Here is a 112,972-nt window from a genome sequence, read left to right on the forward strand (position 1 = left end):
CGAAGCCGCCATCCAGATCGGTGCCGGAGCCGTCCAGCTCGATGCTGACGGTCAACTCCTTGCCTTGCATGGCCTCCATATCGAAGTCACCCGCCGGCCCGTATAGCACGTTGCGATCGTCGGGTGTCTTCAGTTCCAGTTCGTATTCGAACAGGGAATTGATACCCTCGGTGCCAAACAGTTTGGAGAACAGCAGCAGTGGCTGTCCCAACAGTTCCGGCAGACCGTCGCCGGAAACGGTGACGGTACGAAAGGAAAACCGCAATCGGCTACCCATGCAATCACGCTCCGTGGAAAGTGGACTGTCGCCGCCGTCAGCAGCCAGTGGCTCGGTCGTCCATCGACCAGCCAATGAGAGTGCAGCAACGCGGCCTCGATAATAGGAGCAGCGAAGTGGGGAATAAATCAGACGATTCCTAATTACGCAGCCCAAAACGCCTGAAAACAGAATTAAGCAAGATTGAAATCGCGCTAAGATCCCTACTCCGTAAAGACGTGCGGACACATGGACTGCGCTGACGCTTCAGAACTTTCCAATTGTGAAGAATTGAAAAGGCGGTAAGGCACGAAGCAAAAGAGGCGGCACACATAACTTGAGAATGCGCGCCGCTCTGGAAGATGCGGGCATTGACCTGTCCCGCGTCAGGCTTCTAAATAGCCGGCGTGAGCCCGGCCAGGCTTGGGCGGTAACTCTGCATGGAGTTTGAGTTTTGAACACCCGTTGAACAGCTACCCGCTAACCCGCCCCAGCATTGGAAAACAAAAAAACGCGCCGTCCCTGAGAGAGAACGGCGCGGCGCCTAAATCAGAAGGCGTGATGGTCGCACGCCTTCCTTAACCGCCGGACCCACGTTCCGGCAGGGGTGACCAGGAGAGTCAGGCCACTTTCTTGTCTTCGAAGAACTGCTCGTCTTCGGTCGAACCCTTCAGTGCGGTCGTCGACGACTGGCCGCCTTCGATGGTCTGGGTCACGGCGTCGAAGTAGCCGGTGCCGACTTCGCGCTGGTGCTTGACCGCGGTGAAACCCTTCTCGGCGGCCTTGAATTCGGCTTCCTGCAGTTCCACGAACGCGCTCATCTGGTTGCGGGCGTAGCCGTAGGCCAGGTTGAACATCGAGTAGTTCAGCGAGTGGAAGCCGGCCAGCGTGATGAACTGGAACTTGTAGCCCATCGCGCCCAGTTCCCTCTGGAACTTGGCGATGGTCGCGTCGTCCAGGTTCTTTTTCCAGTTGAACGACGGCGAGCAGTTGTAGGCCAGCATCTTGCCCGGGAACTTGGCGTGCACGGCTTCGGCAAACTTCTTGGCGAACTCGAGGTCCGGCTTGCCGGTTTCGCACCACACCAGGTCAGCCACTTCAGCGTAGGCCAGGGCGCGCGAGATCGACTGCTCCAGGCCGTTGCGCACGCGGTAGAAACCTTCCACGGTGCGCTCGCCGGTGCAGAACGGCTTGTCGTTGTCGTCCACGTCCGAGGTCAGCAGGTCCGCGGCCTCGGCGTCGGTACGGGCGATCACCAGGGTCGGCACGCCCGAGACGTCGGCGGCCAGGCGGGCAGCGGTCAGCTTGGCAACGGCTTCGCGGGTCGGCACCAGCACCTTGCCACCCATGTGGCCGCACTTCTTCACCGAAGCGAGCTGGTCTTCGAAGTGCACGCCGGCGGCGCCCGCTTCGATCATCGACTTCATCAGTTCGAACGCGTTCAGCACGCCGCCGAAACCGGCTTCAGCATCCGCCACGATCGGGGCGAAGAAGTCGGTGTCGCCCTTGCCTTCGCTCCACTGGATCTGGTCGGCGCGCTGGAAGGTGTTGTTGATGCGCTTGACGACTTGCGGCACCGAGTTGGCCGGGTACAGCGACTGGTCGGGGTACATTTCACCGGCCAGGTTGGCGTCGCCTGCGACTTGCCACCCCGACAGGTAAATAGCCTTCAGGCCGGCCTTCACTTGCTGCATGGCCTGGTTGCCGGTCAGCGCGCCGAGCGAGTTGACGAACGGCTCCGTGTGCAGCAGGTTCCACAGCTTCTCGGAACCGCGGCGGGCCAGGGTGTGCTCGACCTGGACCGAACCACGCAGGCGCACCACGTCTTCGGCGGTGAAATTGCGCTTGATCCCTTTCCAGCGGGGATTGGTATCCCAGTCTTTCTGCAGGGCCTGGATCTGTTCTTGGCGGGTCATGGTCACTCTCCTGATGATGCGGGGATGGCTGAGAATCTGTTGATCACCTGAGCTGGGCTGCGTCGTGGGGCTGCTGCGTCCGCTGCCGTTTCTCGCGTCTCAGGTCATGAGTCTTATATAAGAGTGTAGAGAACCCTCCCGCGTTGCAACAACCTGGATCCGCAATTTCCCTTTAGTTTTTTCTTTCAATAATTCAATGACTTATCTATTTTATTTCACGATGCGGGACATAATCTTCCATCATGAGAAATGGTGTTGTGCTACGCAAACCATGTATTTTTGCGGTCCAAAACATCTTTCCACATCGTGAAAAATGCGCAGGATGCGCCGCCTCCGCTAGCGCAGGCGCGCGGCGAGCAGCGCCGGTGAGGCCGGCTCCCCTTCCATATGCTCGACAAATTCCCGCACCATGATGGCAAACCCCTGGGCGTCGGCCAGCGGCAGCCAATGGTGCGCGGGCACGGTGCGGCGCCAGAGTTGCGTGGTCCAGCGGTGCACGTCTTCAGTCAGCGCCGGCTTCACATACCGGTCATGCAACGGCACGATCACCTGCACCGGCGCATGGGCATGACAGTGGCGCGGGGCACGCAGTACGGGCAGGAAGTTGGCACGGTACAAGCGCACACCATGGCAACCGTCGGCGGTTTGTGTGAGGCTGGGCCCCGTGCGCAGGCCCTCGGTCAGGCGCAGGTAGCGCGGCCACGCACGGCCGAGCCACAGCCGCCAGGTCAGCTCAGGCAGCCACGGCAGATGGAAGGCGCCGATATACCAGGATGCCGCCAGCTGCCTCAATGTCTTGCCCAACGCAGCCAGCGACCGCTGCCCGCGCAGTTCGCGCAGGCCGATTGCCGCGTGGTCCAGGCAGGGACCGGAGCATGAGGTGAATGAGGCGATGCGACCTTGCAGCCGAGCGTCGGTCACGAACTCCCAGCTCTGGATCGAACCCCAGTCGTGGCCGACAAGGTGCACCGGGCGCTGCGGCGAGACCGCGCCGATGACTGCGATGAAATCATCGGCAAGCTTCTGCAGCCGGTAAGCGTCAGTCGCGCACGGCGCGGTTGAGCGCCCTGCCCCGCGCACGTCATAGGCCACCACATGGAAGCGCCCCGCCAACTGCGCCGCCACGCCGTGCCAGACCTCGCTGCTGTCGGGATAGCCGTGCACCAGGACGATGGTGGGCCGCCCTGGCCCGGGCTCGCCCCAACTGGTGGCGCACAGCCGCACGTCGCCGGCGTGGATAAAGAACTGCCGGGGGAAGACCTGCGGCGGCAGGGATTGCGGAGCGTTCATGGCCGTCGATTCCATTGTTCGATGTCATCGCCGGCCATGCTACGCAAAAGCAAACGGCGCCGCGAATGGGCGCCGTCTGTTTGAAACGAGCCGGGGCTCAGGCCGCGGCGGTATCGCGTGCGCGGCGATAGGCCACCCAGTCGCCGCTGTCGATGCGCGGCAGCGTGGCCACCGCGGACTCGGCCACCGGGTACAGCAGGCAGGCGACAGGCTGGCCGTTGTGCAACACGGGCCGTTCCTCGCGCACGAACAGCGTGGCCTGGCCGGGATAAACCTCTTCAATCTCGTCGAGCACCGGCAACAGCGCCTCGGCAATCTCATAGAGATCGCCCACGACCGGCCCGCCACTGGCGTCCAGCACCAGGCCGGGATAGGTGCCGAAGTCAAAGAGCCTGCCCGCGATCGTCCCCGTGCCCAGCAACGTGGGCGCGGCAATGCCGTGGCGCTGCGCGGCGGCGTTCAGGTCGTTGACCTCGCCGGCGCGCAGCGTGCCGTAGACAAAGACGCGCGGCATGCTCAGTTCCCCAGCCTTTCGTCCGAGACCAGCACGCCGTCGGCATCGACGTAGATCCAGTTGCCCGGGCGCACCACCGCGCCGGGCATCTGCACCGCGACGTCGCTTTCGCCGACGTTGCGCTTCTGGCTTTTCTGCGGATGCACGGCGAGCGCGCGGATGCCGATGTCGCACACGTCCAGCTCGGCGGTATCGCGGATGCAGCCGTTGACGACGATGCCGACCCAGCCGTTCTTCTCGGCCAGCAGGCCAAGGTTGCCGCCCACCAGCGCGCAGCGCAGCGAGCCGCCGCCGTCGATCACCAGCACGCGGCCCTGCCCCGGCGCTTCCAGCGCGGTGCGCACCAGCGAGTTGTCTTCGAACACCTTGAGCGTAGCCGCGGGGCCGGCAAAGGCGCCCTGCTTGCCGAAGGCGCGAAACACCGGCGCCATCACGCGCAAGGTGCCGTCGGCAAGGCGGTCTTCATGCGCGTCGCACAGGTCGGTGGTGACAGGCTTCATCGATGGTCTCCTGATAGGTAAGAAAGTATCCGGTCGGGCAGCTCGGCCTCACTGTTGCTGGCTGGCCAGCGCCTGCGCGCGGATGGCGCTCAGCGTGGTGCGCGGCGTGATCACGTCCGGGTCCACCTGGATCTCGATCAGCGTGGAGACCGGCGCGGCCAATGCCTCGCGCAATGCCGGGGCAAAGGCTTCGGTCGTGGTCACGGTGGCGCCGCGCGCGCCATAGGCGCGCGCCAGCGCGGCAAAGTCGGGGTTGTGCAGCTCGGTGCCCGAGACATGGGTCGGGTATTCGCGCTCCTGATGCATCCGGATGGTGCCGTACATGCCGTTGTTGACGACGATGAAGATCACCGGCGCCTGGTACTGCATCGACGTAGCCAGTTCCTGGCCATTCATCAGGAAGCAGCCATCGCCGGCCAGCGCCACCACGGTGCGTTGCGGGAACGCGATCTTGGCGCCGACCGCCGCCGGCACGCCATAACCCATCGCGCCGCTGGTCGGGGCCAGCTGGCCGCGGCCGCCGCTGGTGAACGGGCGGTAGTGGAAATACCGGTGCAGCCAGCCGGCGTAGTTGCCGGCGCCATTGGTCACGACCGCGTCGGCCGGCAGCAGCTGGTCCAGCGTGCGGATGACTTCGGCCATGTCGACGCCCTGTCCAGTAAATGGGGGCGGCTGCAGGTAGCGTTCGTAGTCGGCGTGCGTGGCTTCTGTCCACGCCTGCCAGCGCGGCTCGGCGGGAGGCTGCAGGCCGGCCAGGCGCGCGGCGATGGCCGGCATCGAGGCCTGGATCATCAGGTCGGCCTGGTAGACGCTGCCCAGTTCCTCGGCGCCGGCGTGCACGTGGATCAGCTTTTGCGCGGGACGCGGCGCGGCGATCAGCGCGTAGCCGCCGGTGGTCATCTCACCCAGGCGCGGGCCGACGGCCAGCACCAGGTCGGCGTTGCGGACGCGCTCGGCCAGCGCCGGGTTGATGCCGATGCCGACATCGCCGGCGTAGTTGGGATGGCGGTTGTCGAACAGGTCCTGGCCGCGGAAGGCGCAGCCCACCGGCAGCGCGAAGCGCTCGGCAAAGGCCTGCAGGTCGGCGCAGGCCTGCGGCGTCCAGCCGCTGCCGCCGGCCAGCACGAAGGGACGCTCGGCGGCGTCGAGCATCTCGGCCAGCCGCGCCAGGTCGGCCTCGCCGGGCCAGCTCATGACGCGCTGGTAGGCCTGCAACTGCGGCACGGCGGCAGTCTGCGCCAGCATGTCTTCGGGCAGCGCCAGCACCACCGGGCCCGGACGGCCCGAGGTGGCGGTCTGGTAGGCGCGCGCAATGTATTCGGGGATGCGTTCGACCCGGTCGATCTGCGCCACCCACTTGGCCATCTGGCCGAACATGCGGCGGTAGTCGATTTCCTGGAAGGCCTCCCGGTCCATGAAGTCGGTGCCGACCTGGCCGATGAACAGAATCATCGGCGTCGAGTCCTGGAAGGCGGTGTGCACGCCGATACTGGCATTGGTGGCGCCCGGCCCGCGCGTGCAGAAGGCCAGCCCGGGGCGGCCGGTCAGCTTGCCGTAGGCCTCGGCCATCACCGCGGCCCCGCCCTCCTGGCGGCAGATGATGAAGCGCAACTGGTCGCGGCGGCGGTGGAAGCCGTCGAGCACGGCCAGGTAGCTTTCGCCCGGCACGCCGAAGGCCAGCTCGGCGCCGTGCGCCAGCAGCGCATCGACCAGGATATGGCCGCCCGGCAGCGGCGTGCCGTGTTCGGAATCGTCAGGCTGGGTGGTATTGGCCGGCGTCATTGACATGAAAGCATCCTCAGGCGATCGAATTCGGAAGGCGGTGCTTGGGTGGCCCGGCCCGGGCTAGGCGGCCTCCGCCTGGCCCGCCGCCGCGCCGCGGCGCGAGCGGTTGCCGTTGCCCACTGTCACCGCGGTGAAGATCGACAGCAGCTGGAAACCGCCGATCATGAAGAACACCCAGGCCGGCAGCTTTGCATCCATCAGCGCACCGAAGAACAGCGGGCCGCACGCCAGGCCGATATCCAGGCCCGAGTAGACCACGCCATAGACGCGCCCGGTGGCACCGGCGGGGGCGGCGGCGCGCACCAGCAGGTCACGCGACGGCCCGGCGGTACCGGCGCCAAAGCCGATCACGCCCATCAGCACCGGCACCAGCAGCGCCGGCACCAGGTTCAGCCCGACCAGCACCGCCATCAGCCCCGACACCGTGAAGCTCACCGCGATCAGCCGGTCATGGTTGCTGGTGCGGCCGGCGGCAAAGCCGCCGACGATCATGCCGCCGGCGCTGCACAGCATGTAGATGGTGTAGGACGCGGTCGCCAGCGTGAAGGGCATGCCGTACAGGTAGGTCAGCGCGGTCGGGGCAAAGCTCTGGATGCCGGCTGCGGAGAACGTGGTCAGCAGGAAGAAAGCCCAGCACACCCATACCTGCGGCAGCCGCAGGAAGCCCAGCACGCTGCCGCCGGCTGTGGCCACCCCTGCCGCAGCCTTGGCCGCGGGCCGGCCCACGGCGCCCTGCACTTCGCGCGGGTCCAGCACATGGCGCAGCACTACCAGCACGGCCAGCACGATAAAGGCCACCGCCGAGGCCGCCGCCAGCGCCACGCGCCAGCTGGCCAGGTTGGCGACCGCCACCAGGAACAGCGGCGCCGCGGCCCAGCCCAGGTTGCCGGAAATGCCGTGCACCGAGAACGCATGGCCCAGCCGGGGCTGCGACACATGCTTGTTCAGCAGCGTGAAGTCGGCCGGGTGGAATACACCGTTGCCCAACCCCGCCACGGCCGCGCCGAACAACAGTGCGGCGTAGCCTGAACTGGTCGACAGCAGCAAGGCCGCGGCGCCCAGGAAGGCCAGCCCGGCGAACAGCACCGGCCGCGCGCCGAAGCGGTCGACCACAAAGCCGGACGCGGTCTGCACCACCGCCGAGACCGCGAAGAACACCGTCATCAGCAGGCCCAGCTCGGCATAGCTCAGGCCGAATTCCGCCTTGATCCACGGGAACAGCGGAGCCAGCAGCAGGTGGTAGAAGTGGGAGACCCCGTGGGCCAGGCCAACCAGCCCGATCACCTGGGCGTCATGACGAAGGGGATTGCGCGTGGGATCGAGTGCGGCGGTGGACATGGCGCTGGTGGCAGGGGCTATGCGGCAGGACAGGAGGCGGCAGCCCAAAAAATACGGGCCGAAGCCCGCATCATAGAGGAAAAGCCCTGCCCTCTGCAGCCAGGTGGCGGCCACGCCGCCCGCGGGCATGCCTCACATCTGCTTGAACAGGTGCGCGTACTGTCGCGCCACCGGCAGCAGTTCAGGACGGTCGCGCAGCCGCAGCGACAGCCGTCCCAGCGACTGATTGACCGCGCTGGCCACGCAGGTGATATTGACCACGGTGCCGCGGTGCACCTGCCAGAAGCGCTCCGGGTCCAGCTGCTGCGTCAGCTCGCGCAGGCTGGTGCGGATCAGCGCTTCGCCGGCGCCGGAGACCACGTTGACGTACTTGTCGGTGGCCTCCAGGTAGATGACTTCGTCCACGGGGATGATGCGCACCTCCTGCCCCACCAGTGCCTTGATAAAGCGCAGGTACTGCCGCTGCGGCGCGCCGCCCGGGCCTGGCGTGGCATGCTCCAGCGATTCCAGCCGCGCCAGCAGCTGGCCAAGCCGGTCCGTCTCCGCGATCGAGGCTTCGGCCTCGGTGTCTTCATCGTCGGCGGGGCCGGCCAGGCGGTCCTTCAGGCGCTGCACCGTGGCCTCAAGCCGTTCGCGCTGGACCGGCTTGAGCACATAGTCCACCGCGGCGCGCTCGAACGCCTCCAGCGCGAACTGGTCGTATGCGGTCACGAAGACCACCAGCGGCGGGGTGTCGAATTCGATCAGTTCGCGCGCCACGTCCATGCCGCTCATTCCCGGCATGCGGATATCCAGGAAGGCCACCCGCGGCTGGTGCTCGCGTGCCGCCGCCAGCGCGGCCACGCCGTCGTGGACCACGGAAACGATACGGGCCTCGGGCCACAGCGACATCAGTTCGGATTCCAGCACGCGCGCCAGCAGCGCTTCGTCGTCGGCGATCAGAAGGGTCGGGGTCATGGGGGCGTTGGGGTGGTGGATGGGTCCTGACGTTGTCAGCGGCACCGCCCACGGGCGGTGCCAGCCGTTCGTCTTGTCAGGCGTGCTGGCAGGCGGTGCGCCTCAGAGCCGTTGCATGGCCGGCGTCGATACTGGCATGCCCTCCGGCACGCTGGTGACTGTCTGGGTCAGGGTGGGCGCTTCGGCCGGGCGCTCCAGCGGCAGCGTCAGCCGCACCACCACGCCTCTCGGGGTGTTCTCTTCCATCTGCATGGAGGCCGCCGCGCCAAAGATACGCGCCAGCCGCTCGCGCACGTGCGTAATGCCCAGGCCCGAGCCCTTGCCCGAGGCATGGCCGAAGCCCACGCCGGTATCGGCGATGATGACCTGCACCGCATTGTCGCCGGCCGCGCGCGCCGACAGCCGGATATGGCCGCCGATCATGCAGGGCTCGATGCCGTGCGTGACCGCGTTTTCCACCAGCGGCTGGATCAGCATGGGCGGGATCTCCACCTTCGCCAGTTCGCGCGGCAGGTCGATGTCGAACGAGAGCCGCTGGCCGAAGCGCATGCCCTGGATGTCCAGGTAGCTGCTCAGCAGCTCGAACTCCTGCCGCAGCGTGCATTGCTCGGCGCGGGTATGCGCCAGCGACATGCGCAGGAAACCGATCAGGCGCTGCAGCAGCTGGCGCGCGGCGGGCGGGTCGGTGGCGATCAGCCCGTCGAGGTTGGCCAGCGAGTTGAACAGGAAATGCGGCTCGATCTGCGCCTGGAGCGCCATCAGCTGCGCGCGCACCAGCTGCTTTTCGGCTTCCTCGCGCTGCAGGGCGTCCAGCGCGGCCTGGCGCTCGAGCGACGCGAGCTTCTCGCGCGACCAGTAGAAATAGATCATCGAGGCCGCGGCCAGCATGCCCACCACCAGGCACATGCGCAGCATGCCGCCGGCTTCGTCCGCGGATTTGGGCGGCAGGTCCAGTGCCACGCGCGTGGCCCAGCTGCCGAACACCACGCCCGCGGGCACCGCGGCGGCGGCCAGCAGCAGGAACGGCCAGCGGCGCGGCCGGTCGTTCCACCAGATCACCACGCGCGGAATGTCGATCAGCACCCAGATCGACAGGCCGATCAGCTGGCTGTAGACAAAGTTGTGCCACAGGCTGCCGCCGGTCTGGAAGCCGTAGTTCAGGCTGATGGCGATCACCGAGTTCATGCACAGCACGAACAGAAGGTCGCGGCCGAGGATATTGAGCCGGGAGGGGATGGCGGTGGCGACGTTGGAGAAGCAGCGGTCCATGGCGTTCATGTTAGCGCGGACTGAGCCTGGCGCAATGCGGGAATGTGATGAGGCGGGCAGCGCTGGCCACCTCAGCCGCCCTGCCCGGCACGCCGGCCGGCCAGCGCGCGCCACCATTGGCCGGACAGCACATAGCGCGGGAAGGTGATCCACTGCTCGGCCAGGATGCGGCCGGCGATGTCCGCCGGCCCGGCAAACGGTTCCGGCGCGTGGGCTTCCAGCCGGTGCCCCCGGCCCTGCAGGGCCATCGACATGCCCATGCACACCAGCCCCAGCGCCACCGCCGGCAGGCTCAGGCGCAACAGGCCGTAGAGGCCCAGCACGGTGCCAGCCATGAACATCGGCACGGCCACGATATGCAGCAGCAGGTTGCGGGGATGCTGGTGGTTGCGGGCATAGCCGCGCCACTGCCAGCGCAGCAGCGGTTCGTCGTCGCGCATGATCGTCTCTCTCTCCCTTGTCCGGCCCTTGCAGACCGGCGGCCGCGCGCAAGCTTTGTTGCACTGCGGTGCACGTGCGGCGCTCGCCGGACGGCAAGCCGCGGGCACGTGCAAGCAATGTACCCCTCACCCGGGCACGAAGAAAGTCTCTTGCGACGAACGGCGGGCACGGGGCGCGAACGGCACCGTGCCGGGGCGGACGGCGCAGGCCGGCGGCGCTCGGGTGGCCCCTGCGCCGCCTGACGGCCGTCCGCAACCAGGCCGGAATCAGGCCGCCAGGGCCTGGCGCTCCTGCTCGGACAGCGCGCTGCTGACGGTGTCGGGCGACAGGTGCGGCGCAAACATGTTGATAAAGGCGTGCGCATAGCCGCGCAGGTAGGCACCCCGCCGCACCGCCACGCTGGTGGTGTTGGGCGCGAACAGGTGGTCGGCCGAGATCCGCACCAGGCCGGAATCCTTGCGCTCGTCATAGGCCATCGAGGCAATGATGCCCACGCCCAGGTCCAGTTCGGCGTAGGTCTTGATCACGTCGGCGTCCAGCGCGGTCAGCACGATCTCCGGCTGCAGGCCGGCCTCGGCAAAGGCGCTGTCGATCTTGCGGCGGCCGGTGAAGCCGGCGTCGTAGGTGATGAGCTGGAAGCCGGCCACGTCTTCGAGCGTGGGCTCGGGCAAGCGCGTGAGCGGATGGCCGGGCGAGACCACCAGCACGTGCTGCCAGCTGTAGGCCTCGAACGAGGTCAGCCCGGCCTCGGTGGCCAGGGCCTCGGTGGCGATGCCGATATCGGCCTGCCCCGTCAGCAGCAGCTCAACGATATGCGTGGGCGACGCCTCCTGCAGTGCCAGCGTCACATGCGGGTATTCGCGGCGGAAGGCCTGCACCACGCGCGGCAGTGCATAGCGTGCCTGGGTGTGGGTGGTGGCAACGGTCAGGCGGCCGGTATGGCGGCCGGCGTATTCGTCGCCGGCCTGGCGCAGGTTCTCGGCCTCCAGCAGCAGGCGTTCGACGATGCGCACGATCTCGCGCCCGGGCTCGGTCAGGCCGGTCAGGCGCTTGCCGTAGCGCTCGAAGATCTCCACCCCCAGTTCTTCTTCCAGCTCGCGGATCTGGCGCGACACGCCGGGCTGCGAGGTGTAGAGCGCGTTGGCGACTTCGGTCAGGTTGAACTGGCGGCGCACCGCCTCGCGGATCGATCGGAGTTGCTGGAAGTTCATGACGTCGCCTTTTCTTGTTGGGTGGACGTGGTACGCGGTTGCGTGAACACACGCAGCTGGCGCGGGCGCACCGCGAGCAGTTCGCCTTCGCGGAAGCCCGCATGGCGGAAGCGCTCCAGCGGCAGCGCGACTTCGATCACGTCCTGGTTGTCTTCACGTTCGAGTTCAAGCTGCGCCACCGGGCCCAGCGTCAGCGCGCGGCGCAGCGTCACGGCGATGCCGTCGGCGCCGGGCGAATAGCGTTCCAGGTCGAGGTCATGGGGGCGCACATAGGCCACCGCGTCGCCGGCGGCTTCATGGCCGCTGCCGACCACCGGCAGCACCGCCTCGCCGGTATGCAGCAGGCCGCCGCTCTCGCCCACTTCCAGGCGGCCATGGAACAGGTTCACGTTGCCGAGGAAGCCGAACACGAAGGGCGTGGCCGGATGGTTGTAGACCGCCTCGGGCGAGCCGTACTGCTCCACATGGCCGCGGTTCATCAGCACCACCTGGTCGGCCACTTCCAGCGCTTCTTCCTGGTCATGGGTGACGAACACGCTGGTCACGTGCAGTTCATCGTGCAGGCGGCGCAGCCAGCGGCGCAGCTCCTTGCGCACCTTGGCATCGAGCGCGCCGAACGGTTCGTCCAGCAGCAGCACGCGCGGCTCCACCGCCAGCGCGCGCGCCAGCGCGATACGCTGGCGCTGGCCGCCGGAGAGCTGCGACGGGTAGCGGTCGGCGAGCCAGTCGAGCTGCACCAGCTCCAGCAGCGAACGCACCTTGTCGCGGATCTGCGCTTCGCCCGGGCGCTCGGCGCGCGGCTTGACGCGCAGGCCGAAGGCCACGTTCTCGAACACGCTCATATGCTTGAACAGCGCATAGTGCTGGAACACGAAACCCACCTGGCGCTGGCGCACATGCTGGTCCGAGGCATCGCGCCCGGCCAGCACGATCTGGCCCGCATCGGCGCGCTCCAGGCCGGCGATGATGCGCAGCAGCGTGGTCTTGCCGCAGCCGGACGGCCCCAGCAGCGCGGTCAGCTCGCCTTCGTCGAAATCGAGCGAGACGTTGTCCAGCGCGACAAAGTCGCCAAAGCGCTTCTCTACGTTCTTGACCTGGATGCTCATGATGCTTGTCCTTGCAAACTTGCCAGCGGCCGCTCTGGTGCAGCCTCTTCGATTTCCTTGCGGGCGCGCAATTCCACCAGCGTCTTGATGCCGAGCGTGACCAGCGCCAGCAGCGTCAGCAGCGAAGCCACCGCAAAGGCCGCCGCGAAGTTGTACTCGTTGTAGAGGATCTCAACATGCAGCGGCATGGTGTTGGTCAGTCCGCGGATATGGCCCGATACCACCGAGACCGCGCCGAACTCGCCCATCGCCCGCGCATTGCACAGGATCACGCCATACAGCAGGCCCCAGCGGATATTGGGCAGCGTGATATGGCGGAAGGTCTGCCAGCCCGAGGCGCCCAGCACGATCGCGGCCTCTTCCTCTTCACTGCCCTGCGCCTGCATCAGCGGGATCAGCTCGCGCGCAACAAAGGGGAAGGTCACGAAGATGGTGGCCAGCACGATGCCCGGCACCGCGAACATGATCTTGATGTCGTGCGCTTCCAGCCACGGCCCCAGCCAGCCCTGCGCACCGAACAGCAGCACGTAGACCAGGCCGGAGATCACCGGCGACACCGAGAACGGCAGGTCGATCAGCGTGATCAGCAGGTTCTTGCCGCGGAAGTCGAACTTGGCGATGGCCCAGGCCGCCGCCACGCCGAACACCACGTTCAGCGGCACCGCGATCGCCGCCACTGTCAGCGTGAGCTGGATCGCGGCGAGTGCGTCGGGCTCGATCAACGCTTCCCAGTAGGTCTGCACGCCCTTGCGCAAGGCTTCATAGAACACCGAAGCCAGCGGCACGAACAGGAACAGCGTGAGGAACAGCACCGCCACCGTGATCAGCGTGTAGCGCACCCACGGCGCTTCGCCGGTGGCGTCAAACCTGTGATGGGCCGGGGCGTTGCCTTGCCCGCCCAGGCGTCCCGCAACTGCGCCGGCCATGTCAGAACTCCTTGCCCGTGGCGGGCGCTTCAGGTGCCAGCGCGGCGCGCACACCGGATTGATGGCGGCGCGTCCAGGCCTGCAGCAGGTTGATCAGCAACAGCAGCCCGAAGGAAATCACCAGCATCACCACCGCCACCGCGGTGGCGCCGGCGTAGTCGTATTGCTCCAGCTTGGAATAGATCATCAGCGGTGCGATCTCCGACACCATCGGCATGTTGCCGGAGATAAAGACCACCGAGCCGTACTCGCCGGTGGCGCGCGCGAACGATAGCGCAAACCCCGTCAGCAGCGCCGGCAGGATGGCGGGCAGGATCACGCGCTGGAAAGTCTGCAGGCGGTTGGCGCCGAGGCTGGCAGCGGCCTCCTCCAGCTCCTGCTCAACATCCTCCAGCACCGGCTGCACCGTGCGCACCACGAACGGCAGGCCGATAAAGGTCAGCGCCACCACCACCCCCAGCGGCGTGAACGCGACCTTGATGCCAAGCGGCTCGAGATAGCGGCCGATCCAGCCATTGCCGGCAAACAGCGCCGTCAGCGCGATACCGGCCACCGCCGTGGGCAGCGCGAACGGCAGGTCCACCAGCGCGTCGATCAGGCGCTTGCCCGGGAAGCGGTAGCGCACCAGCACCCAGGCCACCACCAGCCCGAACACCGTATTGACGATGGCCGCCACCAGCGACGCGCCAAAGCTCAGCTGCAGCGACGCCACCACGCGCGGCGCCGTGACCGAAGTCCAGAACGCGTCCCACGTCATCGTGAAGGTCTTCAGGAACGTGGCCGACAGCGGGATCAGGACGATCAGCGTCAGGTAGAACAGCGTGAAGCCCAGCGACAGGCCGAAGCCGGGGAGCACCGTAAAGCGCTGCCTGGACGGGCTGCGCGGCGCGCGCGCGGCGCCGGAATCAGGGGCGCGAGGGGCGGCTGGCGGCGTGTCCGCCAGGGAAATGGATGGAGGCATGTCGTCTCGTCTGTGAGCGGTGCGCCGCCGGACCCTGATGGCTGGCACCCGGCGGGCCGTTCTTTATGACGCCAGCGCATATTGCGCCGGCTTACGAGACAGATTCTGCAGAGTCGTCCTTATAAACAGAACGAATCTTTATGAATTTTCTTAGACGGTTTAGATATAAGGGACGGTAGACACCACCTCGATGCCCGTCTCCCAGGCGCCGGATGACTCACTTACGGAGCCGGCATCGCCTGCCTGCGCGATGCGCTGGACCAGGGTATCGAGCAGCGCGAGGCCTTCAGGCCACTCGCCCAGTGCGGAATCGGCATTGATGTGGCCCAGGCTGCCCGCATCGACCAGTTCGCTGCCCCACAGCGTGCCCCAGCTGAAAGCGGTGCGCTGCGGCATCCAGGGGTCGTTGCGGCTGGCGACCAGGATGGTCGGGAACGGCAGCCGGTAGGTCGGCAGCAGCGCCGCCACGCCAAATTTGTCCGGATCGGCCGGCGCCACCAGCAATGCGCCGGCAATGCCGACCGGATCCAGCGCCGCCTGGCGCAACGACGCCAGGCAGCCGAAGCTGTGCGCCACCAGCACCGCGCCGCGCGCGGCCACGCGCTGGGCGCGCATCACGCCTTCGGAGACGCGCTCGGCCCACAGCGGCAGGCTGGGGCGCGACCAGTCGTGCTGCTCCACCCGCTGCCAGTCGGGGAAGCGCTGCTCCCAGCGGCTCTGCCAGTGTCCCGGGCCGCTGCCGTGCAGCCCCGGCACGGTCAGCACCTGCAGGTGCCGCGGAATGTCCAGGCGCGTGCCATGGCCGCCGGATAGCCGGTTCGCTTGGGTCATACCACCTCCTTGTCCAATGCATGCGCGGCGCTCGCCAGGCCTGTGCGCAGCCCTGCCGCACTGACCGGCGCGCCGGCGAAGGCGCCCTGCCCCAGGCCGATGCCCGCGGCCTGCAGGCGCTCGATGCTTTCGGCGCTCTGCAGGCGCCGCCCGATCAGCGTTACGCCAGCGTTGGCCGCGCTGGCACGCAGGCCCGACAGCTGACGGTCGGTCCAGGTGCGGCGCATGTCCAGCTTGAGCCAGTCCGGCAACGCGTGCGCCATCAGCGCACCGGCTTCCGCCGGATCCGACGCCTGCAGGCTTACCGCGAAACCGTTGCGCCGATAGTTGCCAACGACATGCAACAGCAATGCCAGGTCGTCATTGGCGCTGGCCGGCACCTGGATCACAAAGCGCTCCAGCGGCAGGCCCAGCGACTGCAATGCGCGCCGGAAGACAGCGCCGTGGTCGTCGGTGACCGCGGCCAGCAGCCGGTTATGCACGTTCAGCACCAGCTTGTGCTCGCCTTCGGCGGCAAAGTAGTTGATGGCATGCAGCAGGCGCGAAAGCCGGTCCAGCGACACCAGGGTGTTGTCGTCGGCCGCCATCGCAAACAGCTTCCATGCCGCCAGGCCCACGCCGTCCTCTGCGTAGGTGTGGATCGAACCTTCATGCGCCACCAGCTGCCGGTCTGCCAGCGTCACCAGCGGCTCGAACGCGCTGGTCAGCGAGCAGTTGAAGAACTGGCCCTGCACCTGCCCGCGCGCGTCGCGCCACAATTGCCGGTCAGCCAGCGGCTGGCGCGGCAGCGATTCCAGATAACGTTGGAGCGCAGGCACTGCGCCCGCGGGTTCATGCACGCCTGGCATGGCATTCCTTGGGTTGACCGGGCCCCTCGGCCCCTTGGTCGGATTAGTGATGACGGGCGCTTCATGCGCCCTCTGTGCGGTCGCACTGCATCGGCCTGCCTGCTCATGATAGGAGGTCAGCGCGCGCGAGCGAATGAAGATTACGGCCTGTCGATATGCGCGGCGCACATTGCCGCGGGTGGCACGGTCACGCTGCCCAGCTCACCTTCAGCGGCGCGGTCGTGGCGGCCGGGTCGGCATGCGCACCTGCATGCGACGGTACCTGCGCCTGCGGCACTTGCCGCATCACCCGCTGCAGCACCGCGGCCTCCAGCTGCGCAAAGCCCGCCGCGCCGCGTTCGCGCGGGCGCGCCAGCGCCACGCGCTCATCCATGGCAATGCGGCCGTCCTCGATCAGCACGATGCGGTCGGCCAGCGCCACAGCTTCCGACACATCGTGCGTGACCAGCAGCGCCGTGAAGCCAAGGCGGCGCCACAGCGATTCGATCAGCCCCTGCATCTCGATGCGCGTGAGCGCATCCAGCGCGCCCAGCGGTTCATCCAGCAGCAACAGCTGTGGATGGTGGACCAGCGCGCGCGCGAGGGCCACGCGCTGGCGCTGGCCGCCGGACAGGCGTGCGGGCCACTCCCTGGCGCGGTCGGCCAGGCCCACCTGCGCCAGCACATCGGCGGCTTCACCGCGGCGTGCGCGCGGCAGGCCCAGCGCGACGTTGTCCAGCACGCGCTTCCACGGCAGCAGCCTTGCGTCCTGGAACATCACGCGCACGTCGGCGTGCCGCGCGCGGCCCTTCGCCGCGGATTCACCGTCGACGGTGATGCTGCCGCCATCGGCTGCTTCCAGTCCCGCCACCAGCCGCAGCAGCGTGCTCTTGCCGCAGCCGCTGCGCCCGACGATCGCCAGGAACTCGCCCGGCGCCACGTCCAGCGCCACGTTGTGCAGCACTTCGCGGCCGTCATAGCGCTTGACCACCTGGCGCACGTGCAGCGCCACGCCGCCTGCCTTGCGCGGCGCCTCCGCCGCCGGCTGTGCCGCCTCGCGGCGCGCGAGGCCCGCTTCCAGTTCCACCAGCGCAGCCTGTTCTACCGGATACATCTGCATCTCGATCTCCTTGCTTGATTGGGGCGACGGGCCGGTCAGGCCGCGGCGTAGCCCGGATGCCAGCGCAGCCAGTAGCGCTCCAGCCCGCGCGACAGCCAGTCGGCCAGCTTGCCCAGCAGCGCATAGAGCAGGATGCCCACCAGCACCACGTCGGTTTGCAGGAACTCACGCGCGTTCATGGTCATGTAGCCAATGCCCGATTGCGCGGAGATGGTCTCCGCCACGATCAGCACCACCCACATCAACCCGAGCGCGAAACGCACGCCCACCAGGATGCCCGGCAGCGCGCCGGGCAGGATGACCTCGCGGTACAGCTGCCAGCCGGACAGGCCGTAGCTGCGCGCCATCTCCACCAGCCCCGTATCGACCGAGCGGATGCCGTGATACGTGTTCAGGTAGACCGGGAAGAACACGCCCAGCGACACCAGGAACAGCTTGGCGGTCTCGTCGATGCCGAACCACAGGATCACCAGCGGGATCAAGGCCAGCGCCGGGATATTGCGCACCATCTGCAGCGTGCTGTCGAGCAGCGTGGCCGCGGTGCGGAAGGTGCCGGTCAGCAGCCCCAGCAGCAGCCCCAGCCCGCCGCCGATGGCAAACCCCACCAGCGCGCGCCAGGTGCTGACCCCGACGTGCTTCCACAGCTCGCCCGAGCGCGCCAGCTCCCAGGCGGCCTGCACCACCGCCAGCGGGGCCGGCAACACGCGGCTGGAGAGCCAGCCGTTCCGCGAGGCCAGTTGCCAGACCACGATCAGCAGCACCGGCACGATCCACGGAGCCAGCGCGCGCGCCAGCGCCCGAGGTCCCTGGCGCAGCGGCTGCAATAGAGGAGCGTTCATGATTGCCCTCCCCTCAGCTCTGCGCGGCGCGCGGCACGATGCCAGTCGCCATGACTTCACCGAACGGGCCCGACAGCACCTTGCCCGGCAGCTTGTCGCGCACCGAGCGCGGCAGCAGCGGGAACACCAGTTCGGCAAAGCGGTAGGCCTCTTCCAGGTGCGGGTAGCCGGACAGCACGAAGGTGTCGATGCCCAGCTCGGCGTATTCGCGCATGCGCTCGGCCACGGTGTGCGGATCGCCCACCAGCGCGGTGCCGGCACCGCCGCGCACCAGGCCAACGCCGGCCCACAGGTTTGGGCTGATCTCCAGCGCCTCGCGCGTGCGGCGCGCGCCGCCCGCGTGCAGCGCGGCCATGCGGCGCTGCCCTTCAGAATCCATCTTGGCGAACACGGCTTGCGCACGCGCCACGGTCTCGTCATCGAGCCGGCTGATCAGGTCGTCCGCCGCAACCCAGGCGGCGGCTTCGGTCTCGCGCACGATCACATGCAGGCGGATACCGAACTTCACCGTGCGGCCATGGCGCGCGGCCTGCCGGCGCACCTCGTCGAGCTTCTGCGCCACGTCAGCGGGCGGCTCGCCCCAGGTCAGGTAGGTATCGACCTGCTCGCCGGCCAGCGCATGCGCCGGCGCCGACGACCCGCCGAAGTACACCGGCGGATGCGGCTGCTGCAGCGGCGGATAGAGGACGGTGGCACCCTTCACGGACAGGTGCTTGCCCTCGAAATCCACCTTGTCGCCGTCATGGCTGGCGGCCAGCACCTGGCGCCAGATGCGCAGGAACTCGGCCGAGGCCTCGTAGCGCGCGGCGTGGTCCAGGAACAGGCCGTCGCCTTCCAGCTCGGCGGTATCGCCGCCGGTGACCAGGTTGATCAGCAGCCGGCCGTTGGAAATGCGGTCGAAGGTTGCCGCCATCCGTGCGGCCAGCGTCGGCGCCATCAGGCCGGGGCGCACCGCGACCAGGAATTTCAGGCGCTGCGTGACGGCCGCCAGCGCCGATGCCGCCACCCATGGGTCTTCGCACGAGCGCCCGGTCGGGATCAGCACGCCTTCGTAGCCCAGCGTATCGGCGGCCACGGCAACCTGCTTCAGGTAATCGAAGCTGACCTCGCGCGCGCCTTCCGAAGTGCCGAGGTAGCGGCTGTCGCCGTGGGTGGGGATGAACCAGAATACTTGCATGTCGTTGTCCTATTGTTCCTGCCGATGGAGGTGGCTATCGCTTCGCCTGCTGCTGCGGCACGTCCCAGCGCGCATCGGCCACCTTGACTGGCCTGGGGATCAGCTTGAGCGAGTGGAAGGCGTCGGCGATGCGCTGCTGCTCGGCCAGCACCCCGGCGCTGACCGGGCGTGCGCCGTACGAGAAGCGCGAGACGGCGAGCTCAAGCACATCGGCCGGCAGCCCGGTTTCGCCGGTCAGCACCGTGGTGGCCTCCTTGGGGTTGTTTTGCGCCCAGGTGCCCAGCGTGGCCAGTTCGTCCAGGATCAGGCTGACGATCTCCGGCTTGGCTTGTGCATAGGGGCGCGAGGCCAGGTAGAACTGGTGGTTGCTGACCACGTTCTTGCCGTCCGCGCCGCGGCCATCGGCGAGCACGCGCGCAACCAGCTGCTTCTCGGCAGCCGCGAGGAACGGGTCCCAGATCACCCAGGCATCGACCGCGCCGCGCTCGAAGGCGGCACGCGCATCGGCCGGCGGCAGGTAGACCGGCTGGATCTCGCTGTAAGGGATGCCGGCTTTCTCCAGCTGGCGCACCAGCAGGTAATGCACGTTCGAGCCCTTGTTCAGCGCCACGCGCTTGCCGCGCAGTTCCGCCACCGAGCGGATCGCCGAACCCTTGGGCACGACGATGGCCTCGGCCACCGGCGCCGGCGGCTCATTGCCGACGTAGACCAGTTGCGCCCCCGCGGCCTGCGCAAAGATCGGCGGCGCCTCGCCGACGGTGCCGAAATCGACGGCACCGACGTTCAGCCCCTCAAGCAGTTGCGGGCCGGCGGGGAACTCGGTCCATTTGACGGTGATGCCTTGCGGCGCCAGGCGCTTTTCCAGCGTGCCGCGCGCCTTCAGCAGCGTCAGCGTGCCGTACTTCTGGTAGCCGATGCGCAGCACCTTGGGATCGATGTTCTTCGACTGCGCTTCGGCGCGGCCGGGCAGTAGCCCATAGGCCAGGCCGGTGGCAAGCACCAGCGCGGCGGTAATCAGGCGGCGGCGCTGGCTGGCCGTGCGCAACGGGTTGGTCAGTGTCATGCGATGTCCTCCATGGCCCGGGGCAATGCCCTGCTGGCCGGATTGATTCCAGGATGGTTGCGGCAGCACGCATCCCTGCCGGCCCCGCGTGGCGGGTGGCATGGCGTCGCTGCCGTGGCGCCGGGCAGGCCGGCGCCACTTCCGTCAATCAGTCAGTTCAGGCGGAACATCGCTCGGCCACCGCGATCGCGGCAGCGCGCTGGACCAGGGCGCCGGGCACCACATCGAGCGGCACCTCGATGCGCGAATGCGCCAGCGCATCGCGCACGCGCAGCACGCCCTCGTCCAGGCGTGCCGACAGCGCGGCATCGAAGCGCGCCTGGCGCACGCCGGCGGCTTCAAAGGATTCGATCTGCTGGTCCACGGCAAAGATGCCGGGCAGGATCTGGCGCGAGCCCAGCGCGGACAGCACCGGGCGCAGCGCGTAGTCGATCGCCAGCGCATGGGCCAGGCTGCCGCCGGTGGCGATCGGCAGCACGATCTTGTCGCGCAGGCCAGTCTGCGGCAGCAGGTCCAGGAAGGCCTTGAGCAGGCCGCTGTAGGCGGCCTTGTAGACCGGCGTGGCCAGTACCACCACCTGCGCCTCGGACACGGCATGCGTGGCCCCGGCGATGACGGGGTCGTCCACGCGTGCCGCCAGCAGCGGGCCTGCGGGCAGTTCGCGCAGGTCGAGGTGGCGGGTGCGTTCGCCGGCAGCCTCGAGCGCGGCACGCAGGTGCGCCAGCACCAGGCCGGAGCGGGACTGGACCGACGGGCTGCCGGAGAGCGTCAGGATGGACATCGGGCTTCCTTCTTCTGATGGACCGGTCGGCGCCGCGGCCGCCCCACGCGGCCCGGCGCGCCGGTCTCGTGGTTTATTTCTTGCCGGGCTGGTAGATCTGATCGAACGTGCCGCCATCGGCAAAGTGGGTCTTCTGGGCTTTCTGCCAGCCGCCGAAGGCTTCATCGATGGTGAACAGCTTCACCTTGGGAAAGTTGGCCGCGTACTTGGCCGCCACCTTCTGCGAGATCGGGCGGTAGTAGTTCTTGGCCGCGATCTCCTGGCCCTCGTCGGTGTACAGGAACTGCAGGTAGGCCTCGGCCGCCTTGCGCGTGCCCTTCTTGTCGACCACCTTGTCGACCACCGCCACCGGCGGCTCGGCCAGGATCGACACCGACGGCGCGACAATGTCGAACTTGTCCGGGCCCAGCTCCTTGATCGCCAGGATGGCTTCGTTCTCCCACGCGATCAGCACATCGCCCAGGCCGCGCTCGACAAAGGTGGTGGTGGCGCCGCGCGCGCCCGAATCCAGCACCGGCACATGCTTGAGCAGCTCGCCCACGAACTCGCGCGCCTTGACGTCATTGCCGCCCGGCTGGCGCAGCGCATAGCCCCACGCCGCCAGGTAGTTCCAGCGTGCGCCGCCCGAGGTCTTGGGATTGGGCGTGATCACCTGCACGCCCGGCTTGACCAGGTCGCCCCAGTCCTTGATGCCCTTGGGGTTGCCCTTGCGCACCAGGAACACGATGGTCGAGGTGTACGGCGAGGCGTTGTGCGGCAGGCGCTTCTGCCAGTCCGGCTTGATCAGCCCTTTCTCCGCGATGGCATCAATGTCATAGCCCAGCGCCAGCGTGACTACGTCAGCGTCCAGCCCGTCTATCACCGAGCGCGCCTGCTTGCCCGAGCCGCCGTGCGACTGGCGCACGGTCACGGCATCGCCGCCCTGGGCCTTCCAGGCCTTGGCAAAGGCGGCATTGACATCGACATACAGCTCGCGCGTCGGATCGTAGGAAACGTTCAGCAGGTTGGCAGCCGCCGCGGTCTGCGCCGCGCTCAGGGCGCCAAGTACGGCCAGGCTGATAGCCAGTTTGCGGATCATCTTGTGTTGCTCCCGTCAGTGTCGTGAATGGGCGCCAGGCGCCTCTTGCCTTGTCCGCCTTGGGTAGCGGACTTGTGTCAGGAGCAAGACTACCGAGGGGGCTATCTGAACGGAACGAATGGTTTCGCCGATCCTTTGCTGTTTTTTGCATAAGATCGGACGGAAATATGGACATGCCGGCACAGGGGGACATCAAGTGTGGACGGCGTGAGGGCAGTGGACGGTGGCGCATTCGCCACGCTGAAACCGGCAAAGGCGGTTTTGCTCCCATCCCGAAGCTATGCCACCGCAAGCCCCTCGTTTGCGGCCGGCAGATTCGTTGCCGGTGCAAGTCCAGATAGGGCCTACGCTGGTCTCTGCCGGTGAATATCACCCGTGGCCAGCCATAGCCGCCCGGCGCATATTCATTGAAGAACGGGATGCGGAACCAGATCCAGCTGTCGTGCACGTAATCGTCGTAGAGGGCGATCGCGACCTTCTCCAGGCGCGCCACAGCCTCGGCCGACGTATGCTGCTTGCTCCAACCGGGCAATCTCGGCCTTCAGGCGCTGGCATTCCGGGTCGTCGCGTTCGGCCTCCTGTACACCCAGCATGATCTTGCGTGGCGTCTTGGCATCCTCGGGCGCTGCCTGGAAGAAGGTGCGCTCGGTGACATACTGGCCGGTGCCAATCTGTGCGCGCAAGGTACGCCAGCTCAGCAGCTGACCCATGCCAAAGCGCAAGGCCTCTTCCACGTCTCGATACGTTGAAAAGAGTGCGGCCAGTCGTTGAACGCTGCCACCGTCGCCGGGTGGATCGCAAAATCTTCGGACAGGGCAGTGGAATTCCGAATCTCTTCCTCGAGCATCAGCGGTACGCCGCTCTTGAGCGCAGCGATGTACATGTCATGCAGGGGAATCTGGCTGAGCTTGCTGCTGTCGCCGTCACGCGCCTTGCCCTGTTCATTGAGAGCATCGCCCACGTCGGAGTGCACGCCGGGATAACCCACCTCCCAGCGGCCCCGCGTCTGGGGGTAGCTTTCATCGATCCGGATAGTGTCGAGCGGAAAACTCATGCGCTGCTCGTGAATCGAGTAGAAGTGGGCGCACCTGCGAACTTCTTTGGGTATATTCAGCGCACCATCGCGGGCAAAGCGGAAATGCCCGTCAAACATATCCAGGTCGACCGTGGCGCGAGTCGAATCTGGCAGGCCCACCGAGGCGACCGTGTCAAAGAGCCCGAGGAAGTTGACCTCATAGGGTAGCGCGCGCCGCCCCGTCTGGTCGCTGATCCGCCCGCCAGGCGCCCATTCCTTGATCAGCTTGCTGACAAAGACACGGGCGGACGCGGCCCCGCGCGAAAAGCCGAAGACGTTGATCCAGATCTTCTTGATCATCCGGCTCTGCGGACCGTCGTCGAAGCGGTTGCTATGGGTGATACCCAATATGCGAATCTTGTCCATGAGCTTGCCCACTCGACCATCGGCGACCGCATTACAGAGCTCTTTGGCCTCGCTGTCGCGAACTAGGGGAAAATCGCTCCGCCGAGTGATTGCATATTGCACGGAATTGAGCACCCGAATCATTCCCCAGACGCAACGCTGATCGAAGCCTTTGGCCAGAGCTTTGCCGTTCGAGGAATAGTCGAGTTCCCCTAGCTCTGGGACGGGGTACCCACTCCCGGGATGTAGAACGAAAAAATGCCTCTATCCGGCTTGTCCCTTGCAACGCTATGCAAACGTGCCACATTGGTGTGAGTCTTGAAGAGTGAGTCTCGCCACATCTTATTGTTCTTGTCGTCGTTGTTGTTGGTGCCGTCGAAGAACAGATTGATATGAATGGTCTGGGGACATTCACACAATGGGTCTCTCACGGTCCCCTCGCCCCATGCCCAGGCGTCCTTACTTTGCGCCAGTCGACCGCCTTCAGGCATCATGTCTGGCCATTTCACCACCGCCATTTCAGACCTCCCCGTCGGTATTTAAGATTCCATTCGTCGTCACGCACGCCTTGGGCAACGTCCGGCTCGTCGGCAGTGTGCTTGCGATCGACGCTGTTATTACCATTGGCATTGCCGTCGGCAATCATTAGCTTGACGCGATCACCAGGCAGGAAGATGGCCCAGGCACCGCCAGTCTTGGAGCCATCGTACTGAGGGATGCGAACGTTTTCGGCCTTGTACCAATAGCCTGGGGTCTTGCCGTCCCTCACCTTCTCAACCAGCCAACGCACGGTAACGCGCAGATCGGGCTGCCACTGGCGCGGGAAAGTCATGCAGCAGCTTTCTTTTCCTCCCCCCGATGGGTGTCCATCGGATTCGGCTGGCATGATGTTCGGGCCACCACCACCGACCTCGCCGGGACCTTCAACTTCGAAGGAATGAATGTAGTAAGGGGTGTAGTTCAGCGCCTTCATGCCGCCGCTGATGTATTTCGATGTCGAGACTCGGCTTTCGGGCTGCCAGGACGGCTCCCCGCCGGCACAGCCAGTGAATATCAACGCCAGGCCAGCCATAGCGCAGACGCAGGCGACACTTCGATTCATGACTTGGCTCCCGCTGCGACAGTTGGCAGCACGTCGTTCTGCATATCGGTCCCTTTGGGCTTGTCCCTTACGCGGCCCATGTCGGGCGCATAAGAAAACGCCCGCACCGGCAAGCCGGTGCGGGCGAAGTTTCCATTCTGGAAACGGGTAGACAAGTCATGAAGAGCGCCCCCGCATCTCCATGACAGGACGAATGTTATCGGCTTGCCTGCGACCTGGGGTTGATCAAGGTCAAGTGCGGGGCAGCCTGCCGCGCCTGCGCCTCAGCCGCCCTGGCGGGCGAGCAGGTCAGCCATTTCGTCGGCATGCTCCTCTTCCACCGCCAGGATGCCCTCCATCATCCGGCGTGAGGTCGGATCGCGTTCTCCCAGGAACTGGATGATCTCGCGATAGCTGTCGATGGCGATGCGCTCGGCCACCAGGTCTTCCTTGATCATTTCCGTCAGCGAAGTACCCGCCACATATTCAGCATGGGAGCGGCTGGTCAGGCCGTCGGGTGCGAAGTCTGGCTCGCCGCCAAGCTGGACGATGCGCTCGGCGATCTGGTCGGCATGGCCTTGCTCTTCATTGGAATGGGCCAGGAATTCATCGGCCACGCTCTTCGAGTTGGGCCCCTTGGCCATGTAGTAGTGTCGGCGATAGCGCAGTACGCAGACGATTTCGGTGGCCAGCGCAGCGTTGAGCAGCTTCAGCACGGTATCGCGATCCGCGGCATAGCCCGCGGTCACGGCGCCATCATCGATGTGCTTGCGGGCACGCTCGCGCAATGTCTTGACGTCTGAGAGGAAAGGCTTGTCGGTCATTGAAGGGCTCCTTGGGGATGGGGCTGCGTCAGCGCAGCGCCTTGTAGGGAAATTCAACCCTTCTGCAACGCGAGAAGTGTGCCACTCGGCGGATGGCGCGGAACGGCGCGGCTGGCGACGACCCCTGGCATCGTGGCGTGAAAAAATTGCACGCGGCGGGACCGCCTTACACGCAACGCGCGATGGCAAGACGAAAAAAAGCCCCTGCGCTGTATCGCAGGGGCCTGACCATGATCGACCGCCTGTGTGCTCCGGCAGTCGATCGAGCCATGGGCAGCCTTAGTCCAGCTTCCGCCCGAACGTGAACTCCCCGTCGACATAATCCACCGGCACCACATCCTTGGCGGCGAACTTGCCTTCCAGGATCGCCCGCGCCACCGGGTTCTCGATCTGCTGCTGGATCGCCCGCTTGAGCGGACGCGCGCCAAACACCGGGTCGTAGCCTGCGCTGGCGATCTTCTCCAGCGCCGTCTCGCTCACCTCCAGCGTCATGTCCATGCGGGCCAGGCGGCCTTGCAGGCGTTGCAGCTGGATGCGCGCGATCGACTCGATATGCTTCTGGTCGAGCGCGTGGAACACCACCACTTCATCGATCCGGTTCAGGAACTCCGGCCGGAAATGCGTGCGCACTTCCTGCCAGACCGCACCCTTGATCGCTTCCTGCGGCTCGCCGGTCATCGACTGGATGATCTGCGAACCCAGGTTGGACGTCATCACGATCACCGTGTTCTTGAAGTCCACGGTGCGGCCCTGGCCATCGGTCAGGCGGCCGTCGTCCAGCACTTGCAGCAGCACGTTGAAGACGTCCGGGTGGGCCTTCTCGACTTCATCCAGCAGCACCACGCTGTACGGCTTGCGGCGCACGGCCTCGGTCAGGTAGCCGCCTTCCTCGTAGCCCACGTATCCCGGCGGCGCGCCGATCAGGCGGCTGACGCTGTGCTTCTCCATGAATTCGCTCATGTCGATGCGGATCAGGTGCTCTTCCGAATCGAACATGAACTCGGCCAGGGCCTTGCACAGCTCGGTCTTGCCGACGCCGGTAGGGCCCAGGAACAGGAACGAGCCATAAGGCCGGTTCTCGTCCGCAAGCCCGGCACGCGAACGGCGGATGGCATCGGACACCAGCCGCACGGCTTCGTCCTGGCCGACCACGCGCCCATGCAGCCGGTCTTCCATCTTCAGCAGCTTCTCGCGCTCGCCCTGCATCATCTTCGATACCGGGATGCCGGTGGCACGGCTCACCACTTCGGCGATTTCCTCGGCGCCCACCTGGGTGCGCAGCAGCTTGTTGGGCTGCTTCTGCTCGCTGGCCTCGGCGTCGGTGGCGGCCTTGAGCTTGCCTTCCAGGCCCGGCAGCTTGCCGTATTGCAGCTCGGCCACCTTGTCCAGCTTGCCTTCGCGCTGCAGCTTGGCGATCTCCAGCTTGACCTTCTCGATCTCTTCCTTGAGCGCGGCCGTGCCCTGCGCGGCGCCCTTCTCGGCCTTCCAGATCTCGTCCAGGTCGGCGTACTCCTTCTCCAGGCGCGCGATTTCCTGCTCGATCAGCTCCAGGCGCTTCATCGACGCCTCATCGGTCTCTTTCTTGACCGCCTCGCGCTCGATCTTCAGCTGGATGGTGCGGCGCTCGAGCTTGTCCATCGACTCCGGCTTGGACTCGATTTCCATCTTGATGCGGGCGGCCGCCTCGTCGATCAGGTCGATCGCCTTGTCGGGCAGGAAGCGGTCGGTGATATAGCGATGCGACAGCTCCGCCGCGGCGACGATGGCCGGGTCGGTGATTTCCACGCCGTGGTGCAGCTCATACTTTTCCTGCAGCCCGCGCAGGATGGCAATGGTGGCTTCAACGCTCGGCTCATCGACCAGCACCTTCTGGAAGCGGCGCTCCAGCGCGGCGTCCTTCTCGATGTACTTGCGGTACTCGTCCAGCGTGGTCGCGCCGATGCAATGCAGCTCGCCGCGCGCGAGCGCCGGCTTGAGCATGTTGCCCGCGTCGATCGCGCCCTCGGCCTTGCCGGCCCCGACCATGGTGTGGATCTCGTCGATGAAGACGATGGTCTGGCCCTCGTCCTTGGCGACGTCGTTCAGCACCGCCTTCAGGCGTTCCTCGAACTCGCCGCGGTACTTGGCGCCGGCCAGCAGGCCGGCCATGTCCAGCACCAGCACGCGCTTGTTCTTCAGGCTCTCGGGCACTTCGCCGTTGACGATGCGCTGCGCCAGCCCCTCGACGATGGCGGTCTTGCCCACGCCCGGCTCGCCGATCAGCACCGGGTTGTTCTTGGTGCGGCGCTGCAGGATCTGGATCGCGCGGCGGATCTCGTCGTCGCGGCCGATCACGGGATCGAGCTTGCCGATGCGGGCGCGCTCGGTCAGGTCGATGGTGTACTTCTTGAGGGCCTCGCGCTGGCCCTCGGCCTCGGCGCTGTTGACCGAATCGCCGCCGCGCACGGCCTGGATCGCCGACTCGAGCGACTTGCGGTTCAGGCCGTTTTCACGCGCGATGCGGCCGGCGTCGCCCTTGTCGTCGGCGACGGCCAGCAGGAACAGCTCGCTGGCGATGAACTGGTCGCCGCGCTTGATGGCTTCCTTCTCGGTGGCGTTGAGCAGGTTCACCAGGTCGCGGCCGATCTGGACCTCGCTGGTGCCCTGCACTTGCGGCAGGCGCTTGATGGCGGCATCGAGCGCCGTCTGCAGGCCCTGCACGTTGACGCCGGCGCGCGCCAGCAGCGCCTTGGCGGCGCCGTCGTCCTGCGCCAGCAGCGCGCGCAGCAGGTGCTGCGGTTCGATGTATTGGTTGTCGTTGCCCAGTGCCAGGCTTTGCGCATCAGCCAGCGCTTCCTGGAACCGGGTGGTCAGCTTGTCAAGACGCATAAGGATTCCCTCTCTCGGATAAGGTCGTGTCCTGATGCGGGGGCGTCGGCGCCGGTCTTCGCTGCCGGAGCGCCCGTATGCCCTGCCGGACACTGGATGTCTTTCCGAAAGATAAGGCTTTGTCGCGACATTTCAAGGCCGCGCCGGTACGCAATGACCCCGTTCAGCACGCCATGCCGATACCCCAGGCTCCGACGCTCTCAAGTGCCGCAAGCGATACGTGGCTAGGCGGCACGGCAGGCTCCCTTGTCCGCCAGGTTGCGCACCAGCACCAGTGATTCGCCCTGCACCACCATGCGCCCGTCCGCGCCCGTGACGACGCTGGCCAGGTTGACCAGGTCCTTGCCCGCGCGCACCCGCACGATGCGCACGCATGCCGTCAGCGGCTCATCCAGCCGCGCGGCTGAAGCGAGGCGCAACGACTGCTTCATCCACCCCGTGCCCCGTCCGGGCAGTTGCGTGCCGAGCAGGTCCGAGAACATGCCGGCCAGCAGCGGCAGCGGCACCACCGGCCCGCCAAAGCCGCGCGCGCGGGCAAAGGCCGGATCGGCGTGGTAGGGGTTGGCGTCGCCGGTCAGGTTGATGTATTCGTCCAGGTCCGCCTGGGTGAAGGCGCGTGTTGCACGGGCTTCGTGACCGGGGCGCAGGCCGTACAGTGAGGCGTCGCCCGCCTCTGGCGCCGGTGCCGTGTCGCCGGGTAGCCGGGCCAGTCCCTCCAGCCCGGCACCCGGCAGCCAGAGCGACTCGCCCACGGCCGTGACGCGCTGCGCATCGCCCGGCCCGCCCGCGCTGCCAACGGTGGTGCCGTAGCTCGCCAGTCCGGCGGGCGCGTGCTGCGGCGCCAGCGCGATCCGCACCGTATCGCCAACGAAGGCCGGTGTCGGGAACATCAGCGTCTGCCCGACCGGCAACGCCGGCCCGGGCAGCTGCCGCCAGGTGTGGGCGCACAGCAGCGAGAACAGGAACATGCCGTGCGCCACGGTGGCACCGAAATGCGTGCCACGGGCAAAGCACGGATCGCAGTGGATCGGGTTGTCGTCGTGCGACAAGGCGGCGAAGCGGTCAAAATCGCGCTGCGACAGCACGCGCGGCAGGGCATCGTTCATCAGTCAGGCACCTGTACGGTATTAGCGTTGACGGTAATCGCGTTGCCGGCAGCAGGCGATGCGGCAAACGGCGGCACGTTGGACGGCAGCAGCGTCGGCGCCGGCGTGTTGAGGGTGCCCCCGCGCGGCGTGGTGCGCACCACCTGCGACGGCGGCAGCGCCTTGCCCGCGGTGAGGTTGTCGTAGACCGCGTCCAGGGCCCGGTTCAGGTAGACGTGCAGCGGCACATAGCGGTTGCTGTAGCCCGGCACCAGCCCGATGAAGGCATCGAGGTGCTGGGCGTTCTCGACCTCCACGTACGACAGCTTGCTGGTCACGCCCTCCTGCTGCCGGTTCAGCCCGAGATACGGGCGCGAGGTATGGTTCACCGGCAGCAGCCCGTCGCTGCGCCCGTGCACGATCACCGCAGGCTTGCCGCGCAGGTTGCCGTTGCGCAGCGTCAGCGCCTGGCCGGCCTGCAACGCACGCGCCGCGGCGTCGGAGCCGGACAGCAGGCTGCGCAGGCAGTTGGCGCCGTCGTAGTTCAGGTCTGCCCGCAACGTCGACGGTGAAACGGACGCCAGGTTCAGGTACGGGCCATGCTGCGGATCGAGGTCATTGATCAGCTGGACCGGCGGCTGCGGCGGCACGCCGTTGCCGGTGGCGAACATCGACGCCAGCGCCGCGGGTGCGATTGCCGCGGGCTTCAGGTCGGTCAGCGTGCTGGCAAAGCTGTAGCCGCACAGCCGGTCGGTGACGCTGGCCTGCGCATAGGCGTTGGCATAGTTGACCGAGATCGCGGCGGCTACATCAAGCACGGCCAGCGACGGGTGCAGATCGTCCGTTTCCGCTTCCCAGCCGGCGGCACGCAGCGCCTGCAGGGCGCTGGCGCTTTGCTCGTCCGTGTTCGCACCGCTGACCAGGCCCTTTTCCGCCAGCGTCTGGCAGCGGTTGGCAAAGAAGGTCGCCGTGCCCGGGTTGGTGTAGAGCGGCGCCTGGGCCAGCGCGGTGGCCCGCGCGGCGCAGTGCTGCAGCAGGTTGGCCGTGGTGCTGTAGTCGTACAGCGTGCGGGCCGAAGCCGCCACCGGCGTCGCGCCGCGTTGCACCACGACGCCGGTATCGGGCGGCATGTTCAGGTTGGGCTCGCCCACCGCAACGCCGTCGATCAGCCCGCCGGCATCCTGCTCGGCCGCCGCCACCGCGGCACCGCCGCCGTTCGATACGCTGGAGGCAATCACCACGATCCTGTCCTTGTCCAGGGTGCGCTGGCGGGTGCCGTTGGCGGATACGGCGCCGAAGCGGTCATTGATCGCCCAGATCGCAAATTCCACCGCCTGCAGCGTGAACTTGCCCCAGTCCTTCTCCGGGTTGCGCTGCGAATGCGCGTGCTTGAATGCCAGCCGGTGCGGGTTGGCAGCGGTGAAGTCCGCCAGCGAGGTGGCCCCCGCCGGCGCGGCGAACTGCGCGTTCTTGCCGGCCGCAGCGCGCGTGGCGCGGGTGCCGTCGATCAGCGGCACGGTGTCGGTATCCAGGTCATGCGGCGCGGCGCCGGTGCCCTTGTCGGTATAGGCCACCGCGCAGCCGCGCTTCAGGCCCCACTCGCCGGTGGCGATGGCGCCATAGACGCCGCGCGAGCCGGACGAGGTGGCGGTGATCACGCATGGCTTCGAAGTGTTGAACGACGCAGGGATCTGCACCAGCATGGTCACGTTCTGCTGGCCCGAGCCATCGTCCGAAAAGGCCAGGTACTCCACGCCGGCCACTTTGCCTTCGGAGCCGGTGGCATTGCCCTGAGCGTCGACATTGGGGCCGTAGAGCGAGCCGTAGCCGCCGCTGGCGGTGGTGTCGACGAGGGCACGATAGTTGGTATGGATCGCATAGCGCCGCAACTCCGCCGCGGTCGGCGCGGTGGGATTGGCCGGCAGTGGCGCGGTGGCGCTGGCGAGGCCGTCCTTGCCCAGGCCGGCAGTGAGCAGGTCGTCGGTGGTGCCGTTGTAGCTGTTGATCGTGACCGTGCCGATATTCGCCGGCTTGGTATTGGGGTTGCTGCCGTTGCCGTTGTTGTTGTCATCGCCCGAGCCGCAGGCGGCGGCCAGCATCGATGCGGCGGCCGCCAGCACCGTGAGCCTGAGGCGGCGTTTCTGCTGCGGCGGGATCTGCGTGGAATGCATGTCAACCTCCTCCTGTCGCACCCGGATGGCCGGGGCTGTCGAGTTGTCTTCAGATCGAGGACTGCGGAGACTGCGAACTGCGGAAATCGGAAACACGGCAACCGCTGGCGCGGCCATGCGCCTCAGCCAGAGAACTGTGCGCGCAGCTTGTGCTTTTCCACCTTGCCTGACGGCGTGCGCGGCAGCGCGTCGAGAAAGCGCACATGGCGCGGCACCTTGTAGCCGGCCAGCTGCGCCTTGCAGTGGGCAATCACGGCATCGGCCTCCAGCACAGCGCCCGGGCGCAGCACCACCAGCGCCATGCCGACCTCGCCCCAGCGCGCATCCGGCGTGCCGATCACGGCGGCCTCGGCCACGCCCGGCAGCTGGAACAGCACGTTCTCGACTTCGGCCGGATAGACGTTCTCGCCGCCCGAGATAAACATGTCCTTGGCCCGGTCGACGATGTAGTAGTCGCCGTCCTCGTCACGATAGGCGATATCGCCGGAATGCAGCCAGCCGCCGCGGATCGCGGCCGCGGTGGCCTCGGGCAGGTTCCAGTAGCCTGGCGTCACGCCGGGGCCCTTGATCAGCAGTTCGCCACGCTCGCCCGGGCCCACGTCCACTCCAGCCGCATCGACGATGCGCGTCAGCATCGACCCAACTGGCTTGCCGATGGTGCCGATCTTGCGGCGCGCGGTGTCTTCGTCGCAGACAAAGACCGTGGGACCGGTCTCGGTCATGCCGAAGCCGAAGCAGATGGTCACGCCCTTGGCCAGGTAGGCCTCCAGCAGCGGCCTGGGCACCGGCGAGCCCCCCGCCGACATATTGCGCACGCCGGCGAAGTCCGCCTGCGCGAAGCGCGGGTGCTGGCTCAGGAACAGGTACACCGCCGGCACCGCGAAGAACATGGTGATGCCCTCGCCGCTGGCGCGGTCGAGCTTGCCCAGCACCACCTGCGGCTCGAACTGCCGCATGATGTGCACCGTGCCGCCCGCGTGCAGCACCGGGTTGGCATACAGGTTCAGGCCGCCGGTGTGGAAGAACGGCAGCACGCTGAGGAACACGTCGTCGCGCGTGATCTTGTTTGCCAGCATCGCGTTGACGGCATTGAAGAAGACCATGCCATAGGTCTGGATCACGCCCTTGGGCCTGCCGGTGGTGCCGGAGGTGTAGAGCAGGTGCCAGACCTCGGACTCATCGCGGCACGGCATCTCGATGATGCGGCCGGAGGCGGCATCGAGCACCGCCTCGTACTCGGTCCAGCCGCCGGGCACGTCGGCGGCCTCATCGTCGGCCAGGTGCAGCACCGCGCGCAGCGGCATGGCGCGCGCCAGATCCGCGGCCACGGCGAGGAAGCCGTCGCCGGCCACCAGCACCTCGGGCGTGCAGTCCTGCAGGATCGGCAGCAGCTCCGCCGCCGGCAGGCGCCAGTTCAGGCACACCATCACCATGCCGGCCTTGGCGCAGCCATACAGCATCTCGAAATAGTCCGAGCTGTTGTGCGCCAGCACTGCCACGCGCGTGCCCGGCGCCAGTTGCAGGTGGTCACGCAGGTATTCCGCGAAGCGGCTGGCGCGTTCGTCGAAATGGCGATAGGTCACCTGGCGGCCGGTCTCCACGTCCACCAGCGCGACCTTGTCGGGGAAATGCTGCGCATTCTTGTGCAGCCAGTCGATGACGTACATGCGCTAGCCTCCGCTCAGCTTGCCACGTCCTGCACGGGCCCGGTGCCGCGCAGCCGCCCCACCACGCCCTGCGGGAAATAATAGACGCTCAGGATAAACAGCAAACCCAGCCACAGCAGCCACCGGTCCGGATGCAGCAGCGACGACAGCAGCGGCAGCGCGGCGGTGGCGTCGCTGGCCAGTTTCATCACGTCCTGCAGGTAGGTTTGCGCCACCAGGAACAGCACCGTGCCGATCACCGCGCCATAGAGCGTGCCCATGCCGCCGATCACCACGATCAGCAGGATGTCGACCATGATCTCGAACGACAGCGAGGTATCGGGCCCGTTGTAGCGCAGCCAGATCGCCATCAGCACGCCCGCCAGCGTGGCGAACATCGCCGACAGCACCGTCGACACGGTGCGGTACACCACGGTGCGGTAGCCAATCGCCTCGGCGCGGAAGTCGTTCTCGCGGATCGCCTGCAGCACCCGGCCAAAGGGCGAGTTGACGATGCGCAGCAGCACCAGGAACAGCACCACCGCGCCGGCGAACACCAGGTAGTAGCTCAGCAGCTTGCCGCTCAGCGGCACGCCCAGCCATTCAGTGTCGCCCAGCGTAAAGCCGGGGCGCAGCACCTCCGGCACCTTGAAAGTCAGCCCGTCTTCGCCGCCGGTCCATTCCGACAGCTGCGACACCAGCGTGGCAAAGGCGGTCGCCACCGCCAGCGTGATCATGGCAAAGAAGATCGCGCGCACCCGCAGCGAGAACAACCCGATCAGGAACGCCAGCAGCGCTGACACCGCGAGCGCACCCACGGTGCCGGCCAGCAGCGCGCCCCAGCCCGGCTCCATGCGCGACATGGCGATGGCCACGCCATAGCCGCCGATGCCGAAGAACATGGTGTGAGCAAAGGAAACGATGCCGGTATAGCCCAGCAGCAGGTCATAGCTGGCCACCAGCACCACGAAGATGCAGATCTTGGCCGCCATGTTGAGCGCGCGCGCGCCGGGGAAGGCAAAGGGCGCGCACGCCAGGGCCACCAGGATCACCAGCAGGATCACGGTCAGCACGCGGCTGCGCGGCAGGTCGCCGGAGAGAAGTCGGATCATGGTCGTTGCCCTCAGCGCCGCGCCACCGGGAACAGCCCCTGTGGGCGCCACAGCAGCACCAGCATCATCAGCAGGATGTTGGAGAACAGAGCCACCTTGGGGAACAGGAAACCGGTGTAGTTGGCCATCAGCCCCACCAGCAGCGCACCGACAAAGCAGCCCGTGGTCGATCCCAGCCCGCCGATGATGATGACGACAAAGATCAGCACATTCACCTGCGCACCGATCGCCGCGGTGATGTTCTGCTGGTACAGCCCCCACAGCACCCCGCCCAGCCCCGCCAGCGCCGCGCCCGCGACGAACACGCCGATAAACAGGCGCCGCACGCGGTAGCCAAGCGCTTCGACCATCTCGCGGTTCTCCACGCCGGCGCGGATCAGCAGGCCGATGCGGGTGCGATTCAGCAGCAACAGCATGGCGATAAAGATCACCAGCCCCAGCGCCATCGCGATCAGCCGGTATTTCTCGATCGCGGCATCGCCCAGCAGCACCGCGCCGCGGAAGGTGGTGGGCACCTGCAGCGCGATGGTCTCGGGGCCCCAGATCGCCTTGATCAGCTGCTCGGCCACGATCATGCCGCCCATCGTGATCAGGATCTGCTTCAGGTGCTGGCCGTAGACCGGGCGCACCACCACGCGCTCGAAGAACAGCCCGACCGCGCCGGCTGCGACCATTGCGGCTACGATCGCCAGTGCAAACACCGACAGGTTCAACGCCAGGCTGTCGGCCTCGATCCAGCCTGCCAGTGGCAGCAGGACCGAGGCGGCCACATAAGCGCCCAGCGCGATGAAGGCGCCGTGGCCGAAGTTGAGCACATCCATCAGGCCGAACACCAGCGTCAGGCCCGACGAGACGACGAAGATGATCATTCCCATCGCGAGCCCGGCAATGGTCAGCGTGAGCCAGGTCGACGGGCTGCCGACCAGCGGATAGGCCAGCAGCATCAGCAGCGGCGCCAGCGCCAGCGGGGTCCAGTCGAGCCGTACCTTGGGCAGGTCCGACGGTGCGGCGGCCGGCAATGTCGTTGAAGTGGTCATGTGTGTTGTCCCGCGTTACTGGTGCGCCGCCAGCGACAGCCCCAGCAACTTCTGCTGCAGCCTGTCGTCTTCAGCCAGCGCCGCCATCGTGCCCGTGTGCACCGTCCGCCCATCGTCCATCACCGCCACCGTATCCCCCACCGACTTCGCCATATGGAAGTTCTGCTCCACCAGCAGGATCGACACCTCGGTCTGCTTGAGCTCGCGGAACACATGGATCATGTTCTGGATGATGGCCGGCGCCAGGCCCTTGGTGGGCTCGTCGACGATCAGCAGCTGGCGCGGCTCGATGATGGCGCGCGCTACCGACAGCATCTGCTTCTGCCCGCCCGACAGCACGCCGGCGCGCTGCTGCCAGAAGGTCCTAAGCGCCGGAAACATGCGGAACACCCAGTCCAGCCGGCGCTCGTCGATGGCGCCGGTGCGCGCTGCCAGGCGCATGTTCTCGGCCACGGTCAGGTCGGAGAACACGCTCATGTTTTCCGGCACGTAGGCAATGCCGGCCTGCGCGATCGCGGGCGTGCTGTGGCGCGTGATGTCGGTGCCGTCAAAGGTCACCGTGCCGGTGCTGGCCTGCCACAGGCCCATGATGGTGCGCAGCGTGGTGGTCTTGCCGGCGCCGTTGCGCCCCAGCAGCATGGTCACGCCGCCGCGCGGCACCTCGAAGCTGACGCCGTGCAGGATGTGGTACGGGCCGATATGGGTCTGCACGCCCTGTAGACGCAGGATCGGCCCGGTTGCTTGTGCGTCAGCCATGGCTGCCCTCCTCTTCCGGCATGCCCAGGTAAGCCTGCTGCACCACCGGCGAGGCGATCACCTCGGCCGGGTCGCCGTCGGCCACCAGGGTGCCGTTGTGCAGCACGATGATGCGGTCGGCCAGCGAGCGCACCACGTCCATCTTGTGTTCGACCAGCAGCACGGTCTTGCTGCGGTCCTGGCGGATCTCGCGGATCAGGTCAAGGATCACCGGCACTTCATCCACGCTCATGCCCGCGGTGGGCTCGTCGAACATGAACACGCGCGGCTGCAGCGCCAGCAGGATGCCGACCTCCAGCTTGCGCTGGTCGCCGTGCGGCAGCGAGGCCACCGTCAGCTGGCGCTTGCCGGCCAGCGCCACGCGCTCCAGGATCGCCATGGCCTGCGCCTGCACGTCGCGGTGGCTGGTCCACATCGAGAACAGGTCGATGCCGCGCTGCTGGCGCGCCTGCACCGCCAGGCGCACGTTCTCCAGTACCGACAGCTGCGGGAACAGGCTGGTCAGCTGGAAAGCGCGGCCGATGCCACGGCGCGTCTTCTGCGACACCGGCAGGCGCGTCACGTCCTCGCCATCCAGCAGGATCTGCCCGGCCGTGGGCGGCAACTGGCCCGAGACCAGGTTGAAGTACGTGGTCTTGCCGGCGCCGTTGGGGCCGACGATGCAGGTCAGCTCGCCGGGCCGGAACGCGCACGACACCGCATTGACGGCCACATGGCCGCCAAAGCGGATGGTCAGGCCGCGCGTCTCCAGCAGCGGCTGCGCCGCGGCGGCAGTCGCGCCGGCGTGCCCGGCGGCCGGCTGCGACGGCGCCGGCGCGGACCGGGTGAAGGATGCTGGCGCGTTCATCAGCGGTGGTTGCGCACGGGCACGGCCATTTCTTCGGGCTTGATCTCGCGCACGAGCTCAGGCACGCCCCAGGCGAAGGCCGGATCCACCTTGATCTTGAAGTGGTACATCGACTGCATGGCCTGGTGGTCTTCCTTGCGGAAAGTCATCTTGCCCTTGGGGGTGTCGAATGACATGCCTTCCATCGCCGTGATCAGCTTCTCGGTGCCGGTCTCGCCGCTGGTCTTCTTCAGCGCCTCCACCAGCGCGATGCCCGCGGTCATGCCGCCGGCCGTGAAGAAATCGGGCGGCGCCTTGAACTTGCTGTAGTGGTTGGACACCAGCCACTCATTGGCCTTGTTCTTGGGAATGCCGAAGTAGTAGTACGTAGCCCCTTCCATGCCCGGGAAGTTCTTGTAGCTGGCCATCGCCGGCAGGATGTTGCCGCCCGTGGCAATCTCGATGCCGTAGCGCTTGGGATCCAGATCCGCGATCTTGAACGGGTTGCCGGCACCGGCCCAGATAATGAAAATCACCTTGCGACCCGGCTTGTCCTTGAGCGAATCAAACAGCCGCTGCGCGCCTGCGGTGAAGTCCGTGGTGCTGGTCGGCAGGTATTCCTCATGCACGACCCTGGCGTTCTTCAGCGCGCCCTTGAAGGCCTTGACGCCGTCGCGGCCAAAAGCGTAGTCCTGCGCCAGCGTGGCGATCTGCACGCCCGGCTTGTCCAGCGCCACGGCGTTGGAGATTGCGTCCTGCGACGAGTTGCGGCCGGTGCGGAAGATATAGCGGTTCCACTTGTCGCCGGTGATCGAGTCGGCCACCGCGGGTTCGACCAGCAGTACCTTCTTGTATTCCTCTGCCACCGGCAGCATCGCCAGCGCGGTGCCGGAAGAGGTGGGGCCGACCGCGATATCGGCGCGGTCGTCGCTGTAGGCGGCGGCCAGCTGGGCCTTGGCCACGTCCGGCTTGCCCTGGGTGTCTTTCTCGATCACCACCAGCTTGTTGCCGTTGACGGTCATGGTGCCGTTGGTGGCGTATTCCAGACCCATCATCAAGCCGGTCTGGGTCTGCTTGGCGTAGGCCTCGAGCGCGCCGGTCTTGTCATAGACGTGCGCGATGCGGATGTCCTTGGCCAGCGCGGTGCCGGCGGCAAGCAGGCCGGCGGCCATGACCAGGGCACGTACGGCGAGTGGGTTGCGTTGCATTGCTGTCTCCTGTGTTCGGTCTCGTTTGTCTTTGTCTGGATGAAACCTGCTGCAACTGCCTGGGAAAGCTCTGCAAACTATTCGCGCGCGCGCCCTGCCAGGAAGCACCGCATGCCGTCGGCAGTCTCGGCGCTGGCGATCTGTGCGACAAAGGCCGCGCGCTCGCGCTCAAGGCCGGCCGCCAGGGTGTCGGCGTCCCAGCGCAACAGCGCGCGCGTGCGGGCCACGCTGCCCGGCACCTTGCGCATGACGCCACGCGCCAGCGTCGCGGCATCGGCCTCGGCCGAACCCGGTGCGGCCAGCGCAGTCGCCAGCCCGAGCGCCGCCGCCTCCGGCGCGGCGACGATCGTATTGTTCAGCTGCCAGGCGCGCGCCCGCGGCGTGCCGACCAGCTGCGGCAGCATCGCGGTCCAGCCGCCGTCCGGGCTGAAGCCAACCACCGTGTAGTACGGCGCGATGCGCGCATCCCGCGCCAGCACCGCCATGTCGCACGCCAGCACCAAACCCAGCGAGCCGCCCGTCAGCCAGCCCTCCACCGCCGCCACCACCGGGCAGCGCAGCGCTGCCAGGCGCAGGATCGAACGGTTCAGCAGTGCCAGCAGCCGGTCGGCGTAGCTGGCTATCGCGTCGCCCTGCGCAGCGAATGCCGCGACATCGCCGCCGGTGGAGAAATTTTTCCCGGCATGCGTCAGCACCACGGCATGAATCGCCGGGTCGGCTTCAATCTCGTCCAGCGCGGCGAGCAGCGCTTCCAGCAACTCGGGCACCAGGCTGTTGTGCCGCTGCGGCCGGTTCAGGCGCAGCAGCGCCACGCCATCGGCGCGCGCCCACTGCACCAGGGGTTCTGCGTGGGCGTTCATCGCGGCTGCAGGCCGTGCGAGATCAGGTCGAAAGCGGTGTCGACCACCTTCTCCATCGAAGGCGGGCGCTTCCAGCGCGCATAGCGCATGCCCAGGAAGTTGCTGATGCCGATCAGGCACCAGGCGCGCACCTCGGCATCGCCGGGCACGATCTCGCCCTGCTCTTCGGCGCGCGTCAGGCGCCGGCTGTAGAGCTCGGCAAACACCTGGAAATAGCTGCTGTAGATGGTCTCATCGACCGAGTACGAATCAAGCACGATCCGGTACAGGTTCTTGTGGCGCGAAACGAAAGAGAGAAATGCCTTCAGCCCCAGGCGCTCGGCTTCCATCTGGGTGGCCGCGGCGGCAACGTGCTTGCGCAGGTGGGCGCGCACCAGTTCCAGCATGTGCGCGACCAGCGCGCGGAAGATGTCTTCCTTGTCCTTGAAATACAGGTAGAAGGTGCCCATCGCGACCTTGGCTTCCTGCGTGATCTCGGAGATCGACGCGGCGTAATAGCCTTTCTCACCGAACACCTTCTCGGCCGCGCGCAGCAGCGCCTCGCGCGTCTTCTGCCCGCGCGCGGTCTTGGGCGGGCAGATGCCGCCGGCATGACCGGGTTCGCGGGTTGCGCCGGGTTCGCGGGTTGCGCCGGTTTCGGGCGGTGCGCCCGTGTCGGTCTGGGACATCTTGTCTCCGGTGGCGCTGCGCGCCTTGTCATTGGAATGCCAGCCGCTTCATGTCTGCCGGCGCAGGCAGGTGCCTCCTCCGCGCCTGCCTGCGCCGGGAATCGCCACTCAGGCAAAACCTGATAGCTGATTCATGTTTCATCGTATAAATTGCCCACCGTGGATGTCAATAGAGAGGCACCCTCACCCGGTGGCATCCAGGCCGCTGCCCTTTACCCTCCTGCCAGGAGAGAACCGTCGTTGGACGCTTCCGATTCGGCATCTGCCGGCCCCGCTTCGCCGCCGTTCGCCAGCCACCCGGCACGCGGCGCCTTGCCAGGCTGGCGCGAAACCGGCCAGGGACGGCCGCTGCTGTTGCTGCACGGCTGGTCCGTCACCGGCGAGGCCTTCGACGGCCAGCGGGCGCTCGCACTGGCGGGAATCCGCGTGATCGCGCCCGACCATGCCGGCCACGGCCTGTCGCGCGAGCGCGACGGCACCACGATCACGGCGCTGGCGCGCGACGTCGCCGGACTGGTTGCGCACCTCGGGCTGACAGACGTGGTGGTCGCTGGCTGGTCGATGGGGGCGATGGTGGCATGGGCGCTGCTGCGGGACCATTCGGGTCTTCCGCTGGCAGCGGTCGGCAGCATCGACATGACACCGAGGCTGGTGACCGATGCGGCCTGGCCGCATGGCCTGCACGGCCACTATGAGATTGCGCACGCCGCGCAGATGGCGGCCCGCATCCGGGCCGACTGGCCCCGGCTGGCGCCGTCGGTCGCGCTGGGAATGTGGTCGGCGGGAAGTCGCCCGGAAGGCGCCGCAATGCAACGCATCGCGCACATGGCGGGCCAGTGCGATGCGTTGGCGCTTGCCGCTTTATGGGAAGACATGGCGCGCCAGGATTTCCGGGAGACATTGCGAGCCACCGGGCTGCCGCTGTTCCATTTGTACGGGGAAGCCAGCCGGCTCTATGCGCCCGCGGTGGGCGCCGCCACGCTCGCACTGCGGCCCGGGGCGGGATTCAGCGTGGTGGCCGGCGCCGGCCACAGCCCGCACATGGAGCAGCCGCAGGCGTTCAATGCCGCGCTGCTGGGCCTGATCGCCCGGGCCGCGTCAGGCCAGCAGGCGGTAAGTCCAGAGGCCGAACGCGGTCAGCAGCAGTGAGCCGCCCAGGTGCAGCAGCAGGTGCAGCGCCGCCCAGCCGTAGTCGCCGGCAATCAGGTTCGCCACCACCTCGCTGGAAAAGGTCGAGAACGTGGTCAGCCCGCCAAGGAAGCCGGTGATGGCCAGCAGGCGCCATTCCGGCGGCAGGCCCGCGTGCGTATCGAAGAACCCGACCGCCAGGCCGACCAGGTAGCCGCCCAGCAGGTTGGCCGCCAGCGTGCCATAGGGTAGCGCGGGATTGATCGCGTTCCACAGCACCGCGAAGCCCCAGCGCAGCCACGCACCCGCCGCGGCGCCTAGGCCCACGGCGACAAAGCCGAGCGACCCCATCAGGGCTGGCTCCCGCCCTGCTTCTCCGGTGGTGCGCCAGCATCGTCGCCGCTGGCATTGAACGATGCGATCCCCCAGCGCTGGAGGGCGGCTTCGTCGGTCACGCGGGCGTCGACCCAGCGCGCCCCTTCCGGGGTGTCCTCCTTCTTCCAGAACGGCGCTTCGGACTTGAGGTAGTCCATGATGAACTCGCACGCGGCAAAGGCATTGCCGCGATGCGCCGACGCCACCGCGACCATCACGATCTGGTCCAGCGGCTGCATCGGGCCGACGCGGTGGATGATGGTCACGCCCAGCAGCGCCCAGCGCGCGCACGCAGCCGCCTCGATCTGCGCCAGCGCCTTCTCGGTCATGCCCGGATAGTGCTCCAGCTCCATCGCGCTGACCGCGCTGCCGTCGCTGACATCGCGCACCGTGCCGATAAAGCTGGCCACCGCGCCGACCGCCGGATTGCCGGCACGCAGCGCCGCGACTTCCGCACCGAGATCGAAATCCTCACGCTGCACCCTGACGCTCATCTCAGCCTCCGGTCACTGGTGGGAAAAAGGCGACTTCGCAGCCGTTGGCAATCGCCGTATCGGGGCGCGCCACCGCATGGTCGACGGCCATGCGCAGCGCGCGGCCTTCGGCTAGAGTTTCGGCCCAGGGGCCGCCGCGCTGAATCAGCCAGTGGCGTAATTCGCCCACGGTGCGCACCTCGGCCGGCACCTCGGCGCGCTCTTCGGCCACGCCCAGTTGCTCGCGCACGCTGGCAAAGAATCTGAGTTCGATGATCATCACTGCTTCTGCGTCCTGGTAATACGGGCCGGCTACGCGAGCAGGCCGTCAAACGGAATGAACTGCACGGTATCGCCGCGCGCGATCGGCTGGTTGGGCGGATTGTCGATCAGGCCATCGCCCCATACGGTGGAGGTCAGCACGCCCGAGCTCTGGTTGGGGAACAGGTCCAGCCCCCCCTCGGCATTGATGCGAGCGCGCAGGAACTCATTGCGGCGGTCGCCCTTCTTCAGCTCGAAATCCGCGCGCAGCGGCAGGCGCCGCGGGGTCACGCCGGCCACGCCCTGCAGGCGCAGGATGAACGGGCGCACGAACAGCAGGAAGGTCACGAAGCTGGACACCGGGTTGCCCGGCAAACCCAGGAAGAACGCCGGCTCAGCATCGTTGTTGACCTGCCCGAACGCCAGCGGCTTGCCCGGCTTGATCGCGATCTGCCACATGTCGAGCCGTCCTTCGGCCTCGACCGCGGGCTTGATATGGTCTTCCTCGCCGACCGAAACACCGCCCGAGGTGATGATCAGGTCGTGCCCCTGCGCCGCACGGCGCAGCGTCTCGCGCGTGGTGGCCAGTGTGTCGGGAACGATGCCGAAGTCGCTGACCTCGCAGCCCAGGTTTTCCAGCAGGCCGCGCAGCGTGAAGCGGTTGGAGTTGTAGATGGCGCCCGGCTTGAGCGGCTCGCCCGGCATCGCCAGCTCGTCGCCGGTGAAGAACACGGCCACGCGCACGCGCCGCACCACGTCCAGCTTCGCCTGGCCGACCGATGCGGCCAGCCCCAGCGCCTGCGGCGTCAGCCGCGTGCCGGCCGGCAGGATCACGCTGCCGGCTTCGATATCCTCGCCCGCGCGCCGCACCCATTCACCGGATTGCGGCACGTGGTTGACGATCACGTCCTCGCCCTCGGCGGTGCATTGCTCCTGCATCACCACGGCGTCGGCGCCCGGCGGGATCAGCCCGCCGGTGAAGATGCGCGCGGCGGTGCCGGGTTCCAGCGCGGTGCCGACATGGCCGGCGGGAATCCGTTGCGACACGCGCAGCCGCGTGCCGGCAGCGGGCACATCGCCCGCGCGCATGGCGTAGCCGTCCATCGAGGTATTGTCTGCCGGCGGCACGCGCAGCGTGCTGGTCACGGGCGCGGCCAGCACGCGGCCGTTGGCGTGGAGCGTGTCGATGGATTCAAGCTGCGCCAGCGGACGGGCGGCGCCGAGCAGCGCGTCGAGCGCCTGGGCCATGGTCAGCATCGGGGGGCGGGAAGGTGCTGCGGCTTGGGTCATGGTGCGATGTGGGAAAGTGTTGGCCCACGAAAAACGGCCCGCGCATTGCCGGCACCCACTTGGTTGGGGCAGGCAATCCGGGGGCCGGAGATCGGGCCCGCAGCCTGATTGTAGCGAGTTGGCGCGGGCCCGGCATGCGGCAGCGCCGCAGCGGGCTGCACGCGCCCGCGCGCTTACAGGCCGGTGTGGCCGGCGATGTAGGCCTTGACCTGCGCGGCGTCGGCCGGCATCACTTCAAAGCGCTGCGGCAGGCTCTCGATGCCCTCGAACCTGGCCGGGCGCTCCGGCTCGTGGCCAAGCGCTTCGCGGATGGTGTCGGCGAACTTGGCCGGCAGCGCGGTTTCCAGCACCACCATCGGCACGCCGGCGCCGAGATGCTCGCGCGCCACCTTGACGCCATCGGCGGTATGGGTATCGATGGTGATACCGTAGCGCGACGACAGGTCGCGGATGGTGGCCACGCGGTCGTCATGCGTGCTGCGGCCCGAGACAAAGCCGAACTCGCGGATGCGGTCGAATTCCGGCGTGCCCGACAGGTCGAAGCCGCCCTTCTCTTCCACGTCGCGGAACAGCGCCACCAGCTTGCCGGCGTCCTGGCCGAGCAGGTCGAACACGAAGCGCTCGAAGTTCGAGGCCTTGGAAATATCCATGCTCGGGCTCGAGGTGTGGTACGTCTCGGCCGACTTGCGCACGCGGTAGGCACCGGTGCGGAAGAACTCGTCGAGCACGTCGTTCTCGTTGGTGGCCACTACCAGCTTGTCGATCGGCAGGCCCATCATGCGCGCGATATGGCCGGCGCAGACGTTGCCGAAGTTGCCCGACGGCACGCAGAACGAGACCTTCTGGCCGGGGCCGCTGGTCGCCAGCAGCCAGCCCTTGAAGTAGTACACCACCTGGGCCACGACGCGCGCCCAGTTGATCGAGTTGACGGTGCCGATCTTCTGGCGCGCCTTGTAGTCGAGGTCGTTGGAGACCGCCTTGACGATGTCCTGGCAGTCGTCGAACACGCCTTCGACGGCGAGGTTGAAGATGTTGGCGTCCTGCAGGCTGAACATCTGCGCGGTCTGGAACGCGCTCATCTTGCGGTGCGGGCTCAGCATGAACACGCGGATGCCGCGCTTGCCGCGCATGGCGTATTCTGCCGCGCTGCCGGTATCGCCGGAAGTCGCACCCAGGATGTTCAGCTCCTGCCCGGCGCGGCCCAGCGCGTACTCGAACAGATTGCCGAGCAGCTGCATCGCCATGTCCTTGAAGGCCAGCGTCGGGCCGTTGGACAGGCCCAGCAGTTGCAGCCTGGTGCCGCCCTCTTCACCGAGCGTGCGCAGCGGCGTGATGTCGGCGGTGTTGTCGCCTTCGCGCGCATTGCAGTACACCTCGGGCGTATAGGTCTTGCGCGTCAGCGCGCGCAGGTCTTCGGCAGGAATATCGTCGCAGAACTTGCGTAGGATCTCGTAGGCCAGGTCGGCATACGACAGCTTGCGCCACGCTTCGAGCTCATCGGCGGTGACTTGCGGGTACTGGGTAGGCAGGTACAGCCCGCCGTCCGGCGCCAGGCCGCCCAGCAGGATCTCGGAAAACGATTGCGGCATCTCATGGCCGCGGGTCGACTGGTATTTCATGTGAATCAGCAGGTCCGGCCCTTAGTTCAGTTCTTCCATGCGCAGGCGCGTCACGGCGGACAGCACGGTGGGCAGCGCCTCGATCTTGGCGATCGCCGCGTTGACGTGCTTCTCGCGCGTGATGTGCGTGAGGATGATGATGTCGGTCTGCGGCTCGCCTTCGCGCGATTCCTTCTGCAGCATGGCGTCGATCGAGATGCCGCCCTCGGCCAGGATGCGGGTGATCTCGGCCAGCACGCCGGTCTCGTCGGCCACGCGCATGCGCAGGTAGTACGAGCTGTTGATCTCTTCGATCGGCAGCACCGGCACGCTCGACAGCTCATCCGGCTGGAACGCCAGGTGCGGCACGCGATGGTTCGGGTCGGCGGTGTGCAGGCGGGTCACGTCGACCAGGTCGGCAATCACGGCCGAGGCGGTCGGCTCGGCGCCGGCGCCCTTGCCGTAGTAGAGCGTCGCGCCCACGGCGTCGCCCTGCACCAGCACCGCGTTCATCGCACCTTCGACGTTGGCGATCAGGCGCGAGGCCGGCACCAGCGTCGGATGCACGCGCAGCTCGACACCGTCGTCGCGGCGGCGGGTGATGCCCAGCAGCTTGATGCGGTAGCCCAGTTCCTCGGCGTACTTGATGTCGATGGCTGACAGCTTGGTGATGCCTTCCACGTGGGCCTTGTCGAACTGCACCGGCATGCCGAAGGCGATCGCGCTCATCAGCGTGACCTTGTGCGCGGCATCGACGCCTTCGATGTCGAAGGTCGGGTCGGCTTCGGCGTAGCCGAGCTGCTGCGCTTCCTTCAGCACCACGTCGAAATCGAGGCCCTTGTCGCGCATCTCGGACAGGATGAAGTTGGTGGTGCCGTTGATGATGCCGGCGATCCACTGGATGCGGTTGGCGGTCAGGCCTTCGCGCAGCGCCTTGATGATGGGGATGCCGCCGGCGACGGCAGCCTCGAACGCCACGATCACGCCCTTGCGGCGCGCGGCTTCGAAGATCTCGTTGCCGTGCACGGCCAGCAGCGCCTTGTTGGCGGTGACCACGTGCTTGCCGTTCTCGATCGCCTTGAGCACCAGCTCGCGCGCGATGCCGTAGCCGCCGATCAGTTCGATGACGATGTCGATGTCGGGGCGGTTGACCACCTCGTTGACATCGCTGACGATCTCCACTTCCCCGTTGGTCAGTTCGCGCGCGCGTTCGGTGTTGAGATCGGCCACGATGGCAATCTCGATGCCGCGGCCGGCGCGGCGGCGAATTTCTTCCTGATTGCGCTTGAGCACGTTGAACGTGCCGCTACCGACGGTACCGATGCCGAGCAGGCCAACTTTGATGGGGTTCATGGACAATCTTCTGAGTTGCTAAGGATGAATTGCGGCGCGGCCCGCGAAATCAGGCCGCTACCTTGCCGTGGCGTTTTCGGTACGCCTCGAGGAAGCGCGCGATGCGGCCGATGGCCTCGCGCAGGTCTTCCTCGTGCGGCAGGAACACGATGCGGAAATGATCGGGCTTGGCCCAGTTGAAGCCCGAGCCCTGCACCAGCAGCACCTTGGACTCCTGCAGCAGTTCGTAGATGAACTCCTGGTCGTCCTGCACCGGGTACATCGACAGGTCGAGCTTGGGAAACAGGTAAAGCGCCGCCTTGGGCTTGACGCAGGTAACACCCGGGATCGCGGTGATCAGCTCGTAGGCCAGGTCGCGCTGGCGGCGCAGGCGCCCGCCTTCGTTGACCAGGTCGTTGATGCTCTGGTAGCCGCCCAGCGCGGTCTGGATCGCCCACTGGCCCGGAACGTTGGCGCACAGGCGCATCGACGACAGCATGTTCAGGCCTTCGATATAGTCGATGGCCGGGCGCTTGTCGCCCGACACCACCATCCAGCCGGCGCGGTAGCCGCACGAGCGGTAGTTCTTCGACAGGCCGTTGAAGGTCACGGTCAGCACATCGGTCGAGAGCGAGGCGATCGAGGTGTGGGTGTGGCCGTCGTACAGGACCTTGTCGTAGATCTCGTCGGCATAGATGATCAGGCCGTGCTCGCGCGCGATGGCGACGATCTCGAGCAGCAGCTCGTCCGAATACAGCGCCCCGGTGGGGTTGTTCGGGTTGATGATGACGATGGCCTTGGTATGCGGCGTGATGCGGGCGCGGATATCGGCCGGATCGGGCATCCAGTCATTGGACTCGTCGCAGATATAGTGCACCGGCGTGCCGCCCGAAAGGCTCACCGCGGCGGTCCACAGCGGGTAGTCCGGCGCCGGCACCAGCACTTCGTCGCCGGCATTGAGCAGCGCGTTGACGGCCATCACGATCAGTTCGGAGGCACCGTTGCCGACATAAATATCGTCCAGGCCAACGCCTTCGATATTTTTTTGCTGGGTATAGTGCATGATCGCCTTGCGTGCGGCGAAAATTCCCTTGGAATCAGAATAACCTGCCGAATTCGGCAGGTTTCGCATCATGTCCTGCTGAATCTCTTCCGGCGCGTCAAAGCCGAACACGGCCAGGTTGCCGATATTCAGCTTGATGATCTTGTGCCCTTCTTCCTCCATCTGCTTGGCCTTTTCCAGCACCGGTCCGCGGATGTCGTAGCAAACGTTATTGAGTTTGTTGGATTTCTGGATGGGTTTCACGGCGATGTCGGGCAAGCGTAGCGTGCCGCGTCGGCGGCACCGGACAGGGAATCTGGGCGAATCTGAATTAATGCCGAAGCCCCGTGCGGAAGCCCCGCGCCGGGGCGACGTCCGCTGCAATGCAACGCGAACGTGGCAGACAGGGAGGCAAAAGCTATAATTTATCGGATTATGACAGACTTCGGCAGGGATTCTTGCATTGCAGCGTGCGCTTGCCGCGCACACGCCAGGCGCCTGCGCACTGTCGTCCATCCTGTCGTCCACACCGTACCCGCCCGGGGTGCCGGCCATCCGCCCCACGGGCCGGCCCGCCAGCCCGCGGCGGCCGCCGCAGAGGCCTCCAAGTGAAACTCCACGCCGACCAGCCCCAGTCGCTCAATACCGTCACGGCCTACGGGCCGGGCTACATCGAGATCAACCTCGTCCGTCACACCAACTCGGTCCTGGTCATGCCCGAGGGCGAAGTCCGGCCCTGGCCGGTCAGCCGCTTCGAAGACCTGGAACCCGCGCATTTCGAGCAGCTGGTGGAGCTCGGCCCCGAAGTGGTGCTGCTCGGCACCGGCTCGCGGCTGCGCTTCCCGCACCCGCGCCTGACCGCGTCGCTGTCACGCCGCCATGTCGGGGTGGACGCCATGGACCTGCAGGCCGCCTGCCGCACCTACAACATCCTGATGGCGGAAGGTCGCAAGGTGGCGGCGGTGCTTCTGCTCGAACCCGAAGCCGCCTGATCTTTGCAAAAGTTGAGCCGGCGCCACGCTTGAAGTCCGGCAGGGCGCCCCAATCTGCCCCGCCAAGGTGGCAGCCCCCTCACCCGATTCTCCGATCCCCTGCCCCTCCCCCAGGAGCCACAAGCATGACCGTCAGTCTGAACAAGGCCGTACCCGACTTCAGCGCGCCGATGACCGGCGACGCCACCTTCCGCCTTGCCGACAACCGCGGCAAGACGGTGGTGCTGTACTTCTACCCGAAGGACAACACGCCGGGTTGCACCACGGAGGCCATGAACTTCCGCGACCAGTATGAGGATTTCCAGAAGGCCGGCGTACAGGTGTTCGGCATCTCGCGCGACAGCATCCGCTCGCACGAGAACTTCAAGGCCAAGCTTGAGCTGCCCTTCGAGCTGATCTCCGACGCCGACGAAGCCGTGTGCACGCTATTCGATGTCATCAAGATGAAAAAACTCTATGGCAAGGAGCACCGGGGCATCGAGCGCAGCACCTTCATCATCGACGGCAAGGGCATCCTGCGCCACGAGCTGCGCGGCATCAAGGTGCCGAGCCATGTTGACGAGGTCCTGGAAATCGTGCGCGGGATCTGAGGTATCACGTCGGTATCGGCCTTGCCTCTGCACGGACGCCAAGCCGGACGTGCTGTGTCGCAACAAGCCGTTGGCAAACCCAATTGCCAAACCCAAAACCTTCGGATACATTGGCCCGTAATGAGTTCAGATTCCGGATGCCACGCTGTTTCGACTCCCCGGCCCAGGCGGTTCGCGCCACAGGCCGGTAGCGGATCTGCCGTGTCGGCAGTCCGCAAAAGAGCCGCCAATCCTGTTATGCAGGCATGGCGGCTTTTTTGTTTGCAGCCGCGTCTGTGCTCATGCCTGTCCGCGCCGGGAGCCTCGCGCATGCATGCCCCGGCCATCGGCCGCCACGACGTATCGCGGCGTCGCGGCACGGACACCCTCGCCCCCTTCTTGTCCCCCTGAAAGGAATGCCAAGCATGCCGCTGCCTACCATGCCCGCCAAGCCTGCCCAATTGCTGGATCCGAGCGAGTTTGCTCCGGTCTCCGCGGTGCCCAAGGCCAAAGCCGCCACACAGGGCAAGAAACCTGTGCCGGCGCTCGAGCGCGTGGCATTGCTGGAAACCGGCGACACCGAGGTGCCTGAGGTCCAGGCCCGCGCCGCCGGTGGCACCCGTGCCCGCAGCACCGAGACCCCGGCCGTATCGACGCCTGCCGTCAATGCCGCACCGGTCAGCCTGGTCAAGCCGTCCACCGGCCCCACGCGCCGCGCCCGCAAGTCCGAAGGCCCGAGCAAGCTGTTCGTGCTCGACACCAACGTGCTGATGCACGACCCGGCCTCGCTGTTCCGCTTCGAGGAACACGACATCTATCTGCCGATGATGACGCTCGAAGAACTGGACAACCACAAGAAGGGCATGAGCGAAGTCGCGCGCAACGCGCGCATGGTCAGCCGCACGCTCGATTCGCTGGTGGGCGGCACCGACGGCGTGCTCGACGAAGGCCTGCCGCTGGCCAAGCTGGGCAACCGCGATGCGCAGGGCAAGCTGTTCTTCCAGACGCGCCTGAACGACATCAAGTTGCCTGAAGGCCTGCCGCAGGGCAAGGCCGACAACCAGATCCTGGGCGTGGTCAGCGCGCTGCAGCAGCAGTACCCCGAGCGCCAGGTCGTGCTGGTGTCGAAAGACATCAACATGCGCATTAAGGCGCGCGCACTGGGCCTGCCGGCCGAAGACTACTTCAACGACCAGGTCCTGGAAGACAAGGACCTGCTCTATGCCGGCGTGCTGCAGCTGCCCGGCGACTTCTGGACCAGGCACGGCAAGGGCGTGGAAAGCTGGCAGGACCCGAAGTCAGGCGCCATGTTCTACCGGCTCACCGGGCCGCTGGTGCCGTCGTTCCTGGTCAACCAGTTCGTCTACCTGGAACCGGTCGACGGCAGCCTGCCGCTGTACGCGCAGGTCAAGGAGATCAACGGCAAGACCGCGCTGCTGCAGACGCTCAAGGACTACACGCACCACAAGAACAATGTGTGGAGCGTTACCGCCCGCAACCGCGAGCAGAACTTCGCGCTCAACCTGCTGATGAACCCGGACATCGACTTCGTCACGCTGCTCGGCCAGGCCGGCACCGGCAAGACCCTGCTGGCGCTGGCAGCCGGGCTGGAACAGGTGCTGGACCAGAAGCAGTACAACGAGATCATCGTCACGCGCGCGACGGTGCCGGTGGGCGAAGACATCGGCTTCCTGCCCGGCACCGAGGAAGAGAAGATGCAGCCCTGGATGGGCGCGTTCGACGACAACCTCGAGGTGCTGCAGAAGAGCGACGACAGCGCCGGCGACTGGGGACGCGCCGCCACGCAGGAGCTGATCCGGTCGCGCATCAAGGTCAAGAGCATGAACTTCATGCGCGGACGCACCTTCGTCAACAAGTTCGTCATCATCGACGAGGCACAGAACCTGACGCCCAAGCAGATGAAGACGCTGGTGACGCGCGCGGGCCCCGGCACCAAGATCATCTGCCTGGGCAATATCGCGCAGATCGACACGCCGTACCTGACCGAGGGTTCGTCGGGCCTGACCTACGTGGTCGACCGCTTCAAGGGCTGGAGCCACAGCGGCCATATCACGCTGGCGCGCGGCGAACGCTCGCGCCTGGCCGACCACGCCGGCGACGTGCTCTGACACCGGCAACCTGAGGGCGCGCCCAGCCGGTGGCGGGGCGCGCCCGCAGTGCCTGAGCGCCGTCGTCAACGGCAAGCACTTTGGGGCTATGATGGCCCCATGTTTGGCCCCATGTTTGCCGTTGCCCCGCATCCCCACTGGAGGCGTCGATGAATACCCAGCATCTGCCCGGCAGGCATGCGCCTGCCGTTGCCCGCAGCCAGCACAGGCAGCGCCTTGCGCTGGCCATGCTGGCAGCCGCCGGCATCGCGCTGGCCGCCAGCTGGCGCCCGGCCCATGCCGCCGCCGAAGAAATGGTGATCCGCACCATGGGCCCGGTCAGCTACGTCTGCGGCGGTGTCGCCGAGGACGAGCGCCAGGCGCTGGCCGCGAAGGAAAAGGACTTCAACATGGGCATCCTGTTCACACAGGGTGCGAACGGTGAATTCCTGTCGGACGTGGCGGTCAGGCTGGTGCGCGACGAGCAGGAAGTCGCCAGCTTCCGCGCCGCCGGCCCGCGCTGCCTGATACGTGCGCCCGAAGGCAGCTACAATATCGAGGCCAGTTACAAGGGCCAGGCCAAGTCCATCAAGGTCAGCACCGGTACGCGCAACGCCCAGCTACGCTGGTAGCGGCAAGGCTTCCGGTGCGCCGGCAGGCCTGCGACCGGAAGCCCAGGATGCCATTGCGCCGTACCCGAATTCCCACCCATCCATTGCGTGCGCAGGGCCTGCTTGTCCAGGTCCGGCTGCCGCTGCTCTGCGCCGCCGCCCTGCTGCTGGCGGCCTGCGCCAGTTCCCCGCCTTCGCGCCACGCCGGCCTGCCGCGCACGCCGGGCAAGCCCATGATCGACCCCAGCGCCGGACTGGAAGAGATTTCGATCCAGGCGATGTCCCTGGTCGGCACACCCTATCGCTACGGCGGCAATACGCCGGACTCCGGCTTCGACTGCAGCGGGCTGGTGCGCTACGTGGTGTCGCGCGCGGCCAATGTGAACCTGCCCCGCACCACCGAGGCGATGGGCACCCGCGGCAGCTCGCTGGACCGCAGCGAGGTGGCATCCGGCGACCTGGTGTTCTTCAACACCACCGGCCGCGCCAATTCGCACGTGGGCATCTACGTCGGACAGAACCGCTTTGTCCATGCGCCGTCGTCCGGCGGCACGGTCCGTCTCGAAGACATGGGCAAGCCTTACTGGGCCGCGCGCTACAACGGCGCGCGCCGCGTGGTCGCGGCGGTCAACCAGCCGCCGGCGCCGGTGGCACCCCCGGCCGCGCCACCGCTGCCTGAGCCCGCGCCGGCTCCACTTCCGGTCGACGACGATCCCATCGCTGCCTTCGCCAACCAGTGAAGCGCCCAAACAAAAAGCCAGGCATCAGCCTGGCTTTTTGTTGGTACGGCCGCCCCTGCCTTACAGGATATGCCGCCCGATCCACCATGCGATCGCCGCCATGAAGGCCGACGCCGGGATCGTCAGCACCCAGGCCCAGACGATATTGCCGGCCACGCCCCAGCGCACCGCCGACATCTTCTGCGCCGAGCCGACGCCGACGATGGCGCCGGTGATGGTATGCGTGGTCGATACCGGCACGCCCAGCGCCGAGGCAAAGAACAGCGTAATCGCCCCGCCCGTCTCGGCGCAGAAGCCGCCGACCGGCTTGAGCTTGGTGATCTTCTGGCCCATGGTGCGCACGATCCGCCAGCCGCCGAACAGCGTGCCCATGCCGATGGCCACGTAGCAGCTGACGATCACCCAGGTCGGCGGCTGGCCGCCGGCGACCACATGGCCGCTGGCGATCAGCAGCATCCAGATGATGCCGATGGTCTTCTGCGCGTCATTGCCGCCGTGGCCCAGGCTGTACAGCGAGGCTGAAACCAGCTGCAGCCGGCGGAACCAGCGGTCCACCCGCGACGGCGGCGTGCGGAAGAAGGTCCAGCCCACCATCACCATCATCAGCGAACCGAGCAGGAAGCCCAGCAACGGCGAGACCAGGATGAACGCCACCGTCTTCAGCAGGCCGCTGCCCACCAGCGCGCCCGTGCCGGCCTTGGCCACCGCCGCGCCCACCAGCCCGCCGATCAGCGCATGCGACGACGACGACGGGATGCCGTAGTACCAGGTGATGACGTTCCAGGCGATCGCCCCGACCAGGGCCCCGAATATCACGTAGTGGTCGACGATATTGACGTCGATGGTGCCGGTCCCCACCGTGGCCGCCACCTTCAGGTGAAAGACAAAGATTGCGACGACGTTGCACATCGCCGCCATTGCCACCGCATGGTGCGGCTTGAGCACGCCGGTGGACACCACCGTGGCAATCGAGTTGGCCGCGTCGTGGAAGCCGTTCATGAAGTCGAACAGCAGCGCGAGCGCCACCAGCAAGGCGATCACCCACAGGCTCATTTGTATGGTCTGCATGCCGATTGCCGCCTCAGGCGTTTTCCAGGACGATGCCTTCGATGATGTTGGCGACGTCCTCGCACTTGTCGGTGATCGTCTCGAGCTGTTCGTAGATGGCCTTCAGCTTGATCAGGCGCTTGACGTCGGTCTCGTCGCGGAACAGCTTGGACATCGCCGAACGCATTACGCGGTCGGCTTCAGATTCAAGCTGGTCGATCTGCTGGGCGGTCTTCAGGATGGTGCTGGCATTGCCCATGTCCTCGAGCAGGCCCACCGCGATCTTGACCTGGTCGCAGCACTGCACGCAGATGGCCGCCAGGCGCAGCGCCTCGTCGGTCAGGTTGGTCACGTCGTACAGCGAGATGGTCTCGGCCACGTCTTCCATCAGGTCCAGGATGTCGTCCATGGTCGTGATGAGCTTGTGGATCTCGTCGCGGTCCAGCGGCGTGATGAAGGTCTTGTGCAGCAGGTCGATGGTGTCGTGCGTGATCCGGTCGGCCTTCTTTTCGGTGGCCTGGACGCGGCGGGCATGGGCCTCGGCGTTGGGCAAGTCGTTGACCAGTGCCTGGAGCTCATGGGCGGCGGTCACCGCGCAGTCGGCATGCTGGTTGAAATATTCGAAGAACTTGCCCTCCGTGGGCATGAATCGGCCGAACATGGAATGTTCCTTGTGGCAGCGTAGTGACGCTGCTGATTGTGTTGCAGGATTGGGCGGACGCGTTGCATGACAGTCGCGGGTGGCGACTGTCATCAAAGCGCAATATTTTACAGGGTTACTGGGACATTGCCCGCGAATTTGGCGCAAACAAGCGGCGCCGCACGGACGATTGCAGGCTGGCTTGACTTCGTCAGGTATCGTTGTCGAAGAAAGCCGGGCCGCCGCTGAAGTTGTCGAACTTGGTGAACTGGCCCAGGAAGGTCAGGCGCACCGTGCCGATCGGGCCGTTACGCTGCTTGCCGATAATGATCTCGGCCGTGCCCTTGTCCTGGGAGTCCGCGTTATAGACTTCGTCGCGGTAGATGAACAGGATCACGTCGGCATCCTGTTCGATAGCGCCGGATTCGCGCAGGTCGGACATCACCGGACGCTTGTTGGGACGCTGTTCCAGGCTTCGGTTCAGCTGCGACAGTGCAATCACCGGACAGTTGAGTTCCTTGGCCAGACCCTTGAGCGAACGGGAGATTTCGGAAATTTCCGTGGCGCGGTTCTCGCCGCCGCCCGAACCTGACATCAGCTGGAGGTAATCGATGATGATCAGGCCAAGCTGCCCGCACTGGCGCGCCAGGCGCCGCGAACGGGCACGCAGCTCCATCGGGTTCAGCGCCGGAGTTTCGTCGATGAACAGCTGGGTGTCGTTCATGCGCTGGATCGCATGCGTCAGCCGCGGCCAGTCTTCATCCAGCAGGCGGCCAGTGCGCAGCCGGTGCTGGTCAAGGCGGCCTACCGAGCCGAGCATACGCATGGCCAGCTGGGTGCCCGCCATTTCCATCGAGAACACGGCCACCGGCAGGCCCTGCTCCACTGCCACATGCTCGCCGATGTTCAGCGAGAACGCGGTCTTGCCCATCGACGGGCGGCCGGCCACGATGATCAGGTCGCCCGGCTGCATGCCGCTGGTCATCTTGTCCAGGTCGATGAAGCCGGTCGGCACGCCGGTGACGTCGGTGGTGGAATCGCGGTGGTACAGCTCGTCGATGCGCTCGACCACCTGGGTCAGCAGCGGCTGGATTTCCTGGAAACCCTTCTGGCCGCGCGAGCCTTCTTCGGCAATCGCAAAGACCTTGGACTCAGCCTCATCCAGCAGCTCGCGCACCTCGCGGCCCTTGGGCGCGAACGCGGCCGAGGCGATATCGTCGGCCGCCGTCACCAGCTTGCGCAGCACCGAGCGCTCACGCACGATCTCCGCGTAGCGGCGGATATTCGCCGCGCTGGGCGTGTTCTGCGCCAGCGAATTCAGGTAGGCCAGCCCGCCCACTTCCTCGGCCTTGCCGGCGACCTGCAGCATTTCATAGACCGTGATCACGTCGGCCGGCTTGGTGGCCGAGATCAACCGGGCGATGCTCTGGAAGATCATCCGGTGGTCAAAACGATAGAAATCCGCCTCGGAAATGAAGTCCGCAATGCGGTCCCAGGCGGCGTTGTCCAGCAGCAGGCCACCCAGCACCGATTGCTCGGCTTCGATGGAATGCGGCGGGACCTTGAGGTTCTCGAGTTGGGGGTCGGCGACAGGCGCGTTCATGGGGAGGGATTATAACGGCGGGAGGACGCACTTCGCCGGACATTTGGCGACCGGGCAGGCAAAGACAAGCGGGCAACAAAAAAAGGCAGGAGCCGGGGCTCCTGCCTTTTTTGCTTGCGGTGCTTCAGCCGGCGCAGCGCGCCGGCAAGGCGGCACGTCCTTAGACGCTCTCACCCACGACCGACACGGTCACGTCGACCACGACGTCCGTGTGCAGCGCAACGCTGACCGGGTGGTCGCCCACCATCTTCAGCGGACCATTCGGCATGCGAACCTGGGCCTTTTCCAGCTTGAAGCCTTGGCCAGCCAGGGCTTCAGCGATGTCGGCATTGGTCACGGAACCGAACAGGCGGCCGTCCACACCCGACTTCTGGCTGATCTGGACGCTCAGGCCGTTCAGCTTCTCGCCTTCGGCTTGCGCGGCGGCCAGCTTCTCGGCAGCGGCCTTCTCCAGCTCGGCGCGCTTGACTTCGAATTCGGCGATCGCGGTTTGCGTAGCACGGCGGGCCTTCTTGCCCGGGATCAGGAAGTTACGGGCGTAACCGTCCTTCACCTTGACGATGTCACCCAGGTTGCCCAGGTTGATGACTTTTTCCAGCAGAATAATTTGCATCGTATTCTCTCCTTAACGGACCTAGGGCCTGATCAGTTCTTGTGCAGGTCGGTGTACGGCATCAGCGCGAGGAAACGCGCACGCTTGATGGCCGTATCCAGCTGACGCTGATAGTGAGCCTTGGTACCGGTCAGGCGGGCCGGCGTGATCTTGCCGTTGTCGCCGATGAAGTCCTTCAGGGTGTCCAGATCCTTGTAGTCGATCTGTTCCACGCCAGCCACGGTGAAGCGGCAGAAGCGCTTGCGCTTGAACAGCGGGTTCTGTTGCTGGAAGCGCTTCTTGTTCTTGTTGTCACGTTTGACGAATGCCATGATTCAATCCTTTTCGAATGCTTTACATCCAGTGATGTGAAAGACGAGAGCCTTGCTGTTGCGGTGCTTGCGGGCCAGGAATCCTTCGCAGTCGAGCAGCGTGCCGAGCGGTAACCGCTCCAGACGCTGGCCAACCTGTCCGACCCCCATCGCTGCGATTGCAAACTCGACCTGCCGCGGCGTTTGCGCCTCGACGGCCTCGCCGCTGTACTGCAGGATGCAGTTCACGACGGGGACCCCGGCCGGGGTATAGCGCAGGGCATCGCGTTCCGCCAGGGTGGCGGCAAGCCGAAGCTGGTTCAACGCGGGACCTCTTGCTGGTTGCAATCCATGCTGCCGTGGCCGACGCTGTCAGCCATGGCGCGCACCGCAGTCCGCACTCAGGCGGCCTGGCCTTCGGTGGTCGTTTGCGCGGCCTTGCGGGCTTCTTCGCGCTGCACTTCCTTCATCATCGGCGAAGGTGCAGTCTCGGCCTTCTTGGTCTGCACGATCAGGTGGCGCAGGACGGCGTCGTTGAACTTGAACGCGTGTTCCAGTTCAGCCAGCGTTTCCTTGCCGCATTCGATGTTCAGGCAAACGTAGTGAGCCTTGGCCAGCTTCTGGATCATGTAAGCCATCTGGCGACGGCCCCAGTCTTCCACGCGGTGAACGTTGCCGTTCTGCGAGGTCACGAGCTGCTTGTAGCGCTCGATCATGGCCGGCACTTGTTCGCTCTGGTCCGGGTGGACGATGAAGACGATTTCGTAATGACGCATTGACGCTCCTTTTGGATTAGCCACCCGGGCGTCACGAGTCCGGTGTGGCAAGGTTGAATAGCCTTAGATTATAGCCCGCATGGCGGCAAGTGCGCAAGCCGCTGATTACAGACAAATCAGGCGTTGGCAAACACGGCCTGCAGCCTTGCCGGATCCCGCGCCAGGCCTGAGTCGGCTGCCAGCGCCAGGGCCAGCAGCACGCGCGTCTTATAGGGATTGAGGTCCGTTGCGGAAACAAAAGCTCCATCCGTCGGGCTGAGCTGGGGCGGAATCGCCACATGGCCGGCCCCGGTGCGGGAACTGCGCACCACGGCCACGCCCGCGGCAGCGGCATCGGCCAGCGCCTCGGCCAGCACCTCATGCACAGAGCCATTGCCGGCGGCAGCCACCACCAGCCCGGCAACACCCGCGCGGACCAGCGCATCCACTGCCACCCTGCCCGGCTGCGCGTAGCTCGCCACGATCTCCACCATCGGCCACGCCGCCGGCATCGGCCCGATCACCCAGGCCACGCGTGGCGCGCGGGCGAAGCGCACGTAGTCGTCCTGCACGAAACCCAGCGGCCCGCTGGCCGAAACAAAGGCGTCCACCGCCGACGTGTGGGCCTTGGCCACATCCCGCGCAGCGTGGATCTGCTGGTTCAGCACCACCAGCACACCCTTGCCGCGCGCATCGGGATGAGCGGCCACGCGCACCGCATCCAGCAGGTTCAGCGGCCCATCGGCCGACAGCGACGTCGACGGCCGCATTGCCGCCGTCATCACCACGGGCACCGGACACGATTGCGTCAGGTGCAGCGCCATCGCAGTTTCTTCCAGCGTATCGGTGCCGTGGGTGATCACGATGCCAGCCACGTCGGGCTGCGCGGACCAGTGCTCAACCCGCGCCGCCAGCGTTTGCCAGAGCGTGAAGGTCATGTCCTTGCTGTCGACCTGGGCCACCTGCTCGGCCTCGATGCGAGCCGCCGACTGCAGCGCGGGCACCGCTGCCAGCAACGACGACACCGGCACGGTCGCCGCCTGGTAGCGTGCGCTGCTGGCAGAGTTTCCGGCCGCGCCAGCAATGGTGCCGCCGGTGGCCAGTACGACGATGCGAGGCAATTGGGTCATGGAGCGTGCAAAGAAAGTGGAAAGGCAGGAATGCCGATTGTAACGGGCGCGCCCCGCCTCGCCGCGGCTCTCGCCGGTGATCCGCATTCCGTCCATGAGACACGCCCCAAAAATTCTGCTTGCGCTCAGGCCGATACTGTATAAAATCACAGCATACTGTTTAAACATACAGTGCCCGGCCAGACGGATGCAGGATAAAGGATCGACCGATCCTCTTACCCGAAACCCCGCGGCCCCGCACGGAACGGCGATCCCATGGCGACCCTGACACCCCGGCAGCAGCAGATTTTCGATCTGATCCGCAACACGATCCGCCGCACCGGCTTTCCGCCCACGCGCGCCGAAATCGCCGCAGAGTTTGGCTTCTCCTCGCCCAATGCCGCGGAAGAACACCTGAGGGCGCTGGCACGCAAGGGCGTGATCGAACTGACCCCGGGCGCTTCACGCGGCATCCGCCTGAAGGTGGCACGCAGCGATTCGGAAATGCCCGACCAGTTTTCGTTGCCGATGGCCGGCGTGATGCAGCTGACGCTGCCGCTGGTGGGCCGCGTTGCCGCCGGCAGCCCGATACTCGCCGCCGAGCATATCGACCGCCAGTACCAGGTCGACGCCTCGGTCTTCGACGAACGCCCCGATTACCTGCTGCGAGTGCGCGGCCTGAGCATGCGCGATGCCGGCATCCTCGACGGCGACCTGCTGGCCGTGCGCCGCGCCAGCGAAGCCGCCAACGGCAAGATCGTGGTGGCGCGCCTGGGTGATGACGTGACCGTCAAGCGCCTGCAGCGTCGCGGTGGCCATATCGAACTGATCGCAGAAAACCCGGACTTCACCAACATCATCGTGGAGCCTGGCGAGGAGTTCTCGCTGGAAGGCATCGCCGTCGGGCTGATCCGATCCTCCGGCTTCTAACCGGGCACCGCAGGCCAACCGCCTGCGCGGGCCCACCCGCTTCCATTGCTTTGCAGACGCCGCCCGGCTTGCCGGGTGTTGACCCCGCTTTGCCTAAAAGAGGTGCCACCATGCCGCAAATCCACCAAGTCGCCGCCCGTCGCCCGGTCAAGCCTGTGCCGTTCCGCCAGAGCAAGGGCGTACGCGTCTACCAGGGTACGCAGCGCCGCACCATGGTCGGCAGCATGGCGGCGATCTGCCGCATGCTTGAACTCGAAACCGCCGAAAAGCTGGCCGCCTGAAATCTGCCGACTGTCTCCGAGCAGCTGCGGGCGCCGCCCTCAGCTACGCGGCGCACACGCCTTGGCTTCGGCTTCCAGCTCCGTCGGCGTCAGCTGCGGGAACCAAGTATCGCTCTTGCGCAGCTCCAGCGCCGTACCATCCTGCTTCGCCGTCAGCGAAATCAGATAGGCGTATTGGTATTCACCGCCAGACGTGGTCTGGCCGATGCGGATCTCGGTCTGGCTCTTCGCCGGATAGTTGACGACCGCGGCGTCATCGCCCAGATTGTTGCGCAGGCATTTCGCAACCTCACCCATCTTGGCGGGCGTGAACAAGCGCATCGGCGCACGCGCGCGAATGTCCTTTTCAGAAGTGCCGGTGGCACACCCTGCCACCATGGCTGCCATCGCTACGCCAACCGCTGCCGCTCGAACAGACATACCACCCCCGGGAAATGCAGAACGGCGCCCTCGCGAGGCGCCGTTCTGGGAAATGCTTTGGGGTGGCTGATGGGACTCGAACCCACGACAACAGGAATCTCAATCTTAGCCACCAAGCTAATAACGACGCGGGGTTCCGGGTAGTTCGTGGGAATACTGGAAGCCCGCATACGGCTCTAGGTCGGGGATTATATATCGAGTATTCCCACGGGCACACGGCTAATTTGTGTCGCATACCCCACCCGACAGAAATTACCTCTGGTTGCTTTCGCAGCGACCCTACGAGTAGCTATACTGTATATCCATACAGTACTCATATATGCCCCGCCATGTCGCCCGAACCTGCAAACTGCCCCATCTGCGGCACTGCCGCCGAGCGCACTCGCGCCCCATCTCATGGCTACCTCTACCGTTGCCCAAGCTGCGGCACCTTCCGCATCACCAGCAGCGCCCTGGTGCGCAAGAAAGACATTCCGAGTTCCGCCCGGGAAAATGTCCGGCTGTTGCGGGCTTACGGCCACCAGCCTCAGATCGAGGTTTCTCGGGACGGCGTGCGCATCGTCCCCGGTCGGAGCTGAGCATGGGCAACAGCAAAAAACGCGCGGCAGGCTGCCATCTTCCGACCGCAACCGCCGAGCCGTTCCCGGCTCCCGGCGCAAACGGCATTCTCAGTCGAGTTCAGGGGCACTACATTGCCGCTGGCCTGCAGACGTTGCCTCGCGCCACGCACGACGGGCCAAGCCATCATGCGGTCCTGGTCGAGGCCGGGCACCTTGGCACCGTGCGACTTTTCATCGAGAAGAAGCTGGCCCGCCACAACCGACACAGCCACTACTACTGGTCGGCCTATCGGGCTGAGCCGGCTGAACGGCAATAGCGCAGCCAGGCAACTACACCCCCGGGAAGCTGGCTGCCGGTAGCGGCACTATATGCAGCATGCCAAAGATGTAGTTGGGCGCGGCCGATCAGGCTTGCTCGTTCATCCGACCGGACTCAGGATGCCTGACGGCCAACCGCTTTCACGCTCGGCGCCCCCTGGCGCCAATCTCAGGGCGTGACTCGAAGCCCGCCTCAGTGCGGGCTCCTCTTGTCAGACGGCGCCTGATACCGGAGGGCGAGTGGCATGCAGAAACTGGATCCAGCGACTTCAGGAGATGGTCATGCCAGGAAGAAACATACATGTCGTACGAGTCGAAGGTCTTCAATGGATAGTTGAAATTGAGGATGGGTCCACCGACCGTCAATTCTTCCCCTCCCGGGAGGCGGCCATTGATGCAGGTACAGCAATGGCTCGGCAGGAGAAGGCCGATTTGATCATCCATGGCCGTGACGGACTGATTCGCAGGCGAAAGTGCTTTGGCGACGCCGCATGCGGGAGGCGTGCCGTTGCCGGCCGGCTACCGCTTGCACCGACGCTGAGCTGAGTGGCAAGACCTGCCCGCGGAAACGGAGTCTCGCAGTCACTGAAATCAATCTCGTCTCGCCCCCCTGCGCCATGGATCATTAGAGCGGCATCGCGGTCCATTGCCAAATGAACGAGACGGATAGATTGCACGTGCGCGACTTGGATCATCGGTTTCTACGGCCCACTGCGATCCATCAGTCACTGGCACTTGGACAGTAGTGCTCGCCAAATCGTCAAGGTGAAGCGGCCGTAGCCACCATGTGATTTACGCCAAGTGCATGCGAAATCTCTCGTTGCAATGAGCCGGCAAAGTCGCGGTCTCGTGGGCTGTAGCTTATCTGACTGCGACAGGCGTGCGTGCCCCGCAGGAAATCCGCGACTCGTCCGCTATCACTTGTCGGACAGCGCCTGATACCGGCGCCTGCGGGTCGCGCGGAGACTGGCTCCATCAACTTCAAGGAGACAGCCATGCCAGGCCAGAACATCCATGTTGTACCTGCTGGTGACCGCTGGGCCGTTGAGGCGGAAGGCGGCCACGGACGGGAGACATTCGACACACAAGCGGAGGCCATCGCCGCCGGCACCAAGCGCGCCCAAGAAAAGAAGGTCGAACTGCTGATTCACGGCCTAGATGGCCAGATCCGGGAGAGAAACTCCTTCGGAAACGACCCGCGCGACATTAAGGGGTGACGCTGTGGCCAGCCGGCAGCCGCCGGCGCCTATGCGGCCGAGCGCGGTGACCGGAAAGCAAAACAGCGCCTGTATAAGGCGCTGTTTTGCAAGGATACTTTGGGGTGGCTGATGGGACTCGAACCCACGACGACAGGAATCACAATCCTGGACTCTACCAACTGAGCTACAGCCACCGTAGAGGTCATCAGCGCGTTTCGTTGCTGATCGACGAAAACCAAGATTATACAAACAGTTTCCCTGGATGGCTAGTATCCCGCACAATTTTTTTGAGAGAAAAACTCAGGTTCTGGACGGACTCCACTTTGCCTCAAGCAGCACTGCCTGCTTGATGGCTTCGACGGCCTCCGCTTCGGTATCGAACTGCCCCAACAGGCGGCGCGACTTGCCATTCAGCACGGCTTCCTGCAACGCCTTGCCAGCGGCTTCCGAAGTGCCGGGATGCCAGCAGTAGCGTGCCGTCCATTTGCCGTCCTGCAGTTGCTCGGCAACCCAGATCACCCTGAAGTCTTCATAGACAACGCCGAACGGCGCTTCGTTTTCCACGTTTTCTTTTTCCACGCTGCTCCCCCTGCCGGCATCGGTCCGCATGCCATGCCTTGTCTCGCCTGGGGCAATGCGAGGGATCGTATCACGGCCGCCGACCAGGGCGCCCGCCCGGCTGGCACCTTCGCGCCTGCCGCTGATTCGCTCGCGGAAATATGCTGTGCACAGCCCCTACCTCTGCAGGGTTCATGCCGCAAATGCGCGAAGCGATACTTGTGCCTGAGGGACATTGATCCCCCTCGACCTTCCCGTCAGGCGGCCCGCCCCATCGGGCCGCCTGCCTCTTTTTGGCCACTCTGCCTTCTCATTGTCGTGGCGCCAGCACCTGGCGAAGGAACCTCACGAGCATCTGAGAGCCCAACCGACGTCATCGACAAAATCGACACGTCTACGAACGGCAGGAAACGGGAATGCAAATCAAGTGTAGATGGCCTGCGCGGATTCTTGCGCTGACGGCATTGGCGGCCTTGCTCGGCGGATGCGCTGGCGGCGGGGTCGACGGCAGGGAATCGAGCATCACGACCTACGGCACGCTGGACGTAGGCATCAGTCATACGCGCTAGCCTGCTGGCGTGACCGATGGAACTCTTCACGAGGGCAACCGTCTAATCCCCTCGTCAGCGCATGCAAAGCGAGCGCGCAAAAAAAAGAGTCCGCAGCGCGGACTCTTAAATTTAGCGATCTCAAATGCCCTGAAGGCGGTTGCACTGTAACTGCCATCCCGGGAATGCACCATTCGGGTAAACGAAGAGCAACAAGCCTGGCGTAGCAACAAGAGAACGCCGACGAAAAAAAAGCCCGCCGAAGCGGGCTAATAATCAGTTGAAGAAAGCCCTGTATTCGAGGGCAGGCACAGTGTATGAAAGTGCCCTGCCTCAGCGAATTAGGGGAATCCCTTTCCTGGCGCCGGTTTCCGGGCGATCAGGCATTGCAAGTGCGGCGCGCGGTACCCCCGTGCAGCCATGCACATTTTCACGATTCGGAGTTAGAGCGCGCCCTCGGCAGAGCGCGCGCAGCCCACGCTCGCTTACGCGGCCAGAGGCTCTTGTGCCTGCGGCTGCAAGTGCGCGCGCGCCTCTTCGAACAGTGCATCCACATCGGCTCGCGTGCGTGTCGCATTCATGCGCTTGGCATCCGACAGCACGCGGCGCCAGCCACGCCCGCCCGCGATGCCACGATGCAGGCCAAGCATGTGGCGCGTGACCGCGCCCATATAGCCACCCCGCTCCACCAGGTCGCCGATATAGCGCTGCATCGCCAGCTCGACATCGAGCCGCGACGGCGCCGGCGCACTCGCATCGCCATAGAAGCGCGCATCCATTTCGGCCAATACGTAGGGCTGATGGTATGCCTCGCGACCGATCATCACGCCATCGACGTGCTCGAGGTGGGCCGCCATCTCGTCATAGCTGACGATGCCACCGTTGATCAGGATCTCCAGCTCAGGAAACTCCTGCTTCAGCTGGTACGCCACCTCATAGCGCAGCGGCGGAATCTCACGGTTTTCTTTCGGGCTCAGGCCCTTCAGGATCGCATTGCGCGCGTGGACGATAAACGTGCCGCAACCCGCCTCGGCCACCCGGCCGACGAAATCACGAACAAAATCGTAGTGCTCAATCTTGTCGATGCCGATGCGATGCTTGACGGTGACCGGGATATCCACCGCATCGCGCATCGCCTTGACGCAGTCGGCCACCAGTTGCGGCTCGGCCATCAGGCACGCGCCGAAGGCCCCGCGCTGCACGCGCTCGGACGGGCAGCCGCAGTTCAGGTTGACTTCCGCATAGCCCCATTGCTGGCCCAGCTTGGCCGCCATCGCAAGATCTGCCGGCTCGCTGCCGCCCAACTGCAGCGCGACCGGGTGTTCGGCCGCATCGAAATCCAGATGGCGCGGTACGTCGCCATGCAGCAGCGCGCCGGTGGTCACCATCTCGGTGTACAGCCAGGTGTGGCGGCTGAGCTGGCGGTGGAACATGCGGCAATGGCGGTCGGTCCAGTCCATCATCGGGGCCACGGACACCCGGCGCGGGCTTGCAGCAGCGATCTTCCCTTGATAATCAGTCATTTCACCACGATCCGCCTGGACCGATATTCCTACTATAGAAAAACTCAAAAACTGCCTCATCAGCCTGCCGGGAAACGGCAAGTTCGCTGATGAGCGGAAGCGCTTGAGTTTACCATCGAGGGCAGATCGGGATCGATCGAAGCAACGCAGGTGCACTCGCGATGCTGAAACGCCCCCTTGGCATCATTCCGCGTGTACGGCTTAACTGGGGCTAGGTCAGCACGGCCATCCAATGTCACAAGAAATAGAAGACGTGCAGCACAGATAACATGCACATTCGGACTGCGCTGATTGATTCCCGAAGCCCTCTGCGTGCAAATGGGAACGTGCGCGCCCGCCCCTGACAGGGGCCCCACACCACCGCGCGGCAGGATGATTTTCAACGCTGGGAAGTTACAAGCATCTTCAACAGAGCTGCCTGCATTCTCAGGCTCATCAACATCAAGGCCGGGCGATGGCCGGCTGTACGACAGCCTGGGGAACCCGGCGCATTGGGTTGCAGCCACGCCCGGGGACAAACGTGTTTGGCCGAGGCAATTTCACGATCCATGGCGGAAGCTACCCTGGCTCTGCAGGTTGCATCGACCTCACCAGTTCAATGAATTCCTTTGCCAAGGAGTTTTTGTACTATGCCAAAGACATGGAACTGGAAGTTCGCTATTAAGGCTGTCGGTTCCAGCATCCTCGGTCTCGTCGCCATGCTGATGCTGGTAGTGATATGGGGAGCCTGGACAGGCCCTGAGAACTATCCGTTCGGCGGCCAAGGACCATCTGCGGCGATGTTGGCATATCAATCACAGGCGAACTACCTGCTGTCGTGCTTCGCACTCCTGCTTGGTTGCTCACTTGCAATTTGGGCGTTGCTGGCAATGAACCGCAGCATTTGGCTGCGCTCGCTGGCCGGGATGCCGGTGCTTCTCCTCTGGGCAAGGATGGCACTCGACGGTTCTCGACTCGACCTCTGACCGTTCGCTGACAGGAGCCGGGGCGGATGCGCACGCCTTCGTAACCTGACACGTCCCCCCAACCGCGGTTACAGGCTACCGCGTCGAGGTTCACAGCGCCCCGCCCCGGCAGTATCAGCGCGGCGCAGTCCGCTCGATCCAGCCTGCAAACGTCGTCAGAAATTTGCCGAGAAAGCCCTTGGTCGATTCGTTGGCGATCCCGCCCTGCTCATCAAGCAGCTTGTCGACCCCGCTGATATACGCCTCAGGCTGCTGCAGCATCGGGACATTGAGGAACACCATCGACTGGCGCAGGTGCTGGTTGGCACCGAAGCCACCGATGGCGCCGGGCGAAGCGCTGATGACGGCGCCAGGCTTGCCGTCCCAGACGCTGCTGCCATAGGGCCGCGAGCCCACGTCGATGGCGTTCTTCAGCGGCGCGGGCACGGAGCGGTTGTATTCCGGGGTCACGAACAACACGGCGTCGGCGCGGCGGACGCGGTCGCGGAACGTGGTCCAGGCCTGGGTAGGTTTGTCGTCCAGGTCCTGGTTGTACAGCTGCAGCTCGCCGATCTCGACAATCTCCAGCTTGAGTTGCTGCGGCGCCAGCGCGATCAGCGCCTTGGCCAGTTTGCGGTTGTATGACTCCTTGCGCAGGCTTCCCACCAGTACAACGACATCACGAGGATTACTCATTGCGGCTCCTTTGACTGTGTGGACGGAATGACGCGGACGGCGCACGCGGCCAGGGTTGGCCTGGCCGCGTGCGCCGGTCCAGCCGTCACTCTACCCCGAGTCGGCGCCGCCACGTCCTGCGCAGCGGATGTCAGGCAGTCTTGCCGAGCGACGCCAGCGGATGTTCCTCGGCGCGCCACGGGCTGTCGAAGAACGACAGCACCTTCTCGCGGCTGACATCATCAAGCCGCGCATGCTGCCAGCGCGGCTTGTGGTCCTTGTCGACAGCCAGTGCGCGGATGCCCTCGACACCGTCGCCGTTGCGGAACACGTAATGCATCATGTCCAGTTCCATGCGCAGTTCGTCTTCGAGCGACATGCTGCGCGCACGGCGGATCTGCTCCAGCGTCACGCACAGCATCAGCGGCGAGCGGCTGCGCAGCATGGCGGCGGTCTGCGCGGCCCAGTCGCCCGGGGCGTCGCTGACGGCGGCGAGGATGTCCGGCATGGTGTTGCCAGCGAACAGGCTGTCGATCTGTGCCGACAGCCCGGCCAGCGTGCTGTGCGCCGGCGCGCAGTCATCGCGGTGCGCAGCGGTAAAGCCTTCGATGTGCGCCAGCACGGCGTCGCCGCTGGCAAACTGCTGCGTGCGCAGCGAATCGACCAGCTCGGCCAGCCGGTTGCCCGGCAGATAGGCATCGGCCAGCCCGGCGTAGAGCGCGTCGGCGGCATGGATCACGGTGCCGGTCAGCCCCAGGTACTCGCCGATGCGGCCCGGCGTGCGCGCCAGGAACCATCCGCCGCCCACATCCGGGAACAGGCCGATATTGGTTTCCGGCATCGCCATCTTGGTGCGATCGGTGACCAGGCGCAGCCGCGCCCCTTGCGAGATGCCCATGCCGCCGCCCATCACCACGCCGTCCATCAGTGCGATATAGGGCTTGGCATAGCGGTGGATCAGGAAGTTCAGCGCGTATTCCTCGACAAAGAACTGGTCGAGCAGCGGGTTGCCTTCGTGCGCAGCCTTGTGGAAATAGCGGATATCGCCCCCGGCGCAGAAGGCCTTGCCGCCGGCACCGGCGACCACCACGGCCGCCACCTCGGGTGCGGCGGCCCAAGTCTGCAGCGCCTGGGTGATGGCGCGGATCATGTCGAGCGACAGGGCGTTGAGCGCCTGCGGGCGGTTCAGCGTCAGGTATCCGATGCCACCGCGGACCTCGGTCGTGACGAATTCAGTCATGTCGTACTCCTCCAATGCAACTCGCGATTTTACGCCAGTCGCATCGGCGAGCGCACCCCTGTGGGCAGCTTGCTGCGCATGTGCAGTCACTGCGCATGCGCCCGGCACCGTCAGGCCAGCCGGAACGTCGCCACCAGCGAGGTCAGGCGCTGCGCCTGGTCTTCGAGCGATGCCGCCGCGGCGGCCGCCTGCTCCACCAGCGCCGCATTCTGCTGCGTCATGCTGTCCATCTGCGACACCGCCACGTTGACCTGCTCGATGCCGTTGGACTGCTCGTCCGAGGCCGCGCTGATATCGCCGATGATGGCGCTGACACGCTGCACCGCGTCGACGATGTCCTGCATCGCCCGGCCGGCGTCATCGACCAGCTCCGAGCCCTCACGCACATTGGCCACCGAGGCGCCGATCAGCGCGCGGATCTCCTTCGATGCGCCGGCGCAGCGCTGCGCCAGGTCGCGCACATCGCCGGCCACCACGGCAAACCCCCGGCCGTGCTCGCCGGCACGCGCGGCTTCCACGGCCGCGTTCAGCGCCAGGATATTGGTCTGGAACGCAACCTTCTCGATCACGTCGATGATGTCGACGATCTTGCCCGAGCTGGCATCGATCGATTGCATGACGTTGACCACGCGCAGCACGGCCTCGCTGCCGCGCTCGGCCAGGGTCGCGGCATCCGTTGCGAGCCCGCGGGCCTCGCGCGCGCTGTCGGCATTCTGGCGCACGGTACTGGTCAGTTCCTCCATGCTGGAGGCGGTCTCTTCCAGCGAGGCCGCCTGCTGCTCGGTACGCTGCGACAGGTCGGCGTTGCCGCTGGCGATCTGCTTGCTGGCCGAGGCAATCGAGTCCGCGCCGCCACGCACGTCGCCCACCATGGCCACCAGGCTGGCCTGCATCCGGCCCAGCATGCCGAGCATGCGCGCGGTCTCGTTGCGCGCCGACTCATCGGCCAGCACCTCGCCGCCGGAAGCGGCGACGCTCAGGTCGCCACCCGCGATCTTCTCGAAACGCCCGATCGCAGTATCCAGCGGCTGCACGATCGAACGGCGCAGGCGCCATGCCACCACGGTGCTGAATGCCAGGCCCACTGCCAGCACGCATGCCGACAGCGCGAACAGGTTGCGATAGCGTTGCTGCGATGCCTCGTAGACCTGCTTGGCGCTGGCCACCTGCAGCTTGTTCAGTTCGGCATTGACGGCGGTGAAGGCGATGTCGAGCTGCGGGATGGTTTCGAGCACGGCCTTCATCACGCCATCGCGGTCGCCGGCATGCAGCGCAGTGATCATCGGCGCGACACCCTGCTTGAAGAGCGCATCGCGCTTGGCGGTGACATCCTCCACCGCCCTGGCTTCGTCAGCCGAGCGCGGCAAGGCGAGATATGCCTGCCAGGCCTTCTCTGAATCGCGCGCAAAGCCTTCCGCGGTCGCGGCGCGCGCCTTGGCATCGGCGGGGTCCGTGGCGAAGGTCGCCTGGTCCAGCAGTACGCGCACCAGCAGCTGGTTCGAACGCGCTTCGGCCAGGTTGACCGCGGCCGACAGCTGCTGCCCATAGATCTGGTGCGTCGCCTCGTTGCTGCGCGACATGCCGAGCCAACCCACTGCGCCGACAATCAACAACAACAAGTTTGTGACGATGGTGAGGAACCACAATCTGGCTCCGATGGTAGTGTTCTTGAACATGAAGGCTCCGGGGGAAGAGGAATCGGGGAAATCGGGAGCGCGAGCCGCGCCGCCGCCCTGTTCAACTACGGCACGCTGGCTGCGTCCTTTACCGGTATTCACCACCTTCACACGCGTGACAGAATTGCGTGGCAGTACAGCAATCCACCATGTGGCGGATGCGCCGCGAAACCCCGCGCGGCGCCGTTTGGAGGAACCCCTCGTGGCAATTCCGCGCGGAATATGCAAACTGGCGGCATGAACACTGAATCGCTCGATCCCGGACTGGTGCTGCTGGCCTTTGCGCCAGTGTTCCTGCTGACCATCGGCGCCGAGGCCTGGTACTGGGCCCGCCGCGACCCGACCGTCTACAGTCCGCGCGACACCGTATCCAACGCAGCGCTGGCGCTGATGCACCAGGCCTCGGATGCGTTCTTCCTCTGGCTGATGATCCGCACGGTCTATACCTGGTGCTACCAGCACGGCCTGCGCGCCATGCCCGAGACCCTGTGGTCATTCGCGCTGCTATTGCTGCTGCAGGACTTTCTCTATTACTGGTTCCACCGCGCCAGCCACCGCGTGCGCTGGCTGTGGGCTTCGCACGTGACGCACCATTCGTCGGAAGGCATGAATTTCTCGACGGCGTTCCGGCAGAGCCTGACGTATCCGCTCTCAGGCATGTGGCTGTTCTGGATTCCGCTGGCATGGATCGGCTTCACGCCAGACTGGGTGATCCTGGCGGTCGGCGTGAACCTGGCCTTCCAGTTCTTCGTGCATACGCGGCTGGGGCAACGCTGGCCGCTGATCGAGTCGCTACTGAATACGCCATCGGTCCATCGCGTCCACCATGCGAAGAACCCGCAGTACATCGACCGCAACTACGCCGGTGTGCTGACGACCTGGGATCGCCTGTTCGGCACCTTCGTCCCCGAGCATGAGGCCCCCGTGTACGGCATCACCCGCCAGGTGCGCACCCATAACCCGCTGACGCTGACCTTCCACGAATGGCGCGACATGTTCGCCGATACCTGGCGCGACCGCGACCTGCGCTACCTGTGGAAGCCGCCCGAGTGGCGCAGCCCGCGCGCACCGGCGCTGGAGGTCGTGCCTGGCACGCAACAGCCATCGCCTCCACAAGTTTCCGAAGGAACCAGACTGTTGAATTCTGCGCAGAAAATACGAAATTGACCGGCCGCCGGCACCGGCATTTACTTCCATCCGGTGCCCGTGCCGATGCAGCGCGTTGCTGCGCATCCTAGCGATCCTCGACAGGGGCAGGCAAAGCACCCGATGTGGAGATCGCGGCAATGGCGTGCGCATGGTCGAGATTCACCGCCGTAACGATGGGCGCGCTCGCGGTGGCTGCCGCCCAGTTGCTGCCCTGCCTACGCGCAGAAGGCCATCTCGGGTGACGGCATCACCCAGATCGACCTGCGGCAGCCGGCATCGTTCAGCACCTATACCGTCACCGGCGGCACGGCGCCCGGCACCACCGGCCTGCGCATTGTCAATGCCGGCGGCGCGGGCGCGCTGACCACGGCCAACGGCATAGTGGTGGTCGATACTGTCAACGCCGGCACCACCGCGCCCGCCGCGTTCGCGCTGGACGGCCGCGCCGTGGCCGGCGCTTACGAATACCGCCTGTTCCGCGGCGGCACGGACGGCAGCAATCCGCAGGCCTGGTACCTGCGTTCGGCAAAGCCGCCGCAACCGGCGTCACCGGGTCCCGGCCCCACGCCCTCGCCGCCCGAACCGCCTGCGCCACCTGCGCCGCCGCAGCCCCATACCGCCCTGAAGTCGCCGCCTACCTCGCCAACCAGCGGCTGGTCGGGCAGATGTTCGTGCATAGCCTGCATGACCGCCTCGGCGAGCCGCAATACGCCGAAGGCATGGCTGCCCGCAGCGTCCCTGACAGCGCCCGTGGCAGCATCCGTTCGGGCTGGCTGCGCGCGCTCGGCAATTGGGAAGGCAGCCGCAGCCGCGACGGCAATTTCAAGGTCGGCACTGAAGCATTCCTGCTGCAGGGCGGCGTCGAACTGGCGCGCTGGCGCGTGGCCACGGGCTCCGATCGCTTGCATGTGGGCGCAATGGGCAGCTACGACAACGCCGGCAGTGATGCCCACGCCGACGGCAATCCGGCGCGCGCCAAGGGCAGCGTGCAGGGTTGGAGCATCGGCGCCTACGGCACCTGGTACCAGAACGACGAGCACAAGCTCGGCGTCAATGCCGATATCGGCAAGCGCTGGAGCGGCTGGGCCAATGTGGCCGGCGCGTGGGGGGCGCAGAGTTTCTATCAGTACGCGCTGCGTGCCGGGGTGAAGTACGCATGGTAAGCAGGTGCCCCGTTGTCCCCCCGCCAACAAAAAACCGCGCTCACAGGCGCGGTTTCTTGTTGGCACAGCCAGCGCTTATGCGCCTTCGCGGGAAGCGCGCTTGCGCTCGTGCTCCTTCAGGTGGCGCTTGCGCAGGCGGATGCTCTTGGGCGTGAGTTCGACCAGCTCATCGTCGGCGATGAATTCCACCGCGTATTCGAGCGACATCTGGATCGGCGGCACCAGGCGCACGGCTTCGTCGGTACCCGAAGCACGCACGTTGGTCAGCTGCTTGCCCTTGATCGGGTTGACCACCAGGTCGTTGTCGCGGCTGTGGATGCCGATGATCATGCCTTCGTACAGCGCATCGCCCGGCTTGACGAACATGCGGCCGCGGTCCTGCAGCTTCCACAGCGCGTAGGCCACGGCGTCGCCATCGTCCTGCGAGATCAGCACGCCGTTGTGGCGCTCGCCCAGGCCGCCCTCGCGCACCGGTGCGTAGTCGTCGAAGATATGGCTGATCAGGCCGGTGCCGCGCGTCAGGGTCATGAACTCGCCCTGGAAACCGATCAGGCCACGGGCCGGGATGCGGTATTCCAGGCGGGTACGGCCCTTGCCGTCTGAAGCCATGTCGAGCAGTTCGCCCTTGCGGCGGCCCAGCTCTTCCATCACGCCGCCCTGGTGGCTGTCTTCGACGTCCACGGTCAGCAGTTCGTACGGCTCGCACTTGACGCCGTCGATTTCCTTGAACACCACGCGCGGACGCGACACGGCCAGCTCGTAGCCTTCGCGGCGCATGTTTTCCAGCAGGATGGTCAGGTGCAGTTCGCCGCGGCCAGACACTTCAAAGATGGTGTCGTCGCCGGTATCGGCCACGCGCAGCGCAACGTTGGACTTCAGTTCGCGGTCCAGGCGCTCGCGCAGCTGGCGGCTGGTCACGAACTTGCCTTCACGGCCGGCCAGTGGCGAGGTGTTGACGCAGAAGTTCATGGTCAGCGTCGGCTCGTCCACCTTCAGCATCGGCAGCGCGTCCTGGGCGTCCGGCGCGCACACGGTGCAGCCGATCCCCAGTTCTTCGATGCCGTTGATCAGCACGATGTCGCCGGCTTCGGCCTCGGACACGATCTCGCGCTCCAGGCCCTGGAACTTCAGCACCTGGTTGATGCGGCCCTTGATCGGGTTGCCTTCCGGGCCGAACTTGACCACCACGTCCTGCAGCGGACGGGCGCGGCCACGCGAAATGCGGCCCACGCCGATCTTGCCGACGTAGCTGGAGTAGTCCAGCGAGATGATCTGCAGCTGCAGCGGGCCGTCCCGATCGTCGTCACGCACCGGCACCTTGTCCAGCACGGTCTCGAACAGCGGCTTCATGTCGCCGTCGCGCACGTCTTCGGTCAGGCCGGCAAAGCCGTTCAGGCCCGAGGCGTAGATCACCGGGAAGTCCAGCTGCTCGTCGGTGGCGCCCAGCTTGTCGAACAGGTCGAAGGTCTGGTTGATGACCCAGTCCGGGCGCGCGCCCGGGCGGTCGATCTTGTTGACCACCACGATCGGCTTCAGGCCCAGCGCCAGCGCCTTGCGCGTGACGAAGCGGGTCTGGGGCATCGGGCCCTCGACTGCGTCGACCAGCAGCAGCACGCCGTCGACCATCGACAGCACGCGCTCAACTTCACCGCCGAAGTCGGCGTGGCCCGGGGTGTCGACGATATTGATATGGGTGCCGTTGTATTCGACAGCACAGTTCTTCGCGAGAATCGTGATCCCGCGTTCCTTTTCCAGGTCGTTCGAGTCCATCACCCGCTCGGCGACTTGCTGGTTGTCGCGGAAGGTGCCTGCCTGGCGCAGGAGCTGGTCGACCAGGGTGGTCTTGCCATGATCGACGTGGGCGATGATGGCGATATTTCGGATGGCGCGGGTCATTGCTGCGTCTCGCTTTGGAGAATCTGAGGTAACCCAATATTCTAGCATGTTGCAGCGCAAGACGCGTTGATCCGAACCGCCACTTACCGAATGAATATCATTGCGAAAAGTGGAATAACCAATTTCCGTTCTTGCTTATCATTAAACGTGAACATATATTTGCCTCAGCAAAGATTGCAAAGGCAAAGATGTCACGGCTCCCTTCCTCCGATCAACCAGCCGAATCCACGGCCGGCCAGTTCGATCCCACCCAGTACCAGATGTGCGACAGCGTCGGCTACCTGATGCAGCGCGCCAAGAACATGCTGGCGCACGGGGTCGAGCAGGAAGTCAGCAGCCTGGACATCACGCAGGCACAAGCCAGCTGCCTGATGATGCTGGCCACCGGCCGCGCCTCGACCGTCACCGACCTGGGCCGCGAACTGAATACCGACATGGGCTCGGTCACGCGCCTGCTCAGCCGCATGGAAAAACGCGGGCTGATCGAACGCCGGCGCCGCGACGCCGACCGCCGGGTGGTCGACCTGTCGGTCACGCCACAGGGCCAGGAACTGGTGGAACGGCTGCCCGCCATCTTCTGCAAGGTACTTGCGCACCACTTCCGCGGTTTTTCCGAGGATGAGATCCAACTGCTGCGCAGCATGCTGCGACGGATCATCGAAAACAACAGCGGGTAGCGGGCGTACCTGCCGGCTTCCGGCAAGCCAGAACGTCCGGTCAACCGGACCCCGCAACAGCCCGTAGAAGAAACAGCATGGCTCCGGCAACGGAGCGTCATCATGAAACCAGCTCTCTCTCCCCAAGTCTCCCAGCCAGCCCGTACAAGCGCGCTCGTGCGCCGCGCCGGCACACTGGCGCTGACCGCCGTGGCCGCGGCGGTGCTGGCCGGCTGCGCGGCCCTTGGCAATTCGCACAGCACGCAGACCGTGGCCGACCCGGCCACGATGGCCACGTCGCAGACCTTGCCCGACGAGCATGGCCAGTGGCCCTCGCAGGACTGGGTCGCGCAGTTCAAGGACCCCCAGCTGAGCGCCCTGGTCGATGAGGCGATCAAGGACAACCCGAGCCTGCAGGCCGCGTTCGCCCGCGTGGAAGCCTCGCGCGCCATGGCCGATGTCACCCGCAGCGCGCTCTATCCGCACCTGGAGTTCGAAGGCAGCCTGATCCGCCAGCGCTTCTCCGAGAAAGACCTGTTCGAAGGCACCCCGCTGGCGGGATCGTGGCAAAACCAGTCGCGCCTGCAGGTGGGCCTGTCCTATGACTTCGATTTCTGGGGCAAGAACCGCGATGCGCTTGAAGCCGCGCTCTCCGACGACCGCGCCGCCGAAGCGGAAAGCCAGGCCTCGCGCCTGATCCTGGCCACCTCGATCGCCCGCAACTACGCCCGCCTGGCGGCGCTGTATGCCCAGCACGACGTGGCCGAGCGCGCCATCGCCCAGCGCAGCGACCTGACCGAGCTGTCGCGCCAGCGCCTGGCCGCCGGCCTCGACACCCAGGTCGAGACCACGCAGGCGCGCGGCACGGTGGCTGCTTCGCGCACCGACCTGCAGCGCGTGGACGAGGAAATCGCCCTGGCGCGCAACCAGCTTGCAGCGCTGCTGGGCAAGGGCCCGGACCGTGGCCTGCAGATCCAGCGCCCGGTGCTGCTGGCGCAGGCCACGCCGACGCTGCCCGACAACCTGACCATCGGCCTGCTGGGCCGCCGGCCGGACCTGGTGGCGGCACGCTGGCGCGTGGAGGCGGCGTCCAAGGACATCAATGTCGCCAAGAAAGAGTTCCTGCCTGACGTCAGCCTGACCGCCTTTGCCGGCCTGGCCGCGCTGGATCCGTCCAACCTGCTGATGGGCGTCAGCCGCACCTTCGGCATCGGCCCGACCATCCGCCTGCCGATCTTCGAAGGCGGCAAGCTGCGCGCCAACCTGAAGGGCAAGTACGCCGGCTACGACATCGCCGTGGCCAACTACAACCAGGCCCTGGTCGATGCGCTGCGCGAGACCGCCGACACCATGACCAGCATCCGCAGCGTCGACAAGCAGATCCAGACCCAGCGCGAAGCGCTGGACCTGGCCGAGCACGCCTATGCGCTGGCCACCACCCGCTACAAGGCCGGCCTGGGCACGCAGCTGACCGTGCTGAACGCCGAAAGCAATGTGTTGCAGCAGCGCCGCCTGGCGACCGACCTGCAGGCGCGCCGGCTGGACCTGCAGATGGGCCTGATGAAGGCGCTCGGCGGCGGCTACGAGGAGCCTGCGGAAGGCCACGAGAGCGCGGGCCACGGACCGGCGCAGCAACAGCACAACACCCAGGCGGGCGCCCGCGGCTGATCCGCGCACCCAGTGATCGAAGACAAGATTATTCAGAAGACATCATGAGCAACAACCAGCAAGCGGCCGGCACCAACACCCCCCAGCACCCTGCCCAGCAAGCGCCAGCTACCACCAACAACAACGGCAAGCGCAAGCGCATGCTGCTGTCGCTGACCGCGGCAATTGTGGTCGCTGGCATCGGCTATGGCGTTTACTGGGGCATGTACGCCCGCCACTTTGAAAACACCGACGACGCCTATGTCGCCGGCAACGTGGTCCAGGTCACGCCGCTGGTGGGCGGCACCGTGGTGTCGATCTCCGCCGACGACACGCAACTGGTCACCGCCGGCCAGCCGCTGATCCAGCTTGACCGCGCCGATTCGCAGGTGGCGCTGGAACAGGCCGAGGCCCAGCTGGCACAGGCCGTGCGCGAAGTGCGCACGCTGTATGTCAACAACGGCTCGCTCGCCGCCAACGTGGCGCTGCGCGAAGCCGACGTGGCCAAGGCCCGCGACGACCTGCGCCGCCGCCAGGCCATCGCCGGCTCGGGCGCGGTCTCGAATGAAGAGATCTCGCACGCGCAGTCCGCGCTCAAGGGTGCGGAGTCGGCGCTGCTGGCCGCGCGCGAGCAGCTGGCGTCGAACAAGGTGCTGACCGACCAGACCACGGTGGAGAAGCACCCCAACGTGCAGCGCGCCGCCGCCAGCCTGCGCTCGGCCTACCTGTCGTTCGCGCGCTCGGCCATGCCGGCGCCGGTCACCGGCTATGTTGCCAAGCGCTCGGTGCAGGTCGGCCAGCGCGTGGCCGCCGGCGCGCCCCTGATGGCCGTGGTGCCGCTGGATCAGGTCTGGGTCGACGCCAATTTCAAGGAAGTGCAGATCACGCATATGCGCATCGGCCAGCCGGTGACGCTGGAAGCCGACGTGTACGGCTCCAAGGTGGAATACCAGGGCAAGGTCGCCGGCTTCTCGGCCGGCACCGGCTCGGCCTTCTCGCTGCTGCCGGCGCAGAACGCCACCGGCAACTGGATCAAGGTGGTACAGCGCCTGCCGGTGCGCATCGCGCTTGACCCGCAGCAGCTCAAGGACCACCCGCTGCGCGTGGGCCTGTCGATGACCGTCAAGGTCGACGTGCGCCGCGAGGAAGGCGCCGCCATGGCCGCCGCCGCGCCGGCCAAGCCGATGCAGACCGATGTCTACGACAAGGTTGCGCAGGACGCCGACCAGCTGATCGCGCGCATCATCGCCGCCAACAACGGCGGCCGCAGCACCGGCCTGCCCTCGGCCAGCGCCGCCAACGCCAAGCCCGCCAACACCTGACCATGGCCATCTCCCCCTCCGCCGCGCAGTCCGGCGGCAGCCAGGCGCCGGCGCGGCCCGTCCGGCCGCTGGCGCCGCAGCAGCCGCAGCCGCTGACCGGCGGCAAGCTGGTGGTCGGCACCATCGCGCTGTCGCTGGCCACGTTCATGAACGTGCTGGACTCGTCGATCGCCAACGTATCGATCCCGGCGATTTCAGGCGACCTGGGCGTGGCGCCCAACCAGGGCACATGGGTCATCACCTCGTTTGCGGTGGCCAATGCGATCTCGGTGCCGCTGACCGGCTGGCTGACCACGCGCTTCGGCGCGGTGCGGCTGTTCATCACCTCGATCCTGCTGTTCGTGCTGGCATCGTGGCTGTGCGGCGTCGCGCCCAACCTCGAGACGCTGCTGGCCGCGCGGGTCCTGCAGGGCGCAGTGGCCGGGCCGATGATCCCGCTGTCGCAGTCGCTGCTGCTGTCGAGCTATCCGCCGCAGAAGAGCACCATGGCGCTGGCACTGTGGGGCATGACCACGCTGGTGGCGCCGATCATGGGCCCGCTGCTGGGCGGCTGGATCTCGGACAACATGACCTGGCCGTGGATCTTCTACATCAACGTGCCGGTGGGCATCGTCACGGCCTATGTCACCTGGGCCATCTACAAGGACCGCGAAACCCCGACCAAGGTGCTGCCAATCGACCGCATCGGCCTGGCGCTGCTGGTGATCTGGGTGGGCTCGATGCAGCTGATGCTCGACAAGGGCAAGGAACTGGACTGGTTCCACTCGACCGAGATCGTGGTGCTGACGCTGGTGGCGATTGTCGGCTTCCTGTTCTTCCTGATCTGGGAGAGCCATGAGAAGCACCCGATCGTCGATATCAGCCTGTTCAAGGGCCGCAACTTCAGCGCCGGCGTGGTGGCCATCTCCGTGGCATATGGGCTGTTCTTCGGCAACCTGGTGATCCTGCCGCTGTGGCTGCAGACGATTGTCGGCTATACGGCCACGGACGCGGGCATCGTGATGGCGCCGGTGGGGATCTTTGCGATCCTGCTGTCGCCGCTGATTGGCAAGAACCTGCCGAAAATGGATGCCCGCTGGGTGGCCACGGCCGCGTTCATCACCTTCGGCATCGTCAGCCTGATGCGCGCCGGCTTCACGACGCAGGTGGACACCCGCACGCTGATGATCCCGACCCTGATCCAGGGCGCGGCCATGGCAATGTTCTTCATCCCGTTGACCTCGATCATCCTGTCGGGCCAGCCGCCGGAAAGGATTCCGGCGGCGTCAGGACTGTCCAACTTCGTCCGGATCACGTTCGGGGCCATCGGCGCGTCGATCTCGACCACGCTCTGGGAAAACCGGACAGCGCTGCACCACGCGCAGCTGGTGGAACAGGTGAACCCGTACAACCCGGCCTACCACGACCAGCTCAACCACCTGATGCAGATGGGCATGAGCCAGGCCCAGGCGATCGGCGTGATCGAGCGCAATATCACCCAGCAGGCGGCCATGCTCGGCGCCAACGATATCTTCTGGATCTCGGGGATGCTGTTCTTCGTGCTGATCGGCTTTGTCTGGCTGACGCGGCCGGCCAAGGGCGGCGGCGGGTCGGCGGATGCGATGGCGGCGCACTGACCCCCACCTCGCCGGTTTTCAAGACTTGGCCCCTGATCGGGGCCATTTTTTTTGCTTCGCCGCCGGATTGCCGCGCCAGGAATGCCCCCCTTGTGTTCCTGTCCTTGTGCCTCTATTATTTGCAAACCGATTTACGGAACCTTGGTTCCAAAAAACGGAACCTGAGCGGGTAAGAGAGATGTGGAGCGTGGAGCGGCGGAGTGAGCATTCTTGAAGGCGTGGAAAGCGTGCTGGACATGTTCGGACATCACCGGCACGAGATCACTTTTAACGATGTCCTGGACGAACTTGGCCTTGCCAAGAGTTCGGCCTCGCGCCTGCTCGCCCAGATGGTGCGCTACCGCCTGCTGGAACTGCAGCCGTCCACGCGGCGCTACCGCCCTGGCGCGCTGCTGATCCGCGCAGCGCAGGCTGCTGCGCAGGCGCATCCGTTCGACGAGCAATGCCGCGAGATCCTGGCCACGTTGTCCGATGCCACCGGCTTCACCGCCTACCTGTCGATGCTGGACGGCACCGACACCGTCGTGCTGCAACGCCTGAACGGCAGCAATCCGGTGCAGGTGCTGTCGCCGCCCGGCGCACGCCGGCCGGCATTCACCACGGCGATGGGCCGGGTACTGCTGTCGCGCCTGCCCGAGCCTGACTTCAACTCGCGCTATGGCGCCACCGGCACCCGCAAGCTGCCGGATGCACCCGCAGGCTGTCCCGCCACGGTTGCCGAGCTGCGCGAACGCGTGGCGACGGCCCGCGCCGAGCGCAGCGCCATCGCCGTGAATGAAGGCATGCCCGGCATCGGCGCCGTGGCCGCGACGCTGGCAGACCCGCTCTCAGGCGACGTGCGCGGACTGTGCCTGTCTTTCACCGCGATGCAGGTCAGCCAGGCCCAGGCCCAGGCGCTGCGCGCGACGCTGGTGCAGGCCGTGGCACCCGTGGGACAGCGCATCGGCGACCCACTGTGGCTCGACGCCGCCCCACTTATCTAGACTTCGCCGCAACGACTTATGGAACTCCTGTTACTCAGCAACTCCAGCAGCGACGCCGGCTACCTGGTACACGCCCAGGCGGCAATCCGGGACCTGGCCACCGGCCGCAAGACTGCCTGCTTCATCCCGTTCGCCGGCGTCACGCGCGACTGGGACACCTACGAGACGCTGGTCCGCGACGCTTTCGCGCCGGTCGGCATCGCGGTGCAATCGCTGCACCGGCTGGCCGAGCCGGCGGCAGCCGTGCGCGCCATCGAAGCGGCTGAACTGATCGTCGTTGGCGGCGGCAACACGTTCCGCTTGCTGCAATGCCTGCGCGAGCGTGGCCTGCTGGCGGCGATCTCGGCGCGGGTGCGATCCGGTGCCGCGCGCTATATCGGCTGGAGCGCCGGCGCCAACCTGGCCTGCCCGACCATCCGCACCACCAACGACATGCCGGTGGCCGACCCGGGCGGCCTGGACGCGCTGGCGCTGGTCCCCTTCCAGATCAACCCGCACTACTTCAACCTGGTCGTGCCCGGCTTCCGCGGCGAAACGCGCGACCAGCGCCTGGCCGAATTCACCGTGCTGCAGCCCGACATGCCGGTGCTGGGCCTGCCCGAGGGCAACTGGGTGCGGGTCTCGGACGATCGCCTCGAAATGGGCGGCGCCCATGCCGCGCGCTGGTTCTGGGGCGCGGACATTGCCGACGTGCAGCCCGGCGCGCTGTCGCTGCCGCGCTGAATTTGCCGGCCTGAGTGCCCAGCGTACAGAACCCCACCCCAGCCCCAGGAAGTCAAGCAAGATGTCTATCAAGCAGGTTATTGAATCGATCGAGCTGCTGTCGGCAGCGAATGTCGACGGCGCAGCCGTCGCCTCACTGCTGCGCTCGCGCGGCCTGGACGATGTCACCGTCACGCGCGTGGAAGAGAACGGCCTCTACACCGATTTCCTCGCCTGCACGGTACCCGGACAGAACCCGGACGCGCCCGCACTTGGCGTGGTGGGCCGGCTGGGCGGCGTCGGCGCACGCCCGGCCGTGACGGGACTGGTGTCCGATGCCGACGGCGCCATCGTGGCCGTCGCCAGCGCGCTGAAGCTGGCCGACATGGCCGCCACCGGCGACGTGCTGGCCGGGCCGGTGCGCATCCACACCCATATCTGCCCGCATGCCGCCACGCGGCCGCATCATCCGGTGCCGATGATGAAATCGCCCTTTGCGATGCGCACGATGATGTCGCATGAGGTGCACCCGCGCATGGCGGCGATCCTGTCGGTCGACACCACGCGCGGCAACCGCTTCGTCAACCGCCGCGGCGTGGCGCTGACGCCGGTGGCCAAGGAAGGCTGGCTGCTGCGCCTGCCGGAGCGGATGCTGGACCTGATGGGATGGGTCAGCGGCGAACTGCCGATGGTGTTGCCATTGACCACCCAGGACATCACGCCGTATGAGAACGGCCTGTGGCATGTCAACTCGATCATGCAGCCGGCCATCGTGACCCCTGCCCCGGTGGTGGGCGTGGCGCTGACCGCGCAGACCACTGTGCCAGGCTGCGCAACCGGCGTCACCAACGCCTTCGACATCGACGTGGCGACGCGCTTCTGCATCGAGGTGGCGAAGCAGTTCGGCCAGGGCCAGTGCGACTTCTATGACGCGGCCGAGTGGGCCGAGCTGCAGCGCCGCTATGGCTCGCTGGCCCATCTGCAGACCGTGGGAACCGAGGCATGAACACGCCTGCCGCACGCCAGCCACGCGTGGCCTTCGTCACCATCGGGCAGGCGCCCAGGACAGATGTGGTCCCGCAGATGATTGCCGACCTGGGCCTGCCGGCCACGGTGGAAGAATTCGGCATCCTGGACGCGCTGGGCCCGCAAGACATTGCCGCGCTGGCGCCCGCGCCCGGCGAGTACCGCTTTGCCAGCCGGATGCGTGACGGCACGCAGGCGGTGATGGGCAAGCCGGTGGCCGAGGCCATGCTGGCCCGGCTGATGACCTCGCTGGACGACGGCCGCTTCGACGCCCTGGTGCCACTGTGCACCGGCACCGCCCTGCCGCCGATGCGGACCCTGGTCATCGAACCGCAGCAGATAGTGGACCACCTGACCGTGGCGCTGGCGCAGGGCTCCAAGCGGCTCGGCATCGTGTTGCCGCTGGAAGCCCAGGTAAGCAGCTTCCACCTGATGCAGCCGGCGCCCTGCGAACTGCGCGTCACCCATGCCTCGCCTTATACCGACGCCAGCACCGATCGCTTCGCGCAGGCGGGCGAGACGCTGCGCGGCTGCGACCTGGTGGTGATGCACTGCATGGGCTACACCGAAGCCATGCGGGCCGAGGTGGCGCGCCATGCCGGCGCGCCGGTGCTGCTCTCCAACCGCATGGTGGCAAGGCTGCTGGGACAGGTACTGGCTGGTGCCGCGGCCTGAATCCAGGCACGAAGCGAATCCATTTTCGGGTAAGGGCAAGCCCGCTGACAGATTGCCCATGACACTGCTGGAGTGGAAGTAACAATGAAACAGGTGGCGAAGTGGATGGGGCCGCTGGCACGCGGCATGATGTGGGTGAGCCTGGGCGCGGCGGTGATCCCGGGCGCGCAGGCGCAGGAGTGGAAGCCGGCCAAGCCGGTGCGCCTGCTGGTGGGCTTTGCGCCCGGCGGCTCGGCTGATCTGCTGGCGCGCCTGGTGCAGGCGCCGCTGTCGGAAAGCCTGGGGGTTCCGGTGGTGGTGGAGAACGTGCCGGGTGCGGGTGGCAATATCGCCGCCGACAAGCTGGCCAAGGCCCCGGCCGACGGCTACACCATCGGCATGGGCGCCGCCGGCGCGATGGCGGTGACCCACGTGCTCAACCCCAAGGGCACGCCATACAAGGCGGATGATTTCACGCCCATCGCCATGCTGGCCACCCAGCCGAATGTTGTGATCGTCAATCCGGCCCTGCCGGTCAAGACCATGGCCGACTTCGTCGCCTACGTTAAAAAGACGCCGCAGGTCACCTACGGCACCGCCGGCGTCGGCACGTCGAATCACCTGATTGCCGAAACCATGCTGCACCGTCTTGGCATCGACATGGTCCATGCGCCGTACAAGGGTGCCACCCCGGTGATCACCGACCTGATGGGCGGGCATATCGCCATGACGGTCGACAACATCACCACCGCGGCGACGCTGGCCAAGACCGGCAAGGTCAAGGCGCTGGCAGTCACCGGCAGCAAGCGCTCGCCCCTGTTGCCGGAGGTGCCGACGCTTGCCGAGAGCGGCCTGAAGGACTTCAACATGCCGACCTGGCAAGGCATCTTCGGGCCGAGGGACCTGCCGAAGGCAATCGTGGTCCGCTACAACCAGGCGCTGGTCAAGGCCTTGGCGAACCCGGAAGTCAGGAAGAAGATGGCTGAATTCGGCTCCGAGCCCGTGGGCGATACACCGGAGCATTTCGCCGGGTTCCTCGCCCAGGATCGCAAGATGTGGGCCGATGTCATCAAGACGGCCAAGATCACGCTCGAGTAATTGCTGACGGGGCGGCCACTTGCGCCCCTCGCGCAATTTACAGCTTGACCAGCCGCTCCGGCCGCAACGCGCCTTCGCGCATGCGTGCCACGCCCAGCAGCCGGGCTGGTTCGCCGGCATAGACGCGCGCCAGCGCATCCTCGGCCAGCCCGGTGGCGGCCGGCAGGTCGCGCTGGGCGATGCGCTGGCCCTGCAGGAAGCGCGCTGCGGCGGCGTCATCCAGATGCACCGGTGCACACTTCTGCAGCAAGGCGTCCACAGGTGCGAGCATGGCCGGGCGCTGTGCATCGTCGTGCTGTTCGATCTGCTCCAGCGTCACCGCGCCGTCCAACGTCAGGTCGCCCACGGCGATCCGGCGCAGTCCGGTCAGGTGCGCGCCGCAGCCCAGCGCTTCGCCGATGTCCTCGGCCAGCGTGCGGATATAGGTGCCCTTGCTGCACGTCACCCGCATCGTGAACGACAGGGCATCGGGCAAGGCACAATCCAGCAGCGCAATCGAACGGATGGTGACGCGGCGCGCCGCGCGCTCCACGGTCTGGCCGGCGCGCGCGTATTCATACAGCGGGCGGCCGTCCTTCTTCAGCGCCGAATGCATCGGCGGCACCTGTTCGATCTCGCCGAGGAAGCTTGCCAGCGCCTGCTCCACCGCGGCGCGGTCGCAGGTGACCTCGCGCACGTCGAGCAACTCGCCTTCGGCGTCGCCCGTGCTCGAGCGCGCGCCCAGCCGCACCACGGCGTCATAGGTCTTGTCCGCTTCCAGCAGGTCTTGCGAAAACTTGGTGGCTTCGCCGAAGCACAGCGGCAGCAGCCCCGTGGCAAGCGGATCCAGCGTGCCGGTATGGCCGGCCTTGGCCGCGCGCAAGAGGCGCTTGGCGCGCACCAGCGCGTCGTTGGACGACAGGCCCAGCGGCTTGTCGAGCAGCAACACACCATGGACCTCGCGGCGCGGCAGGCGCGGCGGGCGGTTGGCGTTGGAATCGGTCATCTGGAGAAAGCGGGAGGCGGGACGGCGATGCGGCGCGGATGGCGGCAACGTGAACGTAGTGGCCGCGAAACCCATGCCAGGGCGGCATGGGCGCCGGCTTCAGTCGTCTTTCGAACGCGTGGCGTTCGCTTCGTTGATCAGCTTGGACATCTCGATCGCATGTTCGACCGAGGTATCGTGGAAGAAGCGCAGCGTCGGCACGGTATGGATGTGCAGGCGCTTGTACAGCAGCGAGTGCAGGTAGCCGGCCTTTTCGTTCAGGATGGCTTCCGCCTCGGCGGCTTCGGCGCCCAGCACGGTGAAGTACACCTTGGCGTGCGCATAGTCGGGCGTCAGCGCGACCGACTGCAGCGTGACCAGGCCGAGGCGCGGGTCGCGCAGTTCGCGCTGGATCATCTCGGCCAGGTCCTTCTGGATCTGGTCGGAGATGCGGAGATTGCGGGAGGAGATGCTGCCTTTCTTGGCCATTCAATACAGTCTGGTCGAGATGACAACGGCAGGCCGAAGCCTGCCGTTGCTTGCGACGCCTTACAGCGTACGCGCCACCTCTGTGATTTCGTACACCTCGAGCTGGTCGCCTTCCTGAACATCATTGAAGTTCTTGATCGACAGACCGCACTCGAAGCCTTGCTTGACTTCCTTGACGTCGTCCTTGAAGCGCTTGAGCGAATCCAGCTCGCCGTCGTGGATGACCACGTTGTTGCGCAGCACGCGCACCAGCGAGTTGCGCTTGACCAGGCCGTCGGTGACCATACAGCCGGCCACCGCACCGATCTTCGGCACGCGGAACACCTGGCGCACCTCGACCTGGCCGATGGTGGTCTCGCGCTTCTCCGGCGCCAGCATGCCCGACATCGCCGCCTTGATCTCGTCTACCGCATCGTAAATGATGTTGTAGTAGCGGATATCGATGCCGTTGTGCTCGGCCAGCTTGCGCGCACCAGCGTCGGCACGCACGTTGAAGCCGATGATGACCGCCTTCGAAGCCGTCGCCAGGTTGACGTCGGATTCGGAGATGCCACCCACGCCGCCATGCACGATCTGCACGCGCACTTCGGCGGTCGACAGCTTCTGCAGCGACTGCACCAGCGCTTCCTGCGAACCCTGCACGTCGGCCTTGACGATCAACGGCAGCGTCTGCACTTCGCCTTCGGCCATCTGCTCGAGCATGTTCTCCAGCTTGGCGGCCTGTTGCTTGGCCAGCTTCACGTCGCGGAACTTGCCCTGGCGGAACAGCGCGATTTCACGTGCCTTGCGCTCGTCCGGCAGCACCAGCACTTCTTCACCGGCGGCAGGCACTTCCGACAGACCCTGGATTTCCACCGGGATCGACGGGCCTGCTTCCTTGGTCGGCTTGCCGTTCTCGTCCAGCATGGCACGCACGCGGCCGTAGGCGCTGCCAGCCAGGACCACATCGCCACGCTTGAGCGTGCCGCTGCTGACCAGGATGGTTGCGATCGGGCCCTTGCCCTTGTCCAGCTGGGCTTCCACCACCAGGCCCTTGGCCGGGGCATCCACCGGAGCGGTCAGTTCCAGCACTTCGGCTTGCAGGAGCACTTGCTCGAGCAGCTCTTCCACACCGGTACCCATCTTGGCGGAAACCGGCACGAACGGCGAATCGCCGCCGTATTCTTCCGGCACCACCTGCTCCGCCACCAGTTCCTGCTTGACGCGGTCCGGGTTGGCATCGGGCTTGTCGATCTTGTTGATCGCCACCACGATCGGCACACCGGCAGCCTTGGCATGCGCAATGGCTTCCTTGGTCTGCGGCATCACGCCGTCGTCGGCGGCCACCACCAGGATCACGATGTCGGTCGCCTTGGCACCGCGGGCACGCATGGCCGTGAAGGCCTCGTGACCCGGGGTATCCAGGAACGTGATCACGCCGCGGTCGGTTTCCACATGGTAGGCACCGATGTGCTGCGTAATCCCGCCAGCTTCGCCCGCAGCCACCTTGGTGCGGCGGATGTAGTCCAGCAGCGAGGTCTTGCCGTGGTCGACGTGACCCATCACGGTCACCACCGGCGGACGCGGCAGCAGTTCGGCATCGGTGTGTTCCTCACCGCCCACCACCAGCAGCGCTTCCGGATCGTCCAGCTTGGCGGCATACGCCTTGTGGCCCATTTCTTCCACCACGATCATGGCGGTTTCCTGGTCCAGCACCTGGTTGATGGTCACCATCTGGCCGAGCTTCATCATCTGCTTGATGACCTCGGATGCCTTGACGGCCATCTTGTGCGCCAGGTCGGCCACCGAGACGGTTTCCGGCACGTGCACTTCACGCACCACCGGCTCGGTCGGCGCCTGGAAGCTGCTGCGGCTGTCGTCATGCTGTTGCTGCCTGCCGCCGCGGCCACGCGGGCCACCGCGCCAGCCGCCCACGCCACCCGAGGTATCGCCGCGGGTCTTCAGGCCGCTGCCCTTCTTGCGGCTGCTGTCGTCCTGCCAGCCCGCCTTCACGACCTTGCCCTTCTTGTCGGCAGTTGCCGTGGTCGTGGTCGTGGTGGCCGGCTTCTTGTCGTCCTTCTTCGCTTCCGTGGTCGCACCGGCCGGCTTCACCGGCTTGTGCAGCGTACCGGTCTGCTCGGCCTTCTTCTCTTCGGCCTTGCGCTCGGACGGCGCCTTCAGCACGCGGGGCGGCGCGTTCAGCATCTGCTGGATCGCACGGGCCTCGGCTTCGGCAGCCTCGCGGCGCTTGCGCGCAGCGACTTCCTGCTCGGCGCGGGCCTTGTCGGCGGCAGCCTTGGCCTCGTCGGCAGCCTTCTGCGCCTCGGCGCGTTCGGCGGTGACGCGTGCCTTCTCGTCCTCTGCCTTCTTGCGCGAGGAATCCTCGTTGGCCTCGGTCACGGCGCGCGACGCGGCAGCCTCTTCCTCCGCCTTGCGGGCGGCGAGTTCGGCCTGGCGGCGCTGTTCAGCCTCCAGCGCTTCCTGGCGGGCGCGGCGCTCGGCTTCCTCGCGCTCGGCTGCCTCGCGGGCGGCCTTGGCTTCAGCTTCCTGGCGCGCCAGCAGTTCGGCCTGCTGGCGTTCTTCCTCGTCGCGGCGAGCTTCCTCGACAGCATCGACGACAGGCGCCTGGGCTTCGACCGCGTCGGCCTGGGCATCGGGCGCAGCTTCGTCGCGCTTGATCAGCACGCGCTTCTTGCGCACTTCCACCTGGACCGTGCGGGTCTTGCCAGTGCCATCCGACTGGCGGATCTCGGAGGTTTCGCGCTTGGTCAGTGTGATCTTCTTGCGGGAGCTGTCGTCGGCCTGGCCGTGCGAACGCTTCAGATAGTCCAGCAGCCTGGTCTTATCCGATTCCGTGATGATGTCTTCTGGCGTCGCTTTGCCCACCCCAGCCGCCTGCAATTGTTCCAGCAGGGCAGCTGCGCTGCGACTCAGTTCTGCGGCCAGTTGGGCAACTGTTGTGCTTGCCATTCAAACCCTTTCAATGCTTGGTTTCTACGTCGGGACAAATCGTTGCGGAAAGCGCGCCCGGGCCAGGTGTAGGCTGGCCCGGCCGTGTCCCTCAGTTGAACCAATGTTCCCGTGCTTTCATGATCAGCGACTTGGCTTCTTCCTCGCTGACACCGGTCATCTCGACCAGCTCGTCCACGGCCAGTTCGGCCAGGTCGTCACGCGTATGGATATCGCCTTCGGCCAGCTTGCCGATCAGTTCCGGGTTGAGGCCGTCGAGCGAGCGCAGGTCCTGCGACACCTCTTCCACCTTTTCTTCCCGGGCCAGTTCCATCGTCAGGAGCGCATCACGCGCGCGATTGCGCAGCTCGTTGACGGTGTCTTCGTCAAAGGCCTCGATCTCCATCATTTCACTGATGGGGACATAAGCCACTTCTTCCAGCGTGGAGAAGCCTTCCTCGATCAGGATGTCGGCAACTTCCTCATCCACGTCCAGCTTGGACATGAACAGCTTGCGCACGACATCGCTCTCTTCGGCCTGCTTCTGCGCCGACTCTTCCTGCGTCATGATGTTTATCTGCCAGCCGGTCAGCTCGGTCGCCAGGCGCACGTTCTGACCACTGCGACCGATCGAGACGGCGAGGTTTTCCTCGTCGACCACCACGTCCATGCTGTGCTTTTCTTCATCCACCACGATCGACTGCACCTGTGCCGGTGCCAGCGCGCCGATCACGAACTGCGCCGGGTCTTCCGACCACAGCACGATGTCCACGGCCTCGCCGCCGATCTCGTTGCGCACCGCGGTGACGCGGGTACCGCGCACGCCGACGCAGGTGCCGATCGGGTCGATGCGCTTGTCATGCGCGACCACGGCGATCTTGGCGCGCACGCCCGGATCACGGGCAGCCGCCTTGATCTCCAGCAGGCCTTGTTCCATTTCCGGCACTTCGTTCTCGAAGAGCTTGATCAGGAACTCGGGCGCGGTACGCGACAGTTCAATCTGCGGGCCGCGCGCGGCGCGGTCCACATTCAGGATATACGCACGCACGCGGTCACCGGTGCGCAGGTTTTCCTTGGGGATGATCTGGTCGCGGGCCAGCAGCGCTTCCACGCGGCCGGATTCGACGATCAGGCCCTTCTTGTCGGCGCGCTTGACCGTGCCGGTCATGATCTTCTCGCCGCGATCCAGGTAGTCGTTCAGGATCTGCTCGCGCTCGGCGTCGCGGATGCGCTGCAGGATCACCTGCTTGGCAGCCTGCGCACCGATGCGGCCGAACTCGACCGACTCGATCTGCTGCTCGATAAAGTCACCCAGCTCGATGCCGGGGTTTTCATCGCGGGCTTCGAACAGCAGGATCTGCTTGTCCGGCTCTTGCAGGCCCAGCTCGTCGGGAACGACCAGCCAGCGGCGGAAGGTTTCATGCTCGCCCGACTCGCGATCGATCGCGACACGGATATCCACGTCTTCCTCGAAACGCTTCTTGGTGGCCGAGGCGAGCGCCGCCTCCAGGGCACCGAATACCACATCCTTGTCGACGTTCTTCTCACGCGCAAGCGCATCGACGAGCAACAGAACTTCGCGGCTCATTGCTTGTTCCCTTTTCTTTGATTTCCTTTGAAGTCGATCACCGGCACCAGGCGTGCCTTGTCGACATCGGATACGGCAAATTCCAGCAGCGCCGGGCCATCTTTGCCTTCGAACTCCAGGCCAATCATCTCCTCGCCCGCCGCGCCGGTGGGCTCGCGCAGGATGCCTGTGAAGTTCTTCTGTCCGTTGACGGGCAGGCGCAGCGTCACGCGCACCTCCTCGCCGGCAAAGCGGACATAGTCCGCCAGCTTCTTCAGCGGCCGGTCCAGTCCGGGCGACGAGACCTCGAGGCGTTCATAGTCGACGTTCTCGACCGTGAACACGTGGGTGAGCTGGCGGCTCACCTTTTCACAATCCTCGATGGCAATGCCGGTTTCAGGCTGATCGATATAGACACGCAGCAATCCGGCCGGGGCACGCTCGAGCTCGACCAGCTCATATCCCATGCCGCTTAGGGTGGTTTCGATCAAATCTGCCAGATGCACTGTTATCCCGAGTAATGGCCATCAACACCGTGGCAGGCAAACCCGCCGGTGCCGTCCGGGACGACCCTGCTGCAGCCCTGCCTGTCCGCCATCCCCCGCTCCAGCGGAGAGAACCGAAAAACGGGCGAACCAAAAAAAAATGGGCGCAATGCCCATCATTCGCCCATCCTCGACGAGGATGGCTTTTTGAATAGACTTGAATTATACGCGGATTATGTCGAAAAGGCAAAAGCCAGACATTTCCGCGCACCGAATCCGGCGCCGGCAGGCGTTCAGCCCGCCATGCGCCGCAATCAGCGCTTATCGGTTGCCGCCGCGGTTGCCACCACGGTTGCCGCCGCCACTGCCACTACCGCCGCGCGGGGAACGGTTGCCGCCCGGTTTCGACGCCTTCGGCATCACATTGCCGTTGGCTTCGCCGCCGCCGCGACGCGGCTTGCCCTGACCCTGGCCGCCCAGGCCACCCTGGCCACCCTGACCGCGCATGCCACCCATGCCGCCCATGCCGGCGCCACCACGCCCCTGGCGTGCGCCAGTGCCGCGCCCGCCGCCCAGGTTGGCCGCGTGCGAGGTCAGCAAGGTGGGCCCGTGGGTGATATAGCCCATCGAGGTCTTCATCGGGTCCGGCTGGCTGCTGCGGCCGCCGCTACCGCCCCGGGCGCCGCCCTGGTCGAAGCGCGGCAGGCCGTCCATGCCCGTGGGCATCGGCATGCCGGCAATCGCGGCTTCGGTGCGCTGCTTGCGCCCGCCTACCTTGGTGGCGCCCTTGGGAGCCTGCTCGCCCTTGCCGGGCACCTTCAGGCCGACACCGGCCATCAGCGCCTTGACGTCATTCGGCTCGACTTCCTGCCAGCGGCCGCGCTTGAGGCCACGCGGCAGCAGGAACTGGCCGTAGCGGGTGCGGATCAGGCGCGACACGGTCAGCCCGACCGCCTCGAACATGCGGCGCACTTCACGGTTGCGGCCTTCGGTCAGGGCCACGTGATACCACTGGTTGACGCCTTCGCCGCCGCCGTCGGCAATACGCAGGAAGTTGGCCTCGCCGTCATCGAGCTTGATGCCATGCAGCAGGCGCTGGCGGTCGGCCTCGGCCAGCTCGCCCAGCGTGCGCACCGCGTACTCGCGCTCCACGCCATAGCGCGGATGCATGAAACGGTTGGCAATGTCACCCGAGGTGGTGAAGATCAGCAGGCCTTCGGTATTGAAGTCCAGGCGGCCCACTGCGACCCACTTGCCGGCCTTGATGCGCGGCAGGCTGTCGAACACGGTCGGACGGCCTTCCGGATCGGACTGGCTGACGATCTCGCCGGCGGGCTTGTGGTACAGCAGCACGCGCGGCGGCTTGGTCGACACCTTGCGGTGGATCAGCTTGCCGTTCACGCGGACCTGGTCCGCCGGCAGGATGCGCTGGCCGATATGGGCCGGCAGGCCGTTGACCGAAACGCGGCCCTGCAGGATCAGTTCTTCCATCTCGCGGCGCGAGCCCAGCCCGCCCTCGGCCAGCACCTTGTGCAGCTTGGGCGCGTCGTCGTCGGCCGACAGCTCGCGCACCGGCTTGGCCTTGGTGCGCGGAATGACGGTGTCTTCGTTGTCGTACTGCTCGGAGATCACGAAGCGGAACAGGTCTTCGCTGCTCGCCGCGGTCTTGTCCCCGCCGCCCTGGCCCTTGCGGGGCGCCTGCGGCTTGCCGCCATCCTTGCGGCGGCCCTGCTGCCGCGCGCCGGTGCCCTGCGCCTCGCCCGGCGCTGCCGCCTTGCCCGAGCGCTGGACCGGCTTGCGCTTGCGGCCGGGCTGCTCGGGCTTGTCGGTGCCTTCGGCCCTGGCCGCGCGGTCCACCTTGTCTGCCTTGCTGGTGCCCTGGCCGCCCTGGCTACCCTGGCCGCCCTCGCCCTGCCCCGTCTTGCGCTTGCCGCGGCCACGCTGGCCAGCGCGCGCACCGCCCGCCGCCTGTGCGGCGCCCGCTTCACCGGCATCGGCCTGGCCGCCGGCGCCTTCGGCGCCCTCGCCGCGGTCCTGTGCCTGGCGGCGCGATGCGACCAGGTTCCTCAGCCCGCGGCGCAGCCCCTTGCGGCGGGGCGCGGCTTCGCTGCCCGATCCGGGTTCTGCGGCGCCGGTGTCGGCGGGTGCGCCCGCATTGCGGGTGTCTTGCTCAACGGAATCAGACAAGATATTCACTATCGGATGTTGCATGTTGTTCAGTTCGGCACGCGCTCGTCGTGCTCGCTCGGGTGCGGCGGGGTGCCGTTGTCCGGCAAATCGCCCCGCGCCCCGTCCGGATTGGGTGCGGCTGGTTCGGTGGAAGCGGCCTCGGCGGCATCGTCGGCTGCAGCTTGCAGCGGTTGCGCGTCAAAGCCATTGGCGCCTTGGTCGACCGGGCCGGTCGTCTCGGCTTCGTTTGCGACGGATGCTTCAGCCACATCCGCTGCGTGCGCGGCGGGGTCGGCAAAAGCCTCTTCGTCGGCGCTGGCCGCCTTGTTTGCAGCCAGGTCTTCAAAATTGATGGCCTGCTGTTCCAGCAGGGTTGCCTGCGCCTGCGCCTGGGCATCTTCCAGCGGCGGCAGCTCATCCAGCGTACGCAGGCCAAGATCGTCCAGGAACGCCTTGGTGGTCGCATACAGCGCCGGCCTGCCCGGCACGTCGCGGTGTCCGATCACCTCGATCCAGCTGCGGTCCTCAAGCTTCTTGATGACTTCCGTGCTGACCGTCACGCCGCGGATTTCCTCGATATCGCCGCGGGTCACCGGCTGCCGGTAGGCAATGATCGCCAGTGTTTCCATCACCGCGCGCGAATATTTTGGCGGCTTTTCAGGATTCAGCCGATCCAGGTATTCACGCATTTCCGGCCGGCTCTGGAAGCGCCAGCCGCTGGCCAGCGCCACCAGTTCCACGCCGCGCGGCCGCCAGTCCTGGCGCAGTTCATCAAGCAGCACGCGGATGGTGTCTGCGCCGACGTCGTCGTCAAACAGCCGCCGCAGATCATTGACGCGCAGCGGTTCCTGCGCGCAGATCAGCGCCGTCTCGAGGACGATCTTCGCCTCTTGGGTATTCATGTTGATGGTGTGCAGCCTGTCTTTGCACCTGCTCCCGGACGGATCCGGGGCACCGGAGATTTTGGATACAGCGGTGCGAAAGCCACCGCCATCTCATTGCGCAGCTAGCCGGATACCTGCTGCATCCAAGCCGTGCACTTCCCTATCTTTGCATCGAGTTGCCGGGCGTTCCGGCAGGAGATCGTTCGCATGCCGTTATGGGCCAGCCAGCGAACCTCTTGCGTAGCGCGTCCGCACATATCGGACGTCGCTGTCAGCGAACTGAAGGCCTCGGACGCAAGAAAAACGGGTATCGGGAGCAAGGCCGGCATCGCCAACACCGCAGTGCCAGCCGGACTTTTGAACCAGATCTTTTGAACCGGATGGACTTTGGGGACGGGACGGGCATCGAAAACCTTCCGCTTCCCCTGCCCTGAACTCGCCTTCTGGTATGAAGGCCGCCTGGCGCTGCTCGCCCGCTGCTTACCGCGGCTCACAAGACGCCGCGCGATACCGCAATGTTGGCGATTGTATGGCATTCCCGCCCCCGCCTGCAACCATCATCCGTTGCCCGCGCGGCGCCGGCGCCTCAGAACACCAGGCAGAATCCATGCTCGGCCAGCGAATGTGGCAACAGCACCGCTCGCGCAATGCCAAGGCCGCCGAACGCCATCACCGCCAGGCCGGCACCCAGGCGCACGCCGGGACGTCGCGACAGCGTACGCAAATAGCCCGACAGGCCGGAGAGCACCAGCAGGTTAGGCAGTGTGCCGAGCCCGAACACGCCCATCACGAGTGCGCCGGACGCCGCATTTCCCGCCAGCAGCGCCAGCGTGAGCGCCCCATAGACCATGCCGCACGGCACCAGTCCCCACGCCAGGCCCACGCCATATCGCCGCGCCAGGCCGCCGCGTGCGCGCACAAACGACGGCATGCCGCGTGCCACGCCAGCCAGCCGGCGCGCCACCGTTGCGCCGGCACGCGCCGCCAGCCGCTCCAGCCAGTCGACGGTAAAAGTGTTGCCGCGCAGCAACCGCCAGCCCGACCACAGCAGCATGACGCTGCCTGCGCCGAACAGCCAGCGCTGCACCGGCAGATAGTCCAGCTTCCACGCCGAAGCACCGACCGCGCCCAGCGCGGCCCCAAGCAGCATATAGGTCGAGATCCGGCCCAGGTGCATTATCAGCAACTCGCCCAGCCAGGCGGCACGGCTGGGCACAAGACTGATCGTCGCCGCCGCCCCGCGGCGTTGCTCCACGGCCAGCGCCACGCCGCCGCACATGGCAGCGCAGTGGACCCCGCCCAGCAAAGCCAGCAGAAAAACGCTGATCAGTACGCCAAATGTCAATTCTCACTCCCTACCACATCACATCGCACGGTAAAATGTCCTTATCGCGCCCTCGCTGCCATTTCTAGCAGGTTCCAATTGCTCACCTCCATTCCCATTACCGAGATGTCACCCCGCTGCTCCACCTGTGCGATGGGGCAGCTGTGCCTTCCGGTCGGCATGTCGCAGCAAGACCTTGCCAAGATGGACACGCTGGTTCAGGAACGCATCCGTGTGCACAAGGGTGAAACCCTGTATCGCATGGGCGATCCGCTCACCGCGGTCTATGCCGTGCGCTTTGGCACGCTCAAGACCCACGTCACCACTGAAGACGGCCGCTCGCAGATTACCGGCTTCCACCTGCCCGGCGAAATTGTCGGTCTCGACGGGCTGGGCGAGATGCAGCATGCCTCCGATGCCGCCGCGCTGGAGGACACCGAAGTCTGCGTGGTCCGCATGAGCGAGTTGCAATCGCTGTCGGCAGACCTGCCGTCGCTGCAGCAGCAGTTCCTGCGCCTGATGGGCAAGGAAATCACGCATGACCAACTGATGCTGGTCACGCTGGGCTCGATGCGCGCCGAGGAACGCCTTGCCGCCTTCCTGATCAACCTCTCTGAGCGCCTGTCGGCGCGCGGCTATTCGGCGTCCGAGTTCGTGATGCGCATGAGCCGCGAAGAGATCGGCAGCTACCTGGGCCTGAAGCTCGAAACCGTCAGCCGCCTGTTCTCTCGCTTTGCCGAAGCCGGCCTGATCCAGATTCGCCAGCGCCACGTCAAGCTCGTGGACATCGACGGCATCAAGCAACTCTACAGCCGCTCCTGCTAAGCGGCCAAGGCGCTGTCATGGCCGCATCCGGCCATGACAGCGCAGGCCTCACGGCAGCCCGCTTACTCCAGTTCGTCGGTATCGCTGAGCCGCGTCGGCATGGTGTAGAGCGTCAGTCCGCTGGACAACGCGCAGAACACCCAGGCCATCAGGAAGCCGATGGTGTAGACCGATTCGCGGGACGCTTCGATCGGCTGGCCGAAGAAGTTCAGGTCACCGGGATCCACCACCGAAAACACCGTCGCGGTCGCAAACCCAGCCATCAGGAACGCCGGCCAGAGTACCCACATCAGCCAGCGCAACCTCATGGCTGCCTCACAGCGGCAGCCTTGGGCGGCGCGGCGTCGACCTTCTCGACCACCAGGCCATGGCGCGTTGCACCCTGCACCGGCATGTCCGGATGCGTGGATGCCAGCCAGATTGTCACGCCGCACGCCACCATCGCCACCAGCGGGCCGCTCATCAACAGCCACGGCCACGGCTCCTTCCACCACGGATTGCCTTGCTGACTCATCTTGCCCCCTTCATCTTGACGACTAGCTTCACAAATCGCGCGGCACGATGAAACTGGTGGATTGCCGGATTTCGGCATGCCCCCGCTCCGTGCCTTCGCTCGTCACTGTCACGTTGATCTTGTGCGTGCCCTGCGCCGCGGCCTCGATCGGCACGCGGATCCGGATCGGCAGCAACCGGTTGGACGTCGGCGCCAGCGATTCGGCCTGCTTGTCGTATTCCACCGTCAGGTTCTTCAATTCGTCGCTGTCGGCGCGCACGCTGATCTGCATCGGCGCTTCGGTGGTGTTGATCAGCTGCAGGCGATAGACATTCTCGATCCAGCGGCCTTCCACTTCACGGCCGAGCGCACCACGGTCGCGGATGATGTCGACCTTCAGCGGCGTGCGCAGCGCGATCGAAGCCATGAACCCGGCCAGCAGTGCCACCCAGATCACGGAATAGATAACGACGCGCGGGCGCAGCAGGCGCTTGCGCGATGCCGCCGCGGACAAGCCCTTGCGCATCGCGTTTTCCGAGGTGTACCGGATCAGGCCGCGCGGATATGCCATCTTGTCCATGACCTGGTCGCAGGCGTCGATGCAGGCGCCGCAGCCGATGCACTCGTACTGCAGGCCGTCGCGGATATCGATGCCCGTCGGGCACACCTGCACGCAGATGCTGCAGTTGACGCAGTCGCCAAGCCCCGCCTTGTGGTGGTCGGTCTTGCGCGACCGGCTGCCGCGCGGCTCGCCGCGGCCGACGTCGTAGGTCACGACATAGGTATCGCGATCCACCATCACGCTCTGGAAGCGCGCATACGGGCACATGTACTTGCACACCTGCTCGCGCATGAAGCCCGCATTGCCCCAGGTGGCGAACGCGTAGAACAGCATCCAGAACGACTGCCACGGCCCCAGCGACAGGCTGAGCACCTCGCCGCCCAGTTCGCGGATCGGTGCGAAATAGCCGATGAAGGTAAAGCCGGTCCAGAGCGCAATCAGCACCCACAGGAAGTGCTTGGTCGCCTTGAGACGGAACTTGCGCAGGCTCCACGGATCGCCGTCGAGCCGGATGCGGGCGATGCGGTCGCCTTCGACCCGCCGCTCGATCCACATGAAGATCTCGGTGTAGACCGTCTGCGGACAGGCATAGCCGCAGAACAGCCGCCCCGCGATCGCCGTGAACAGGAACAGCGCCAGCGCCGAGATGACCAGCAGCACCGCCAGGTAGATGACGTCTTGCGGCCACAGCACCAGCCCGAAGATGTAGAACTTGCGCTCGCCAAGGTCAAACAGCACGGCCTGGCGGTCATTCCATTGGAGCCAGGGCGTGCCGTAGTAGATCAGCTGGGTCAGGATCACCAGCCAGACCCGCCAGCTGGAGAAGGCGCCCGTCACCGAGCGCGGGTAGATCTTGCGGCGGACCTCGTAGAGCGTTTCGTCAGAGGTCTCGCCCGGCGCAGCGGCCGACCGTTGCAGGTCGGCCGCCCGGGCCATTTCTTCGGTCCCGGGTGCGTTCATGGGCATGCTCTCCCGCGAGCTGCCAGCGCCCGCTCACATGAGTCGTCGGTCATTGCCCGGCTCCGCCCCCAGTGTTGGACAAACCCCAGACATAGGCCGTCAGCATCCGGATGCGTTCAGGCGTCAGGATCTCCTCATGCGCGGGCATGTGGTTGTTGTGGCCCTTCAGGATGGCGTCGACGATGCTGCCTTCCGAGCTACCATACAGCCAGACGTTGTCCGCCAGGTTGGGCGCGCCGAGCGCCTGGTTGCCCTTGCCGCCGGCGCCGTGGCATGCCACGCAGGTCGTCTTGAAGGCGCCCTCGCCACGCGACGCACGGATCGGGTCCGACGACAGGCCCGACAGCGAGCGCACGTATTGCGCCACGTCGCCCGCCTGCTTGGCGTCGATGGCCGCGGCAAACGGCGGCATCACGCCATTGCGGCCCTTGGTGATGGTCTGCTGGATGATGTCGGGTTCGCCACCATAGAGCCAGTCGCTGTCCGTCAGGTTCGGGAAGCCGCGGCTGCCGCGCGCGTCCGAGCCGTGGCATTGTGCGCAGTAGTTCAGGAACAGGCGCTGGCCGATCTCGCGCGCCTGCGGATCCGCCGCTACCTGCTTGACGTCCATCTTCAGGTACTTGGCGTAGATCTCGTTCTGCATTTTCTCCTGCGCCGCGCGGTGCGCGGCAAGTTCGCCCTGCGTGGAGAACTTCAGCACGCCGGCATACGAACCCAGTCCCGGGTACAGCACCAGGTAGGCCAGGCTGAAGATGCAGGCCAGCAGGAACATCCACATCCACCAGCGCGGCAACGGGTTGTTCAGCTCGCGCAGGTCACCGTCCCAGACATGGCCGGTGTCTTCAGTGCCGCCGGCGGTCTTGGCGACCTTGCGTTGCGAGAACAGCAGCCACACGCACCAGACGATGCCGATGAGCGCGATAGCGGCAATGTAATAACTCCAGAATTCGGAAATGAAATCGCTCATGGCTAGGTGTTCCGGCTCGATGTTGTCGTGGTTTCGTCAGGCAGCGCGAACGGCAGCATGGCGGATTCCCGGTTGGCGGCCTGCCGGCCGGCGGACCAGGCCCACCAGCAGATCCCCAGGAAGACGACCATCGACACGACGGTCGCAATGGCAGTGATCATGGCCATGGCTTACTCCTTGGGTGCCGCGGCCGCGGCGGAATCCACGCGGACGTTGCGGCGGTTGGTACCCAGGCCTTGCAGGTAGGCAACCAGCGCATCTTCTTCGGTCTTGCCCTTGAGCTCGTCCGGTGCCTTGGCGATCTCGGCATCCGTGTACGGCACGCCCAGGCGCACCAGCGCGCGCATGCGGGCCTGGATGTCGTTGGTGGGCAGCTCGGCCCTTTCCAGCCACGGGTACGATGGCATCACCGATTCCGGCACCACGTCGCGCGGATTGCGCAGGTGGATGCGCTGCCAGTCATCCGAGTAGCGCCCGCCCACGCGTGCCAGGTCGGGACCGGTGCGCTTGGAGCCCCACAGGAACGGGTGGTCGTAGACCGACTCGCCCGCCGTGGAAAAGTGGCCGTAGCGCTCGGTCTCGGCCTGCAGCGTGCGGACCTGCTGCGAGTGGCAGCCGACGCAGCCTTCACGGATATAGATATCGCGGCCCATCAGCCGCAGCGGCGAATACGGGGTGATGCCCGGATCCGGCTCGGTGGTGGAGTGCTGGAAGAACAGCGGCACGATCTGGACCAGACCCGCAATGCTGACCACGAGGATCGTGCAGATGATCAGCCAGCCGATGTTCTTCTCCAGCGTTTCGTGGGAAAAGAAGCGTTGTTTGTCGGACATCTTTCTATCCTGGATTGATCAGTGGGCAGAGGCAGTGATGCTGGCCGGAATCGGCGCATCCACTGCGGGCTTGCCGACGATGGTCTTGAGCACGTTGTAGGCCATCAGCAGCATGCCGGACAGGAAGCACAGGCCACCCAGCAAGCGAATCAGGTAGAACGGGTACTTGGCCTTGACCGCTTCGACGAAGGCATAGGTCAGCGTGCCGTCAGGCTGCGTGGCGCGCCACATCAGGCCTTCCATCACCCCGGCGATCCACATCGAGGCGATATACAGCACCACGCCGATGGTCGCGATCCAGAAGTGCCACTCGATCAGCCGGACGCTGTACATCTGCTTCTCGCCGAACAGACGCGGGATCAGGTAGTAGAGCGAGCCGATCGAGATCATCGCGACCCAGCCCAGCGCGCCCGAGTGCACGTGACCGATGGTCCAGTCCGTGTAGTGCGAGAGCGCGTTGACGGTCTTGATCGACATCATCGAGCCTTCGAACGTGGCCATGCCGTAGAACGACAGCGCCACCACCAGGAACTTCAGGATGGGGTCGGTGCGCAGCTTGTGCCAGGCCCCCGACAAGGTCATGATGCCGTTGATCATGCCGCCCCACGACGGCGCCAGCAGGATCAGCGAGAACACCATGCCCAGCGACTGTGCCCAGTCCGGCAGCGCGGTGTACTGCAGGTGGTGCGGGCCGGCCCACATGTAGGTGAAGTTCAGCGCCCAGAAGTGGACAATGGACAGGCGGTAGGAGTAGATCGGGCGCTCGGCCTGCTTGGGAATGAAGTAGTACATCATCCCCAGGAAGCTGGTGGTCAGGAAGAAGCCCACGGCATTATGGCCGTACCACCATTGGATCATCGCGTCCTGCACGCCGGCATAGGCCGAGTAGGACTTCCACAGCGACACCGGCATCTCGATGTTGTTGACGATGTGCAGCAGCGCGATGGTCAGGATGTAGGCGCCGAAGAACCAGTTGGCGACGTAGATATGCCGGGTCTTGCGCTTGACGATGGTGCCGAAGAACACGATCGCGTAGGCCACCCAGACCGCGGTGATCAGCAGGTCGATCGGCCATTCCAGTTCCGCGTATTCCTTGGAGCTGGTGATCCCCAGCGGCAGCGTGATGGCGGCGGCGACGATGACCAGCTGCCAGCCCCAGAACGTGAACGCGGCCAGCGGGCCGCAGAACAGGCGGGCCTGGCAGGTGCGCTGAACCACGTAGTACGAGGTCGCGAACAGCGCGCTGCCGCCGAAGGCGAAGATCACCGCATTGGTATGCAGCGGCCGCAGCCGGCCAAACGACAGCCAGGGTGTGTTGAAATTGAGTTCGGGCCAGATCAGCTGTGCTGCCAGCAGCACGCCGACGGCCATGCCGACGATCCCCCAGACTACCGTCATGACAGCGAACTGTCTTACGACGCCGTAATTGAAGGTGTCGACGCGTGAAGACGCGGCAGTGACATCCATTCAGACCCCCAAAGCTTAGAGAAAAGAAAAAACCTACTGACAGTGTGACTTTAGAAAAACCATGCTGCGTGTGCGTTGATCTTTATCAAGTCGCTCAGGGCATGCATGGAACCTGCGTGCTGGACCCCGGTCGGAGGGCGCGCCGCGCGGCAGGTTCATGGCTTGTCGTTGTCCAGCAGGATCGATTCGGCGGGCCGGTCCAGGTCGTCGTACTGCCCGGCATGGAGGGCCCACCACAGCGCGCCCGCGATGACCACGACAAGCACCAGGCTCATCGGCACCAGCAGGTAAAGCGTTTCCATCAGTCAGACTCCCTTGTGGCGCGGCTTGCCGGCGCGCAGCAGGCGCCAGGCATTGGCCACCACCAGCAACGACGACAGCGACATGCCGATGCCGGCCATCCAGGCCGTGACCAGCCCCGTCGCTGCGAGCGGGATGGCCACCACGTTGTAGAAGAAGGCCCAGCCCAGGTTCTGGCGCACCACCCGGCGCGTCCGGCGCGACACCGCCAATGCGGTGGCGATCTCGGCCACGCCGCCGTGCGTCAGCACCGCGTCCGCACCGGCCTGGGCCAGCGGCGCGCCGCTGCCGATGGCGATCGACACCTGGGCCTGCGCCAGCACCGGCGCATCGTTGATGCCATCGCCCACGGCCAGCACCACCGCCCCGCCCTGCTGGAGCCGCGCGACGTAGTTGCGCTTGCCTTCCGGGGTGACCGCGCCGGCCACGCAGGCTATGCCGAAGTGCGATGCCCACCAGTGGACCGCTTCGGCGTGATCGCCCGATACCAGGTGGCAGCGCACGCCCAGTTCGCGCAGCCGCGTGAGCAACTGCGGCGTCTGCGTCCGCTCCACATCGGCCAGGACGAAGCGCGCCAGCAGACCCGCTGGCGCGCCCAGCCACACCACGGTGGCGCCAGGATGGTCCGCGTCGCTGCGCCAGGTGTCCGGTGCCTGGCCGCTGTCGGGCGCCAGCGCCGCGACAAAGTCGGCGCGGCCGAGCCGCAGGCGTTGGCCATCGACGATCGCCTCCAGGCCCTGGCCCGGGACGTTGCGCATGTCGGACACCTGGAGCGGCATGCCGGCGTTACCCTGCGCCGCGGCCACCAGCGCACGCGCGATCGGATGTTCGCCACCGCGCTCCATCGCGGCGGCCAGCGCCAGGCATCGGGTCCGATCGGCGTCAGCCAGCGGCTCGACCGCGGCCACGGCAAAGCGCCCTTCGGTCAGCGTGCCGGTCTTGTCGAGGACCACGTCGGTGACGCGCGCCAGCGTCTCCAGCGCGTGGCCGCGTGTCAGCAGCACGCCGCGGCGCGACAGCGCCGCACCGGCCGCGGCCAGTGCGGCCGGCGTTGCCAGTGACAAGGCGCACGGGCAACTGACCACCAGCACCGCAATCGTCACCAGCAAGGCGCGCGACGGATCGATCCAGAGGCCCCATACCAGCCCGGTCAGCGCCGCCAGCCCCAGCAGCGTCGCCACGAACCAGCCCGCGACGCGGTCGGCCAGCGTGGCCAGGCGCGGCTTTTCAGCCAGCGCGCGGTCCAGCACCGCGACGATCTCGGCCAGGCGGGTGCCGGCGCCGACGCGTGTGATCCGCAGTTCGAGCGGGCTTGCCGTATTGAAGCTGCCGGCCAGCACGGTCTCGCCGGCGGCGCGGCGCACCGGGCGGCTCTCGCCGGTCAGCATGGATTCGTCGAGCTCGCTCGCGCCCGCCACCACGGCGCCATCGGCGGGAACGATCTCGCCGGCCTTGACGCGGATCAGATCGCCCGCACGCAGGCGCGCGACCGGCACACGCTCGCCGGCCGCACCCGTCGCGACCAGCCGTTCGCAGGTGGCCGGCAGCTGGCGCGCCAGCATCTCGGCGCCGCTGCGCGAGGCCTGGCGCACGCGCAGTTCCAGGTAGCGGGCCAGCAGCAGGAAGGCGACGAACATCGTCACCGAATCGAAATACACCTCGCCCACTCCGCGCACCGTGGCCAGCGCGCTGGCGGCAAAGCCGGCGCCGATGCCGATCGCCACCGGCACGTCCATGCCCATGTGGCGCTGGCGCAGGCTGCGCCAGGCACCGGCAAAGATCGGCGAGGCGGCATAGAACACCACCGGCAGCGTCAGGGCGAAACTGGCCCAGCGCATCAGCTGGAGCTGGCCAGGGTCGATGGTGGCCTCGTGCGTGTAGATCGGCCACGCATACATCATGACCTGCATCATGCCGAGCATGGCCACCGCCATGCGCATCAGCAGCCCGCGGCGCGCGCGGCGGTCCTGCTGGTCGGTGCGCGAGACTTCGAACGGCCAGGCCATGTAGCCGATGCCGGCCAGCGCGGCCAGCAGCCCCGCCACCGTCTGGGCGCCGTCGCGCCAGCGCACCACCACGCGCCGCGTGGCGACATTAGCGACCGCGGACTCAACGCCCGGCTGGCGGCTCAGGTGCTGTTCGATCAGCCACGCGCAGGCGGCACAGCGGATGCTCTCGGGCGCCAGCGTGATCTCGGCGCGGCCGCTGTCCAGCGGGCGGACAAACTGGGCGCGCAGCTCAGGGGTGTCGTAGGCGGCCCAGATCGGTTCGGCCTCGCGCCGGGCGCCGTCGTCGATGGGACGGGCGAAGCGGGCTTCATCCCCGTACAGGTGGGCGAAGCCGGCCGCATGGAGGGTCTGCGCCAATGCCTGGCAACCGCCGCAGCAGAACACCCGGCGGCTGCCGTCCAGCTCGGCGGCAAGCGGCTCGGCGTCCGTGACGGGCAGGCCGCAATGGAAGCAGGCCAGCCGCGCACCGGCGCCGGACGCAGCCGGGCCCACGGCATCACGGAGCGCGGACGGCGGGTACGGTGCCAGCAAGCTGGCTGAAGGACTGGTGACTGGGGGCGACGACATGGGAACCTTTTTCTACCCGATGGAGGGTATATGCGGGTCCCCGAATCGACCTTGATATAGGTCAATGCGGCCCGGCAATCGTCGCGCCGGGCCGGAAAACAACGCTCAGGTGAGCGTGGTATCCATGGTGCGGCGCTCGGATTCCAGGTATTCGCGCGATTGCATCTCGATGATGCGCGATACGGTCCGATGGAACTCGTTGGCCATCTGGCCTTCGGTGTAGAGTTCGTCCGCGGGCACTTCCGCCGACATCAGCAGCTTGACCTTGTGGTCGTAGAAGACATCGATCAGCCAGGTGAAGCGGCGTGCCTCGGACGACATGCGTGGCGTCATGCGCGGCACGTCGGACAGGATCACGGTGTGGAACTGGGACGCCAGCTCCAGGTAGTCGTTCTGTGAGCGCGGGCCGCCGCACAGCGTGGCAAAGTCGAACCACACCACGCCGTTGGCCTTGCGCAGCGCACGCAACTCGCGATGCTCGATATGCAGCAGCGGCGACTCGTCGGCCACGCCGGCGATCGAGGTGAAGGCGTCGCGCAGCGCGGAACTGGCCTTGGCGCCGAGCGGCGTGTGGTACGCCTGCACCTGCTCCAGCGCGCGCTTGCGATAGTCGATGCCCGCGTCGACGTTGAGCACATCGAGCTTCTGCTGCAGCAGCGCGATGGCCGGCAGCACGCGGTCGCGGTGCAGGCCATCCGGATACAGCAGGTCCGGGCGGTAGTTGGAGGTCATAACGAACTGCACGCCGTTCTCGAACATCTGCTGCAGCAGCCGATGCAGGATCATCGCGTCGGCGACGTCGCTGACGTGGAATTCATCGAAGCAGATCAGCCGGAAGCGGCGCGCGATGCGTTTGGCCAGCTCATCCAGCGGATCGGGACGCCCGCGCAGCTCTTCGAGCTGGCGATGGACCTCGCGCATGAACTCATGGAAATGCAGCCGCGTCTTGCGCACCACCGGCACGCAGGTATAGAAGCTGTCCATCAGGAAGGACTTGCCGCGCCCCACCCCACCCCACAGGTAGACGCCCTTGGGCACGTCGGGACGGACCAGCAGCTTCTTCAGCGCATTATTGCGGCGGCTCTTGTAGGCCACCCATTCGTCGTAGCACTGCTGCAGCCGGGCCACGGCGCGCAATTGCGCTTCGTCGGACTGGTAGCCGCGCTCCTTCAGTTCCTTCTCGTAGTACTCGGTGACGTTCATGCTGACGGGTTCCTGCGGCACGGGCCGCAAGTGAAAACGGCGCGCCGCGGATGCGGCGCGCCGGTACTCAGGCAATGCGAAGCATGCGCCTTACATATTAAGCTGACGCTTGTCGACGGCCAGCGCGGCTTCGCGCATGACTTCCGACATCGACGGGTGCGGATGGCAGACGCGGCCGATATCCTCGCTGGCGGCCTTGAACTCCATCGCCACCACGGCTTCGGCGATCAGGTCAGAGGCGTTGGCGGCAACGATGTGCACGCCCAGGATTTCATCGGTCTTGGCGTCGGCCAGCATCTTGACGAAGCCGTCGGCGTGGCCCATGCCCAGTGCACGGCCGTTGGCCATGAACGGGAACTGGCCGGCCTTGTACTCGCGGCCTTCGGCCTTGAGCTGGGCTTCGGTCTTGCCTACCCATGCAATTTCAGGGAAGGTGTAGATCACCCACGGAACGCAGTTGTAGTCGATGTGCGGCTTCTGGCCGGCGATGCGCTCGGCCACGGCCACGCCTTCGTCCTCGGCCTTGTGCGCCAGCATCGGGCCGCGCACCACGTCGCCGATGGCCCACAGGCCCGGCACCTTGGTGGCGCAGTGGTCGTCCACCTCGATGAAGCCGCGCTGGTCCGCGGCCAGGCCGACGGCGTCGAGGCCCAGGTTGTCGGTATTGGGCACGCGGCCCACCGACACGATCAGGCGATCGACCTCCAGGGTCTGCGCCTTGCCGTCCTTGTCGGTGTACTTGACGGTCACGCCGTTCTTGCCGGTCGTCACTTCGTTGACGTTCACGCCGAGGCTGAACTTCAGGCCCTGCTTGGTCAGCTGCTTCTGCGCTTCCTTGGCCACGCCTTCGTCGGCGGCGCCCAGGAACGCGGGCAGTGCTTCCAGCACGGTCACTTCGGAACCCAGGCGGCGCCACACCGAGCCCAGCTCCAGGCCGATCACGCCGGCGCCGATCACGCCCAGCTTCTTCGGCACTGCGGGGAACTTGAGCGCGCCCTCGTTATCGCTGACCAGGTCGTTGTCGACCTTGATGCCCGGCAGGTGGCGAGCCTTCGAACCGGTGGCGATGATGACCTGCTTGGCGGTCACGACTTCACCGGCAACGTCGACCTGGAAGCCTTCGGCGCTCTTGCCGACGAACTTGCCGTAGCCCTTGAGCAGCGTCACCTTGTTCTTGCGGAACAGGAACTCGATGCCCTTGGTCATCTTGCCGACGATGTCGTCCTTGCGCTTGAGCATCTTGGCCACGTCGACCTTGACGTCGCCCACGGTGATGCCGTGGTCGCCCAGGTGGTGCTGGACGTTCTCGAACTCTTCCGAGGAAGCCAGCAGCGCCTTGGAGGGGATGCAGCCCACGTTCAGGCAGGTGCCGCCCAGGCGGGCTTCGCCCTTGGGATCGTCATACGGGTTGCCTTCGCAGCAGGCCACGTTCAGGCCCAGCTGGCCGGCACGGATGGCGGCGATGTAGCCGCCGGGGCCGGCGCCGATCACCAGCACGTCGAATTGTTTGCTCATGGAAATTCCTTTGTGGGCGCCGGCGACAGCTTGTGCCGACGCGCCTTCATCACGGGGGAAGCGCGCCCCGCGCACGGCAGACGTGCGCGGGGGGACCGTTGATTACAGGTCCAGCAGCAGGCGGGCCGGATCTTCCAGCGCGTCCTTCATGGCCACCAGGCCCAGCACAGCTTCACGGCCGTCGATGATACGGTGGTCATACGACATCGCCAGGTAGTTCATCGGGCGGATCACGATCTGGCCGTCTTCCACCACCGGGCGGTCCTTGGTGGCGTGCACGCCCAGGATGGCCGATTGCGGCGGGTTGATGATCGGGGTCGACAGCATCGAGCCGAACACGCCGCCGTTGGAGATCGAGAAGGTACCGCCGGTCAGTTCTTCCAGCGACAGCTTGCCGTCACGGGCCTTGACGCCGAACTCGGCAATCTTCTTCTCGATGTCGGCCAGGCTCATCTGGTCGGCATTGCGCAGGATGGGCACCACCAGGCCGCGCGGCGAGCCCACGGCGATGCCGATGTCGAAGTAGCCGTGGTAGACGATGTCGTTGCCGTCGATCGAGGCATTGATCAGCGGGAACTTCTTCAGCGCGTGCACCGCGGCCTTGACGAAGAAGGACATGAATCCCAGCTTGACCCCGTGTTCCTTCTCGAAGCGGTCCTTGTACTTGTTGCGCAGGTCCATCACCGGCTTCATGTTCACTTCATTGAAGGTGGTGAGGATGGCGTTGGTCGATTGCGATTGCAGCAGGCGCTCGGCGATACGGGCGCGCAGGCGGCTCATCGGCACGCGCTCTTCCGGGCGGTCGCCCAGCGCGGCGAAGTCGACCGGGGCCGAAACCTGCTGCAGCGCCGGCTTGGCGGCAGCCGGAGCCGGAGCAGCCTTGGCGGCCGGAGCAGCAGCAGCGGCCAGCGCGTCACCCTTGGTGATGCGGCCGTCCTTGCCGGTGCCTGCAACCTGGCCAGCCGACAGGCCGGCTTCTGCCATCAGCTTGGCAGCCGACGGCATCGCCACACCACCTGCGGCGGCAGCAGCGGCCGGTGCCGGGGCAGCGGCGGCAGGTGCCGGAGCGGCAGCAGCCGGTGCGGCGGCGCCAGCGGTGGCTTCGGTGTCGATCTTGGCGATGATCTCATCGGCCACGACGGTGTCGCCGTCGTTCTTGACGATAATCGACAGGACACCAGCCGACGGGGCCGGCACTTCCAGCACGACCTTGTCGGTTTCGATCTCGATCAGGATTTCGTCCTGTGCAACAGCCTCGCCCGGCTTCTTCTTCCAGTTGAGCATGGTCGCTTCGGCGACCGATTCGGAGAGCTGCGGAACCTTGACGTCAACGATAGCCATGGTTGTGAATTCCTCGTGTTATGCGTGTTGTCTTTATGCTGGCTATGCCACGGCGGCCGTCTGCGCGCGCCGCCGTGGCTGCCGCTTGATTACTTGGTCAGAACAAAGCCCTTGAGCTTGGCGAAGGCAGCATCCAGCAGCGCCTTCTGTTGCTCGTTGTGCTTTGCGTAGTAGCCCACTGCCGGCGAAGCCGAAGCGGGACGACCGGCATAACCGAGCTTCTGGCCATCCGTCATGTTTTCCATGATGTAGTGCTGCACGAAGAACCAGGCACCCTGGTTCTGCGGCTCGTCCTGGCACCACACGATTTCGGTGGCGTTCGGATACTTCTTGAGTTCTGCTGCCACGGCCTTGTGCGGGAACGGATACAGCTGTTCCAGGCGGATCACCGCCGTATCGTTGGCCTCGCGCTCCTTGCGCGTGTTGACCAGGTCGTAGTAGACCTTGCCCGAGCACATGATGACGCGCTTGACCTTGCTGGCGTTGAGCTCTTCGTGGTCAGGGATGACCGTCTCGAAGTGGCCCTTGGCCAGGTCCGACAGCGGCGACACGGCGTCCTTGTTACGCAGCAGCGACTTCGGCGTCATGATCACCAGCGGCTTGCGGAACAGACGGATCATCTGGCGGCGCAGCAGGTGGAAGATCTGGGCCGGCGTGGTCGGCTGGCAGACCTGCATGTTGTGGTCCGCGCAAAGCTGCAGGAAGCGCTCGATACGGGCCGAGCTGTGTTCCGGGCCCTGGCCTTCGTAGCCGTGCGGCAGCATCAGCGTCAGGCCGGAGGCACGGCCCCACTTCACTTCACCCGACGAGATGAACTGGTCGATCACCACCTGGGCGCCGTTGACGAAGTCGCCGAACTGGGCTTCCCAGATCACCAGCGCGTTCGGTTCGGCGGCCGAGTAGCCGTATTCGAAGCCGAGCACGGCTTCTTCGGACAGCACCGAGTCGATCACCGTGAACGGTGCCTGGTTTTCCGACACGTTCTGCAGCGGCACGTAGCTGCCGGCATCCCAGCGCTCGCGCGCCTGGTCGTGCAGCACGGCGTGGCGGTGGGTGAAGGTGCCGCGGCCGGCGTCCTGGCCGGTGATACGTACCGGGTAGCCCGACGACACCAGCGAGGCGAAGGCCAGGTGCTCACCCATGCCCCAGTCCAGCGGCTGGTCGCCGCGGCCCATGTTGGCGCGGTCCTTGACGACCTTCTCCACCAGCGGGTGCAGCTTCAGGGTCTCAGGCGTGGTGGTGATGCGTTCGGCCAGGCGCTTGAGCTCGGTCACCGGCACGGCGGTGTCGGCGGCGTCGGTCCACTTGCGGTTCAGGAACGGCATCCAGTCCACGGCGAACTTGTTCTTGAAGTTCGACAGGACGGGGTCGGCGGTGTGCTTGCCGGCGTCCATCGCAGCGCGGTATTCCTTGACCTTCTCGTCGCCGAACTCGGCCGGGACCAGGTTCTGCGCGGCCAGCTTGTCGGCGTACAGCTTGCGCGTGCCGGGGTGCTGGGCGATCTTCTTGTACATCAGCGGCTGCGTGACCGCCGGGGTGTCCTGCTCGTTGTGGCCCAGCTTGCGGAAGCAGATGATGTCGACCACGACATCCTTCTTGAACTCCATGCGGAAGTCCACGGCCAGCTGCATGGCGTACACCACCGCTTCGGGATCGTCGCCGTTCACGTGCAGCACCGGGGCCTCGATCATCTTGACCACGTCCGTGCAGTACAGCGTCGAACGCGCGTCGCGCGGGTCGGAGGTGGTGAAGCCGATCTGGTTGTTGATGACGATGTGCATCGAGCCGCCCGTGCCGTAGCCGCGGGTCTGCGCGAGGTTCAGCGTCTCCATCACCACGCCCTGGCCGGCAAAGGCCGCGTCGCCGTGCACCTGCACCGGCAGCACTTCCTTGTGGCCGACTTCGCCGCGGCGTTCCTGGCGGGCCTTGGCCGAGCCTTCGACCACCGGGTTGACGATTTCCAGGTGCGACGGGTTGAACGCCAGCGACAGGTGGACCGGGCCGCCTTCGGTCGAGACATCGCTCGAGAAGCCCTTGTGGTACTTGACGTCACCGGCCGGCAGGTCGTCGACGTGCTTGCCTTCGAATTCGGCGAACAGGTCGGCCGGCATCTTGCCCAGCGTGTTGACCAGCACGTTCAGACGGCCGCGGTGGGCCATGCCGATCACGATTTCCTGCACGCCCTTGCTGCCGGCGTGCTGGATCAGCTCGTCCATGGCGGCGATGAAGCTTTCGCCGCCTTCCAGCGAGAAGCGCTTCTGGCCGACGTACTTGGTGTGGAGGAAGCGCTCCAGGCCTTCAGCCGCGGTCAGGCGGTCCAGGATGTGCTTCTTCTTTTCCAGCGTGAACACGGGCTTGGAACGCGTGGTTTCCAGGCGCTCCTGCCACCAGCGCTTCTGCGCCTGGTCGCTCACGTACATGAATTCGAAACCGATGGTGCCGCAGTAGGTTTCGCGCAGGTTGTTGAGCAGCTCGCGCAGGCTCATCGACTCCTTGCCAAAGTAGGTATTGCTGGCATTGAAGACGATGTCGAGGTCTGCTTCGGAGAAGCCGTAGAACGCCGGGTCCAGGTCCGGCAGGGGCGGACGCTCCTGGCGCTTGAGCGGGTCCAGGTCGGCCCAGTGCGAACCGATGTTGCGGTAGGCGGCGATCAGCTGGGTGGCAGCGACGCGCTTGCGGCCCATGTCGGAATCGGCCGAGGCAACGATGGTCTTGATGGGGCCTTGCTTGGCGCGCTCGGCGAACGAGGCAACGATGGGGGCGTGGGGGATATCCCGGCCGTTCGAGCCGTCGACCGCAGGAACGTTCTGCATGGCGTCGAAATACGCGCGCCAATTGTCGGGAACCGAGGCGGGGTTCTGGAGGTAGGCCTCGTACAGTTCTTCGACATACGGGGCGTTACCGCCGAAGAGGTACGAGTTGCTCTGATACTGCTGCATCATGGGACGCTCACTATTCTCCGGGAATGCCGGAGTTCAGCGGGTTATTCAACCTTCCGCGACACGGCTTGACCGGTTAGCGGATCGCAAACAACTCTTGGGAGCCCAACTGAGGCGCCTACACAAACGGCACCGCTTGGGTGCCGCGTGTGATGGCTTCCTCACAAGGCCCGAAAGGGCAAGTTGTGCGGGGAAGGACCTAAAGTCTTCACGGCGGTAAGAATAGCATGAATTGCCTTTGATCAATGTGGACTTTTCGCGATACGAAACACCTACCCACGACAATTCGGTTCGCAATCAGCGAACTAGCAACACCCGCACAACAATTTGAATCAAGGCGCGATCTGGTCGACGGCGTCTGTGATCAGCCCGTCCAGGCCCCAGGCCAGCAACTGCGCCGCCCGCGCCGGATCGTTCACGGTATAGCAGAGGACCCGGAAACCGGCCGCGTGCGCGGCGGCGATCACGCCGGCATCCAGTTCGCGGTGGTTGGCATCCAGCGCCACGCAGCCCAGCCGGCGCAGCCGCTCCAGCCAGTCCGCGGGCAGCTGGTCGAGCAGCAGCGCGCGCGGCAGGTCTGGCGCGACGCGCGCCGCGGCGGCCAGCGCCTCCTCAGAAAACGATGACAGCAGCGGCGGCACCGCGGCACCCGCCCACAGCGACTGCGCGTCCAGCGCCACCGCCGCACCGGTGCGCGCCTCGGTGCCGGGCACTGGCTTGATCTCGATATTGACCATCAAGCTGTTGGCCCGGGTATAGCGTGCGATGGCCGCCAGCGTCGGCACGGGCTCGCCGGCGAAGGCGGGGCTGTGCCACGTGCCGGCGTCTAGCTGCGCGAGTTCGCCCAGTGTCAGCGCATCCACCCTGCCCTGGCCGCTGGTGGTGCGGTCCAGCGTGGCGTCGTGCATCAGCACCGGCTTGCCGTCGGCCGACAGCTTTACGTCGAACTCGAACATCCGGTAGCCAAAGCCGGCGCCGTGGCGAAGCGCTGCCAGCGTATTCTCCGGCGCCAGCTTGCCGGCGCCGCGGTGCGCGATATGGCTCGGGTACCGCCAGGCAGTGTCGGTTACGCTGGTCATGTCAGGCCTCGATGCGCTTGCCCGTATCGGGCGCAAAGAAATGCAGGTGCTCCGCCGACGACGTCACCGGCAGGCGGTCGCCGGCGCGCACGTGCGCATGGCTGTCCAGCCGCACCACCACCGCCTGTCCGCCGAGCGAGCCATAGGCGAAGGAATCCGCGCCGAGGGCCTCGACCACGCGCACATCGACTTCGGCGATGGCCTCATGCGCGGCGCACGGCTCGATATGCTCCGGGCGCAGCCCCAGCAGTGCCTGCTCCGGCAGGTGCAGCCCCATCGGCAGGTGCCCCAGCGTGGCGTTGGCAGCCTCGCCCTCCTTCGCCACCACGCGCATCTGCGCGCCCGTGTCGCCGCCGGCGTTGCGCGCCACCGGGATCAGGTTCATCGGCGGCGAGCCGATAAAGCCGGCCACGAAGGTGCTGGCCGGACGCGAATAGACTTCCAGCGGCGTGCCGATCTGCTCGACGCGTCCGGCGTTGAGCACCATCATGCGGTCGGCCAGCGTCATCGCCTCGACCTGGTCGTGCGTGACGTACAGGCTGGTGGTGCCCAGGCGCCGGTGCAGCTCCTTCAGTTCCAGCCGCATCTGCACGCGCAGCTTGGCGTCCAGGTTGGACAGCGGCTCGTCGAACAGGAACACCGCCGGCTCGCGCACGATGGCGCGGCCCATGGCCACGCGCTGGCGCTGCCCGCCCGACAACTGGCGCGGCTTGCGGTCCAGCAGCGGCGCCAGCTCCAGGATGCCGGCGGCATGGTTCACCCGCTGCGCGATCTCGGCCTTGGCCATGCCGCGGATCTTCAGGCCGTAGGCCATGTTGTCGTACACGCTCATATGCGGATAGAGCGCGTAGTTCTGGAACACCATGGCGATGTCCCGCTCGGCCGGCTCCAGGTTATTGACGACTTTGTCGCCGATATGGATTTCTCCGCCGGTAATGGTTTCCAGCCCCGCCACCATGCGCAGCAGCGTGGACTTGCCGCAGCCCGAGGGGCCGACGATGACGATGAATTCGCCGTCGGCGATCTCCATGTCGATGCCGTGCACCACCTGGACGCTGCCGGCGTAGGTTTTCTGAACGTTGCGTAGCGACAGTTTTGCCATTGCTGTTGTCCTGCGCGTGGCTCGTGGCCACCGCGCCTTATTTTTCCGTTTCGACCAGGCCCTTGACGAACCACTTCTGCATCAGCACCACCACCACCGCCGGCGGGATCATCGCCAGCATCACGGTGGCCATCACCAGGTTCCAGTCGGTGGCCGCGTCACCCGAGCGCGAGATCATCTGCGTCACGCCCACCACCACCGGCGTCATCGACTTCTGCGTGGTGATCAGCAGCGGCCACAGGTACTGGTTCCAGCCGTAGATGAACTGGATCACGAAAAGCGCGGCGATGCTGGTGCGCGACAGCGGCAGCACCACGTCCCAGAAGAATCGCAGCGGCCCGGCGCCGTCGATGCGCGCGGCCTCGGCCAGCTCGTCCGGAATGGTCAGGAAGAACTGGCGGAACAGGAAGGTGGCGGTGGCCGACGCGATGATCGGGACCGTCAGGCCAAAGTAGCTGTCGAGCATGCCGAGGTCCGACACCACCTTGTAGGTCGGCAGAATGCGCACTTCGACCGGCAGCATCAGCGTGATGAAGATCAGCCAGAAGAAGGTCTTGCGCAGCGGGAACTTGAAATAGACGATGGCAAAGGCCGAGATGATCGAGATCGCGATCTTGCCCAGCGCAATGCCCAGCGCCATGATCAGGCTGTTCTTCATCATGGTCGAGACCGGCGATGCGGCCTCGCCCACGCCCTGGAACAGCACGGTGCGATAGTTCTCGATCAGGTGGCTGCCTGGGATCAGCGTCATCGGCGCGTCCAGCACCTCTTCGGCGGTCAGCGTGGACGCGACGAAGGTCAGGTACACCGGGAACACCACGATCACGATGCCCAGGATCAGCACCGCGTGGCTCAGGAAATCAAGGAAGGGGCGACGTTCTACCATGTGCTG

The 112,972-nt window shown here is 66.1% G+C and carries 106 protein-coding genes, 1 tRNA gene and 1 pseudogene (1 of these 108 running past the window's edge); 24 read left to right on the forward strand and 84 right to left on the reverse strand.

Features of this window, described 5'->3' with window-relative positions; translation table 11 throughout:
- The 37 genes from AC3WLF_RS14155 to AC3WLF_RS14335 form a co-directional block, all read right to left on the reverse strand.
- Positions 1–277, reverse strand: the 5' end (the start) of a protein-coding gene (locus AC3WLF_RS14155; protein ID WP_492358410.1) for a type VI secretion system Vgr family protein. 2,174 nt of this gene lie to the left of the window's left edge; only the first 277 of its 2,451 coding nucleotides appear in the window; the start codon lies at positions 275–277; its stop codon lies off the left edge, out of view.
- Positions 278–876: 599 nt separating this feature from the next.
- A complete protein-coding gene (gene aceA, locus AC3WLF_RS14160; RefSeq protein ID WP_010810514.1) occupies positions 877–2,172 on the reverse strand; it encodes an isocitrate lyase in 1,296 nt (431 codons plus the stop codon).
- A 336-nt stretch (positions 2,173–2,508) separates the two neighbouring features.
- Positions 2,509–3,477 (reverse strand): alpha/beta fold hydrolase, encoded by a 969-nt coding sequence (locus AC3WLF_RS14165; RefSeq protein ID WP_492319980.1) that lies wholly within the window; start codon positions 3,475–3,477, stop codon positions 2,509–2,511.
- 82 nt (positions 3,478–3,559) lie between these two features.
- The gene (locus tag AC3WLF_RS14170; RefSeq protein WP_492319979.1) at positions 3,560–3,976 is read right to left on the reverse strand and encodes a gamma-glutamylcyclotransferase family protein; all 417 of its coding nucleotides are present in this window, start codon (positions 3,974–3,976) and stop codon (positions 3,560–3,562) included.
- A gap of 2 nt (positions 3,977–3,978) precedes the next feature.
- Positions 3,979–4,476: a ribonuclease E activity regulator RraA gene (gene rraA, locus AC3WLF_RS14175; RefSeq protein WP_011615564.1), complete on the reverse strand. Its 498-nt coding sequence runs from the start codon at positions 4,474–4,476 to the stop codon at positions 3,979–3,981.
- A 48-nt stretch (positions 4,477–4,524) separates the two neighbouring features.
- Positions 4,525–6,264 carry a thiamine pyrophosphate-binding protein gene (locus tag AC3WLF_RS14180; RefSeq protein ID WP_492352748.1) on the reverse strand — a complete coding sequence of 580 codons (1,740 nt, stop codon included), beginning with the start codon at positions 6,262–6,264 and terminating at the stop codon, positions 4,525–4,527.
- Between the two features lie 57 nt (positions 6,265–6,321).
- The gene (locus tag AC3WLF_RS14185) at positions 6,322–7,599 is read right to left on the reverse strand and encodes an MFS transporter (protein ID WP_492319977.1); all 1,278 of its coding nucleotides are present in this window, start codon (positions 7,597–7,599) and stop codon (positions 6,322–6,324) included.
- A gap of 132 nt (positions 7,600–7,731) precedes the next feature.
- Positions 7,732–8,556, reverse strand: a complete 825-nt coding sequence (locus AC3WLF_RS14190; RefSeq protein WP_010810508.1) for a LytR/AlgR family response regulator transcription factor — start codon at positions 8,554–8,556, stop codon at positions 7,732–7,734.
- A gap of 102 nt (positions 8,557–8,658) precedes the next feature.
- A complete protein-coding gene (locus tag AC3WLF_RS14195) occupies positions 8,659–9,834 on the reverse strand; it encodes a sensor histidine kinase (RefSeq protein WP_492358411.1) in 1,176 nt (391 codons plus the stop codon).
- A 62-nt stretch (positions 9,835–9,896) separates the two neighbouring features.
- Entirely contained in the window at positions 9,897–10,265 is a 369-nt protein-coding gene (locus tag AC3WLF_RS14200) for a DUF962 domain-containing protein (protein ID WP_010810506.1), read from the reverse strand.
- A gap of 267 nt (positions 10,266–10,532) precedes the next feature.
- Complete coding sequence (locus tag AC3WLF_RS14205; RefSeq protein ID WP_010810505.1) at positions 10,533–11,477, reverse strand: CysB family HTH-type transcriptional regulator; 945 nt, start codon at positions 11,475–11,477, stop codon at positions 10,533–10,535.
- Positions 11,474–12,583 carry a sulfate/molybdate ABC transporter ATP-binding protein gene (locus AC3WLF_RS14210; RefSeq protein WP_492353124.1) on the reverse strand — a complete coding sequence of 370 codons (1,110 nt, stop codon included), beginning with the start codon at positions 12,581–12,583 and terminating at the stop codon, positions 11,474–11,476. Before AC3WLF_RS14210 ends, AC3WLF_RS14205 begins: the two co-directional genes overlap by 4 nt.
- On the reverse strand, positions 12,580–13,509 hold the full coding sequence (gene cysW / locus AC3WLF_RS14215) for a sulfate ABC transporter permease subunit CysW (RefSeq protein ID WP_492319974.1): 930 nt from the start codon (positions 13,507–13,509) through the stop codon (positions 12,580–12,582). The genes AC3WLF_RS14210 and cysW overlap by 4 nt, the downstream gene beginning before the upstream one ends.
- Position 13,510: 1 nt before the next feature.
- Positions 13,511–14,470: a sulfate ABC transporter permease subunit CysT gene (gene cysT / locus AC3WLF_RS14220; RefSeq protein WP_058697938.1), complete on the reverse strand. Its 960-nt coding sequence runs from the start codon at positions 14,468–14,470 to the stop codon at positions 13,511–13,513.
- A gap of 159 nt (positions 14,471–14,629) precedes the next feature.
- Positions 14,630–15,301 (reverse strand): RBBP9/YdeN family alpha/beta hydrolase, encoded by a 672-nt coding sequence (locus tag AC3WLF_RS14225; protein WP_492319973.1) that lies wholly within the window; start codon positions 15,299–15,301, stop codon positions 14,630–14,632.
- On the reverse strand, positions 15,298–16,149 hold the full coding sequence (locus AC3WLF_RS14230) for an EAL domain-containing protein (protein ID WP_492358412.1): 852 nt from the start codon (positions 16,147–16,149) through the stop codon (positions 15,298–15,300). Before AC3WLF_RS14230 ends, AC3WLF_RS14225 begins: the two co-directional genes overlap by 4 nt.
- A gap of 187 nt (positions 16,150–16,336) precedes the next feature.
- Positions 16,337–17,248, reverse strand: a complete 912-nt coding sequence (locus AC3WLF_RS14235) for an ATP-binding cassette domain-containing protein (RefSeq protein WP_492319971.1) — start codon at positions 17,246–17,248, stop codon at positions 16,337–16,339.
- A 35-nt stretch (positions 17,249–17,283) separates the two neighbouring features.
- A complete protein-coding gene (gene ssuC / locus AC3WLF_RS14240) occupies positions 17,284–18,087 on the reverse strand; it encodes an aliphatic sulfonate ABC transporter permease SsuC (protein WP_492319970.1) in 804 nt (267 codons plus the stop codon).
- A 13-nt stretch (positions 18,088–18,100) separates the two neighbouring features.
- The gene (gene ssuD / locus AC3WLF_RS14245) at positions 18,101–19,264 is read right to left on the reverse strand and encodes an FMNH2-dependent alkanesulfonate monooxygenase (RefSeq protein WP_492319969.1); all 1,164 of its coding nucleotides are present in this window, start codon (positions 19,262–19,264) and stop codon (positions 18,101–18,103) included.
- Between the two features lie 34 nt (positions 19,265–19,298).
- Positions 19,299–20,327 (reverse strand): sulfonate ABC transporter substrate-binding protein, encoded by a 1,029-nt coding sequence (locus AC3WLF_RS14250; protein ID WP_492319968.1) that lies wholly within the window; start codon positions 20,325–20,327, stop codon positions 19,299–19,301.
- A gap of 157 nt (positions 20,328–20,484) precedes the next feature.
- Complete coding sequence (ssuE, locus tag AC3WLF_RS14255; protein ID WP_492358413.1) at positions 20,485–21,108, reverse strand: NADPH-dependent FMN reductase; 624 nt, start codon at positions 21,106–21,108, stop codon at positions 20,485–20,487.
- A 73-nt stretch (positions 21,109–21,181) separates the two neighbouring features.
- Complete coding sequence (locus AC3WLF_RS14260; RefSeq protein ID WP_492319966.1) at positions 21,182–22,186, reverse strand: sulfate ABC transporter substrate-binding protein; 1,005 nt, start codon at positions 22,184–22,186, stop codon at positions 21,182–21,184.
- Positions 22,187–22,590: 404 nt separating this feature from the next.
- Complete coding sequence (locus AC3WLF_RS14265) at positions 22,591–22,896, reverse strand: hypothetical protein (protein WP_492353126.1); 306 nt, start codon at positions 22,894–22,896, stop codon at positions 22,591–22,593.
- On the reverse strand, positions 22,881–23,627 hold the full coding sequence (locus tag AC3WLF_RS14270) for a T6SS phospholipase effector Tle1-like catalytic domain-containing protein (protein WP_492319964.1): 747 nt from the start codon (positions 23,625–23,627) through the stop codon (positions 22,881–22,883). Before AC3WLF_RS14270 ends, AC3WLF_RS14265 begins: the two co-directional genes overlap by 16 nt.
- A 484-nt stretch (positions 23,628–24,111) precedes the next feature.
- A complete protein-coding gene (locus AC3WLF_RS14275; protein WP_492319963.1) occupies positions 24,112–24,708 on the reverse strand; it encodes a DUF3304 domain-containing protein in 597 nt (198 codons plus the stop codon).
- A gap of 263 nt (positions 24,709–24,971) precedes the next feature.
- Positions 24,972–25,511 (reverse strand): ferritin-like domain-containing protein, encoded by a 540-nt coding sequence (locus AC3WLF_RS14280; protein ID WP_492319962.1) that lies wholly within the window; start codon positions 25,509–25,511, stop codon positions 24,972–24,974.
- A 279-nt stretch (positions 25,512–25,790) separates the two neighbouring features.
- The gene (clpB, locus tag AC3WLF_RS14285; RefSeq protein ID WP_492358414.1) at positions 25,791–28,379 is read right to left on the reverse strand and encodes an ATP-dependent chaperone ClpB; all 2,589 of its coding nucleotides are present in this window, start codon (positions 28,377–28,379) and stop codon (positions 25,791–25,793) included.
- A 224-nt stretch (positions 28,380–28,603) separates the two neighbouring features.
- Positions 28,604–29,485: a MaoC/PaaZ C-terminal domain-containing protein gene (locus tag AC3WLF_RS14290; RefSeq protein WP_492358415.1), complete on the reverse strand. Its 882-nt coding sequence runs from the start codon at positions 29,483–29,485 to the stop codon at positions 28,604–28,606.
- Positions 29,485–31,635: a D-(-)-3-hydroxybutyrate oligomer hydrolase gene (gene phaZ2, locus AC3WLF_RS14295; protein WP_492358416.1), complete on the reverse strand. Its 2,151-nt coding sequence runs from the start codon at positions 31,633–31,635 to the stop codon at positions 29,485–29,487. Before phaZ2 ends, AC3WLF_RS14290 begins: the two co-directional genes overlap by 1 nt.
- 122 nt (positions 31,636–31,757) lie before the next feature.
- On the reverse strand, positions 31,758–33,302 hold the full coding sequence (locus tag AC3WLF_RS14300; protein ID WP_492358417.1) for an acyl-CoA synthetase: 1,545 nt from the start codon (positions 33,300–33,302) through the stop codon (positions 31,758–31,760).
- Between the two features lie 14 nt (positions 33,303–33,316).
- Positions 33,317–34,393, reverse strand: coding sequence for a branched-chain amino acid ABC transporter permease (locus AC3WLF_RS14305; RefSeq protein ID WP_492353132.1), 1,077 nt, complete (start codon positions 34,391–34,393; stop codon positions 33,317–33,319).
- Between the two features lie 11 nt (positions 34,394–34,404).
- Entirely contained in the window at positions 34,405–35,430 is a 1,026-nt protein-coding gene (locus AC3WLF_RS14310; RefSeq protein ID WP_492358418.1) for a branched-chain amino acid ABC transporter permease, read from the reverse strand.
- 15 nt (positions 35,431–35,445) lie between these two features.
- Complete coding sequence (locus AC3WLF_RS14315) at positions 35,446–36,186, reverse strand: ABC transporter ATP-binding protein (protein WP_492358419.1); 741 nt, start codon at positions 36,184–36,186, stop codon at positions 35,446–35,448.
- A complete protein-coding gene (locus AC3WLF_RS14320) occupies positions 36,179–36,940 on the reverse strand; it encodes an ABC transporter ATP-binding protein (RefSeq protein ID WP_041227982.1) in 762 nt (253 codons plus the stop codon). Before AC3WLF_RS14320 ends, AC3WLF_RS14315 begins: the two co-directional genes overlap by 8 nt.
- A gap of 92 nt (positions 36,941–37,032) precedes the next feature.
- Positions 37,033–38,220, reverse strand: coding sequence for a substrate-binding domain-containing protein (locus AC3WLF_RS14325; RefSeq protein WP_492319954.1), 1,188 nt, complete (start codon positions 38,218–38,220; stop codon positions 37,033–37,035).
- 77 nt (positions 38,221–38,297) lie between these two features.
- Entirely contained in the window at positions 38,298–39,080 is a 783-nt protein-coding gene (locus AC3WLF_RS14330) for an enoyl-CoA hydratase/isomerase family protein (RefSeq protein WP_492319953.1), read from the reverse strand.
- Entirely contained in the window at positions 39,077–39,748 is a 672-nt protein-coding gene (locus tag AC3WLF_RS14335; RefSeq protein WP_492319952.1) for a TetR/AcrR family transcriptional regulator, read from the reverse strand. Before AC3WLF_RS14335 ends, AC3WLF_RS14330 begins: the two co-directional genes overlap by 4 nt.
- A 240-nt stretch (positions 39,749–39,988) precedes the next feature.
- Between AC3WLF_RS14335 and AC3WLF_RS14340 the strand changes: the two genes are divergently transcribed.
- A complete protein-coding gene (locus AC3WLF_RS14340; protein WP_492353354.1) occupies positions 39,989–40,897 on the forward strand; it encodes an alpha/beta fold hydrolase in 909 nt (302 codons plus the stop codon).
- Here the strand turns inward: AC3WLF_RS14340 and crcB are convergent.
- The 7 genes from crcB to AC3WLF_RS14375 form a co-directional block, all read right to left on the reverse strand.
- Positions 40,847–41,227: a fluoride efflux transporter CrcB gene (gene crcB, locus AC3WLF_RS14345; RefSeq protein WP_492319950.1), complete on the reverse strand. Its 381-nt coding sequence runs from the start codon at positions 41,225–41,227 to the stop codon at positions 40,847–40,849. The genes AC3WLF_RS14340 and crcB overlap by 51 nt on opposite strands.
- Positions 41,227–41,745: a molybdenum cofactor biosynthesis protein MoaE gene (locus AC3WLF_RS14350; RefSeq protein ID WP_011615581.1), complete on the reverse strand. Its 519-nt coding sequence runs from the start codon at positions 41,743–41,745 to the stop codon at positions 41,227–41,229. Before AC3WLF_RS14350 ends, crcB begins: the two co-directional genes overlap by 1 nt.
- Position 41,746: 1 nt before the next feature.
- On the reverse strand, positions 41,747–42,004 hold the full coding sequence (gene moaD / locus AC3WLF_RS14355) for a molybdopterin converting factor subunit 1 (RefSeq protein WP_492319949.1): 258 nt from the start codon (positions 42,002–42,004) through the stop codon (positions 41,747–41,749).
- Positions 42,005–42,036: 32 nt separating this feature from the next.
- Positions 42,037–43,275: a molybdopterin molybdotransferase MoeA gene (locus AC3WLF_RS14360; protein WP_492319948.1), complete on the reverse strand. Its 1,239-nt coding sequence runs from the start codon at positions 43,273–43,275 to the stop codon at positions 42,037–42,039.
- Positions 43,276–43,448: 173 nt separating this feature from the next.
- Positions 43,449–44,894 carry a threonine synthase gene (gene thrC / locus AC3WLF_RS14365; protein ID WP_492353353.1) on the reverse strand — a complete coding sequence of 482 codons (1,446 nt, stop codon included), beginning with the start codon at positions 44,892–44,894 and terminating at the stop codon, positions 43,449–43,451.
- Between the two features lie 21 nt (positions 44,895–44,915).
- The gene (locus AC3WLF_RS14370) at positions 44,916–46,226 is read right to left on the reverse strand and encodes a homoserine dehydrogenase (RefSeq protein ID WP_492358420.1); all 1,311 of its coding nucleotides are present in this window, start codon (positions 46,224–46,226) and stop codon (positions 44,916–44,918) included.
- A gap of 49 nt (positions 46,227–46,275) precedes the next feature.
- Positions 46,276–47,511 (reverse strand): pyridoxal phosphate-dependent aminotransferase, encoded by a 1,236-nt coding sequence (locus AC3WLF_RS14375; RefSeq protein WP_492319946.1) that lies wholly within the window; start codon positions 47,509–47,511, stop codon positions 46,276–46,278.
- Between the two features lie 344 nt (positions 47,512–47,855).
- Between AC3WLF_RS14375 and AC3WLF_RS14380 the strand changes: the two genes are divergently transcribed.
- The 5 genes from AC3WLF_RS14380 (at position 47,856) to AC3WLF_RS14400 (ending at position 52,267) form a co-directional block, all read left to right on the forward strand.
- On the forward strand, positions 47,856–48,239 hold the full coding sequence (locus AC3WLF_RS14380) for an Mth938-like domain-containing protein (protein WP_018309168.1): 384 nt from the start codon (positions 47,856–47,858) through the stop codon (positions 48,237–48,239).
- A gap of 125 nt (positions 48,240–48,364) precedes the next feature.
- Complete coding sequence (locus tag AC3WLF_RS14385; RefSeq protein WP_492352290.1) at positions 48,365–48,829, forward strand: peroxiredoxin; 465 nt, start codon at positions 48,365–48,367, stop codon at positions 48,827–48,829.
- Between the two features lie 404 nt (positions 48,830–49,233).
- Positions 49,234–50,937 carry a PhoH family protein gene (locus AC3WLF_RS14390; RefSeq protein ID WP_010810471.1) on the forward strand — a complete coding sequence of 568 codons (1,704 nt, stop codon included), beginning with the start codon at positions 49,234–49,236 and terminating at the stop codon, positions 50,935–50,937.
- 149 nt (positions 50,938–51,086) lie between these two features.
- A complete protein-coding gene (locus AC3WLF_RS14395; RefSeq protein WP_492319944.1) occupies positions 51,087–51,548 on the forward strand; it encodes a hypothetical protein in 462 nt (153 codons plus the stop codon).
- A 47-nt stretch (positions 51,549–51,595) separates the two neighbouring features.
- Positions 51,596–52,267: a C40 family peptidase gene (locus tag AC3WLF_RS14400; protein ID WP_492319943.1), complete on the forward strand. Its 672-nt coding sequence runs from the start codon at positions 51,596–51,598 to the stop codon at positions 52,265–52,267.
- Between the two features lie 60 nt (positions 52,268–52,327).
- On the opposite strand, the gene AC3WLF_RS14405 is transcribed toward AC3WLF_RS14400, so the two are convergent.
- The 8 genes from AC3WLF_RS14405 to AC3WLF_RS14440 all read right to left on the reverse strand — a co-directional run bounded on the left by AC3WLF_RS14405 (position 52,328) and on the right by AC3WLF_RS14440 (position 58,345).
- Positions 52,328–53,335: an inorganic phosphate transporter gene (locus AC3WLF_RS14405; protein ID WP_010809518.1), complete on the reverse strand. Its 1,008-nt coding sequence runs from the start codon at positions 53,333–53,335 to the stop codon at positions 52,328–52,330.
- Between the two features lie 13 nt (positions 53,336–53,348).
- Positions 53,349–53,975: a DUF47 domain-containing protein gene (locus AC3WLF_RS14410; RefSeq protein ID WP_010809517.1), complete on the reverse strand. Its 627-nt coding sequence runs from the start codon at positions 53,973–53,975 to the stop codon at positions 53,349–53,351.
- 190 nt (positions 53,976–54,165) lie between these two features.
- Positions 54,166–55,557 (reverse strand): replicative DNA helicase, encoded by a 1,392-nt coding sequence (locus tag AC3WLF_RS14415; RefSeq protein WP_010809516.1) that lies wholly within the window; start codon positions 55,555–55,557, stop codon positions 54,166–54,168.
- Positions 55,558–55,717: 160 nt separating this feature from the next.
- A complete protein-coding gene (gene rplI / locus AC3WLF_RS14420; protein ID WP_492319942.1) occupies positions 55,718–56,170 on the reverse strand; it encodes a 50S ribosomal protein L9 in 453 nt (150 codons plus the stop codon).
- A 32-nt stretch (positions 56,171–56,202) separates the two neighbouring features.
- Positions 56,203–56,481, reverse strand: a complete 279-nt coding sequence (rpsR, locus tag AC3WLF_RS14425; RefSeq protein ID WP_006163606.1) for a 30S ribosomal protein S18 — start codon at positions 56,479–56,481, stop codon at positions 56,203–56,205.
- 3 nt (positions 56,482–56,484) lie between these two features.
- On the reverse strand, positions 56,485–56,784 hold the full coding sequence (priB, locus tag AC3WLF_RS14430; RefSeq protein WP_492319941.1) for a primosomal replication protein N: 300 nt from the start codon (positions 56,782–56,784) through the stop codon (positions 56,485–56,487).
- Positions 56,785–56,861: 77 nt separating this feature from the next.
- Positions 56,862–57,236, reverse strand: coding sequence for a 30S ribosomal protein S6 (rpsF, locus tag AC3WLF_RS14435; RefSeq protein ID WP_010809513.1), 375 nt, complete (start codon positions 57,234–57,236; stop codon positions 56,862–56,864).
- Between the two features lie 116 nt (positions 57,237–57,352).
- Positions 57,353–58,345 carry an asparaginase gene (locus AC3WLF_RS14440; RefSeq protein ID WP_492358421.1) on the reverse strand — a complete coding sequence of 331 codons (993 nt, stop codon included), beginning with the start codon at positions 58,343–58,345 and terminating at the stop codon, positions 57,353–57,355.
- Between the two features lie 255 nt (positions 58,346–58,600).
- Between AC3WLF_RS14440 and lexA the strand changes: the two genes are divergently transcribed.
- Together lexA and AC3WLF_RS14450 are read left to right on the forward strand one after the other, a co-directional pair.
- On the forward strand, positions 58,601–59,254 hold the full coding sequence (lexA, locus tag AC3WLF_RS14445; RefSeq protein ID WP_013957143.1) for a transcriptional repressor LexA: 654 nt from the start codon (positions 58,601–58,603) through the stop codon (positions 59,252–59,254).
- Positions 59,255–59,364: 110 nt separating this feature from the next.
- Complete coding sequence (locus AC3WLF_RS14450; protein WP_010809510.1) at positions 59,365–59,535, forward strand: hypothetical protein; 171 nt, start codon at positions 59,365–59,367, stop codon at positions 59,533–59,535.
- Positions 59,536–59,574: 39 nt separating this feature from the next.
- Here AC3WLF_RS14450 and AC3WLF_RS14455 read toward each other — a convergent pair whose 3' ends face one another.
- Entirely contained in the window at positions 59,575–59,922 is a 348-nt protein-coding gene (locus tag AC3WLF_RS14455) for a hypothetical protein (RefSeq protein ID WP_492319939.1), read from the reverse strand.
- 613 nt (positions 59,923–60,535) lie between these two features.
- Here AC3WLF_RS14455 and AC3WLF_RS14460 point away from each other — a divergent pair.
- From AC3WLF_RS14460 to AC3WLF_RS14470, 3 genes are all read left to right on the forward strand, one after another.
- Positions 60,536–60,832, forward strand: a complete 297-nt coding sequence (locus AC3WLF_RS14460) for a hypothetical protein (RefSeq protein ID WP_492319938.1) — start codon at positions 60,536–60,538, stop codon at positions 60,830–60,832.
- 283 nt (positions 60,833–61,115) lie between these two features.
- A complete protein-coding gene (locus AC3WLF_RS14465) occupies positions 61,116–61,379 on the forward strand; it encodes a DUF2188 domain-containing protein (RefSeq protein ID WP_492340334.1) in 264 nt (87 codons plus the stop codon).
- A 449-nt stretch (positions 61,380–61,828) separates the two neighbouring features.
- Positions 61,829–62,050, forward strand: coding sequence for a DUF2188 domain-containing protein (locus AC3WLF_RS14470; RefSeq protein WP_492352287.1), 222 nt, complete (start codon positions 61,829–61,831; stop codon positions 62,048–62,050).
- A 100-nt stretch (positions 62,051–62,150) separates the two neighbouring features.
- Here the strand turns inward: AC3WLF_RS14470 and AC3WLF_RS14475 are convergent.
- From AC3WLF_RS14475 to dusA, 3 genes are all read right to left on the reverse strand, one after another.
- A tRNA-His gene (locus tag AC3WLF_RS14475) sits at positions 62,151–62,226 on the reverse strand.
- 106 nt (positions 62,227–62,332) lie between these two features.
- Positions 62,333–62,641: a hypothetical protein gene (locus tag AC3WLF_RS14480; RefSeq protein ID WP_492356955.1), complete on the reverse strand. Its 309-nt coding sequence runs from the start codon at positions 62,639–62,641 to the stop codon at positions 62,333–62,335.
- 982 nt (positions 62,642–63,623) lie between these two features.
- Positions 63,624–64,661: a tRNA dihydrouridine(20/20a) synthase DusA gene (dusA, locus tag AC3WLF_RS14485; RefSeq protein WP_492319937.1), complete on the reverse strand. Its 1,038-nt coding sequence runs from the start codon at positions 64,659–64,661 to the stop codon at positions 63,624–63,626.
- Positions 64,662–65,290: 629 nt separating this feature from the next.
- Here dusA and AC3WLF_RS14490 point away from each other — a divergent pair.
- Positions 65,291–65,626, forward strand: coding sequence for a hypothetical protein (locus AC3WLF_RS14490; RefSeq protein WP_492358422.1), 336 nt, complete (start codon positions 65,291–65,293; stop codon positions 65,624–65,626).
- A 114-nt stretch (positions 65,627–65,740) separates the two neighbouring features.
- On the opposite strand, the gene AC3WLF_RS14495 is transcribed toward AC3WLF_RS14490, so the two are convergent.
- The 3 genes from AC3WLF_RS14495 to AC3WLF_RS14505 all read right to left on the reverse strand — a co-directional run bounded on the left by AC3WLF_RS14495 (position 65,741) and on the right by AC3WLF_RS14505 (position 69,196).
- Complete coding sequence (locus AC3WLF_RS14495) at positions 65,741–66,301, reverse strand: NADPH-dependent FMN reductase (RefSeq protein ID WP_492319935.1); 561 nt, start codon at positions 66,299–66,301, stop codon at positions 65,741–65,743.
- 130 nt (positions 66,302–66,431) lie between these two features.
- Complete coding sequence (locus tag AC3WLF_RS14500; protein WP_492319934.1) at positions 66,432–67,520, reverse strand: enoyl-CoA hydratase/isomerase family protein; 1,089 nt, start codon at positions 67,518–67,520, stop codon at positions 66,432–66,434.
- Positions 67,521–67,630: 110 nt separating this feature from the next.
- On the reverse strand, positions 67,631–69,196 hold the full coding sequence (locus tag AC3WLF_RS14505) for a methyl-accepting chemotaxis protein (RefSeq protein WP_492319933.1): 1,566 nt from the start codon (positions 69,194–69,196) through the stop codon (positions 67,631–67,633).
- 237 nt (positions 69,197–69,433) lie between these two features.
- Between AC3WLF_RS14505 and AC3WLF_RS14510 the strand changes: the two genes are divergently transcribed.
- Together AC3WLF_RS14510 and AC3WLF_RS14515 are read left to right on the forward strand one after the other, a co-directional pair.
- Positions 69,434–70,363 (forward strand): sterol desaturase family protein, encoded by a 930-nt coding sequence (locus AC3WLF_RS14510; RefSeq protein WP_492319932.1) that lies wholly within the window; start codon positions 69,434–69,436, stop codon positions 70,361–70,363.
- Positions 70,364–70,606: 243 nt separating this feature from the next.
- Positions 70,607–71,508, forward strand: a pseudogene (locus AC3WLF_RS14515) (autotransporter outer membrane beta-barrel domain-containing protein).
- A 75-nt stretch (positions 71,509–71,583) separates the two neighbouring features.
- Here the strand turns inward: AC3WLF_RS14515 and typA are convergent.
- On the reverse strand, positions 71,584–73,404 hold the full coding sequence (typA, locus tag AC3WLF_RS14520; protein ID WP_492319931.1) for a translational GTPase TypA: 1,821 nt from the start codon (positions 73,402–73,404) through the stop codon (positions 71,584–71,586).
- Between the two features lie 188 nt (positions 73,405–73,592).
- Here typA and AC3WLF_RS14525 point away from each other — a divergent pair, with 188 nt between their 5' ends.
- The 9 genes from AC3WLF_RS14525 to AC3WLF_RS14565 all read left to right on the forward strand — a co-directional run bounded on the left by AC3WLF_RS14525 (position 73,593) and on the right by AC3WLF_RS14565 (position 83,108).
- Entirely contained in the window at positions 73,593–74,081 is a 489-nt protein-coding gene (locus AC3WLF_RS14525) for a MarR family winged helix-turn-helix transcriptional regulator (protein WP_492319930.1), read from the forward strand.
- Positions 74,082–74,183: 102 nt separating this feature from the next.
- A complete protein-coding gene (locus AC3WLF_RS14530; RefSeq protein WP_492319929.1) occupies positions 74,184–75,728 on the forward strand; it encodes an efflux transporter outer membrane subunit in 1,545 nt (514 codons plus the stop codon).
- A gap of 44 nt (positions 75,729–75,772) precedes the next feature.
- Positions 75,773–77,029, forward strand: a complete 1,257-nt coding sequence (locus tag AC3WLF_RS14535) for an HlyD family secretion protein (protein WP_492319928.1) — start codon at positions 75,773–75,775, stop codon at positions 77,027–77,029.
- Between the two features lie 2 nt (positions 77,030–77,031).
- Entirely contained in the window at positions 77,032–78,645 is a 1,614-nt protein-coding gene (locus AC3WLF_RS14540; protein WP_492358423.1) for a DHA2 family efflux MFS transporter permease subunit, read from the forward strand.
- A 200-nt stretch (positions 78,646–78,845) separates the two neighbouring features.
- Positions 78,846–79,628 carry an IclR family transcriptional regulator gene (locus AC3WLF_RS14545; RefSeq protein ID WP_492352282.1) on the forward strand — a complete coding sequence of 261 codons (783 nt, stop codon included), beginning with the start codon at positions 78,846–78,848 and terminating at the stop codon, positions 79,626–79,628.
- 18 nt (positions 79,629–79,646) lie between these two features.
- Positions 79,647–80,351: a dipeptidase PepE gene (gene pepE / locus AC3WLF_RS14550; protein ID WP_492352281.1), complete on the forward strand. Its 705-nt coding sequence runs from the start codon at positions 79,647–79,649 to the stop codon at positions 80,349–80,351.
- 61 nt (positions 80,352–80,412) lie between these two features.
- Positions 80,413–81,336: a DUF1177 domain-containing protein gene (locus tag AC3WLF_RS14555; RefSeq protein WP_013957164.1), complete on the forward strand. Its 924-nt coding sequence runs from the start codon at positions 80,413–80,415 to the stop codon at positions 81,334–81,336.
- Positions 81,333–82,031, forward strand: coding sequence for an AroM family protein (locus AC3WLF_RS14560; protein WP_492358424.1), 699 nt, complete (start codon positions 81,333–81,335; stop codon positions 82,029–82,031). The genes AC3WLF_RS14555 and AC3WLF_RS14560 overlap by 4 nt, the downstream gene beginning before the upstream one ends.
- An 84-nt stretch (positions 82,032–82,115) precedes the next feature.
- Positions 82,116–83,108 carry a Bug family tripartite tricarboxylate transporter substrate binding protein gene (locus AC3WLF_RS14565; RefSeq protein WP_492319922.1) on the forward strand — a complete coding sequence of 331 codons (993 nt, stop codon included), beginning with the start codon at positions 82,116–82,118 and terminating at the stop codon, positions 83,106–83,108.
- Between the two features lie 37 nt (positions 83,109–83,145).
- On the opposite strand, the gene truB is transcribed toward AC3WLF_RS14565, so the two are convergent.
- The 8 genes from truB to AC3WLF_RS14605 all read right to left on the reverse strand — a co-directional run bounded on the left by truB (position 83,146) and on the right by AC3WLF_RS14605 (position 93,939).
- On the reverse strand, positions 83,146–84,093 hold the full coding sequence (gene truB, locus AC3WLF_RS14570; RefSeq protein ID WP_492319921.1) for a tRNA pseudouridine(55) synthase TruB: 948 nt from the start codon (positions 84,091–84,093) through the stop codon (positions 83,146–83,148).
- Between the two features lie 99 nt (positions 84,094–84,192).
- On the reverse strand, positions 84,193–84,561 hold the full coding sequence (rbfA, locus tag AC3WLF_RS14575) for a 30S ribosome-binding factor RbfA (RefSeq protein ID WP_010809484.1): 369 nt from the start codon (positions 84,559–84,561) through the stop codon (positions 84,193–84,195).
- 60 nt (positions 84,562–84,621) lie between these two features.
- Entirely contained in the window at positions 84,622–87,510 is a 2,889-nt protein-coding gene (gene infB / locus AC3WLF_RS14580; RefSeq protein ID WP_492319920.1) for a translation initiation factor IF-2, read from the reverse strand.
- A 91-nt stretch (positions 87,511–87,601) separates the two neighbouring features.
- A complete protein-coding gene (gene nusA, locus AC3WLF_RS14585) occupies positions 87,602–89,077 on the reverse strand; it encodes a transcription termination factor NusA (RefSeq protein ID WP_492358425.1) in 1,476 nt (491 codons plus the stop codon).
- The gene (rimP, locus tag AC3WLF_RS14590) at positions 89,074–89,562 is read right to left on the reverse strand and encodes a ribosome maturation factor RimP (protein ID WP_492319919.1); all 489 of its coding nucleotides are present in this window, start codon (positions 89,560–89,562) and stop codon (positions 89,074–89,076) included. The genes nusA and rimP overlap by 4 nt, the downstream gene beginning before the upstream one ends.
- A 300-nt stretch (positions 89,563–89,862) precedes the next feature.
- Positions 89,863–91,752, reverse strand: coding sequence for a 23S rRNA pseudouridine(2605) synthase RluB (rluB, locus tag AC3WLF_RS14595; protein WP_492352279.1), 1,890 nt, complete (start codon positions 91,750–91,752; stop codon positions 89,863–89,865).
- A gap of 5 nt (positions 91,753–91,757) precedes the next feature.
- Positions 91,758–92,612: an SMC-Scp complex subunit ScpB gene (gene scpB, locus AC3WLF_RS14600; RefSeq protein WP_492319917.1), complete on the reverse strand. Its 855-nt coding sequence runs from the start codon at positions 92,610–92,612 to the stop codon at positions 91,758–91,760.
- 568 nt (positions 92,613–93,180) lie between these two features.
- Positions 93,181–93,939 (reverse strand): sulfite exporter TauE/SafE family protein, encoded by a 759-nt coding sequence (locus AC3WLF_RS14605; RefSeq protein WP_492358426.1) that lies wholly within the window; start codon positions 93,937–93,939, stop codon positions 93,181–93,183.
- Positions 93,940–94,017: 78 nt separating this feature from the next.
- On the opposite strand from AC3WLF_RS14605, the gene fnr reads away from it, so the two are divergent.
- Complete coding sequence (fnr, locus tag AC3WLF_RS14610; protein ID WP_010809477.1) at positions 94,018–94,743, forward strand: fumarate/nitrate reduction transcriptional regulator Fnr; 726 nt, start codon at positions 94,018–94,020, stop codon at positions 94,741–94,743.
- Positions 94,744–94,805: 62 nt separating this feature from the next.
- Here the strand turns inward: fnr and AC3WLF_RS14615 are convergent, their stop codons facing one another.
- The 16 genes from AC3WLF_RS14615 to ugpE all read right to left on the reverse strand — a co-directional run bounded on the left by AC3WLF_RS14615 (position 94,806) and on the right by ugpE (position 112,966).
- On the reverse strand, positions 94,806–95,051 hold the full coding sequence (locus AC3WLF_RS14615) for a hypothetical protein (protein ID WP_013957176.1): 246 nt from the start codon (positions 95,049–95,051) through the stop codon (positions 94,806–94,808).
- Positions 95,048–95,257, reverse strand: coding sequence for a hypothetical protein (locus AC3WLF_RS14620; protein WP_492319915.1), 210 nt, complete (start codon positions 95,255–95,257; stop codon positions 95,048–95,050). The genes AC3WLF_RS14615 and AC3WLF_RS14620 overlap by 4 nt, the downstream gene beginning before the upstream one ends.
- A 28-nt stretch (positions 95,258–95,285) precedes the next feature.
- Complete coding sequence (gene ccoG, locus AC3WLF_RS14625) at positions 95,286–96,758, reverse strand: cytochrome c oxidase accessory protein CcoG (protein ID WP_492319914.1); 1,473 nt, start codon at positions 96,756–96,758, stop codon at positions 95,286–95,288.
- Between the two features lie 49 nt (positions 96,759–96,807).
- Entirely contained in the window at positions 96,808–97,725 is a 918-nt protein-coding gene (ccoP, locus tag AC3WLF_RS14630; RefSeq protein ID WP_492319913.1) for a cytochrome-c oxidase, cbb3-type subunit III, read from the reverse strand.
- Between the two features lie 2 nt (positions 97,726–97,727).
- Complete coding sequence (locus AC3WLF_RS14635; protein WP_010809472.1) at positions 97,728–97,892, reverse strand: cbb3-type cytochrome oxidase subunit 3; 165 nt, start codon at positions 97,890–97,892, stop codon at positions 97,728–97,730.
- 3 nt (positions 97,893–97,895) lie between these two features.
- Positions 97,896–98,558, reverse strand: a complete 663-nt coding sequence (gene ccoO, locus AC3WLF_RS14640) for a cytochrome-c oxidase, cbb3-type subunit II (RefSeq protein WP_492319912.1) — start codon at positions 98,556–98,558, stop codon at positions 97,896–97,898.
- An 18-nt stretch (positions 98,559–98,576) separates the two neighbouring features.
- Positions 98,577–100,025 carry a cytochrome-c oxidase, cbb3-type subunit I gene (gene ccoN, locus AC3WLF_RS14645; protein WP_010809470.1) on the reverse strand — a complete coding sequence of 483 codons (1,449 nt, stop codon included), beginning with the start codon at positions 100,023–100,025 and terminating at the stop codon, positions 98,577–98,579.
- 155 nt (positions 100,026–100,180) lie between these two features.
- Positions 100,181–100,327: a cbb3-type cytochrome oxidase assembly protein CcoS gene (gene ccoS / locus AC3WLF_RS14650; protein WP_010809469.1), complete on the reverse strand. Its 147-nt coding sequence runs from the start codon at positions 100,325–100,327 to the stop codon at positions 100,181–100,183.
- A gap of 3 nt (positions 100,328–100,330) precedes the next feature.
- Entirely contained in the window at positions 100,331–102,901 is a 2,571-nt protein-coding gene (locus tag AC3WLF_RS14655; protein ID WP_492358427.1) for a heavy metal translocating P-type ATPase, read from the reverse strand.
- A gap of 105 nt (positions 102,902–103,006) precedes the next feature.
- On the reverse strand, positions 103,007–104,104 hold the full coding sequence (gene zapE / locus AC3WLF_RS14660; RefSeq protein ID WP_013957184.1) for a cell division protein ZapE: 1,098 nt from the start codon (positions 104,102–104,104) through the stop codon (positions 103,007–103,009).
- Between the two features lie 90 nt (positions 104,105–104,194).
- Positions 104,195–105,619, reverse strand: a complete 1,425-nt coding sequence (gene lpdA, locus AC3WLF_RS14665; protein WP_492319908.1) for a dihydrolipoyl dehydrogenase — start codon at positions 105,617–105,619, stop codon at positions 104,195–104,197.
- Positions 105,620–105,721: 102 nt separating this feature from the next.
- Positions 105,722–106,960, reverse strand: coding sequence for a 2-oxoglutarate dehydrogenase complex dihydrolipoyllysine-residue succinyltransferase (odhB, locus tag AC3WLF_RS14670; protein WP_492358428.1), 1,239 nt, complete (start codon positions 106,958–106,960; stop codon positions 105,722–105,724).
- Between the two features lie 89 nt (positions 106,961–107,049).
- Positions 107,050–109,902, reverse strand: coding sequence for a 2-oxoglutarate dehydrogenase E1 component (locus tag AC3WLF_RS14675; protein ID WP_492319906.1), 2,853 nt, complete (start codon positions 109,900–109,902; stop codon positions 107,050–107,052).
- 329 nt (positions 109,903–110,231) lie between these two features.
- Positions 110,232–110,978, reverse strand: a complete 747-nt coding sequence (ugpQ, locus tag AC3WLF_RS14680) for a glycerophosphodiester phosphodiesterase (RefSeq protein WP_492319905.1) — start codon at positions 110,976–110,978, stop codon at positions 110,232–110,234.
- Position 110,979: 1 nt separating this feature from the next.
- A complete protein-coding gene (locus AC3WLF_RS14685) occupies positions 110,980–112,080 on the reverse strand; it encodes a sn-glycerol-3-phosphate import ATP-binding protein UgpC (protein ID WP_010809462.1) in 1,101 nt (366 codons plus the stop codon).
- A gap of 37 nt (positions 112,081–112,117) precedes the next feature.
- Positions 112,118–112,966, reverse strand: a complete 849-nt coding sequence (gene ugpE, locus AC3WLF_RS14690; RefSeq protein ID WP_010809461.1) for a sn-glycerol-3-phosphate ABC transporter permease UgpE — start codon at positions 112,964–112,966, stop codon at positions 112,118–112,120.
- Positions 112,967–112,972 lie beyond the last annotated feature (6 nt).

It is taken from the genome of Cupriavidus sp. FW306-01-F10A, assembly GCF_058782785.1.

What these genes read in the sequence shown, in the direction of transcription:
- AC3WLF_RS14250 (WP_492319968.1), bottom strand. Translation starts at nt 20,327, where the DNA reads ATGACACTGACCAACCCGTTGCGCACGGCCAGCCAGCGCCGCCGCCTG.
- AC3WLF_RS14290 (WP_492358415.1), bottom strand. Translation starts at nt 29,485, where the DNA reads ATGAACGATGCCCTGCCGCGCGTGCTGTCGCAGCGCGATTTTGACCGC.
- AC3WLF_RS14185 (WP_492319977.1), bottom strand. Translation starts at nt 7,599, where the DNA reads ATGTCCACCGCCGCACTCGATCCCACGCGCAATCCCCTTCGTCATGAC.
- AC3WLF_RS14490 (WP_492358422.1), top strand. Translation starts at nt 65,291, where the DNA reads ATGCCAAAGACATGGAACTGGAAGTTCGCTATTAAGGCTGTCGGTTCC.
- AC3WLF_RS14455 (WP_492319939.1), bottom strand. Translation starts at nt 59,922, where the DNA reads ATGGCAGCCATGGTGGCAGGGTGTGCCACCGGCACTTCTGAAAAGGAC.
- AC3WLF_RS14360 (WP_492319948.1), bottom strand. Translation starts at nt 43,275, where the DNA reads ATGACCCAAGCCGCAGCACCTTCCCGCCCCCCGATGCTGACCATGGCC.
- AC3WLF_RS14195 (WP_492358411.1), bottom strand. Translation starts at nt 9,834, where the DNA reads ATGAACGCCATGGACCGCTGCTTCTCCAACGTCGCCACCGCCATCCCC.
- AC3WLF_RS14390 (WP_010810471.1), top strand. Translation starts at nt 49,234, where the DNA reads ATGCCGCTGCCTACCATGCCCGCCAAGCCTGCCCAATTGCTGGATCCG.
- AC3WLF_RS14300 (WP_492358417.1), bottom strand. Translation starts at nt 33,302, where the DNA reads ATGTACGTCATCGACTGGCTGCACAAGAATGCGCAGCATTTCCCCGAC.
- AC3WLF_RS14495 (WP_492319935.1), bottom strand. Translation starts at nt 66,301, where the DNA reads ATGAGTAATCCTCGTGATGTCGTTGTACTGGTGGGAAGCCTGCGCAAG.
- crcB (WP_492319950.1), bottom strand. Translation starts at nt 41,227, where the DNA reads ATGGGGTCGCTCGGCTTTGTCGCCGTGGGCCTAGGCGCCGCGGCGGGT.
- moaD (WP_492319949.1), bottom strand. Translation starts at nt 42,004, where the DNA reads ATGATCATCGAACTCAGATTCTTTGCCAGCGTGCGCGAGCAACTGGGC.
- AC3WLF_RS14395 (WP_492319944.1), top strand. Translation starts at nt 51,087, where the DNA reads ATGAATACCCAGCATCTGCCCGGCAGGCATGCGCCTGCCGTTGCCCGC.
- ssuC (WP_492319970.1), bottom strand. Translation starts at nt 18,087, where the DNA reads ATGAACGCTCCTCTATTGCAGCCGCTGCGCCAGGGACCTCGGGCGCTG.
- lexA (WP_013957143.1), top strand. Translation starts at nt 58,601, where the DNA reads ATGGCGACCCTGACACCCCGGCAGCAGCAGATTTTCGATCTGATCCGC.
- rpsR (WP_006163606.1), bottom strand. Translation starts at nt 56,481, where the DNA reads ATGGCATTCGTCAAACGTGACAACAAGAACAAGAAGCGCTTCCAGCAA.
- cysT (WP_058697938.1), bottom strand. Translation starts at nt 14,470, where the DNA reads ATGCCTCCATCCATTTCCCTGGCGGACACGCCGCCAGCCGCCCCTCGC.
- AC3WLF_RS14555 (WP_013957164.1), top strand. Translation starts at nt 80,413, where the DNA reads ATGTCTATCAAGCAGGTTATTGAATCGATCGAGCTGCTGTCGGCAGCG.
- AC3WLF_RS14565 (WP_492319922.1), top strand. Translation starts at nt 82,116, where the DNA reads ATGAAACAGGTGGCGAAGTGGATGGGGCCGCTGGCACGCGGCATGATG.
- cysW (WP_492319974.1), bottom strand. Translation starts at nt 13,509, where the DNA reads ATGGCCGGCGCAGTTGCGGGACGCCTGGGCGGGCAAGGCAACGCCCCG.
- AC3WLF_RS14400 (WP_492319943.1), top strand. Translation starts at nt 51,596, where the DNA reads ATGCCATTGCGCCGTACCCGAATTCCCACCCATCCATTGCGTGCGCAG.
- AC3WLF_RS14370 (WP_492358420.1), bottom strand. Translation starts at nt 46,226, where the DNA reads ATGAACCCCATCAAAGTTGGCCTGCTCGGCATCGGTACCGTCGGTAGC.
- AC3WLF_RS14615 (WP_013957176.1), bottom strand. Translation starts at nt 95,051, where the DNA reads ATGAGGTTGCGCTGGCTGATGTGGGTACTCTGGCCGGCGTTCCTGATG.
- nusA (WP_492358425.1), bottom strand. Translation starts at nt 89,077, where the DNA reads ATGAGCCGCGAAGTTCTGTTGCTCGTCGATGCGCTTGCGCGTGAGAAG.
- clpB (WP_492358414.1), bottom strand. Translation starts at nt 28,379, where the DNA reads ATGCGTCTTGACAAGCTGACCACCCGGTTCCAGGAAGCGCTGGCTGAT.
- AC3WLF_RS14505 (WP_492319933.1), bottom strand. Translation starts at nt 69,196, where the DNA reads ATGTTCAAGAACACTACCATCGGAGCCAGATTGTGGTTCCTCACCATC.
- AC3WLF_RS14200 (WP_010810506.1), bottom strand. Translation starts at nt 10,265, where the DNA reads ATGCGCGACGACGAACCGCTGCTGCGCTGGCAGTGGCGCGGCTATGCC.
- AC3WLF_RS14350 (WP_011615581.1), bottom strand. Translation starts at nt 41,745, where the DNA reads ATGAGCGTCAGGGTGCAGCGTGAGGATTTCGATCTCGGTGCGGAAGTC.
- AC3WLF_RS14230 (WP_492358412.1), bottom strand. Translation starts at nt 16,149, where the DNA reads ATGCCAGGCGTGCATGAACCCGCGGGCGCAGTGCCTGCGCTCCAACGT.
- AC3WLF_RS14410 (WP_010809517.1), bottom strand. Translation starts at nt 53,975, where the DNA reads ATGTTCGGCCGATTCATGCCCACGGAGGGCAAGTTCTTCGAATATTTC.
- AC3WLF_RS14225 (WP_492319973.1), bottom strand. Translation starts at nt 15,301, where the DNA reads ATGACCCAAGCGAACCGGCTATCCGGCGGCCATGGCACGCGCCTGGAC.
- dusA (WP_492319937.1), bottom strand. Translation starts at nt 64,661, where the DNA reads ATGACTGATTATCAAGGGAAGATCGCTGCTGCAAGCCCGCGCCGGGTG.
- phaZ2 (WP_492358416.1), bottom strand. Translation starts at nt 31,635, where the DNA reads ATGCATTCCACGCAGATCCCGCCGCAGCAGAAACGCCGCCTCAGGCTC.
- AC3WLF_RS14685 (WP_010809462.1), bottom strand. Translation starts at nt 112,080, where the DNA reads ATGGCAAAACTGTCGCTACGCAACGTTCAGAAAACCTACGCCGGCAGC.
- thrC (WP_492353353.1), bottom strand. Translation starts at nt 44,894, where the DNA reads ATGAAATACCAGTCGACCCGCGGCCATGAGATGCCGCAATCGTTTTCC.
- AC3WLF_RS14635 (WP_010809472.1), bottom strand. Translation starts at nt 97,892, where the DNA reads ATGGCCATGATCACTGCCATTGCGACCGTCGTGTCGATGGTCGTCTTC.
- AC3WLF_RS14315 (WP_492358419.1), bottom strand. Translation starts at nt 36,186, where the DNA reads ATGGCTGACGCACAAGCAACCGGGCCGATCCTGCGTCTACAGGGCGTG.
- rbfA (WP_010809484.1), bottom strand. Translation starts at nt 84,561, where the DNA reads ATGGCCAAGAAAGGCAGCATCTCCTCCCGCAATCTCCGCATCTCCGAC.
- AC3WLF_RS14385 (WP_492352290.1), top strand. Translation starts at nt 48,365, where the DNA reads ATGACCGTCAGTCTGAACAAGGCCGTACCCGACTTCAGCGCGCCGATG.
- typA (WP_492319931.1), bottom strand. Translation starts at nt 73,404, where the DNA reads ATGACCCGCGCCATCCGAAATATCGCCATCATCGCCCACGTCGATCAT.
- ccoS (WP_010809469.1), bottom strand. Translation starts at nt 100,327, where the DNA reads ATGGAAACGCTTTACCTGCTGGTGCCGATGAGCCTGGTGCTTGTCGTG.
- ccoP (WP_492319913.1), bottom strand. Translation starts at nt 97,725, where the DNA reads ATGAGCGATTTCATTTCCGAATTCTGGAGTTATTACATTGCCGCTATC.
- AC3WLF_RS14170 (WP_492319979.1), bottom strand. Translation starts at nt 3,976, where the DNA reads ATGCCGCGCGTCTTTGTCTACGGCACGCTGCGCGCCGGCGAGGTCAAC.
- AC3WLF_RS14560 (WP_492358424.1), top strand. Translation starts at nt 81,333, where the DNA reads ATGAACACGCCTGCCGCACGCCAGCCACGCGTGGCCTTCGTCACCATC.
- AC3WLF_RS14460 (WP_492319938.1), top strand. Translation starts at nt 60,536, where the DNA reads ATGGGCAACAGCAAAAAACGCGCGGCAGGCTGCCATCTTCCGACCGCA.
- AC3WLF_RS14525 (WP_492319930.1), top strand. Translation starts at nt 73,593, where the DNA reads ATGTCACGGCTCCCTTCCTCCGATCAACCAGCCGAATCCACGGCCGGC.
- ccoO (WP_492319912.1), bottom strand. Translation starts at nt 98,558, where the DNA reads ATGTCCGACAAACAACGCTTCTTTTCCCACGAAACGCTGGAGAAGAAC.
- AC3WLF_RS14675 (WP_492319906.1), bottom strand. Translation starts at nt 109,902, where the DNA reads ATGATGCAGCAGTATCAGAGCAACTCGTACCTCTTCGGCGGTAACGCC.
- AC3WLF_RS14305 (WP_492353132.1), bottom strand. Translation starts at nt 34,393, where the DNA reads ATGATCCGACTTCTCTCCGGCGACCTGCCGCGCAGCCGCGTGCTGACC.
- AC3WLF_RS14335 (WP_492319952.1), bottom strand. Translation starts at nt 39,748, where the DNA reads ATGTCCCAGACCGACACGGGCGCACCGCCCGAAACCGGCGCAACCCGC.
- AC3WLF_RS14530 (WP_492319929.1), top strand. Translation starts at nt 74,184, where the DNA reads ATGAAACCAGCTCTCTCTCCCCAAGTCTCCCAGCCAGCCCGTACAAGC.
- AC3WLF_RS14260 (WP_492319966.1), bottom strand. Translation starts at nt 22,186, where the DNA reads ATGATCCGCAAACTGGCTATCAGCCTGGCCGTACTTGGCGCCCTGAGC.
- AC3WLF_RS14180 (WP_492352748.1), bottom strand. Translation starts at nt 6,264, where the DNA reads ATGTCAATGACGCCGGCCAATACCACCCAGCCTGACGATTCCGAACAC.
- pepE (WP_492352281.1), top strand. Translation starts at nt 79,647, where the DNA reads ATGGAACTCCTGTTACTCAGCAACTCCAGCAGCGACGCCGGCTACCTG.
- ugpE (WP_010809461.1), bottom strand. Translation starts at nt 112,966, where the DNA reads ATGGTAGAACGTCGCCCCTTCCTTGATTTCCTGAGCCACGCGGTGCTG.
- AC3WLF_RS14405 (WP_010809518.1), bottom strand. Translation starts at nt 53,335, where the DNA reads ATGCAGACCATACAAATGAGCCTGTGGGTGATCGCCTTGCTGGTGGCG.
- AC3WLF_RS14235 (WP_492319971.1), bottom strand. Translation starts at nt 17,248, where the DNA reads ATGCAGATGTATCCGGTAGAACAGGCTGCGCTGGTGGAACTGGAAGCG.
- AC3WLF_RS14415 (WP_010809516.1), bottom strand. Translation starts at nt 55,557, where the DNA reads ATGAACGCGCCTGTCGCCGACCCCCAACTCGAGAACCTCAAGGTCCCG.
- ugpQ (WP_492319905.1), bottom strand. Translation starts at nt 110,978, where the DNA reads ATGACCAGCGTAACCGACACTGCCTGGCGGTACCCGAGCCATATCGCG.
- AC3WLF_RS14210 (WP_492353124.1), bottom strand. Translation starts at nt 12,583, where the DNA reads ATGAGCATCCAGGTCAAGAACGTAGAGAAGCGCTTTGGCGACTTTGTC.
- AC3WLF_RS14330 (WP_492319953.1), bottom strand. Translation starts at nt 39,080, where the DNA reads ATGAACGCCCACGCAGAACCCCTGGTGCAGTGGGCGCGCGCCGATGGC.
- scpB (WP_492319917.1), bottom strand. Translation starts at nt 92,612, where the DNA reads ATGAATACCCAAGAGGCGAAGATCGTCCTCGAGACGGCGCTGATCTGC.
- AC3WLF_RS14450 (WP_010809510.1), top strand. Translation starts at nt 59,365, where the DNA reads ATGCCGCAAATCCACCAAGTCGCCGCCCGTCGCCCGGTCAAGCCTGTG.
- infB (WP_492319920.1), bottom strand. Translation starts at nt 87,510, where the DNA reads ATGGCAAGCACAACAGTTGCCCAACTGGCCGCAGAACTGAGTCGCAGC.
- ssuD (WP_492319969.1), bottom strand. Translation starts at nt 19,264, where the DNA reads ATGCAAGTATTCTGGTTCATCCCCACCCACGGCGACAGCCGCTACCTC.
- rpsF (WP_010809513.1), bottom strand. Translation starts at nt 57,236, where the DNA reads ATGCGTCATTACGAAATCGTCTTCATCGTCCACCCGGACCAGAGCGAA.
- AC3WLF_RS14205 (WP_010810505.1), bottom strand. Translation starts at nt 11,477, where the DNA reads ATGAACTTCCAGCAACTCCGATCGATCCGCGAGGCGGTGCGCCGCCAG.
- aceA (WP_010810514.1), bottom strand. Translation starts at nt 2,172, where the DNA reads ATGACCCGCCAAGAACAGATCCAGGCCCTGCAGAAAGACTGGGATACC.
- AC3WLF_RS14280 (WP_492319962.1), bottom strand. Translation starts at nt 25,511, where the DNA reads ATGACCGACAAGCCTTTCCTCTCAGACGTCAAGACATTGCGCGAGCGT.
- odhB (WP_492358428.1), bottom strand. Translation starts at nt 106,960, where the DNA reads ATGGCTATCGTTGACGTCAAGGTTCCGCAGCTCTCCGAATCGGTCGCC.
- rplI (WP_492319942.1), bottom strand. Translation starts at nt 56,170, where the DNA reads ATGCAAATTATTCTGCTGGAAAAAGTCATCAACCTGGGCAACCTGGGT.
- AC3WLF_RS14190 (WP_010810508.1), bottom strand. Translation starts at nt 8,556, where the DNA reads ATGACCCCGACCCTTCTGATCGCCGACGACGAAGCGCTGCTGGCGCGC.
- AC3WLF_RS14655 (WP_492358427.1), bottom strand. Translation starts at nt 102,901, where the DNA reads ATGTCGTCGCCCCCAGTCACCAGTCCTTCAGCCAGCTTGCTGGCACCG.
- AC3WLF_RS14440 (WP_492358421.1), bottom strand. Translation starts at nt 58,345, where the DNA reads ATGACCCAATTGCCTCGCATCGTCGTACTGGCCACCGGCGGCACCATT.
- AC3WLF_RS14325 (WP_492319954.1), bottom strand. Translation starts at nt 38,220, where the DNA reads ATGCAACGCAACCCACTCGCCGTACGTGCCCTGGTCATGGCCGCCGGC.
- rraA (WP_011615564.1), bottom strand. Translation starts at nt 4,476, where the DNA reads ATGAAGCCTGTCACCACCGACCTGTGCGACGCGCATGAAGACCGCCTT.
- truB (WP_492319921.1), bottom strand. Translation starts at nt 84,093, where the DNA reads ATGACCGATTCCAACGCCAACCGCCCGCCGCGCCTGCCGCGCCGCGAG.
- AC3WLF_RS14540 (WP_492358423.1), top strand. Translation starts at nt 77,032, where the DNA reads ATGGCCATCTCCCCCTCCGCCGCGCAGTCCGGCGGCAGCCAGGCGCCG.
- rluB (WP_492352279.1), bottom strand. Translation starts at nt 91,752, where the DNA reads ATGCAACATCCGATAGTGAATATCTTGTCTGATTCCGTTGAGCAAGAC.
- AC3WLF_RS14270 (WP_492319964.1), bottom strand. Translation starts at nt 23,627, where the DNA reads ATGGACAAGATTCGCATATTGGGTATCACCCATAGCAACCGCTTCGAC.
- AC3WLF_RS14465 (WP_492340334.1), top strand. Translation starts at nt 61,116, where the DNA reads ATGCCAGGAAGAAACATACATGTCGTACGAGTCGAAGGTCTTCAATGG.
- AC3WLF_RS14620 (WP_492319915.1), bottom strand. Translation starts at nt 95,257, where the DNA reads ATGAGTCAGCAAGGCAATCCGTGGTGGAAGGAGCCGTGGCCGTGGCTG.
- ccoN (WP_010809470.1), bottom strand. Translation starts at nt 100,025, where the DNA reads ATGGATGTCACTGCCGCGTCTTCACGCGTCGACACCTTCAATTACGGC.
- AC3WLF_RS14265 (WP_492353126.1), bottom strand. Translation starts at nt 22,896, where the DNA reads ATGGGTCAGCTGCTGAGCTGGCGTACCTTGCGCGCACAGATTGGCACC.
- AC3WLF_RS14500 (WP_492319934.1), bottom strand. Translation starts at nt 67,520, where the DNA reads ATGACTGAATTCGTCACGACCGAGGTCCGCGGTGGCATCGGATACCTG.
- AC3WLF_RS14310 (WP_492358418.1), bottom strand. Translation starts at nt 35,430, where the DNA reads ATGACCACTTCAACGACATTGCCGGCCGCCGCACCGTCGGACCTGCCC.
- AC3WLF_RS14470 (WP_492352287.1), top strand. Translation starts at nt 61,829, where the DNA reads ATGCCAGGCCAGAACATCCATGTTGTACCTGCTGGTGACCGCTGGGCC.
- ccoG (WP_492319914.1), bottom strand. Translation starts at nt 96,758, where the DNA reads ATGAACGCACCCGGGACCGAAGAAATGGCCCGGGCGGCCGACCTGCAA.
- AC3WLF_RS14510 (WP_492319932.1), top strand. Translation starts at nt 69,434, where the DNA reads ATGAACACTGAATCGCTCGATCCCGGACTGGTGCTGCTGGCCTTTGCG.
- AC3WLF_RS14165 (WP_492319980.1), bottom strand. Translation starts at nt 3,477, where the DNA reads ATGGAATCGACGGCCATGAACGCTCCGCAATCCCTGCCGCCGCAGGTC.
- AC3WLF_RS14480 (WP_492356955.1), bottom strand. Translation starts at nt 62,641, where the DNA reads ATGCGGACCGATGCCGGCAGGGGGAGCAGCGTGGAAAAAGAAAACGTG.
- zapE (WP_013957184.1), bottom strand. Translation starts at nt 104,104, where the DNA reads ATGAACGTCACCGAGTACTACGAGAAGGAACTGAAGGAGCGCGGCTAC.
- ssuE (WP_492358413.1), bottom strand. Translation starts at nt 21,108, where the DNA reads ATGTCCATCCTGACGCTCTCCGGCAGCCCGTCGGTCCAGTCCCGCTCC.
- lpdA (WP_492319908.1), bottom strand. Translation starts at nt 105,619, where the DNA reads ATGAGCAAACAATTCGACGTGCTGGTGATCGGCGCCGGCCCCGGCGGC.
- AC3WLF_RS14275 (WP_492319963.1), bottom strand. Translation starts at nt 24,708, where the DNA reads ATGAATCGAAGTGTCGCCTGCGTCTGCGCTATGGCTGGCCTGGCGTTG.
- AC3WLF_RS14535 (WP_492319928.1), top strand. Translation starts at nt 75,773, where the DNA reads ATGAGCAACAACCAGCAAGCGGCCGGCACCAACACCCCCCAGCACCCT.